108 protein-coding genes, 3 tRNA genes and 1 riboswitch (2 of these 112 running past the window's edge) are annotated in these 113,492 nt (G+C 70.2%); of the genes, 73 read left to right on the forward strand and 38 right to left on the reverse strand.

All coding sequences use genetic code 11. The annotated features are described in order from the left end of the window. The 6 genes from N1031_RS12645 to guaA form a co-directional block, all read left to right on the forward strand. Window positions 1–1,472 carry the 3' portion of a glycerol-3-phosphate dehydrogenase/oxidase gene (locus N1031_RS12645; protein WP_259480050.1) on the forward strand. Its footprint begins 259 nt before the window's first position, so only the last 1,472 of its 1,731 coding nucleotides appear in the window; the start codon falls outside the window, past its left edge; it ends in the stop codon at window positions 1,470–1,472. A gap of 104 nt (window positions 1,473–1,576) precedes the next feature. Next, complete coding sequence (locus N1031_RS12650) at window positions 1,577–2,110, forward strand: cation:proton antiporter regulatory subunit (RefSeq protein WP_259480051.1); 534 nt, start codon at window positions 1,577–1,579, stop codon at window positions 2,108–2,110. Between the two features lie 12 nt (window positions 2,111–2,122). Continuing rightward, a complete protein-coding gene (locus N1031_RS12655) occupies window positions 2,123–3,556 on the forward strand; it encodes a cation:proton antiporter (RefSeq protein WP_259480052.1) in 1,434 nt (477 codons plus the stop codon). Beyond that, complete coding sequence (locus tag N1031_RS12660) at window positions 3,553–4,434, forward strand: SURF1 family cytochrome oxidase biogenesis protein (protein ID WP_259480053.1); 882 nt, start codon at window positions 3,553–3,555, stop codon at window positions 4,432–4,434. Before N1031_RS12655 ends, N1031_RS12660 begins: the two co-directional genes overlap by 4 nt. Before the next feature lie 4 nt (window positions 4,435–4,438). Then, window positions 4,439–4,906 (forward strand): DUF3817 domain-containing protein, encoded by a 468-nt coding sequence (locus tag N1031_RS12665; RefSeq protein WP_259480054.1) that lies wholly within the window; start codon window positions 4,439–4,441, stop codon window positions 4,904–4,906. After that, the gene (gene guaA, locus N1031_RS12670) at window positions 4,902–6,521 is read left to right on the forward strand and encodes a glutamine-hydrolyzing GMP synthase (RefSeq protein WP_445727686.1); all 1,620 of its coding nucleotides are present in this window, start codon (window positions 4,902–4,904) and stop codon (window positions 6,519–6,521) included. The genes N1031_RS12665 and guaA overlap by 5 nt, the downstream gene beginning before the upstream one ends. A 16-nt stretch (window positions 6,522–6,537) precedes the next feature. Here the strand turns inward: guaA and N1031_RS12675 are convergent, their stop codons facing one another. Together N1031_RS12675 and N1031_RS12680 are read right to left on the reverse strand one after the other, a co-directional pair. Next, complete coding sequence (locus N1031_RS12675) at window positions 6,538–7,593, reverse strand: DUF418 domain-containing protein (RefSeq protein WP_259480056.1); 1,056 nt, start codon at window positions 7,591–7,593, stop codon at window positions 6,538–6,540. 67 nt (window positions 7,594–7,660) lie between these two features. Continuing rightward, the gene (locus N1031_RS12680; RefSeq protein WP_259480057.1) at window positions 7,661–8,473 is read right to left on the reverse strand and encodes a Bax inhibitor-1/YccA family protein; all 813 of its coding nucleotides are present in this window, start codon (window positions 8,471–8,473) and stop codon (window positions 7,661–7,663) included. A gap of 115 nt (window positions 8,474–8,588) precedes the next feature. Between N1031_RS12680 and N1031_RS12685 the strand changes: the two genes are divergently transcribed. Further along, the gene (locus N1031_RS12685) at window positions 8,589–9,587 is read left to right on the forward strand and encodes a glycerophosphodiester phosphodiesterase family protein (protein WP_259480058.1); all 999 of its coding nucleotides are present in this window, start codon (window positions 8,589–8,591) and stop codon (window positions 9,585–9,587) included. A gap of 6 nt (window positions 9,588–9,593) precedes the next feature. Then, window positions 9,594–12,134: an ATP-dependent helicase gene (locus N1031_RS12690; protein ID WP_259480059.1), complete on the forward strand. Its 2,541-nt coding sequence runs from the start codon at window positions 9,594–9,596 to the stop codon at window positions 12,132–12,134. 645 nt (window positions 12,135–12,779) lie between these two features. On the opposite strand, the gene N1031_RS12695 is transcribed toward N1031_RS12690, so the two are convergent. Next, window positions 12,780–14,831: a hypothetical protein gene (locus tag N1031_RS12695; protein ID WP_259480060.1), complete on the reverse strand. Its 2,052-nt coding sequence runs from the start codon at window positions 14,829–14,831 to the stop codon at window positions 12,780–12,782. Window positions 14,832–15,062: 231 nt separating this feature from the next. On the opposite strand from N1031_RS12695, the gene sucC reads away from it, so the two are divergent. From sucC to N1031_RS12740, 9 genes are all read left to right on the forward strand, one after another. Next, complete coding sequence (gene sucC, locus N1031_RS12700) at window positions 15,063–16,232, forward strand: ADP-forming succinate--CoA ligase subunit beta (protein WP_259480061.1); 1,170 nt, start codon at window positions 15,063–15,065, stop codon at window positions 16,230–16,232. An 18-nt stretch (window positions 16,233–16,250) separates the two neighbouring features. Beyond that, window positions 16,251–17,153 carry a succinate--CoA ligase subunit alpha gene (gene sucD / locus N1031_RS12705; protein ID WP_259480062.1) on the forward strand — a complete coding sequence of 301 codons (903 nt, stop codon included), beginning with the start codon at window positions 16,251–16,253 and terminating at the stop codon, window positions 17,151–17,153. Between the two features lie 123 nt (window positions 17,154–17,276). Next, the gene (locus N1031_RS12710) at window positions 17,277–17,798 is read left to right on the forward strand and encodes a hypothetical protein (protein WP_259480063.1); all 522 of its coding nucleotides are present in this window, start codon (window positions 17,277–17,279) and stop codon (window positions 17,796–17,798) included. A 59-nt stretch (window positions 17,799–17,857) separates the two neighbouring features. Further along, window positions 17,858–19,165 carry a cell division protein PerM gene (locus N1031_RS12715; protein ID WP_259480064.1) on the forward strand — a complete coding sequence of 436 codons (1,308 nt, stop codon included), beginning with the start codon at window positions 17,858–17,860 and terminating at the stop codon, window positions 19,163–19,165. A gap of 32 nt (window positions 19,166–19,197) precedes the next feature. Then, window positions 19,198–19,791 carry a phosphoribosylglycinamide formyltransferase gene (purN, locus tag N1031_RS12720; RefSeq protein WP_259480065.1) on the forward strand — a complete coding sequence of 198 codons (594 nt, stop codon included), beginning with the start codon at window positions 19,198–19,200 and terminating at the stop codon, window positions 19,789–19,791. After that, the gene (gene purH, locus N1031_RS12725; RefSeq protein WP_259480066.1) at window positions 19,788–21,458 is read left to right on the forward strand and encodes a bifunctional phosphoribosylaminoimidazolecarboxamide formyltransferase/IMP cyclohydrolase; all 1,671 of its coding nucleotides are present in this window, start codon (window positions 19,788–19,790) and stop codon (window positions 21,456–21,458) included. Before purN ends, purH begins: the two co-directional genes overlap by 4 nt. A 35-nt stretch (window positions 21,459–21,493) precedes the next feature. Continuing rightward, window positions 21,494–22,699: a dimethylargininase gene (gene ddaH, locus N1031_RS20450; protein WP_310795693.1), complete on the forward strand. Its 1,206-nt coding sequence runs from the start codon at window positions 21,494–21,496 to the stop codon at window positions 22,697–22,699. 120 nt (window positions 22,700–22,819) lie between these two features. Continuing rightward, on the forward strand, window positions 22,820–24,616 hold the full coding sequence (locus N1031_RS12735; RefSeq protein WP_259480067.1) for an ABC transporter ATP-binding protein: 1,797 nt from the start codon (window positions 22,820–22,822) through the stop codon (window positions 24,614–24,616). Further along, complete coding sequence (locus N1031_RS12740; protein WP_259480068.1) at window positions 24,613–26,427, forward strand: ABC transporter ATP-binding protein; 1,815 nt, start codon at window positions 24,613–24,615, stop codon at window positions 26,425–26,427. The genes N1031_RS12735 and N1031_RS12740 overlap by 4 nt, the downstream gene beginning before the upstream one ends. Before the next feature lie 33 nt (window positions 26,428–26,460). On the opposite strand, the gene N1031_RS12745 is transcribed toward N1031_RS12740, so the two are convergent. The 3 genes from N1031_RS12745 to N1031_RS12755 are packed head-to-tail and all read right to left on the reverse strand — an operon-like array spanning window position 26,461 to window position 27,735. After that, window positions 26,461–26,910 carry a hypothetical protein gene (locus N1031_RS12745; RefSeq protein WP_259480069.1) on the reverse strand — a complete coding sequence of 150 codons (450 nt, stop codon included), beginning with the start codon at window positions 26,908–26,910 and terminating at the stop codon, window positions 26,461–26,463. Window positions 26,911–26,912: 2 nt separating this feature from the next. Next, window positions 26,913–27,275 (reverse strand): MGMT family protein, encoded by a 363-nt coding sequence (locus N1031_RS12750; RefSeq protein WP_259480070.1) that lies wholly within the window; start codon window positions 27,273–27,275, stop codon window positions 26,913–26,915. A gap of 7 nt (window positions 27,276–27,282) precedes the next feature. Beyond that, a complete protein-coding gene (locus N1031_RS12755) occupies window positions 27,283–27,735 on the reverse strand; it encodes a GNAT family N-acetyltransferase (protein ID WP_259480071.1) in 453 nt (150 codons plus the stop codon). A gap of 138 nt (window positions 27,736–27,873) precedes the next feature. Between N1031_RS12755 and N1031_RS12760 the strand changes: the two genes are divergently transcribed. Continuing rightward, complete coding sequence (locus N1031_RS12760) at window positions 27,874–29,094, forward strand: NADP-dependent isocitrate dehydrogenase (RefSeq protein ID WP_259480072.1); 1,221 nt, start codon at window positions 27,874–27,876, stop codon at window positions 29,092–29,094. A gap of 96 nt (window positions 29,095–29,190) precedes the next feature. On the opposite strand, the gene N1031_RS12765 is transcribed toward N1031_RS12760, so the two are convergent. From N1031_RS12765 to N1031_RS12775, 3 genes are all read right to left on the reverse strand, one after another. Next, entirely contained in the window at window positions 29,191–29,892 is a 702-nt protein-coding gene (locus N1031_RS12765; RefSeq protein ID WP_259480073.1) for a hypothetical protein, read from the reverse strand. A 113-nt stretch (window positions 29,893–30,005) separates the two neighbouring features. Further along, a complete protein-coding gene (nagA, locus tag N1031_RS12770; RefSeq protein ID WP_259480074.1) occupies window positions 30,006–31,199 on the reverse strand; it encodes an N-acetylglucosamine-6-phosphate deacetylase in 1,194 nt (397 codons plus the stop codon). Next, window positions 31,196–31,597 carry a YrdB family protein gene (locus tag N1031_RS12775; protein ID WP_259480075.1) on the reverse strand — a complete coding sequence of 134 codons (402 nt, stop codon included), beginning with the start codon at window positions 31,595–31,597 and terminating at the stop codon, window positions 31,196–31,198. The genes nagA and N1031_RS12775 overlap by 4 nt, the downstream gene beginning before the upstream one ends. Window positions 31,598–31,718: 121 nt before the next feature. On the opposite strand from N1031_RS12775, the gene N1031_RS12780 reads away from it, so the two are divergent. From N1031_RS12780 to N1031_RS12810, 7 genes are all read left to right on the forward strand, one after another. Then, on the forward strand, window positions 31,719–32,849 hold the full coding sequence (locus N1031_RS12780; protein WP_259480076.1) for an ROK family transcriptional regulator: 1,131 nt from the start codon (window positions 31,719–31,721) through the stop codon (window positions 32,847–32,849). Between the two features lie 122 nt (window positions 32,850–32,971). Next, the gene (locus tag N1031_RS12785) at window positions 32,972–34,252 is read left to right on the forward strand and encodes an extracellular solute-binding protein (protein WP_259480077.1); all 1,281 of its coding nucleotides are present in this window, start codon (window positions 32,972–32,974) and stop codon (window positions 34,250–34,252) included. A 139-nt stretch (window positions 34,253–34,391) separates the two neighbouring features. Beyond that, on the forward strand, window positions 34,392–35,360 hold the full coding sequence (locus N1031_RS12790) for a carbohydrate ABC transporter permease (RefSeq protein WP_259480078.1): 969 nt from the start codon (window positions 34,392–34,394) through the stop codon (window positions 35,358–35,360). Further along, window positions 35,360–36,199 carry a carbohydrate ABC transporter permease gene (locus N1031_RS12795; protein WP_259480079.1) on the forward strand — a complete coding sequence of 280 codons (840 nt, stop codon included), beginning with the start codon at window positions 35,360–35,362 and terminating at the stop codon, window positions 36,197–36,199. The genes N1031_RS12790 and N1031_RS12795 overlap by 1 nt, the downstream gene beginning before the upstream one ends. A gap of 8 nt (window positions 36,200–36,207) precedes the next feature. Next, window positions 36,208–37,683: a glycoside hydrolase family 3 N-terminal domain-containing protein gene (locus N1031_RS12800; protein WP_259480080.1), complete on the forward strand. Its 1,476-nt coding sequence runs from the start codon at window positions 36,208–36,210 to the stop codon at window positions 37,681–37,683. After that, window positions 37,680–38,609: an ROK family protein gene (locus tag N1031_RS12805; RefSeq protein ID WP_259480081.1), complete on the forward strand. Its 930-nt coding sequence runs from the start codon at window positions 37,680–37,682 to the stop codon at window positions 38,607–38,609. The genes N1031_RS12800 and N1031_RS12805 overlap by 4 nt, the downstream gene beginning before the upstream one ends. Next, entirely contained in the window at window positions 38,597–39,385 is a 789-nt protein-coding gene (locus N1031_RS12810) for a glucosamine-6-phosphate deaminase (protein ID WP_259480082.1), read from the forward strand. The genes N1031_RS12805 and N1031_RS12810 overlap by 13 nt, the downstream gene beginning before the upstream one ends. 119 nt (window positions 39,386–39,504) lie before the next feature. Here the strand turns inward: N1031_RS12810 and purU are convergent, their stop codons facing one another. After that, a complete protein-coding gene (purU, locus tag N1031_RS12815) occupies window positions 39,505–40,362 on the reverse strand; it encodes a formyltetrahydrofolate deformylase (RefSeq protein WP_259480083.1) in 858 nt (285 codons plus the stop codon). A 199-nt stretch (window positions 40,363–40,561) separates the two neighbouring features. Between purU and N1031_RS12820 the strand changes: the two genes are divergently transcribed. The 6 genes from N1031_RS12820 (at window position 40,562) to N1031_RS12845 (ending at window position 46,536) form a co-directional block, all read left to right on the forward strand. Next, a complete protein-coding gene (locus tag N1031_RS12820) occupies window positions 40,562–41,812 on the forward strand; it encodes an MFS transporter (protein WP_259480084.1) in 1,251 nt (416 codons plus the stop codon). A 7-nt stretch (window positions 41,813–41,819) separates the two neighbouring features. After that, window positions 41,820–41,902: riboswitch (ZMP/ZTP riboswitch) on the forward strand. 45 nt (window positions 41,903–41,947) lie between these two features. Then, window positions 41,948–43,222 carry a serine hydroxymethyltransferase gene (glyA, locus tag N1031_RS12825; RefSeq protein WP_259480085.1) on the forward strand — a complete coding sequence of 425 codons (1,275 nt, stop codon included), beginning with the start codon at window positions 41,948–41,950 and terminating at the stop codon, window positions 43,220–43,222. Next, the gene (locus tag N1031_RS12830; protein ID WP_259480086.1) at window positions 43,216–44,094 is read left to right on the forward strand and encodes a bifunctional methylenetetrahydrofolate dehydrogenase/methenyltetrahydrofolate cyclohydrolase; all 879 of its coding nucleotides are present in this window, start codon (window positions 43,216–43,218) and stop codon (window positions 44,092–44,094) included. Before glyA ends, N1031_RS12830 begins: the two co-directional genes overlap by 7 nt. A gap of 38 nt (window positions 44,095–44,132) precedes the next feature. After that, window positions 44,133–45,059, forward strand: coding sequence for an aldose 1-epimerase family protein (locus N1031_RS12835; RefSeq protein WP_259480087.1), 927 nt, complete (start codon window positions 44,133–44,135; stop codon window positions 45,057–45,059). Between the two features lie 126 nt (window positions 45,060–45,185). Then, window positions 45,186–45,500, forward strand: coding sequence for a DUF7882 family protein (locus N1031_RS12840; RefSeq protein ID WP_445727685.1), 315 nt, complete (start codon window positions 45,186–45,188; stop codon window positions 45,498–45,500). A 37-nt stretch (window positions 45,501–45,537) separates the two neighbouring features. Beyond that, window positions 45,538–46,536 (forward strand): DUF8686 domain-containing protein, encoded by a 999-nt coding sequence (locus N1031_RS12845; RefSeq protein ID WP_259480089.1) that lies wholly within the window; start codon window positions 45,538–45,540, stop codon window positions 46,534–46,536. Here the strand turns inward: N1031_RS12845 and N1031_RS12850 are convergent. From N1031_RS12850 to N1031_RS12860, 3 genes are read right to left on the reverse strand one after another with little or no spacing between them, the layout of a single operon-like run. Beyond that, window positions 46,475–47,689, reverse strand: coding sequence for an RNA polymerase sigma factor (locus tag N1031_RS12850; RefSeq protein WP_259480090.1), 1,215 nt, complete (start codon window positions 47,687–47,689; stop codon window positions 46,475–46,477). The two genes, N1031_RS12845 and N1031_RS12850, sit on opposite strands and share 62 nt — an antisense overlap. An 11-nt stretch (window positions 47,690–47,700) precedes the next feature. Further along, window positions 47,701–48,063 carry a YciI family protein gene (locus N1031_RS12855; protein WP_259480091.1) on the reverse strand — a complete coding sequence of 121 codons (363 nt, stop codon included), beginning with the start codon at window positions 48,061–48,063 and terminating at the stop codon, window positions 47,701–47,703. Window positions 48,064–48,077: 14 nt separating this feature from the next. Further along, a complete protein-coding gene (locus N1031_RS12860) occupies window positions 48,078–48,485 on the reverse strand; it encodes a DUF1761 domain-containing protein (protein ID WP_259480092.1) in 408 nt (135 codons plus the stop codon). A 109-nt stretch (window positions 48,486–48,594) separates the two neighbouring features. On the opposite strand from N1031_RS12860, the gene N1031_RS12865 reads away from it, so the two are divergent. The 10 genes from N1031_RS12865 (at window position 48,595) to pstB (ending at window position 58,770) form a co-directional block, all read left to right on the forward strand. After that, window positions 48,595–48,670: transfer RNA gene (locus tag N1031_RS12865), tRNA-Lys, on the forward strand. A gap of 283 nt (window positions 48,671–48,953) precedes the next feature. After that, window positions 48,954–49,553: a hypothetical protein gene (locus N1031_RS12870; protein ID WP_259480093.1), complete on the forward strand. Its 600-nt coding sequence runs from the start codon at window positions 48,954–48,956 to the stop codon at window positions 49,551–49,553. A 368-nt stretch (window positions 49,554–49,921) separates the two neighbouring features. Next, entirely contained in the window at window positions 49,922–50,602 is a 681-nt protein-coding gene (locus tag N1031_RS12875) for a hypothetical protein (RefSeq protein ID WP_259480094.1), read from the forward strand. Beyond that, window positions 50,581–51,327, forward strand: a complete 747-nt coding sequence (locus N1031_RS12880; protein ID WP_259480095.1) for a hypothetical protein — start codon at window positions 50,581–50,583, stop codon at window positions 51,325–51,327. Before N1031_RS12875 ends, N1031_RS12880 begins: the two co-directional genes overlap by 22 nt. A gap of 63 nt (window positions 51,328–51,390) precedes the next feature. After that, on the forward strand, window positions 51,391–53,571 hold the full coding sequence (locus N1031_RS12885; protein WP_259480096.1) for an RNA degradosome polyphosphate kinase: 2,181 nt from the start codon (window positions 51,391–51,393) through the stop codon (window positions 53,569–53,571). Then, window positions 53,568–54,494, forward strand: a complete 927-nt coding sequence (locus tag N1031_RS12890; RefSeq protein WP_259480097.1) for an NUDIX hydrolase — start codon at window positions 53,568–53,570, stop codon at window positions 54,492–54,494. Before N1031_RS12885 ends, N1031_RS12890 begins: the two co-directional genes overlap by 4 nt. Window positions 54,495–54,657: 163 nt before the next feature. Continuing rightward, window positions 54,658–55,755, forward strand: coding sequence for a phosphate ABC transporter substrate-binding protein PstS (gene pstS, locus N1031_RS12895; protein ID WP_259480098.1), 1,098 nt, complete (start codon window positions 54,658–54,660; stop codon window positions 55,753–55,755). Window positions 55,756–55,903: 148 nt separating this feature from the next. After that, on the forward strand, window positions 55,904–56,857 hold the full coding sequence (gene pstC / locus N1031_RS12900) for a phosphate ABC transporter permease subunit PstC (protein WP_259480099.1): 954 nt from the start codon (window positions 55,904–55,906) through the stop codon (window positions 56,855–56,857). Window positions 56,858–56,860: 3 nt separating this feature from the next. Then, a complete protein-coding gene (pstA, locus tag N1031_RS12905; protein ID WP_259480100.1) occupies window positions 56,861–57,961 on the forward strand; it encodes a phosphate ABC transporter permease PstA in 1,101 nt (366 codons plus the stop codon). 29 nt (window positions 57,962–57,990) lie between these two features. Continuing rightward, entirely contained in the window at window positions 57,991–58,770 is a 780-nt protein-coding gene (pstB, locus tag N1031_RS12910) for a phosphate ABC transporter ATP-binding protein PstB (RefSeq protein WP_259480101.1), read from the forward strand. Window positions 58,771–58,871: 101 nt separating this feature from the next. Here the strand turns inward: pstB and N1031_RS12915 are convergent, their stop codons facing one another. Continuing rightward, on the reverse strand, window positions 58,872–59,501 hold the full coding sequence (locus N1031_RS12915; RefSeq protein WP_259480102.1) for a DNA-directed RNA polymerase subunit beta: 630 nt from the start codon (window positions 59,499–59,501) through the stop codon (window positions 58,872–58,874). Window positions 59,502–59,601: 100 nt separating this feature from the next. Between N1031_RS12915 and N1031_RS12920 the strand changes: the two genes are divergently transcribed. Beyond that, window positions 59,602–60,765 (forward strand): FAD-dependent monooxygenase, encoded by a 1,164-nt coding sequence (locus N1031_RS12920; RefSeq protein WP_259480103.1) that lies wholly within the window; start codon window positions 59,602–59,604, stop codon window positions 60,763–60,765. Between the two features lie 17 nt (window positions 60,766–60,782). Here the strand turns inward: N1031_RS12920 and N1031_RS12925 are convergent, their stop codons facing one another. The 5 genes from N1031_RS12925 to N1031_RS12945 form a co-directional block, all read right to left on the reverse strand. Next, window positions 60,783–62,354 (reverse strand): amidohydrolase, encoded by a 1,572-nt coding sequence (locus tag N1031_RS12925; RefSeq protein ID WP_259480104.1) that lies wholly within the window; start codon window positions 62,352–62,354, stop codon window positions 60,783–60,785. Continuing rightward, a complete protein-coding gene (locus tag N1031_RS12930; protein WP_259480105.1) occupies window positions 62,351–64,006 on the reverse strand; it encodes an amidohydrolase in 1,656 nt (551 codons plus the stop codon). The genes N1031_RS12925 and N1031_RS12930 overlap by 4 nt, the downstream gene beginning before the upstream one ends. After that, on the reverse strand, window positions 64,003–65,037 hold the full coding sequence (locus N1031_RS12935; RefSeq protein WP_259480106.1) for an ABC transporter permease: 1,035 nt from the start codon (window positions 65,035–65,037) through the stop codon (window positions 64,003–64,005). The genes N1031_RS12930 and N1031_RS12935 overlap by 4 nt, the downstream gene beginning before the upstream one ends. Beyond that, complete coding sequence (locus N1031_RS12940; protein ID WP_259480107.1) at window positions 65,034–66,509, reverse strand: ATP-binding cassette domain-containing protein; 1,476 nt, start codon at window positions 66,507–66,509, stop codon at window positions 65,034–65,036. The genes N1031_RS12935 and N1031_RS12940 overlap by 4 nt, the downstream gene beginning before the upstream one ends. A gap of 65 nt (window positions 66,510–66,574) precedes the next feature. Next, window positions 66,575–67,546, reverse strand: coding sequence for a substrate-binding domain-containing protein (locus N1031_RS12945; RefSeq protein WP_259480108.1), 972 nt, complete (start codon window positions 67,544–67,546; stop codon window positions 66,575–66,577). Window positions 67,547–67,663: 117 nt separating this feature from the next. Between N1031_RS12945 and N1031_RS12950 the strand changes: the two genes are divergently transcribed. Further along, window positions 67,664–68,275, forward strand: a complete 612-nt coding sequence (locus tag N1031_RS12950) for a TetR/AcrR family transcriptional regulator (RefSeq protein WP_259480109.1) — start codon at window positions 67,664–67,666, stop codon at window positions 68,273–68,275. A 35-nt stretch (window positions 68,276–68,310) separates the two neighbouring features. Here the strand turns inward: N1031_RS12950 and N1031_RS12955 are convergent, their stop codons facing one another. Genes N1031_RS12955 through N1031_RS12965 form a run of 3 tightly spaced genes read right to left on the reverse strand, consistent with a single transcriptional unit; the run spans window position 68,311 to window position 72,078 of the window. Further along, window positions 68,311–70,494, reverse strand: a complete 2,184-nt coding sequence (locus N1031_RS12955; protein ID WP_259480110.1) for a glycosyl hydrolase family 8 — start codon at window positions 70,492–70,494, stop codon at window positions 68,311–68,313. 20 nt (window positions 70,495–70,514) lie between these two features. After that, the gene (mshD, locus tag N1031_RS12960) at window positions 70,515–71,417 is read right to left on the reverse strand and encodes a mycothiol synthase (protein ID WP_259480111.1); all 903 of its coding nucleotides are present in this window, start codon (window positions 71,415–71,417) and stop codon (window positions 70,515–70,517) included. Next, the gene (locus N1031_RS12965) at window positions 71,386–72,078 is read right to left on the reverse strand and encodes a winged helix-turn-helix domain-containing protein (protein WP_259480112.1); all 693 of its coding nucleotides are present in this window, start codon (window positions 72,076–72,078) and stop codon (window positions 71,386–71,388) included. The genes mshD and N1031_RS12965 overlap by 32 nt, the downstream gene beginning before the upstream one ends. Window positions 72,079–72,144: 66 nt before the next feature. Between N1031_RS12965 and N1031_RS12970 the strand changes: the two genes are divergently transcribed. From N1031_RS12970 to N1031_RS12990, 5 genes are all read left to right on the forward strand, one after another. Further along, window positions 72,145–72,411, forward strand: a complete 267-nt coding sequence (locus N1031_RS12970; RefSeq protein WP_259480113.1) for a hypothetical protein — start codon at window positions 72,145–72,147, stop codon at window positions 72,409–72,411. 135 nt (window positions 72,412–72,546) lie between these two features. After that, complete coding sequence (locus N1031_RS12975; protein WP_259480114.1) at window positions 72,547–73,155, forward strand: nitrobindin family protein; 609 nt, start codon at window positions 72,547–72,549, stop codon at window positions 73,153–73,155. 1 nt (window position 73,156) lies between these two features. Continuing rightward, entirely contained in the window at window positions 73,157–74,365 is a 1,209-nt protein-coding gene (gene ygfZ, locus N1031_RS12980) for a CAF17-like 4Fe-4S cluster assembly/insertion protein YgfZ (RefSeq protein WP_259480115.1), read from the forward strand. Beyond that, window positions 74,362–75,471 carry an FUSC family protein gene (locus N1031_RS12985; protein ID WP_259480116.1) on the forward strand — a complete coding sequence of 370 codons (1,110 nt, stop codon included), beginning with the start codon at window positions 74,362–74,364 and terminating at the stop codon, window positions 75,469–75,471. Before ygfZ ends, N1031_RS12985 begins: the two co-directional genes overlap by 4 nt. Window positions 75,472–75,498: 27 nt before the next feature. Then, window positions 75,499–75,924, forward strand: coding sequence for a hypothetical protein (locus N1031_RS12990; protein WP_259480117.1), 426 nt, complete (start codon window positions 75,499–75,501; stop codon window positions 75,922–75,924). Window positions 75,925–75,927: 3 nt separating this feature from the next. Here the strand turns inward: N1031_RS12990 and N1031_RS12995 are convergent, their stop codons facing one another. Further along, entirely contained in the window at window positions 75,928–76,740 is an 813-nt protein-coding gene (locus N1031_RS12995) for a class I SAM-dependent methyltransferase (protein WP_259480118.1), read from the reverse strand. A gap of 55 nt (window positions 76,741–76,795) precedes the next feature. Between N1031_RS12995 and N1031_RS13000 the strand changes: the two genes are divergently transcribed. Beyond that, complete coding sequence (locus N1031_RS13000; RefSeq protein ID WP_259480119.1) at window positions 76,796–77,548, forward strand: phosphoglyceromutase; 753 nt, start codon at window positions 76,796–76,798, stop codon at window positions 77,546–77,548. 78 nt (window positions 77,549–77,626) lie between these two features. Here N1031_RS13000 and phoU read toward each other — a convergent pair whose 3' ends face one another. Further along, window positions 77,627–78,283 (reverse strand): phosphate signaling complex protein PhoU, encoded by a 657-nt coding sequence (phoU, locus tag N1031_RS13005; RefSeq protein ID WP_259480120.1) that lies wholly within the window; start codon window positions 78,281–78,283, stop codon window positions 77,627–77,629. A 204-nt stretch (window positions 78,284–78,487) separates the two neighbouring features. On the opposite strand from phoU, the gene N1031_RS13010 reads away from it, so the two are divergent. Together N1031_RS13010 and N1031_RS13015 are read left to right on the forward strand one after the other, a co-directional pair. Beyond that, window positions 78,488–79,639, forward strand: a complete 1,152-nt coding sequence (locus N1031_RS13010; RefSeq protein WP_259480121.1) for a sensor histidine kinase — start codon at window positions 78,488–78,490, stop codon at window positions 79,637–79,639. After that, the gene (locus N1031_RS13015) at window positions 79,636–80,316 is read left to right on the forward strand and encodes a winged helix-turn-helix domain-containing protein (protein WP_259480122.1); all 681 of its coding nucleotides are present in this window, start codon (window positions 79,636–79,638) and stop codon (window positions 80,314–80,316) included. Before N1031_RS13010 ends, N1031_RS13015 begins: the two co-directional genes overlap by 4 nt. 39 nt (window positions 80,317–80,355) lie before the next feature. On the opposite strand, the gene N1031_RS13020 is transcribed toward N1031_RS13015, so the two are convergent. Then, window positions 80,356–80,913: a putative periplasmic lipoprotein gene (locus N1031_RS13020; RefSeq protein WP_259480123.1), complete on the reverse strand. Its 558-nt coding sequence runs from the start codon at window positions 80,911–80,913 to the stop codon at window positions 80,356–80,358. A gap of 126 nt (window positions 80,914–81,039) precedes the next feature. Between N1031_RS13020 and N1031_RS13025 the strand changes: the two genes are divergently transcribed. From N1031_RS13025 to rlmB, 4 genes are read left to right on the forward strand one after another with little or no spacing between them, the layout of a single operon-like run. Beyond that, window positions 81,040–81,522 (forward strand): CarD family transcriptional regulator, encoded by a 483-nt coding sequence (locus N1031_RS13025; RefSeq protein ID WP_066040922.1) that lies wholly within the window; start codon window positions 81,040–81,042, stop codon window positions 81,520–81,522. 30 nt (window positions 81,523–81,552) lie between these two features. Then, window positions 81,553–82,713, forward strand: coding sequence for a 2-C-methyl-D-erythritol 4-phosphate cytidylyltransferase (gene ispD / locus N1031_RS13030; RefSeq protein ID WP_375163639.1), 1,161 nt, complete (start codon window positions 81,553–81,555; stop codon window positions 82,711–82,713). A 9-nt stretch (window positions 82,714–82,722) separates the two neighbouring features. Further along, window positions 82,723–84,147 (forward strand): cysteine--tRNA ligase, encoded by a 1,425-nt coding sequence (gene cysS, locus N1031_RS13035; protein WP_259480125.1) that lies wholly within the window; start codon window positions 82,723–82,725, stop codon window positions 84,145–84,147. Further along, the gene (rlmB, locus tag N1031_RS13040) at window positions 84,140–85,171 is read left to right on the forward strand and encodes a 23S rRNA (guanosine(2251)-2'-O)-methyltransferase RlmB (protein ID WP_259480126.1); all 1,032 of its coding nucleotides are present in this window, start codon (window positions 84,140–84,142) and stop codon (window positions 85,169–85,171) included. Before cysS ends, rlmB begins: the two co-directional genes overlap by 8 nt. A gap of 72 nt (window positions 85,172–85,243) precedes the next feature. Here rlmB and N1031_RS13045 read toward each other — a convergent pair whose 3' ends face one another. Both N1031_RS13045 and N1031_RS13050 read right to left on the reverse strand, forming a co-directional pair. Next, entirely contained in the window at window positions 85,244–86,530 is a 1,287-nt protein-coding gene (locus tag N1031_RS13045) for a DUF4032 domain-containing protein (RefSeq protein WP_259480127.1), read from the reverse strand. Between the two features lie 25 nt (window positions 86,531–86,555). Continuing rightward, window positions 86,556–87,656, reverse strand: a complete 1,101-nt coding sequence (locus N1031_RS13050; RefSeq protein ID WP_259480128.1) for an ABC transporter ATP-binding protein — start codon at window positions 87,654–87,656, stop codon at window positions 86,556–86,558. A gap of 236 nt (window positions 87,657–87,892) precedes the next feature. Here N1031_RS13050 and N1031_RS13055 point away from each other — a divergent pair, with 236 nt between their 5' ends. After that, window positions 87,893–88,825, forward strand: coding sequence for a DsbA family protein (locus tag N1031_RS13055; protein ID WP_259480129.1), 933 nt, complete (start codon window positions 87,893–87,895; stop codon window positions 88,823–88,825). 60 nt (window positions 88,826–88,885) lie between these two features. Continuing rightward, window positions 88,886–88,958, forward strand: a tRNA-Thr gene (locus N1031_RS13060). Here N1031_RS13060 and N1031_RS13065 read toward each other — a convergent pair. The 4 genes from N1031_RS13065 to msrB all read right to left on the reverse strand — a co-directional run bounded on the left by N1031_RS13065 (window position 88,959) and on the right by msrB (window position 91,797). Further along, window positions 88,959–89,441 carry a hypothetical protein gene (locus tag N1031_RS13065; RefSeq protein WP_259480130.1) on the reverse strand — a complete coding sequence of 161 codons (483 nt, stop codon included), beginning with the start codon at window positions 89,439–89,441 and terminating at the stop codon, window positions 88,959–88,961. It abuts the tRNA gene before it with no gap. A gap of 60 nt (window positions 89,442–89,501) precedes the next feature. Beyond that, the gene (locus N1031_RS13070) at window positions 89,502–90,779 is read right to left on the reverse strand and encodes an MFS transporter (protein WP_375163640.1); all 1,278 of its coding nucleotides are present in this window, start codon (window positions 90,777–90,779) and stop codon (window positions 89,502–89,504) included. A 65-nt stretch (window positions 90,780–90,844) separates the two neighbouring features. Further along, entirely contained in the window at window positions 90,845–91,396 is a 552-nt protein-coding gene (locus N1031_RS13075) for a nitroreductase family protein (protein ID WP_259480131.1), read from the reverse strand. Next, a complete protein-coding gene (msrB, locus tag N1031_RS13080) occupies window positions 91,396–91,797 on the reverse strand; it encodes a peptide-methionine (R)-S-oxide reductase MsrB (RefSeq protein ID WP_259480159.1) in 402 nt (133 codons plus the stop codon). The genes N1031_RS13075 and msrB overlap by 1 nt, the downstream gene beginning before the upstream one ends. Before the next feature lie 87 nt (window positions 91,798–91,884). Here msrB and N1031_RS13085 point away from each other — a divergent pair, with 87 nt between their 5' ends. The 6 genes from N1031_RS13085 to groL all read left to right on the forward strand — a co-directional run bounded on the left by N1031_RS13085 (window position 91,885) and on the right by groL (window position 96,517). After that, window positions 91,885–92,376, forward strand: a complete 492-nt coding sequence (locus tag N1031_RS13085) for a GNAT family N-acetyltransferase (protein WP_259480132.1) — start codon at window positions 91,885–91,887, stop codon at window positions 92,374–92,376. A 38-nt stretch (window positions 92,377–92,414) separates the two neighbouring features. Then, a complete protein-coding gene (locus tag N1031_RS13090; protein WP_259480133.1) occupies window positions 92,415–92,678 on the forward strand; it encodes a DUF3263 domain-containing protein in 264 nt (87 codons plus the stop codon). Between the two features lie 15 nt (window positions 92,679–92,693). Next, the gene (locus N1031_RS13095; RefSeq protein ID WP_259480134.1) at window positions 92,694–93,299 is read left to right on the forward strand and encodes a LytR C-terminal domain-containing protein; all 606 of its coding nucleotides are present in this window, start codon (window positions 92,694–92,696) and stop codon (window positions 93,297–93,299) included. Between the two features lie 162 nt (window positions 93,300–93,461). Further along, the gene (locus tag N1031_RS13100) at window positions 93,462–93,665 is read left to right on the forward strand and encodes a cold-shock protein (RefSeq protein WP_022898088.1); all 204 of its coding nucleotides are present in this window, start codon (window positions 93,462–93,464) and stop codon (window positions 93,663–93,665) included. A gap of 50 nt (window positions 93,666–93,715) precedes the next feature. Further along, complete coding sequence (locus N1031_RS13105; RefSeq protein WP_259480135.1) at window positions 93,716–94,753, forward strand: DUF3048 domain-containing protein; 1,038 nt, start codon at window positions 93,716–93,718, stop codon at window positions 94,751–94,753. A 144-nt stretch (window positions 94,754–94,897) separates the two neighbouring features. Continuing rightward, window positions 94,898–96,517: a chaperonin GroEL gene (groL, locus tag N1031_RS13110; protein ID WP_259480136.1), complete on the forward strand. Its 1,620-nt coding sequence runs from the start codon at window positions 94,898–94,900 to the stop codon at window positions 96,515–96,517. Window positions 96,518–97,189: 672 nt separating this feature from the next. On the opposite strand, the gene N1031_RS13115 is transcribed toward groL, so the two are convergent. Together N1031_RS13115 and N1031_RS13120 are read right to left on the reverse strand one after the other, a co-directional pair. Next, complete coding sequence (locus tag N1031_RS13115; protein WP_259480137.1) at window positions 97,190–98,908, reverse strand: sensor histidine kinase; 1,719 nt, start codon at window positions 98,906–98,908, stop codon at window positions 97,190–97,192. 21 nt (window positions 98,909–98,929) lie between these two features. Continuing rightward, a complete protein-coding gene (locus N1031_RS13120) occupies window positions 98,930–99,619 on the reverse strand; it encodes a response regulator transcription factor (protein ID WP_259480138.1) in 690 nt (229 codons plus the stop codon). A 95-nt stretch (window positions 99,620–99,714) separates the two neighbouring features. Here N1031_RS13120 and N1031_RS13125 point away from each other — a divergent pair, with 95 nt between their 5' ends. Further along, window positions 99,715–100,614 carry a universal stress protein gene (locus N1031_RS13125; RefSeq protein ID WP_259480139.1) on the forward strand — a complete coding sequence of 300 codons (900 nt, stop codon included), beginning with the start codon at window positions 99,715–99,717 and terminating at the stop codon, window positions 100,612–100,614. Continuing rightward, window positions 100,614–102,185, forward strand: coding sequence for an APC family permease (locus tag N1031_RS13130; protein ID WP_259480140.1), 1,572 nt, complete (start codon window positions 100,614–100,616; stop codon window positions 102,183–102,185). The genes N1031_RS13125 and N1031_RS13130 overlap by 1 nt, the downstream gene beginning before the upstream one ends. Window positions 102,186–102,266: 81 nt before the next feature. On the opposite strand, the gene N1031_RS13135 is transcribed toward N1031_RS13130, so the two are convergent. The 3 genes from N1031_RS13135 to N1031_RS13145 form a co-directional block, all read right to left on the reverse strand. Beyond that, window positions 102,267–103,958 carry a DNA repair helicase XPB gene (locus N1031_RS13135; RefSeq protein WP_259480141.1) on the reverse strand — a complete coding sequence of 564 codons (1,692 nt, stop codon included), beginning with the start codon at window positions 103,956–103,958 and terminating at the stop codon, window positions 102,267–102,269. Window positions 103,959–104,035: 77 nt separating this feature from the next. Further along, the gene (locus N1031_RS13140) at window positions 104,036–105,988 is read right to left on the reverse strand and encodes a helicase-associated domain-containing protein (protein WP_259480142.1); all 1,953 of its coding nucleotides are present in this window, start codon (window positions 105,986–105,988) and stop codon (window positions 104,036–104,038) included. Further along, window positions 105,985–106,248, reverse strand: a complete 264-nt coding sequence (locus N1031_RS13145; protein ID WP_259480143.1) for a hypothetical protein — start codon at window positions 106,246–106,248, stop codon at window positions 105,985–105,987. Before N1031_RS13145 ends, N1031_RS13140 begins: the two co-directional genes overlap by 4 nt. A gap of 77 nt (window positions 106,249–106,325) precedes the next feature. Between N1031_RS13145 and N1031_RS13150 the strand changes: the two genes are divergently transcribed. Next, a complete protein-coding gene (locus tag N1031_RS13150) occupies window positions 106,326–106,706 on the forward strand; it encodes a cold-shock protein (RefSeq protein WP_259480144.1) in 381 nt (126 codons plus the stop codon). Then, complete coding sequence (locus tag N1031_RS13155) at window positions 106,706–107,617, forward strand: DUF3027 domain-containing protein (protein WP_259480145.1); 912 nt, start codon at window positions 106,706–106,708, stop codon at window positions 107,615–107,617. The genes N1031_RS13150 and N1031_RS13155 overlap by 1 nt, the downstream gene beginning before the upstream one ends. A gap of 98 nt (window positions 107,618–107,715) precedes the next feature. On the opposite strand, the gene serC is transcribed toward N1031_RS13155, so the two are convergent. Further along, window positions 107,716–108,834 carry a phosphoserine transaminase gene (serC, locus tag N1031_RS13160; RefSeq protein ID WP_259480146.1) on the reverse strand — a complete coding sequence of 373 codons (1,119 nt, stop codon included), beginning with the start codon at window positions 108,832–108,834 and terminating at the stop codon, window positions 107,716–107,718. Between the two features lie 99 nt (window positions 108,835–108,933). Between serC and N1031_RS13165 the strand changes: the two genes are divergently transcribed. From N1031_RS13165 to N1031_RS13190, 6 genes are all read left to right on the forward strand, one after another. Further along, window positions 108,934–109,626, forward strand: coding sequence for an iron-dependent transcriptional repressor DtxR (locus N1031_RS13165; protein WP_259480147.1), 693 nt, complete (start codon window positions 108,934–108,936; stop codon window positions 109,624–109,626). Between the two features lie 226 nt (window positions 109,627–109,852). Continuing rightward, window positions 109,853–110,770, forward strand: coding sequence for a C40 family peptidase (locus N1031_RS13170; RefSeq protein ID WP_259480148.1), 918 nt, complete (start codon window positions 109,853–109,855; stop codon window positions 110,768–110,770). A gap of 321 nt (window positions 110,771–111,091) precedes the next feature. Beyond that, window positions 111,092–111,589, forward strand: a complete 498-nt coding sequence (locus N1031_RS13175) for an HNH endonuclease (RefSeq protein ID WP_259480149.1) — start codon at window positions 111,092–111,094, stop codon at window positions 111,587–111,589. A gap of 25 nt (window positions 111,590–111,614) precedes the next feature. Next, window positions 111,615–111,686 (forward strand) — tRNA-Arg (locus tag N1031_RS13180). 167 nt (window positions 111,687–111,853) lie between these two features. Beyond that, window positions 111,854–112,387, forward strand: a complete 534-nt coding sequence (locus N1031_RS13185; RefSeq protein WP_259480150.1) for a type IV toxin-antitoxin system AbiEi family antitoxin domain-containing protein — start codon at window positions 111,854–111,856, stop codon at window positions 112,385–112,387. Further along, window positions 112,366–113,316: a nucleotidyl transferase AbiEii/AbiGii toxin family protein gene (locus N1031_RS13190; RefSeq protein WP_259480151.1), complete on the forward strand. Its 951-nt coding sequence runs from the start codon at window positions 112,366–112,368 to the stop codon at window positions 113,314–113,316. The genes N1031_RS13185 and N1031_RS13190 overlap by 22 nt, the downstream gene beginning before the upstream one ends. A 29-nt stretch (window positions 113,317–113,345) precedes the next feature. On the opposite strand, the gene N1031_RS13195 is transcribed toward N1031_RS13190, so the two are convergent. Then, window positions 113,346–113,492, reverse strand: partial view of a site-specific integrase gene (locus N1031_RS13195; protein ID WP_259480152.1) — the 3' end only. The gene runs 972 nt beyond the window's last position; 147 of the gene's 1,119 nt are visible here — the last part of the coding sequence; its start codon lies beyond the right edge, outside the window; it ends in the stop codon at window positions 113,346–113,348.

Raw genomic sequence — 113,492 nt, forward strand, 5'->3', positions numbered from 1 at the left:
TCAGGCTCGTGCGCGAGGCGCTCATCGAGCGCGGGCTGCTGCTGCAGCGCATCGCGCCGCACCTGGTGAAGCCGGTGCGCTTTCTCTACCCGCTGCACAAGCGGGTGTTCGAGCGCGCCTACATCGGGGCCGGGATGCTGCTGTACGACATCTTCAGCTACTCCGGCGGGCGTCCTCCCGGGGTTCCGCACCACCGGCACCTCTCGCGCCGGCAGGTGCAGGAGCTCATCCCGAGCCTGTCGAAGAACGCCCTCATCGGCGGCATCACCTACTACGACGCGCAGGTCGACGACGCCCGCTACGTGGCGAGCCTCGCGCGCACCGCCGCCTCCTACGGGGCGCACGTGGCCAGCCGGGTGCGGGTGGAGGGGTTCCTCAAGGTGGGCGAGCGCGTCGTGGGCGTGAAGGCCCACGACCTGGAGACCGGCGAGAAGTTCGAGATCCGCGCCAAGCAGGTGGTGAACGCCACCGGTGTCTGGACCGACGAGACGCAGGCCATGGTCGGCGAGCGCGGCCAGTTCAAGGTGCGCGCCTCGAAGGGCATCCACCTCGTGGTGCCGCGCGACCGGTTCCAGGGCAAGTCGGGGCTGCTGCTGCGCACGGAGAAGAGCGTTCTCTTCGTCATCCCCTGGGGGCGGCACTGGCTCATCGGCACCACCGACACCGACTGGCACCTCGACAAGGCGCATCCCGCGGCCACCGCCGCCGACATCGACTACCTGCTCGAGCACGTCAACTCCGTGCTCGCGGTGCCGCTCACCCGCGAAGACGTCGAGGGCGTGTACGCGGGCCTGCGGCCGCTGCTCGCCGGCGAGAGCGACCAGACCTCGAAGCTCTCGCGCGAGCACCTGGTGGCGCACTCGGTGCCGGGCCTCGTGGTGATCGCGGGCGGCAAGTGGACCACCTACCGCGTGATGGCCAAAGACGCCATCGACGCCGCGGTCTCGGCGCTCGACGGCAAGATCTCGCCGAGCGTCACGCAAGACATCGCGCTGCTCGGGGCCGAGGGCTACCAGGCGGCCTGGAACAAGCGGCACAAGATCGCCCGCAAGTTCGGGGTGCACACCGTGCGCATCGAGCACCTGCTCAACCGCTACGGCACCCTCACCGACGAACTGCTCGACCTCATCCTGGCCGACCCCTCGCTCGCCGAGCCGCTGCCCGGCGCCGACGACTACATCGGTGCCGAGGTGGTGTACGCCGCCTCGCACGAGAGCGCCCTGCACCTCGACGACGTGCTCGCACGCCGCACCCGCATCTCGATCGAGGCGTGGGACCGCGGGGTGTCGGCGGCCCCGGTCGCGGCGCGGCTGATGGGCGGAGTGCTCGGCTGGGACGACGACACGATCGAGCGCGAGACCGCGTTCTACCTCGAGCGGGTCGCCGCCGAGCGCGCCAGCCAGGAGCAGCCCGACGACGAGTCGGCCGAGCGCATCCGTCTCGAGGCCCCCGACATCGTGCCGACCGACTGATCCGGCCGCTCTCGGCGAACAGCGGCCGACCCCTCCGCGCCCTCGACTAAACTGGAGTCATCGGCCGGGAGGACTCCTGGCGTCGATGCGAGGAGATGCGACAGATGGTCGATGTGCGGAGGGTCAAGCTTCCCGGGGTGGGGGTGCTGCACACCTTCTACACCTCCGACGGGGGCAAGGTGGGCGTCATCGCGCACCGCTCGGGTCACTCCGACCTCATCACCTTCGCCGACGGCGACGACACGCCCGCCTCGAGCAAGGTGTCGCTGCGCCTGTCGGAGGACGAGGCGCACACGCTCGCCGAGCTGCTCGGCGGCACGCAGATCACCGAGTCGCTGACGGCGCTCGACCAGATCCCCGGGCTCTCGATCGACTGGTTCACGGTGGACTACGAAGACCACATCGCCGGCCAGCCGCTCGGCTCGCCCGCCGAGCGCGGCATCGCGGGCCTCACCGTGGTCGCGGTCGTGCGTGGCGATTCCGCCAACCCGGCCCCCGCATCCGATTTCAAGGTCTTCCCCGGCGACACCCTCGTGGTGGCCGGCTCGCCCGAGAAGGTGGCGAAGGCGTTCAACTTCTTCCGCACCGGCGAGGTCAAGGCGAAAGCAGGAGCACTCGACGGTTCGCCCGGAAGCTAGGAGACCGACCGAATGCATCTCGGCCCCGACCTCCTGGTTCTCGGCGTCCTCTTCGTCATCGCCTATGTGCTGGGCCGTCTCGGCAAGTCCGTCGGGCTCCCGGCCATCCCCGTGTACATGGTGGTCGGGCTCATCGCGAGCCCGTACTTCGGCTGGTTCCCGCTCGACTTCGGCCACAGCGAGTACATCGAGCTGATCGCGGTCATCGGGCTCATCCTGCTGCTGTTCAATCTCGGGCTCGAGTTCGATCAAGACGAGTTCTTCTCCAACGCCGGCCGCCTCATCATCTCGGGCGGCTCGTACATCCTCATCAACATGGCCGTGGGCTTCGCCTTCGGCTTCCTGGTGGGCTGGGGCACGCGTGAGGCGCTCATCATCGCGGGCATCACGGCCACCAGCTCGAGCGCCATCGTCACGAAGCTGCTCATCGAGCTGAACCGCCTGGCCAACCGTGAGACGCCCATGATCCTCGGCGTCACCGTGGTCGAGGACATCTTCATCGCGATCTACCTCGCCATCGTGTCGGTCGTGCTCTCCGGCGAGACCGAGATCTGGCCGGTGATCGGGCGGCTGGGCATCTCGTTCCTCTTCCTCGTCGTCATGTTCTCGATCGCCCGGTGGGGCGGCCGTTTCGTGTCGCGGCTGTTCCGCACCAAAGACGACGAGCTGTTCACCATCCTGTTCTTCGGTCTCGCGGTGATGTTCGGCGGGCTGGGCGAGATCTTGGGCGTGACGGATGCGATCGGCGCGTTCCTCATCGGCCTGGTGCTGGGTGCGACCCGGTATCGCAACCGCATCGAGCACATCGCCATCCCGTTGCGCGACGTGTTCGGGGCCTTCTTCTTCCTGAACTTCGGACTCGGGCTCGACCCCTCGAAGTTCCCCGAGGTGATCGTGCCGGTGGTGCTCGCCGTCGTGATGACGTTCGTGCTCAACATCATCGCCGGGCAGTTCGTGGCCTGGCTCAACAAGCTCGGGCCGCAGGCGGGCATCAACACCACGGCCATCCTCGCCAACCGGGGCGAGTTCGCGCTCATCCTTGCCACGCTCGCACTGGCCGCGGGTCTCGACGAGCGCATCCAGCCGTTCGCCGGTCTCTACGTGCTCATCATGGCGATCGTCGGCCCGATCCTCGCCGTGAACTCCGAGCGCATCGGTGCCTTCGTGCTGCGCACCGGCTCCCCGAAGAAGGCGGGTGGGCGGAAGGCGGATGCGCCGAGCGCCCGCGATCTCGAGGCCGACGAGGCCATCGCGCTCATGGAGGCGGCGACCTCCGGCGGGTCGGTTCCGGCGGAGCCGTCGGGCGCCTCGGAGCTGGTGACGGCCGCGGAGCCGGTGTCCGGAGCCTCGGAAGGCGGCGGAACAGCCGAGCGCGACCGCCTCATCGAGCAGGCGATGCAGCAGTCCGACGACGACGGGCGCCGAGCGAGAGACGACGAGTATTGAGCACCACCGAGACCCCGTCGGAACAGCCTCCGGCCCCGTCCGTCCCGCCGGTCGTGAGCCTCGGCGCCGTCATGCGCCGGCCCCGCTGGATCGGCGTGCTCGTGCTCGCCCTGGCGATCGCCGCCGCCTTCGCCGCGCTCGGCCAGTGGCAGCTCGGCCGGGCGGTCTCCAACGGCGAGGTCATCAACACCGAGAGCGAGACGGTGCGGCCGCTCGACACGATCGCCGAGCCGCAGACGCCCGTGGTGGAGACCCAGGCCGGTTCGCGCGCCGTCACCCGGGGTGAGTTCGTTCCCTCGGGGTACGACGTGCTGGCCGGCCGGCTGAACGGCGGCGTCTCGGGCTACTGGGTCATCGGCCAGGTGCGGGTCGACGCCCCGGCCGACACCTACCTCGCCGTGGCCCTGGGCTGGACCGACGACCTGGAGACCGCCCGCGTGACCGCCCTGGAGCTCGCGGGGCGCGCATCCGGCGGCTCGGTCGAACTCACCGGCCGCTATCTGCCCACCGAGGGCCCCCAGCTCGACGACGCGCAGCGGTCGGCGGGCGCCGACCCCACGGGCGACACGAGCATCGGCGCGATCACCTCGACCATGTCGATCGCCTCGCTCATCAACCGGTGGCCCGACTTCGACGCCTCGGCCGACGTGTACGGCGGCTACCTCGTGCTCGACACGGCCCCGGCGGGGCTCACGCTCATCGACTCGCCCGAGCCCGACCGCTCGGTGCAGGTGAACTGGCTCAACATCTTCTACGCCGCCGAGTGGGCCGTGTTCGCGGGCTTCGCGGTGTACCTCTGGTACCGCCTCGTGCGCGACGCCTGGGAGCGCGAGAACGAGGAGGCCGCCGAAGCGGCTCAGGATGCGCGGGTAGGCTAGGGGCATGGCTCTCGCCCCGAAACCCAAGGACTTCCCCCGCATCCGCGCAGCGCTGAAGTTCTACCAGGTCGCCTCGGTCATCACGGGTGTGATGCTGCTGTTGCTGTGCATCGAGATGGTGCTGAAGTACACCCCGCTCGCGGTCGAGCTCGAGCTCGGCGGGCCGCGCGGGTTCCTGGCCTTCGTGCCCGAGGGCACCGTCGTCGCGGTGAACCTCAGCACGGGCATCCTCATCGCCCACGGCTGGTTCTACGTGGTCTACCTGTTCTCCGACTTCCGGCTCTGGAGCCTCATGCGCTGGCCGTTCTGGAAGTTCGTGCTGATCGCCCTCGGTGGCGTCATCCCGTTCCTGTCCTTCTTCCTCGAGGCGCGCATCGCGCGCGAGGTGAAGGGCTACCTCGCTTCTCGCGAAGCGGAGGCGCAGGCCGCCTCCGGAACCGCCGGCTCCGAACCCGTGGAGGCATCCCATTAGCACAGCAGAGACACCCGACCAGGGGGAGGCCGCGCGCCCCGAGCTCACCCGCCCGGTGCTCGTCGTCGACTTCGGCGCGCAGTACGCGCAGCTGATCGCGAGGCGCGTGCGCGAGGCGAGCGTCTACTCCGAGATCGTGCCGCACTCCATCACCGCCGCCGAGGTGGCCGCGAAGAACCCGGTGGGCATCGTGCTGAGCGGCGGGCCGTCGAGCGTCTACGAAGAGGGCGCGCCCTCGCTCGACCCGGGCATCCTCGAGCTCGGCGTGCCCGTGATGGGCATCTGCTACGGCTTCCAGGTGATGGCCAGCCAGCTCGGCGGCGAGGTGGCGAAGACCGGCGCCCGCGAGTACGGCTCCACCGACGTGGCGCTCGACACGGTCACGGCGGGCGATGACTCCATCCTGGGCGGGCAGCCCGCCGGGCAGACGGTGTGGATGAGCCACGGCGACTCCGTGGTGCGGGCCCCCGAGGGCTTCGAGGTGCTCGCGCGCACCTCGTCCACCCCCGTGGCCGCCTTCGCCGACCCGTCGCGGGGGCTCTACGGCGTGCAGTGGCACCCCGAGGTGAAGCACTCCACCTACGGCCAGCAGGTGCTGGAGAACTTCCTGCACCGCGCCGCCGGCATTCCCGCCGACTGGAACCCGGGCAACGTGATCGCCGACCAGGTGGCCGCGATCCAGGCCCAGGTGGGCGAGGGCAAGGTCATCTGCGGTCTGTCGGGCGGCGTCGACTCGGCGGTGGCCGCTGCGCTCGTGCACAAGGCCGTCGGTGATCAGCTCGTGTGCATCTTCGTCGACCACGGCCTGCTGCGGCAGGACGAGCGGCGCCAGGTGGAGGAGGACTACGTCAAGTCCACCGGGGTGCGGCTCGTGACCATCGACGCGCGGGAGCAGTTCCTCACGGCGCTCGAGGGCGTCTCCGACCCCGAGCAGAAGCGCAAGATCATCGGGCGCGAGTTCATCCGCACCTTCGAGCAGGCCCAGGCCGCGCTCATCGCCGAGGCGGAGGCCGACGGCGATCCCATCAAGTACCTGGTGCAGGGCACGCTCTACCCCGACGTGGTGGAGTCGGGCGGCGGAACCGGTACGGCCAACATCAAGAGCCACCACAACGTGGGGGGCCTGCCCGAAGACCTGCAGTTCGAGCTGGTCGAGCCGCTGCGCACCCTCTTCAAAGACGAGGTGCGCGCCATCGGCCGCGAGCTCGGGCTGCCCGAGGAGATCGTGTCGCGGCAGCCGTTCCCCGGCCCCGGTCTCGGCATCCGCATCGTGGGCGAGGTGACGTTCGAGCGGCTGGAGCTGCTGCGCTCCGCCGACGCCATCGTGCGCGCCGAGCTCAGCGAGGCCGGGCTCGACGGCGAGATCTGGCAGTGCCCCGTGGTGCTGCTCGCCGACGTGCGCTCCGTGGGCGTGCAGGGCGACGGCCGCACCTACGGTCACCCGATCGTGCTGCGCCCCGTCTCGAGCGAAGACGCCATGACCGCCGACTGGACGAGGGTGCCCTTCGAGGTGCTCGCCCGCATCTCGAATCGCATCACCAATGAGGTGGCGGGCGTGAACCGGGTCGTGCTCGACGTCACGTCGAAGCCGCCGGGCACCATCGAGTGGGAGTGACGCCCCTCACCGCCCCTCACCGGGTGATCGGTGCGGGGCGGCGCCAGGGGCGCTGGGTGCTGAGTCTGCTGACCAGCCACTCGAGGGGGCCCTGGCGGAAGCGCAGCCGGTAGAAGCTGCAGAGCACGAGGGTCGGCACGGCGAACCAGAAGAAGAGCGGCACGCTCTGCCAGCCGAGCCAGCCCTCATAGTCGGCGGTGTTCGTGTAGGCCCAGAGGGCGACGATCTGCGCCGTGTAGACGGTGAGGGGCATGGAGCCGGCCGCCCAGAGCGGCTGCAGGAGGCGCCTCGACCAGGTGCGGAGCGCATCCGGGGCCGGCCCGTGGATCGGGGCCGGACTCGTAGCAGGGGCCGGACTCGTAGCGGGGGCCGGTGAGCCCAGCAGGGCCACGCAGGCGCCGATGACTGCGACCGCCACACCACCCGAGGCGATCACCTCGAGGGTCGAGTTCTCGTGCGCCTCGACGGGGGTGCCGAGGGCTGCGGCGACGGTGTAGCCGGCCACGGCGACCGCGGCGCCGAGGCCGAGCAGGACGAGCGGGGTGCGCCGGGCGGTGAGGTCGCCGCGGGCGATCAGGATGCCGATGGCCACGTAGGCGAGCCAGACCGGGGCGGGGTACACCCCCTCGATCCAGCGCAGGGGGTAGTAGAGCCACGGGCTCTCGAGCAGAGCGGCCAGGGCGGGGTCGGCCGCCGCGCCCGTGCCGGTGGCGATCGCGACGGAGTCGGACACGGTCTCCACCAGCCACGGGCCCAGGAGGGCGGCCGCCGCGGCCACCGCCGCCACGACCGCGCGGGGAGCCATCACCAGCGGGATGGCGACCAGGAAGAGGAACCCGTAGGTGTCGAGGATGATGGCGATCGGGGTGTCGAGGAAGGTGAGCAGCACCCCGAGCGCCACGAGCACGGCGGCGCGGATGCCGATCACGCGCGTGGTGCGGCCGCCGTCTTGACCCCGCGGCGCCATGAGCCCGAGCGACACGCCCGCCACCGTGGCGAACAGGATGGACGATCGGCCGTCCCACAAGAATTCGCCCCCCTCGGCCTCGGGCACCGTGTGGGCCGCGAGCATGCCGAGGAGGGCGAGGCCCCGAGCGAGGTCGAGGCCGAGGATGCGCGAGTGCGTCAGCGTGTGAGCGTCAGTTGCGGAAGATGGCGATCATGCGGAGCAGCTCGATGTAGAGCCACACGATCGTGGTCATGAGCCCGAACGCACCCTGCCAGCCGTACTTGCGGGGAGCGCCGGCGCGCACGCCACGCTGGATCATGTCGAAGTCGAGCACGAGCGAGTAGGCCGCCATGATCACCACGACGACGCCGATGACCAGGCCGATCCAGCCGCTGCGGAGACCGAACGGGTCGGTGACGACACCGGTCATCATGAGGATGACGTTGAGCAGCGAGAACGCCAGGTAGCCGAACATCGCGATGAGGAAGACCTTGGTGGCCCGCTTGGAGGCGCGGATCTTACCGCTCGCGAACAGAGCCAGCGTGACGCCGAACACGGCGACCGTGGCGAGCACGGCCTGCAGCACGATGCCGCCCCACTGCGCTTCGAAGAAGCTCGAGATGGCACCGATGGCGAGACCTTCGAACGCGGCGTAGAGCAGGATGAGCGGCACGGACGGCTCGCGCTTGAAGGCGTTGATGAGGCCGAACACGAGACCGCCGATGAAGCCGGCGATCATGAGGCCGAGCCCGAGCACGGTCGGCACGGGCATGTTGGCCCAGTACCCGATGACCGCGGTGACGAGGAAGACCGCGAAGAGGCCGACCGTCTTCACGATCGTGTCTTCGTAGCTCATGCGGTCGGTCTGCGACGAGGTGGCCGAGGGGCGCTCGTACATCTCCTGCAGGCCGTCGGCGCTGATGGTGGGCACGGTGTCCACACCCTTGCCGTTGAACACCGGATTGCGTGAGAAGGCGGGGTTGCTGGACGAGGGCTCTGCCATGATCGGTCTCTCCGTTGGGCTCTCTGTGGGGAACGTGAGCGTTGTCCCATCAAATGTAGTGCACCGTTCTCTTGAATCTGCTGGTAACCGGAGCCCGTTCGCGTAGCGTGAACACGTGGAATCCGTCGCCCCGCACCTCCCGCTCGTCATCGGCCATCGCGGAGCCAGCGGCTACCGCCCCGAGCACACCGCCGAGGCGTATCGGCTCGCTTTCGAGCTGGGTGCCGACGCCGTGGAGCCCGACGTGGTGTTCAGCCTCGACGGGGTGCCCGTGGTGCGGCACGAGAACGAGATCTCGGGCACCACCGACGTGGCCGCGCATCCGGAGTTCGCCGCCAGGCACACCAGCCGCACGGTCGACGGGATCGAGGAGAGCGGGTGGTTCACCGAGGACTTCACCTGGGCCGAGCTGCAGACCCTCCGGGCGCGGGAGCGGCTGCCCAAGGTGCGGCCGGAGAGCGCCGCCTACGACGACCGGTTCGAAGTGCTCAGGCTGGCCGAGGTGCTCGCGATCGCCGACGAGGCGTCGGCCGCGCGGGGCGTGCCGCTCGCCGTGGTGGTGGAGGTGAAGCACGCGACTCACTTCGGCTCGCGGGGCTTCGACGTGGTGGCGCTGCTGCGCGCCGAGCTGGCGGCCGCGGGGTGGGATGCGCGGCCGGAGCAGCTGATTCTTGAGTCGTTCGAGCAGACGGTGCTCGACGAGCTGCGCGCCACGGGCCTGCCGGGGCGCTACATCTATCTCGTCGAGGACGCCGGGGCGGCCTTCGATCTCGTCACGCGCGACGGCGCGGAGGCGGTGAGCTACGCCGAACAGCTGACGGATGCGGGGCTGGCCCCGCTGGCAGGTGCGGTGGACGGCATCAGCGTCGACAAGTCGCTCATCCTGCCCCGGGATGCGCGGGGCGCGGCGCTGCCGGTCACCGATGTCGTCGCGCGGGCGCACCGGGCGGGCCTCGCGGTGTTCACCTGGACGCTGCGCTCGGAGAAGCGGTTCGTGCCGCGCGATCTGAGCTGGGAGGAGGAGTACGCGCTCATCCTCGGCAGCGGGGTCGACGGGGTGTTCGCCGACCAGCCCGATCTCGCGATCGCTGTCAGGGGTCGCGCCTACACTTGATGCAGCATGAGCGACACCGGCGGAACCACCACGAGACTCACACCGATCATCGTCGGTGAGGCCGAGGAGCCCGGCGACCCGCTGCTCGACGGGCTCAACCCCGAGCAGCGCGAGGCCGTGGAGTACCGTGGGCCGGCACTGCTCATCGTCGCCGGGGCCGGCAGTGGCAAGACCAGGGTGCTCACGCATCGCATCGCCTCGCTCATCCGGAGCCGGGAGGCGTGGCCCAGCCAGATCCTCGCCATCACCTTCACCAACAAGGCCGCCGCCGAGATGCGCGAGCGCGTGGCGCACCTGCTCGGTCAGGTGGCGGAGGGCATGTGGATCTCCACGTTCCACTCGGCCTGTGTGCGCATCCTGCGCCGCGAGGCCGAGCACTTCGGATTCACCCGCAGCTTCACCATCTACGACTCCGCCGACTCGCGCGCGCTCATCAAGCGTCTCATCAAGGAGGCCGAGGCCGACATGTACGGCTTCACGGTGTCGCAGGTGCAGGCGAAGATCTCCAAGCTCAAGAACGAGCTGACAGACGCGGAGTCGTACGCGCGCAGCGTGAACTTCCACGACCCGCAGGAGGTCAAGTTCGTCGAAGTGTTCGGCGCCTACACGAGGGCGCTGCGCGAGGCGAACGCGTTCGACTTCGACGACCTCATCAGCCAGACGGTGTTCCTGTTCCGTGCCTTCCCGCAGGTGGCCGAGCGCTATCAGCGGCGGTTCAGGCACATCCTGGTCGACGAGTACCAAGACACCAACCACGCGCAGTACGCCCTCATCAGGGAGCTCACCAAGCCCCCGGTCTCCAACGAGCTCGACGGGGTGGCGGCCTTCGCCGGCGGTGGTGCGTCGCTCACGGTGGTGGGCGACTCCGACCAGTCGATCTACGCCTTCCGCGGGGCCGACATCCGCAACATCGTGGAGTTCGAGCGCGACTTCCCCGGTGCCTCCGTGGTGCTGCTCGAGCAGAACTACCGGTCGACGCAGAACATCCTCTCGGCGGCCAACGCCGTCATCTCGAACAACTTCGACCGTAAAGACAAGAAGCTCTGGACGGCGGTGGGCGACGGCGAGAAGATTGTGGGCTTCACCGGCTACTCGGGGCACGACGAGGCGCAGTTCGTGGCCGACGAGATCGCCAAGCTGCACGACGCCGGCATGCCCTATAACGAGATCGCCGTGTTCTACCGCACCAACTCGCAGACGCGTGCACTGGAGGAGATCTTCATCCGGTCGGCGCTGCCGTACCGTGTGCTCGGGGGCACCAAGTTCTACGAACGGGCTGAGATCAAGGATGCGATGGCGTACCTCACCGCCGTGGCGAACCCGTTCGACACGCTGTCGCTGCGGCGCATCCTCAACACGCCACGTCGTGGCATCGGGCCCGCCACCGAGACCCAGCTGGCGAGCTACGCCGAGCGGGAGCAGGTGAGCTACCGGGAGGCGATGCGGCGGGCGGGGTCGCTGGGGCTGGGGCCGAAGGTGACGGGGGCGATCCTGCAGCTGGCGGGGGTGCTCGACGAGGCGGCGGCGCTGGTGGAGCCGGCGGCGGCCGTCGGTGGGGCCGGGGCGGCGGACGGTGCTGCGGATGCGGCAGACGGTGCGGATGCGGGCGCCACGGCCGAGCCCGCCGGTTCGGCCGGGGCGCCGGTCAGCGAGGTGCTGCAGCTGCTGATGGAGAAGAGCGGCTACGTGCAGGCGCTCCGGGCCAGCCGCGATCCGCAAGACGAGGCCCGGGCCGAGAACGTGGAGGAGCTCGTCGCGGTGACGAAGGAGTTCAACCGCAACAACCCCGACGGCACGCTGCTCGACTTCCTCACCGAGGTGTCGCTCGTGGCGGCGGTCGACGACCTCGACGACTCCAGCGGAACGGTGTCGCTCATGACACTGCACACCGCCAAGGGGCTGGAGTACGACGCGGTGTTCCTCACCGGGGTCGAAGAAGACCTACTGCCGCATCGCATGTCGGCGAGCGAGCCCGGCGGGCCGGCGGAGGAGCGACGGTTGTTCTACGTGGGCATCACGCGGGCGCGCAAACGGCTTTACATCTCGCTGGCCATGACGCGGGCGCAGTTCGGTGAGACCGCTGTGGCGATGCCGAGCCGGTACCTGCAGGAGATCCCGGCCGAGCTGGTCGACTGGATCCAGTCGCCGGGAATGGCGACGTCGCGGGGCGGCACGGAGCCTCGGGCGCTGAATGCTGCGCGCGGTGGTGGTTACGGCGGCGGCGCCGGAGGGCGCGGGTGGCGGTCCGGTTCGTCGGGCTCCGGTTCGGGTTCCGGGTCAGGCGGATCGCGCTGGGGCTCCACGCCCGACTATGGTGCGGCGGCGGCTCGACCGAAGACGGAGTGGGCGAACCGCGTCACCGGTCAGGTGCGCGACAACGGCGACCTCGAGCTGTCGCCCGGCGACCGCATCCGCCACGTCGACTTCGGAGACGGCCGCGTCAACCAGATCACCGGCGAGGGCGCCAAGCGCGTCGCCCACGTGGCCTTCGACACCGTCGGCCCCAAGAAGCTCCTCATCAAGATCGCTCCCATCGAGAAGCTCTGACGCCTTCGCCGCCTGGCCCCGTGCTCTCACGCGGCACCGATCTCACTCCCTCCGTCGACCCGGTCTCCCGGGCGCGGCCGCGCGGGCGAGGCGTCGGATCGCCGTGCCTCCGCACAGGCATGCGCCCGGGTGCGCGGATGCACGGACTTCTCAGGCTCGTAGGGCGACGGGGCCGATGGTTCGGCCGGCGCGGCGATTCGCCACGCCAGCCGTGGAGCGGTGCGCTCTGGAGCTCGGAGGGCGCCAGGAGAGGTGATCGCGCGGCTGGGTGGCGCGGTGCGAGGTTCGGGGTGGCAGTGGACCGGCGCTCCCGGGCCGCGGAGCGGATCCTGGGGCCCGGGGTGGATGAGGGTCGGGTTCGCGGGTGCCAGACCCCAGGTCGGGTCCTGGGGCCCGAGGTGGATGAGGGCCGGGTTCGCTGCTGCCGGGCCTCGGGTCGGAGCCGGGGGCCCGGGGTGGATGAGGGCCGGGTTCGCGGGTGCCGGACCCCGGGTCGGAGCCGGGGGCCCGGGGTGGAAGAGGGCCGGGTTCGCTGCTGCCGGGCCTCGGGTCGGAGCCTGGGGCCCGGCAGCACGCGTCGGTCATGGTGTTCGGTCTCGAGCTGTGGCTTGGGTGGAACCGAGGTTGGGCCCGCACGCGGCGCCGTCAGGGACGGGGGCGGCGGCGGATGGTGATGGCGAGAGCGGTGAGGGCGAGGCCGAGGACGACTGCCAGGGTCGTGGCGGCGGTGAGCAGCGGTGACGGGGCTCCGCCGGTGAGGGCCAGCGCGGAGGACGGTGGAGTGGCCGGGGCGGCAGGGGACGGCGGAGCCTCAGGCGCCGGTGGGGCAGCAGGGGTGCTTGGGGCGGGAGGGGTGCTCGGCGCAGGCGGTGCCGGGGGTGCCGTGGGGGTCGGCGGGGTGACGGGCGGCGCGACGGTCACCGATTCGGACTCGTGCACGCGATGGTCGGAGAAGGCGGCGACGAGCGGCGTCGAGACGAGAAGTGTGTCCGTGCCGGTCGACGCCGACGAGGAGCCGGCGCTCAGGGACCTCACCTCGGACGGGAGCGACTCGACGGTGAAGTAGTAGGCGCCCGGGCCGGGAAGGGGGATGCAGCGGGTCTCGACGGTTCCGTCGGCCCAGACGGGTGTGGTGACGCGGGCGACCACGGGCAGCGATTCCGAGTCGGTGTCGGCGGGCACGGAGCCGAAGGGCGGGAGGGACGCGAGCGGACCGACGAGGGTCGACACCACCGAGATCGGCGCTCGCAGACCTCGCGGCAGACCGGTGACCTCGAGCACGTCGCTCGCACAGCCGCCGGTGCTTTCGTCGACACCGTCGGTGCGGTGCATCGAGGCCACCGTGGCGATGGCGGGTGTGGTCGGCACGAGGGTGGTCTCGGTGGCGACCCCGAAGTCGGAGTTCCAGCCCAGCAGGCGGTCGCCGCCCTGGTCGGCCGGGGTGCGCGCCGGGTCGATCGAGTCTGTCCAGACGTAGTACCCCGATTCGCGCAGACGGCACGACGGCGTGCGATACGACCCCGGCCCCGCCGCCGCCGTCACCTCGACCGCGCACACCTCGGGCGCGCCGGCCGGGATCGCGGACGAGCGCACGGGCGGAACGGTGAACGGGCCGAGCAGCCGACTCGAGATGACCACGGGAATCGGAGCGAACCCGCCCGACGGAGAACGATAGACGCCCCACTCGGCCCCGGTGGCCGACTCCGGATGCACCGACAGCTCGAGCTCGTCGTGCAGCTCGGTGCCGGGCTCGGCGAGCACCGCGCTGGTGCGCGTCTGCACCAGGGGCCGCAGCGGCGACGAACTCGGAGCCCGGCCGGAGTCGTTCGCCCTGGCCTCCCGCGGAAACGGAGACTGCACGAGCAGACTCTGGCTCGCCCCGGAGTTGTCGGCGAGCCGGAAGCCGTCGCCGTAGGGCAGGTCGCGGTAGACGACCGACACCGACACCGAGGCGATGCCCCCACCCGCATCGGGCACGATCGCGGTCGAGCTCCCGTTGCCCACCGAGCGCACGCGCGCCCCGTCGTCGAAGGTGGCGCCCCGCAGCGTGAGCGTGCCCGGGTGCGACCCCGGGAGCGGGTTCAGTCTGCCCGCGAGGTGGTCGACCTCCAGGTCGGTGGACACCTGGTTCGCCCCCAGGTCGAGCCGGACGGTGGCGGACACACCCCTGGAGGCCCCGCGCGGACCGTCGGCGATGGCGAGCATCTGCAGAGCCGTCGCCTGCACGGCCGCGGCGTCGCCGTTGGCGCGCTGGGCGTAGTGGGCGAGGTCATGGCCGGCCAGACCGGTGATGCTCCAGGTGGCGAGCTGCGCCGCCGCGGCGGTGAGAGCGTCGCCGGGCGCACCCCACTGCCGCGAGATGAAGGCCAGCCGGGCGGCGTCGTCGGCCGGGAACAGGCCCGTGGTGGAGCCGTCGCGATACTCGAACGAGGCGCCCACGGGCGCCGGCTTCTCGAGCTCGATGCAGTAGCCCATGTTGCCGTCGTCGAGCCGGTAGTTGCCGATCCACGAGCTGTGGTCGGCGAGCCAGACCATACCGGTGCCGTGGTCGACGGTGGAGACCGCGTGCGCGGGCGCCGCGGCGAGCACACCCGTGACGATCGGCGCGGCCAGCCCCGCGCACGCCGACAGCGCGATGAGGAGGACGCCGACGAGCGCGGCGAGAGGGGGGATGGGGGAGCGGGGAGGTCGTGTCATGGCCCCAGGGTGACCGTGGGGGCGGCCCGTGCGCCCCGCGCATCCGGAATCTGTGGACAACGGCGAGACGCAGGAAGCCTGGGGAGGAGAGGTCGGAGGCCCACTCGCGGCGGGAGTAGAGTTCTAGATGGTGTCCGGAGCGATGGAGGGGGCACTCCTTTCGTCGCGCCTTCAGTCTTGCCCTGCGAAATCCAGCCGGGCGACGAGTCGAATGCGGATTGGAAGACCAGCGTGGATCTATTCGAGTACCAGGCCCGAGACCTCTTTGAAAGCTACGGAGTTCCCGTGCTGCCGGGCATCATCGCCGACACCCCCGAGGAGGTCAAGGCGGCCGCCGAGAAGCTCGGCGGCGTGACCGTGGTGAAGGCTCAGGTGAAGGTCGGAGGCCGCGGCAAGGCCGGCGGCGTGAAGGTCGCGAAAGACCCCGAAGCCGCCGAGGAGGCCGCGAAGGCGATCCTCGGCCTCGACATCAAGGGCCACGTGGTCAAGCGGGTCATGGTCGCCGGCGGCGCCCGCATCGCGCAGGAGTTCTACTTCTCGGTGCTCCTCGACCGGGCCAACCGCTCCTACCTCTCGCTCACCAGCTACGAGGGCGGCATGGAGATCGAGCAGCTCGCCGTGGAGCGCCCCGAGGCTCTCGCCCGCATCGAGGTGGACCCCATCGCCGGCATCGACCTCGACACCGCGAAGCAGATCGCCCTCGACGCGAAGTTCCCCGAGGAGCTGATCGAGAAGGTCGCCCCCGTGTTCGTGAAGCTCTGGGAGGTCTACAAGGGCGAGGACGCCACCCTCGTCGAGGTCAACCCGCTCGTGCTCACCGAGGAGGGCGAGATCATCGCCCTCGACGGCAAGGTGTCGCTCGACGAGAACGCCGGCTTCCGTCACCCCGGCCACGAGGCCCTCGAAGACGCCGAGGCGGCCGACCCCCTCGAGGCCAAGGCGAAGAAGAACGACCTCAACTACGTCAAGCTCGACGGCGAGGTCGGCATCATCGGCAACGGCGCGGGCCTGGTCATGTCGACCCTCGACGTGGTGGCCTACGCGGGCGAGAACCACGGCGGCGTGAAGCCGGCGAACTTCCTCGACATCGGCGGTGGCGCCTCGGCCGAGGTGATGGCCAACGGACTCGACGTCATCCTCGGCGACGAGCAGGTCAAGAGTGTGTTCGTCAACGTGTTCGGCGGCATCACGGCGTGCGACGCCGTGGCCAACGGCATCGTCGCCGCCCTCGGCATCCTGGGCGACGCCGCGTCGAAGCCCCTCGTGGTGCGGCTCGACGGCAACCGTGTCGAGGAGGGCCGTGCCATCCTGCGCGAGGCCGCGCATCCCCTGGTCACCCTGGCCGCCTCGATGGACGAGGGCGCCGACAAGGCTGCCGAGCTCGCCGCGGCCGCGAAGTAAGCGAAGGACGAGAGAGCTATGTCGATTTTTCTGAACAAGGATTCCAAGGTCATCGTCCAGGGCATCACGGGCGGTGAGGGCACCAAGCACACCGCCCTCATGCTGAAGGCCGGCACGCAGGTCGTCGGAGGCGTGAACGCCCGTAAGGCCGGCACCACCGTCGCGCACACCGACAAGGACGGCAACGCCGTGGAGCTGCCCGTGTTCGGCACGGTGAAGGAGGCCATCGAAGCCACCGGCGCCGACGTCTCCATCGCCTTCGTGCCGCCCGCCTTCTCGAAAGACGCGATCATCGAGGCGATCGACTCCGAGATCCCGCTGCTCGTGGTCATCACCGAGGGCATCCCGGTGCAGGACTCGGCCGAGGCCTGGGCCTACGCCAAGGCCAAAGGCAACAAGACCCGCATCATCGGCCCGAACTGCCCCGGCATCATCACGCCGGGCGAGGCGCTCGTGGGCATCACCCCGGCCAACATCACGGGCAAGGGGCCGATCGGTCTCGTGTCGAAGTCGGGCACGCTCACCTACCAGATGATGTACGAGCTGCGTGACCTGGGCTTCTCCACCGCCATCGGCATCGGCGGCGACCCCATCATCGGCACCACCCACATCGACGCGCTCGCGGCGTTCGAGGCCGACCCCGAGACCAAGGCGATCGTCATGATCGGCGAGATCGGCGGCGACGCCGAGGAGCGCGCAGCCGACTTCATCAAGGCCAACGTCACCAAGCCGGTCGTCGGCTACGTGGCCGGCTTCACGGCGCCCGAGGGCAAGACCATGGGCCACGCCGGCGCCATCGTGTCCGGCAGCGCCGGCACCGCCCAGGCGAAGAAGGAGGCCCTCGAGGCCGCCGGCGTGAAGGTGGGCAAGACGCCGAGCGAGACCGCCGCGCTGCTGCGCGAGGTGTACGCCGCCCTCTGATCGGGGTATCGCGCGAGAGTGCGCAACGGGGAGGTCGTGTCACACGGCCTCCCCGTTCGCGTGCCCGGCACCGGCACGCTTCGCGCCACGCGACGCTGCGGCCGACCCTGGCAGAATGAACCCGTGACCACCCCCGCGCCGACCGCCAAGCCCGTGAGCATCTCCCGGCTCCTCCGGCACGAGTTCGTCACCCCGGAGTCGATCTACGGCACCATCCTCGTCAGTGCCATCATCGTGCTCGTCGAGGACGGCGAGAGCGATTTCTCGCTGCTCGTCACGGTGGCCGCCTCGAGCTTCGTGTTCTGGGTCGCCCACGTGTTCGCCACCACCGTGGCCCATCACGGCCGCACGGGAGCGCAGCAGGTGCCGTTGGGCGAGGCGCTGGCCTACGCGGTGCGCCACTCCGCAGGCCTCCTCACCTCCGCGATCATCCCGATCCTCGTGCTCGCCCTCGGCGCCGTCGGCGTGCTCGACGAGGCCGCGGCCTACCAGCTCTCGCTACTCGTCGGTGTTCTCATCCTGGTGGTGCTCGGCTGGCTGGCCTTCGCCGATCGAGGCGCCCGCTGGTACACCTGCCTGCTCGCCGGTGCGGTGACCGGGCTGCTGGGTGTGGCGGTCATCATGCTGAAGGTCGTCTTCCACTGAGCCGCCCGCGAGCGCGCCGCCCGCGATCAGGGGTGGCCGGCGGGTAGGCTCGGCCACGCATGAACCGTCCAGCCACCGTCTTCCTCGCCGCGCTCGACGCGCTCGTCGCCGCCGCCATCGGGATCGGTGTGGCGCTCGTCCCCCTCACCGTGCTCTGGGCCACCCAGTTCGGGCTCGCCATCGACTGGCTGGTGTTCTGGAGGGCCGCGGGCGATCTCTGGCTCCTGGGCAACGGCGTCGATCTGCTCGTCACGATCGACCCCGACACCGCGCTGCGCCTCGGCGTCGCCGGCGCGGAGGCGCCGTTCGAGGTGGGCTTCGCCCCGCTGGGCCTGGCGGCGGTCACCCTCCTGCTCGGCGCCCGTTCCGGCAGGCGTCTGAGCGCCACGCCGTATCCCGTGACCGGAGCGATCGCGGGTGCGCTGACGATGGCGGGCCTCGGCCTGCTGGTGTGTCTCACCACCCGCGACCCCGCCGCGCTCGCCTCGCTGGGCCAGAGCATCCTGCTGCCCGCCGCGATCTTCACGGGGGGCGTCGTGGTGGGGTACCTGTGGCTGCCGCGGCGCACGCCCTCGCCCGAGCTCGCGCCGGGTTCGCCGCTCGCGCGTGGCTGGGGCAGCGTGCGTGACCTCGTGCCGTCCACCGCCCGCGGGCTCATCGCGATCGCTCTGCGCGGGGGCGCGATAGCGGCCGGACTGGTGCTGGGGTTCGCCGCGCTGGCGATGGCGATCATCCTGGTGACCGGATTCGCGGGGATCGTCGCGCTCTACGAGAGCCTCCAAGCGGGGCTCGTGGGCGGCATCACGCTCACGCTCGCGCAGCTGGCGATGCTGCCGAACCTCGTGGTGTGGACCGCCTCCTGGTTCGTGGGGCCCGGATTCGCGATCGGTGCGGGCTCTGCGGTGTCGCCCCTCGGCACGAACCTGGGGCTCGTGCCCGCGCTCCCCGTGCTGGGCGCGCTGCCGCAGGGTACTCCGGCGCTCGGATTCGCGGGGCTGGTGGTGCCCGTCGCCGCCGCGTTCGTGACGGCCGCGGCTCTCCGGCCGGCCGTGGTCGACGCCCTGGGGGCGCGACCGGGAAGGATGCTGCGCGGCGCGCTCGCGGGTCTCGGCCTCGGGGCGGTCGGCGCGAGCATCCTGGCACTCCTCGCTCTCTGGGCGGGAGGCGCCGCGGGACCGGGCCGGCTGGCCGAGGTGGGGCCGGATGCGGGGGCCGTGTGGCTCTGGGCGTTCGTCGAGATGGCTCCCGCGGCCCTGCTCGGGCTCGTCGCCGGAGTGGGCTCGCGCGAGCGCTCCCGCAACGGTTCGCGCGAGGGTGCACGAGCACCCGCACCTGAGGCGCACGAAGACGCCGAACAACCCCGCTGATCCCCGCCCCACGGCCCGGGTACACTGTGACGGTGCTCTCCCTCGTCGTGCTCATCTCCGGGGGCGGCTCCAACCTCCGGGCCCTCCTCGAGGCGGCCGCCGACGCCGAGTTCCCGGCCCGCGTCGTGGCGGTCGGGTCAGACACCGACGCGCCCGGTCTCGCCCACGCCGAGGAGTTCGGCGTGCCGTCGTTCTCGGTCGCACCCACCTCCTTCGGCAGCCGCGACGAGTGGGGCGCCGAGCTGCTGGCGCAGGTGCGCCGCTGGTCGCCCGACCTCGTGGTGTGCGCGGGATTCATGCGCATCCTGCCGCCCGTGGTGGTGTCGGCGCTCAGCCCGGCGCTCATCAACACCCACCCGGCGCTGCTCCCCGCCTTCCCCGGTGCCCACGCCGTGCGCGACGCGCTCGCCGCGGGCGTGCAGACCACCGGCGTGACCGTGCACGTGATCGACGAGGGCGTCGACACCGGGCCGGTCATCGTGCAACGCGAGGTGCGGGTCGAGCCCGGTGACACCGAGGCCGAGCTGCACGAGCGCATCAAGACGGTCGAACGCGAACTGCTGGTGCAGGCCGTGCTCGACATCGCGAACGGACACGTCGACCTGAAGGAGACAGCAGCACGATGAGCGGCCCCCAGCACGATCCGAGCCTCTACCGCCACCGCGACACGGTGCCGCTCACCCGGGCCCTCATCTCGGTGAGCGACAAGACCGGGCTCACCGGGCTCGTGCAGGCGCTCGCCGCCTCGGGCGTCGAGATCGTGTCGACCGGGTCGACGGCCAAGGCCATCGCGGATGCGGGGGTGCGGGTCACCGAGGTCTCGAGCGTTACCGGGTTCCCCGAGTCGCTCGACGGTCGCGTGAAGACGCTGCACCCGGGAGTGCACGCCGGCATCCTCGCCGACCTGCGCCTCGCCTCGCACGAGAAGCAGCTCGACGAGCTCGGCATCCGGCCGTTCGACCTCGTGGTGGTGAACCTCTACCCGTTCCGCGAGACCGTGGCCTCGGGGGCGGCGCCCGACGCGGTGATCGAGCAGATCGACATCGGGGGCCCGGCGCTCGTGCGGGCCTCGGCCAAGAACTTCGCCAACGTCGCGATCGTGGTGTCGCCCTCCCGCTACGACGACATCGTGGCGGCCGCGGCGGCCGGGGGCACCGGCCTCGAGGTGCGCCGCGGCCTCGCGGCGGAGGCGTTCGCCCACACCGCGGCCTACGACACGGCGGTCGCCGGCTGGTTCGCCGAGCAGATCGGCGGCACCGGCGCGGCGATCGCCGCCGACGAACGGGGCACCGAGGGTGTCTCCGAGACCGCGGTCCCGGATGCGGAGCCCGGCTTCCCCGCCACCCTCACGGTGTCGGCCGACAAGACGGCGACGCTCCGCTACGGCGAGAACTCGCACCAGCAGGCGGCGCTCTATCTCGCGGCCGAGGGTCACGGCATCGCCCAGGCGGTGCAGCTGCACGGCAAGGAGATGTCGTACAACAACTACGTCGACGCCGATGCCGCCGTGCGGGCGGCCTACGACTTCACCGAGCCGGCCGTCGCCATCATCAAGCACGCCAATCCCTGCGGAATCGCCGTGGCCGACGAGGGCCTCTCGCCCGAGCTGGCGATCGCCAACGCGCACGCCAAGGCGCACGCCTGCGACCCGCTCTCGGCCTTCGGCGGAGTGATCGCCGCCAACCGCACGGTCACCCTCGCCATGGCCGAGACGGTGAAGGACATCTTCACCGAGGTTCTGGTGGCCCCGGCGTTCGAGGCGGAGGCCTTCGAGCTGCTGAAGACGAAGAAGAACCTGCGCCTGCTCACGCTCCCCGAAGGCTACGGCCGCGAGGCGGTGGAGCTGCGCCAGATCAGCGGCGGCTTCCTCGCGCAGAGCACAGACGTGTTCGACGGTCTCGACGCGTCGACCTGGACCCTCGCCACGGGCGAGCCCGCCGACGCCGCCACGCTCGCCGACCTCGTGTTCGCCTGGAAGGCCTGCCGCTCGGTGAAGTCCAACGCCATCCTGCTCGCCTCGGGCGGCGCCTCGGTGGGGGTGGGCATGGGCCAGGTGAACCGCGTCGACTCGTGCAGGCTCGCCGTGAGCCGCGCCGGAGACCGCGCGGCCGGTTCGGTCGCGGCCTCCGACGCCTTCTTCCCCTTCGCCGACGGCCTCGAGATCCTGCTCGAGGCGGGAGTCACCGCGGTCGTGCAGCCCGGCGGCTCGGTGCGCGACGAGGAGGTGATCGCGACGGCGGCCAAGGCCGGCGTCACGATGTACCTCACCGGCGAGCGCCACTTCTTCCATTGATGGGGCGTTCAGCCGCACTCGCCTAAGGTCTCTCCATGTCCTCCTTCCGCCTCCGCTCGGTGACCGCCTCGGTGGCCGCCGCCGCTGCCGTCGCCGTGATCGCCCTCGCCGTGGCCGTGCTGGTCTACTTCGTCGTCAACCAGCAGAACCCCCAGGCGTTCCCGGTCTACGGCGAGTACTTCCTCAACTCGGCCCTGCTGTTGTTCCTGTTCGCCGCGGTGTTCGGCCTGGTGGGCGCCTATCGCCGCTGGTACACGGCGCTCATCGCGGGTGTCGTGTCGGGCATCCTGAGCGCCCTGGTGGGCACGGGGATCTCGGCGCTCGCCGCGGGGATCGCCTTCGGCGACCTGTTCGCGCCGCTGATCGCCACCCTCATCGGCAACAACCTGCTGTTCGTGCTGGCCGCGGTGATCGCCTCGGTCACGGTGGCCCGCCGCATCCACGCCGCCATCGCCATCAGCGAGCAGGACGAGGTGCTGGCCCGCCGGTACGTGCTCGTGCGTCGCCCCGCCGAGTCGCTGGCCGATGGCATCGTGACCCACATCGAGCGCAGCGAGGTCGACCTCGACCTCGCCGAGGAGCAGTGGGAGGCCTACCTCGCCGCGCTCACCGGCGCGGGCTGGGAGCCCGTCGAGATCCCGGTCGCCGACGAGCTGCCCGACTCGGTGTTCATCGAGGACTCCGTGGTGATGTTCGGGGCGCTCGCGGTGCTCGGCAGCCCGGCTGCGGAGACCCGGGTGCCCGAGATCGCGGCCGTCGAGGCCGGCGTGGTCGCCCTCGGGCTCGAGACCACGCGCATCGAACAGCCGGGAACGCTCGACGGCGGAGACGTGCTCAAGATCGGCCAGACCGTCTACGTGGGCCGGGGTGGGCGCACGAACTCCGACGGCATCCGTCAGCTGCGCAAGCTGCTGGCCCCCCGTGGCTACTCCGTGGTGGCGGTGCCGGTGACGAAAGCGCTCCATCTCAAGAGCACGGTGACAGCGCTGCCCGACGGCACCGTCATCGGGTACCGGCCGCTGGTCGACGACCCGTTCGTCTACGACCGCTTCCTCGAAGTGCCCGAGCCGAGCGGAGCCCACGTCGTGGTGCTCGCCGACGACACGGTGCTCATCGCGGCCTCGGCGCCCGAGTCGGCCCGCCTCATCGAGGGGCTCGGTTACCGGGTGATCTCCGTGGACATCTCCGAGTTCGAGAAGCTCGAGGGGTGCGTCACCTGCCTGTCGGTGCGGGTGCGCTGACCCCTCGTCTTCGCTTGCGAACGGATGCGCGTGCTGACTAGTCTGTAAGGCTGCCCACACACCGTTTCCCCCCGATCGGGGGTGTTCCGGTGCGCCGGGCCGACGAGGAGACGAGCACGCATGTCACGCACCACAGGCCGGTCGACCACGGGGACCGTGGCCGTGCTGTCGCGCCTGCGCCCCTACGCGGCGAAGGCGCTTCCGCGTATCTACGTGGCCATGGGTGTCTCGCTGCTGGCCAGTCTCGTCGCCCTCGCCATCCCTCAGGTGCTGCAGTGGATGGTGGATGGGCCGCTCTCCGACGGCGACGCGGGTGAGATCTGGCTCGCCGCCGGCATCGTGCTCGGGCTCGGTGTGCTCGAAGCCGTGCTCATCGGTCTGCGGCGCGCGCTCGTGCTCACCCCGGGTACCCACGTCGAGGCCCGCATGCGCAACGCGCTCTACGCCAAGCTGCAAGACCTGCCCGTCGCCTTCCACGACCGCTGGCCCAGCGGCCAGCTGCTCTCGCGGGCGGTGAGCGACCTCAACCTCATCCGGCGCTGGCTGTCGTTCGGCCTGGTCCTGCTCATCGTCAACGTGCTCACCATCATCGGCGGGGCGATCATCCTCATCTCGCTCAACGTGGTGCTCGGCCTCATCTTCGTGGCCGCCGCCGTGCCCGTCATCGCCTACAGCTTCTCGTTCGAGCGCAAGTACGCCGACGTGGCCCGGCGAAGCCAAGACCAGGCGGGCGACCTCGCCACGAGCGTGGAGGAGTCGGTGCACGGCATCCGGGTGCTGAAGGCATTCGGGCGCAGCCGCTACGCGCTGAAGCGGTTCGAACGCCAGGCCGAGAAGCTCCGCGGTACCGAGATCGAGAAGGCCAAGGCCGTGGCCGGCATCTGGCTCTACCTCACGCTCATCCCCGATCTCGCCTTCGGCACGTGCCTGGTGGTGGGGGTGTGGCTGGCCTCCACGGGCCAGTCGTCGGTCGGGGTTCTCGTGGCGTTCTTCGCCACGGGGACGGTGCTGCTGTTCCCCATCTGGTCGATGGGCTACTTCCTGGCCATGACCCTCGACGCGAAGACGGCCACGCAGCGCTTCTTCGACGTGATGGACGAGCCGAACCCCATCACCGACCCCGCGCATCCGCTCACCGTGGCCGATGGCCGAGGGGAGCTGGTGTTCGACGAGGTGCACTTCCGCTACCAAGACGCACCCGAGCGGTTCCCCGATCTGCTCGACGGCGTCACGCTCACCGTGCGGCCGGGCGAGGCCATGGCGCTGGTCGGCCTCACCGGCTCGGGCAAGTCGACCCTCACGGCCCTCACCACCCGCCTCTACGAGGTCACCGGCGGCTCGGTGCGCATCGACGGCATCGACGTGCGCGAGCTCTCGCGGGAGGAGCTGCGCTCGCGGGTGGCGATGGCCTTCGAGGAGGCGACGCTGTTCAGCCAGACCGTGCGCCAGAACGTGCTTCTCGGCCGCCCCGACGCCTCGGAGGCCGAGTTGCGGGAGGCGCTCGAGATCGCGCAGGCCGGTTTCGTCGACGATCTGCCCGAGGGGCTGGACACCAAGGTGGGTGAGGAGGGGATGAGCCTGTCGGGCGGGCAGCGTCAGCGCCTCGCCCTGGCGCGGGCCATCGCGGCGCGGCCGAGCATCCTGGTGCTCGACGACCCGCTCTCGGCCCTCGACGTCGACACCGAGGCGCTCGTGGAGGAGGCGCTGCGCCGTGTGCTCGCCACCACCACCGCCCTCATCGTGGCCCACCGGCCGTCGACTGTCGCCCTCGCCGACCGCGTCGCGGTGCTGCAGGACGGCCGCGTCACCGCGGTCGGCACGCACAGCGAGCTGCTCGCCACGAACGAGCACTACCGATTCGTCATCTCGTCGTTCGATGCCGACGAACGCAGCACCGCGAAGGAGACCGCGTCATGAGCGCCGAGACCGTGTCGGGCGTCTCCGGCGAGGAGCGCGACGACCTCAGCCGCGCCGAGAGCAAGCAGATCCGGGCTCGCTCGCTGAGATTGCTCGGGTCGCTCGTGCACCCCGTGCGGGCGCGGCTCGCGCTCTCCATCGTCGTGGTGGTCGTGAGCACCATCTCGCAGGTGGCCGGGCCGTCGATCATCGCCTACGGCATCGACAGCGGGCTGCCGGCGCTGCTGGAGTCGAACTGGCTGCCCGTGGGCCTCGCCGGGGCGGCCTACCTGCTCGCCGGGGTCACCGGTGCCGGGCTCATCGCCTGGTTCACCGTGCTCTCGGCGCGCATCAGCCAGCAGATCCTGTTCGACCTGCGGCGTCGCGTCTTCCTGCACACCCAGCGGCTCAGCCTGGAGTTCCACGAGAGCTACACCTCGGGACGCATCATCTCGCGCCAGACCAGCGATCTCGACGCGATCCGCGAGCTGCTCGACGCCGGCATCAACCAGCTCGTGCAGGGCGTGCTCTACATGATCTTCACGGCGGTCGCCCTGTTCCTGCTCGACGTGCAGAGCGGATTCATCCTGCTCGTGGCCCTCGTGCCGCTGGCGGTGCTCACGCGCTGGTTCCAGGTGCGCTCTCAGCGACTCTTCCGGCGTACGAGAGTGGCTTCCGCGCGCCTGATCGTGCACTTCGTCGAGACCATGACGGGCATCCGCGCGGTGAAGGCGTTCCGCACCGAGAAGCGGGGCGCGCGCGAGTTCGCCGGGCTGGTGGAGGACTACCGCGACGCCAACGGGCGGGCCATCAAGCTCTTCGGCATCTACGATCCCGGGCTGGTGCTCATCGGCAACGTGGCGGTGGCCGTGGTGCTGCTCGTCGGGGGCTTCCGGGTGCTCGACGGCGGTCTCGAGATCGGTGTGCTGCTCGCGGCCGTGCTCTACACGCGCCGCTTCTTCGACCCGATGGAGGACATGGCGATGTTCTACAACGGGTACCAGAGCGCCACGGCCGCGCTCGAGAAGATCTCCGGTGTACTCGAGGAGCAGCCGAGCGTGCCCGACCCCGAACGCCCCGTCGACCTCTGGGAGTCGACCGGGCACGTGCGATTCGACCATGTGGAGTTCGGCTACACCGCCGACCGGGCGATCCTGCCCGAGTTCGACCTCGACATCCCGGCCGGGCAGACGATCGCCCTGGTCGGCTCCACGGGAGCAGGCAAGTCGACTCTCGCCAAGCTCATCTCGCGGTTCTACGATCCGACCGCGGGGAGCGTGACCCTCGACGGGGTCGACCTCCGTGAACTCCACCCCAAAGACCTGCGCCGCGCGATCGTGATGGTGACGCAGGAGGCCTACCTGTTCTCAGGGACGGTCGCCGACAACATCGCCATCGGCCGGCCCGACGCCTCACCGGAGCAGATCGAGGCCGCCGCCGTGGCCGTGGGGGCCGACACGTTCATCCGGGGTCTGCCCAACGGCTACGACACCGACGTGAACAAGCGCGGTGGCCGCGTATCGGCGGGGCAGCGCCAGCTCATCTCGTTCGCGCGGGCCTTCCTGGCCGACCCGGCCGTGCTCATCCTCGACGAGGCCACGGCGTCGCTCGACATCCCGAGCGAGCGGCTGGTTCAGGATGCTCTGCAGACGCTGCTGGCCGACCGCACGGCCGTCATCATCGCGCACCGGCTCTCGACCGTCTCGATCGCCGACCGGGTGCTCGTGATGGAGCAGGGCCGCATCGTCGAGGACGGGTCGCCCGCCGAGCTCATCGCCGGCACGGGCCGGTTCGCGCAGCTGCACAGCTCCTGGCGGCAGTCGCTGGTGTGACCGGGGCAGCCACCCCCAGCGGAGCCGGATCGGCTACTCGGTGGGAGTGGACGTCCCGCCCTGACTCGGATCGGCGTTGCGCCAGGCGAAGTACTGCACGCCGTAGGTGAGGAAGATGTGCCAGTCGCCGTCGCACACGACCTGGTCGTAAGCGATGCTCTGCGGCCACCAGGTGTCTTGCATGGTGGGCCGCTGGTCTGCGACGGAGGCGTCGCAGGGCTGCCCGATCGGCGTGGTGACCGGAGTCGGCTGGCCGAACTGCAGGATGCTCTCGCCGGTCTCGGTGTTCTCCTTGATCTGGATGTTGAGCGCGTCGGAGGGCACCCAGCTGGGCACGGCGAGAGTGGCGTCGGGCCCGGTCGCGTCGGTCATCGTGGGGTAGAGGGCCGTCTCGACGGGAGGCGTGATCGCGTTCATGAGCGAGCAGCCCGACAGCGCCACGGCCAGCGCCGCGGCGGTCGCCGCGGCAAGCGGGGCGCGCATCTTCATCTGCTGTGATCGATCCTCTCGTGCAGGGTGCCGGCCGGGTGCAGCGGCCGCCACATCGCTTCAGCGTAGTCGACGGCGTACCCCGGTTCCCGCGAGATCGCCCGGAGCGGGGTTCCCTCGAGCTCGTAATGCTCACGCGCCGAGGCTTCATGACCCGCCGGAGGGAGACCGCCCGAGCGCACCACACGCCACCACGGATGCGCGTGGCCGTAGCGCCGCATCACCGAGCCCACGGCACGTGCGGCGCGGGTGCCGAGCAGGGCGGCGACGTCGCCGTAGCTCAGAACCCGGCCCGCCGGGATGGAGTCGACGACGTCGAGCACGTCGTCGACGAACGACGGCGTCTCGCCCGCGGTCACAGCACGGTCACAGGGGGAGCGCCGCGATGGTCTCGCCGTAGGGCGTCTCGCCGATCGTCTCGAAGCCGATGCGGTCGAAGAAGGCCGCCGGCCCGTCCTCTCCGGGCTCGAAGATGACGGTGATGCGGTCGAAGCCACGCGAGCGCGCCTCGTCAGCCAGCGCGAGCACGGCGAACCGGCCTACGCCGTGGCCCTGCGCATCCGCCGCCACGTTGATGCGCCAGATGCAGCCGCGGAACTCGACCTCGGCGGCCTCGGGGTCGAAGTTGCCCATGATGAAGCCGACGACCTCGTCGTCTTCGAGCACCACGCGCGGCCAGGCCGTCGACGGGTTGACGTAGGCCTCGGCGATGGAGTGGGAGACCGGCGCGACGTACTGCTCCTGGCCGGGCTTCAGCGTGAGGGTGTTCGCGGCGACGATGTTCGAGGCCGACAGCTCCACCAGCTTCAGTTCACTCATGCGTTCAGGCTAACGGCTGGCCCTCCGGGGCGCCAGGGAGTGCGGCACGGCTCGGTCAACTATCTCGACGTCGAGATAGTTGGCGAAGAGGGTAAACTGGTGGACGGCCCATTTCCGGCGGCTTGTTGAGGAGCTGAATTGTCCAAGATCAAGGTTGAAGGCACGGTCGTCGAGCTCGACGGCGACGAGATGACCCGCATCATCTGGCAGGCCATCAAAGACACGCTGATCCACCCCTATCTCGACGTGAACCTCGAGTACTACGACCTCGGCATCGAGCACCGCGACGCCACCGACGACCAGGTCACCATCGACGCGGCCCACGCCATCCAGAAGCACGGCGTCGGCGTGAAGTGCGCCACCATCACCCCCGACGAGGCCCGCGTCGAGGAGTTCGGCCTCAAGAAGATGTGGAAGTCGCCGAACGGCACCATCCGCAACATCCTCGGCGGCGTCATCTTCCGCGAGCCGATCATCATCTCGAACATCCCGCGTCTGGTGCCGGGCTGGAACAAGCCCATCATCATCGGCCGCCACGCCTTCGGCGACCAGTACCGCGCCACCGACTTCGTGTTCAAGGGCAAGGGCAAGCTCACGGTCGAGTTCGCGCCGGAGGACGGCTCCGAGCCGCTGAAGTTCGAGGTGTACGACGCTCCCGACGACGGCATCGCGCAGGTGCAGTACAACCAGGACGCGTCGATCCGCGACTTCGCGCGTGCCTCGCTCAACTACGGCCTGGCCCGCAACTACCCGGTGTACCTCTCCACGAAGAACACCATCCTCAAGGCCTACGACGGCCGCTTCAAAGACATCTTCCAGGAGATCTTCGAGACCGAGTTCAAGGAGCAGTTCGACGCCGCCGGCCTTACCTACGAGCACCGCCTCATCGACGACATGGTCGCCTCGGCCATGAAGTGGGAGGGCGGCTACGTCTGGGCCTGCAAGAACTACGACGGCGACGTGCAGAGCGACACCGTGGCACAGGGCTTCGGCTCGCTCGGCCTCATGACCTCGGTGCTCTCCACCCCCGACGGCTCGGTCGTCGAGGCCGAGGCCGCGCACGGCACGGTCACCCGCCACTACCGCCAGCACCAGGCCGGCAAGCCCACCTCCACCAACCCGATCGCCTCGATCTTCGCGTGGACCCGTGGCCTCGCCCACCGCGGCAAGCTCGACGGCAACCAGGAGCTCATCGACTTCTCGCTCACCCTCGAAGACGTGGTCATCAAGACCGTCGAGTCGGGCAAGATGACGAAAGACCTGGCGCTGCTGGTCGGCCCCGACCAGGCCTACCAGACCACCGAGGAGTTCCTCGCCACCCTCGACGCCAATCTGCAGGAGCGCATGGCCGCCGCCTGATCTCCGCGTCACCTCGAAGGGCCCCGTCGCATCGCGACCGGGGCCCTTCGTCGTCGGTGCCGGTGTGTGCGGCTCACTCGTTGCCGCGCCTTGCGGCTACTCGGAGGGCGTGGGGCCGAATGCCGTCCAGGTGCCGGAGACGCACTGGTAGAAGCTGACGGTGACGGTGTCGACCACGATGTCGTCGCCGGTGCAGGCTCCGGTGGGGGAGGAGGTGGCGAGGGCGACGCGCGTGCCGTCGGCCCCGTCGGCGCCCGCGGCTCCGTCGGCTCCCGCCGCACCGTCGGCGCCTGCGGCGCCCTGCTCACCGGTGGCGCCCTGTTCACCCTGCTCGCCCCGCTCCCCGGTGAGGTTCTCGGCCGCCGCGGTGCGGATGTCGCCCACCTGGCGCCACGACCCGTCCTGGCGGAGATAGAGGCCGGTGGTGTCGATGTCGATGTAGATGTCGCCGTCCTCGCCGTAGGCGTCGGACGGGGTGCCACGGCCCGCGCGCACGTCGGAGCCGGCGGGCAGCACCGCCGCCTCGGCCTCAGCCTCAGCCTCGGCCTCGGGGTCGACGTCGACAAGATCGGGGTCGGGCTCCTCGTCGGCTACGGGCTCCTCCGCCGCGGCCGAGGTCTCGGGTGCGGGTGCTGGAGCGGCGGCCGGTGCGCCGAGACGGGCGCCGAGGAAGGCGGCCACGAACGCGAGCACGACCACGGCGCCCGCGATCACCAGAAGGAAGCTGCGCGACTCCGTCCACGATCGGCCCCCGCCGGAACCGGGGGTGGTGGACTGCTGGTCGGCTTCGGTGCTCATCCCTGGCTCCAATGGGTGTCGAGGGTCGGTCGATCTCGTTCGGGTTCACCCTATCGATCCGCGGGAGGAAGGGGCACCGCCCTGTCCGGGGGTGGCCCTGCCGTGCGGGGAGCTCAGGCCGCCGTGAGAGGCCGCGAGCGGCCGAAGTCGGGTGCGAGCAGCACGAGGTCGGCGGGCTGCCCCACCCGGAGCAGCCCGCAGTCGGCCAGGCCCGGCGCCGAACTGGCCAAGCCCAGCGCCCGCAGCGGCGTGGTGGTGACCGCCGCGATGGCGGCGACCGGGTCGACCCCGGCGTCAACGGTCACGCGCAACGCCCGATCGAGGGTGAGCGTCGAGCCCGCGATCGTGTCGGTGCCCGCGAGCACGGCCCGGCCGTCGGTGACCGCGACCTCGAGTGAACCGAGGTGGTAGTCGCCGTCGGGGGCGCCCGCGGCCGACATGGCGTCGGTGACGAGGGCGATCCGCCCGGGGGCCGCCTGGAAGGCGAGGTCGATCAGCGAGGGATGCACGTGCACGCCGTCGGCGATGAGCTCGAGTGTCACCCGCTCGTTGTCGATCGCCGCGGCGACCGGCCCCGGTGCGCGGTGATGGAGCCCCGGCATCGCGTTGAAGGCGTGGGTGAGGATGCTCGCGCCTCGATCGAAGGCGGCTCGAGCGAGCGCGTGATCGGCCTCGGTGTGCCCGACCGCCACAGCGACCCCCGAGGCGGCGAAGACCTCGATCGCCTCGAGCGCCCCTGGCAGTTCGGGCGCGAGGGTGATCTGGGCGAGGCGGCCCTCGGATGCGGCGAGCAGCTCCCGCACGAGGTGCCGGGTGGGCAGACCCAGATAGAGCGGGTTGTGCGCACCCTTGCGAGCGGGAGCGAGGAAGGGACCCTCGAGGTGGGCACCGAGCACACGGGGATCGTCGCCGGCGAGCCGGGCGACCGCGTCGAGCAGCGCGTCGAGCACGTGCGGTGGGTTGGAGACGAGTGAGACGAGCGAGCGCGCCGTGCCGTGGGTGCGGTGGAAGGCGAGCCCCGCGCGCATCCCGTCGATGCCGTCGTCGAACGAGTGGCCGTTTCCGCCGTGGACGTGCAGGTCGGTGAAGCCGGGGCAGAGCCAGTCGCCCGCGGCGTCGATCGTCGTCGTGGCGGTGGAGAAGGCGGGAGGGGGAGACCCTGCCCCGGTCGCGACGATGTGGCCGGAGGCCGCTGCGAGCCAGAAGTCGTCGACGACACCGTCGGCGTCGAGTTTTCGTGCACCGCGCACGACGAGGGTGGGTGCCGCGAAGGCGGAAGAGGAGGATGCGCCGGCCGGGCCGGTCACGCCAACTCCTTGCGGCCCGCGATCACGCCGCTCACCACAGCGACCACACCGAACACCAGCGCGATGATCGGCTGCCCGAGCATGAGCCAGGCGAACGCCGCCGCGCCCATCACCACGATCTCCACGAGGGCCTTGCCGAACGCGTCGATGTGGAAGACGGCCTTCGGCGACCTGAACAGCGCCCACACCAGGATGGCGAACAGCGGGGTGACGATGCCGAGCACGATGTTCCACGGCAGGGGCCACGCCACGAAGCCCCAGAACCCGAAGGTGAAGAAGGCGAAGAGCTCGAGCACGAACCGCACCACGTCGTTCACGCCCACGCGCAGGTCGCGCGGAGCCCGCGAGGCGGGTGTCGGCGCGGAGGACGAGGCGGAGGTGGGGTGGGACTCGGGCACGGACTCCATCGTACGGGCCCCGCCGACCGGATGCGCGCCCACGTTACAGGTTTGTAAAGGATGCGGACTAAATCGCCTCCGACTCTTGCCGTCAGTATGTTCGTAAGCTTTACTAACAAACATGACGGCATGGGAGCGCAGGACGCTGAGGCCTTCGACGAAGGTCCTCCCCGAACACGCCAGGGAGCACAACCGCTCCCTCGTGCTGCAGTCGCTCTACCGCGACGGGGGCCGCAGCCGCGCCGACATCGCCCGCGAGACCGGACTCACCCGCGTGACCGTGAGCGCCCTGGTCTCCGAGCTCATCGCCGACGGGCTCCTCATCGAGCTCGGCCAGCGTGAGGAGTCGCGCCCGGGCAAGCCGGCCACGTTGCTCGACCTCGACCGCCGCGCCTTCGTGATCGTGGGCCTCGACCTCTCCGAGCACACCCGCTTCACCGGCGCCCTCCTCGACCTCGACGGCACCGTCGTCGCCCGCGACGAGGTGGCCCTGGAGGGCGCGACCGGTGACGCGGCCGAGGCCAAGGTCATCGCCCTCGCCTCCCGCCTGATCGCGCTCGCCGACCGGCCGGTGCTCGGCATCGGGGTGGGCTCGCCCGGCGTGGTCGACCTCGACGGGGTCGTGCTCTCGGCCCCGAACCTGGGCTGGGCGGGTCGCAGCTTGCGCGCCACGCTGCACGACCGCTTCGCCCTGCCGGTGGTGGTGGCCAACGACGCGAACGCCGCCGTGCTCGCCGAGCACAGCTTCGGCGGGGCCGACAGCGACACCATGCTCGTGAAGATCGGGCACGGCGTGGGCGCGGGTCTGCTCGTCGGCGGCACCCCGCTGTTCGGCAGCCGCTTCGCCGCGGGTGAGATCGGACACGTCGTGGTCGGCACCGACGGCGGCGCCGTGTGCGCCTGCGGCAAGCGGGGCTGCCTCGAGACGTGGCTGAGCATCCCGAACCTCATCGACCGACTGGAGGGGGCGGATGCACGCGACCGCGACCGCACCCTCCGGGCCGCGGGGGAGCGCCTGGGCATCGCCCTGGCCCCCGTGGTCGGGGCCCTCGACCTCGGCGAGGTCATCCTGAGCGGCCCCACCGAACTCCTCGACGGACCGCTCGCCGCGGCCACCGTCGAGACGCTCAGGCAGCGCACCATGGCCGAGTTCCACGGCGACCTGGTGCTGCGCATGACCACGCTCGGGCAGGACATCGTCTTGCGCGGGGCCGCGGCCATGGTGCTGTCGGGGCAGTTGGGGGTGTCGTAGCCGCGGCCGCGCATCCCGTGCACCACCAGAACGCACCACCGCACCACCCACCCAGCACCACGACTCACACCGAGAAGAACCGGTCCCAGCCGGTCACATCGCCCTAGGAAAGGCAGAACACCATGAGGAAGAGGACACTCACCGTCACCGCCCTCGGCGTCACGGCGGCACTGGCGCTCGCCGGCTGCGCGAGCGGCGGCAACAGCAGCGGAGACAGCGGGGGAGGAGACACCGCCGACATCCGCGTCTGGCTCAACGGCACCGACACCCCGGATGCGGCCCGCGAGTACCTGAAGACCACCTTCGAGGAGCAGAACCCGGGTTCCACCCTCACCATCGAGGAACAGGCCTGGACCGGCCTGGTCGACAAGCTCACCACCAACCTCTCGGGCTCCGACAGCCCCGACGTGGTGGAGGTGGGCAACACCCAGGCGGCCGCCTTCACCTCGGCGGGCGCCTTCCTCGACCTCACCGACGACTACGAGGCGCTCGGCGGAGACGACCTGCTGCCCGGCTTCGTCGAGGCCGGCAGCTACGACGGCCAGTTCTACGCGGCCCCGTACTACTCCGGCGCGCGCCTGGTGTTCTACAAGAAAGACCTGCTCGCGAACGCGGGTCTGACCGTGCCCACCACGCTCGACGAGTACGTCTCCAACGGCATCGCGCTCGCCCAGGCCAACCCCGGGGTCTCGGGCATCTACTTCCCCGGCCAGGACTGGTACAACGCTCTCCCCTACATCTGGGAGGCCGGCGGTGAGATCGCGGTGCAGGACGGCGACACCTGGACCAGCACGTTCTCGAGCCCCGATTCGATCGCCGGTCTCGAGCAGGTGCAGGAGGTGATGACCCAGGCCTCCGTGGCCCCGAAGGACGGCAACGAGACCGACCCGCAGGTGCCCTACTGCGAGGGTGCCATCGCGAACCTCTCGGCGCCCAGCTGGGTGAAGTGGTCGATCCTCGCCCCGGCCGACGCGGATGCGCCCGGCTGCCCCGACCAGGAGGCGAACTTCGGCGTGTACGCGCTCCCGGGTGCCGACGGCGGCGCGGCGCAGGTGTTCGCCGGCGGCTCGAACATCGCGGTGTCGGCGAACTCGGCGCACCCCGAGCTGGCGAAGGCCGCGCTCGAGATCATGCTGAGCGACGACTACCAGACGATCCTCGGCGAGAACGGCCTCGTGCCCGCGAAGCTCTCGCTCGCCGGCACGCTCGGCACCGACGAGGTGGCCACCGCCATCGCCGAGGCCGCCGCGAACGCCAAGCTCACCCCGGCCTCACCGAAGTGGGCCGACGTGGAGGCCAGCGGAGCGCTGCAGGACTTCTTCGTCTCGATCGCCCAGGGCGGTGACGTCACGGAGTTGGCGAAGGCGCTCGACGAGAAGATCGACGGGATCTTGAACTCCTGATCCCGCCCGCTCCCGGGCATATGCCTCGGGAGGAATGCGGCGGTGGCCGGTGCGCGACCACCGGCCACCGCCGCCCCAGATGCCCATCGCCCTAGGAAGGTGAGAGGCACATCCGACATCGTAACGGGAGACCACTCAGATGACGTCGACACTGCTCGTGCGTGAGCACGAGTCGGGCGGTGTGCAGGAACTGCCGCCCGACGAGCCGAGGCGCAGCCGCCCGCGCGGCCGCTTCACGCCGCTGCTGCTGCTGGTGCCCGCCTGCCTCATCCTCATCGCCATCATCGGCTGGCCGCTGGTGCAGCTGTTCGTCATGTCGTTCCAGGAGTTCGGCCGGGCCCAGGTGTTCGGCATGCCCGCACCCTTCGTGGGCTTCGAGAACTACCAGCGGGTGCTTGGCGACCCGCAGTTCTGGGCGGTGCTCGGCCGCAGCATCCTGTTCTGCCTCGCCAACGTGGTGACCGCGATGACGCTCGGCACCCTGATCGCGCTGCTCATGAACCGGGTGAACCGCTTCTTCAAGGTTCTCGTGAGCGTGGGGCTGCTGCTGGCCTGGGCGATGCCCGCACTCACCGCCACGATCGTGTGGGGGTGGATGTTCGACACCCAGTACGGCGTGGTGAACTACCTGCTCGAGGCCGTGAGCGGGCAGGACTTCACGAACCACTCCTGGCTCATCGACCCGTTCTCGTTCTTCGTGGTGGCCACCATCATCGTCACCTGGGGCGCCGTGCCCTTCGTCGCCTTCACCATCTACGCCGGGCTCACTCAGGTGCCGGGCGAGGTGCTCGAGGCCTCACAGCTCGACGGGGCGGGCGCCTGGCAGCGGTTCAGGCTCATCGTCTTCCCCTACCTGCGGTCCATCTTCGTGGTGGTGATCATCCTGCAGGTCATCTGGGACCTGCGGGTGTTCACCCAGATCTTCGCGCTGCAGGGCATCGGCGGCATCAAGGAGCAGACCTCCACCCTCGGCGTGTACATCTACCAGACCTCGATCGGCGGCGGCGACTACGGCACCGGCGGCGCGATCGCCGTCATCATGGTGCTGCTCATGGTGGCCATCTCGGTGTTCTACGTGCGCCGCAGCCTCAAGGAGGAGGAGCAGTGATGCGCAAGCGGGTCACGAGCGTGCTGCTCGGTGCCGCCTCGGTGGTGGTGTTCCTGTTCTCGGTGTTCCCCGTCTACTGGATGGTCAACACCTCCCTGCAGCCCAACAACGAGATCCGTGGCAGCGTGCCGAACTTCGTGCCGCAGACGCTCACCACGGCGAACTACGAGACCGTGCTGTTCGAGCCCGCCCGCGCCCAGTTCCTCCCCGCGCTCGGCAACTCGCTGCTGGTGACGGTGTCGACCGTCGTCATCGCCCTGGTGTTCGCCTTCCTGGCCTCGCTCGCGGTCACGCGCTACCGCTTCAAGAGTCGCAAGACGTTCATCTTCGCCATCCTCATCATTCAGATGATCCCGGCCGAGGCCATGATCGTGTCGACCTACCGGGTGCTCGACGGCTGGAACCTGCTCAACACCATCGCCGGCCTCACGCTGGTGTACGTGGCGACCGTGCTGCCGTTCACCATCTGGACCCTCCGCGGTTTCGTGAACGGGGTGCCTGTGGAGCTCGAGGAGTCGGCGATGATCGACGGATGCTCGCGCACGGGCGCGTTCTGGCGCATCACCTTCCCGCTGCTCGCGCCCGGCCTCGTGGCCACGGGTGTTTTCGGGTTCATCCAGGCGTGGAACGAGTTCCTGCTGGCGCTCGTGGTGAACTCGCGGCCCGAGATGATGACCCTGCCGGTATGGCTGCGCACCTTCCAGGTGGCGACGGGCACCACCAACTGGGCGGCGATCATGGCGGGCTCGACGCTGATGGCGATTCCGGTGATCGTGTTCTTCCTGCTCGTGCAGGGGCGCATGACCTCGGGTCTCGTGAGCGGGGCGGTGAAGGGATGAGCGGGGTGATGACGCACCACGGCGCGGGCACGCGGACGCGCATCCTGGGCACGCTGCTGCCCGGCTTCGACGGGCCGGTGCTGCCGGAGTGGGTGGCGCGGATGCTCGGGGAGGGGCTCGCGGGCGTGTGCCTGTTCGGTGAGAACATCGAGTCGGCGCCGCAACTGCGGAGGCTGACCGACGCCATCCGCGCGGCGAACCCGCGAGCACTCATCGCGATCGATGAGGAGGGCGGCGACGTGACCCGGCTGTTCTACGACCGGGGTGCCCCGTGGCCGGGCAACGCCGTGCTCGGTCGGCTCGACGACGAGGCCGCGACGGCCGCGGTGGCGACCTCGGTGGGCCGGGCGCTCCGCGAGGCGGGCGTGAACCTCGACTTCGCGCCGGATGCCGACGTCAACTCCGATCCGCTGAACCCCGTGATCGGGGTGCGCAGCTTCGGTGCCGCGCCGTCGCTGGTGGCGCGGCACGTCGCGGCCTGGACGACCGCACTGCAGCGGGAGGGGGTGGCCGCGAGCGTGAAGCACTTTCCGGGCCACGGCGACACCGCCCAGGACTCGCACGCCGAGCTGCCCGTCGTCGACGTGACGCCGGAGGTGTTGCGCGCCCGCGAGCTGGTGCCGTTCGCGGCCGCCGTCGAGGCGGGTGCGGCGACGGTGATGACGAGCCACATCGTGCTGCCGCAGGTCGACCCCACGGGGCCCGCCACCTTCTCGCGCCCTCTGCTCCAGGGGGTGCTGCGGGAGGAGCTCGGCTTCGACGGGGTCGTCGTGAGCGACGCGCTCGACATGGCCGGGGCGTCGGGAACCATCGGGATCCCCGCCGCCGCGGTGCGCGCGCTCGATGCCGGGTGCGACCTGCTCTGCATCGGTACCAAGAACACCGGTGCGCAGCTGGAGGAGATCGTCGGCCAGGTCGAGCGGGCACTCGCCGACGGCGCCCTCGCCGAAGAACGCCTCGACGACGCGTCGGGCCGCGTGGCGGCGCTCGCCGGTTCGCTGGCGGATGCCGACCCGCTTGCGGGCGTCGAACCGGCCGCCGCCGCCCCTACCCCTGTGGTGCCCTCGGCTGAGCGCGTGGCGGCGTCGTTCCGTGTCGACCGCGCCGCGCTCGCGGCGCTCGGCGAGCCGGGCCGCCGCTGGGTGGTGGTGCGGCTCGACGCGAACGCCAGCCCCGCGATCGGGGTGGTTCCGTGGGGGCCGTTCGCCGCGCTCGCGGCTCGGCACCCCGCTGCGCTGGCGGCATCGGCGACCGATATTCCCGCAGAGGCATGTGTACTGGCGATCGGACGCGACAACGAGCGCCACCCCTCGACCCGGTCGGCGATCGACGCGCTGCGCACCGCGCATCCGCTCGTCGTGACGGTCGACATGGGCTGGCCGGGCCCCGACCCCCGGTACGCCGAACTCGCCACCTTCGGGGCTTCGGCCCTCGTCGGTGACGCCCTGGTGCACCTCCTCGAGACCCAGGGGGCCCTGCGATGAGACTCGGACTCGACATCGGCGGCACCAAGACCGACGCGGTCGCCGTCGACGACACCGGCTCGGTGATCGACCGCGTGCGACTCGTGACCGGCTTCGGCGCCGACGCCGTGGTGCGCACCGCGCTCGAAGGGGTGGAGACCATCGCGGTGCGTGCGGGCGTCGGCGTGAGCGCGTTCGACTCCATCGGGGTGGGCATCCCCGGTCAGGTCGACACCGCCTCGGGCACCGTGATGCACGCGGTGAACCTCGGTTTCGACGAGCTCGACCTCGGCGCCCGGCTGGGCGGGATGCTCGGGCGCGGAGTCAAGGTCGAGAACGATGTCAAGGCGGCGGCCCTCGGGGCCTACCACCTGCTGCCCTCGACCCGTTCGATGGCGTACCTCAACCTCGGAACCGGCCTCGCGGCGGGCCTGGTGATCGACGGGGCACTCTGGCGTGGAGCCCGGGGAGCGGCCGGCGAGATCGGCCACATCCCCGTCGACCCGCACGGCGCGCTCTGCCCGTGCGGTCAGCGCGGCTGTCTCGAGACCGTGGCCTCGGGGTCGGCCATTGCCCGGCAGTGGCCCACCGACGACCCGGTGCCCGTGCTCTCGCTGCTGGCCGCGGCCGACGCGGGCGACGCGGTGGCCGGCGGCATCCGGAGCCGTCTGATCGACAACGTCGCCGCCGCCGTGCGCGTGCTCGTGCTCACGGTCGACGTGGAGGTGGTGGTGATCGGCGGCGGGCTCAGCGCGCTCGGCGATCCGCTCCTCGACGAGGTGCGCCGCGTTCTGGCAGGCTGGGCGCTGGAGTCGCCGTTCCTCGCCTCGCTCGAGCTCGACCGCAGGGTGAGCCTGCTGCCCGCGGGCTTCCCCGCAGCCGCGGTCGGTGCCGCACTGGTGGGGGCGCCGATCGAGAAGGAAGGCGCTGGTTCATGGCAGAGGTGATCGTCGTGGCGAACCGCGAGGTGGCGGGCGCCCTCGTCGCGGAGGCCGTCGAGCGGCTCGCGGGGGAGCGAGCCGACGCGGTGCTCGGTCTCGCCACCGGCAGCACACCGTTGCCGGTGTACCGAGCTCTGGCCGAACGGGTGGCCGCCGGGCTCGACCTGTCGAAGCTGCGCGGCTTCGCGCTCGACGAATACGTCGGCATCGCCGCGGGCCACCCGCAGAGCTACCACTCGGTCATCGACCGCGAGGTGGTGCGCCCCCTGCACCTCGATGCCCGCCGCATCCACGTGCCCGACGGGCGATCGCTCGGCATCGAGACCGCGGGCGCCCGCTACGAAGACGCGATCCTCGCGGCCGGGGGCGTCGACCTCCAGATCCTCGGCATCGGCACCGACGGGCACATCGGGTTCAACGAACCCGGCTCCTCGTTCGCCTCGCTCACCCGCGTGAAGACCCTCACCGAGCAGACCCGGCGCGACAACGCGCGCTTCTTCGACTCGATCGACGACGTGCCGCTGCACAGCATCACGCAGGGACTCGGCACGATCCTGCGGGCGAAGCGACTCGTGCTGCTCGCCTTCGGCCGGCAGAAGGCGTCCGCGGTCGCCGCCGCGGTGGAGGGGCCGCTGAGCGCCGGCACCCCGGCCTCCGCCATCCAGCTCCACCCCCGTGCCACCGTCGTGGTCGACGAAGAAGCCGCCTCCCAGCTCACCCAGCTCGACTACTACCGCCACGCCTTCGCCCACAAGCCCACCTGGGACCCGGTCATCCTCTGACCGCGCGCACGGGCGGTGTGCGTCAGCGTGGCTGTGACGTGCGACGCGGCAGCCGTGAATACCTAGACGTAGTCGAGCGTGTCGTGACTACGAATTGGTAGTCGCGACGGGGCATCGCCTCAGCGGAAGATGATGGTGCGGGCGCCGTCGAGCAGCACGCGGTCTTCGGCGAACCACTTCACCGCCGTGGTGAGGGTGCGGCTCTCCTCGTCCTGACCGATCGCCACGAGCTCCGCCGGCGTGCGCGTGTGGTCGACGCGCACCACGTTCTGCTCGATGATCGGTCCCTCGTCGAGGTCGCTGGTCACGAAGTGCGCGGTGGCCCCGATGAGCTTCACGCCGCGGGCGTGTGCCTGCTTGTAGGGGTTCGCCCCCTTGAAGCCGGGCAGGAAGGAGTGGTGGATGTTGATGAGCCGGCCCTCGAGCCGCGCGCACAGCTCGGGCGAGATGATCTGCATGTACCGGGCCAGCACCACGAGTTCGATGTCGTGGGTCTCGACCGCCTCGATGACGCGACGCTCGAAGGCCGCCTTCGACTCCGCATCCGTCACCGGCAGCGACTCGAACGGCACACCGTAGAACCCGGCCAGGTCGCGCAGCGAGCCGTGGTTCGAGAGCACGAGGGGGATCTCGACCGGCAGCTGGCCGGCGCGCTGCCGGAACAGCAGGTCGTTGAGGCAGTGCGCGGCGGTGGAGGCGAGCACCAGCGTGCGCAGCGGGCGACCGACCGTGTCGAGCCGCCAGTCCATGCCGTAGCGCTCCACCACGGGGGCGAGCGCGGCCTCGAACACCTCGCGGCCGGCCTGCGACTCCACCTGCAGGCGCATGAAGAAGCGCCCGGTGTCGGCCGAGGAGAACTGCTGACTCTCGGTGATGTTGCCGCCCGACTCCACCACCGCTCCGCTCACCGCGTGCACGATGCCCGGGAGGTCGGCGCACACGAAGGTGAGCACCCAGTGGTTGTGCGGCAAAGCCATGTCGTTCTCCTCTTGCCCGGGCGTGTCCCCACGCTAGAATAGTCAGTGGTCGCGCGGTCATCGTTCGGCCACGGGCATGTACGAAGTCGTCACCGTCACGGGCGCAACCCGTGGTCACCGGTGCTTCAGGTCGTCAGGACGGGCACTCGAGCCCCCTCTGTCCGCCGTTTTCGAGAAGTCTTCGAATGGTGCGCGCACTGTGACCACAACCTTTCCTCAGACCGGGGCGCTCCCGGTCACCCCAGCAGCCGCTCCCCGCTTTCCGTGGGGCGGTCTCATCGTGCTCTCCACGGCCGTGTTCCTCTCGGTCACGGCCGAGATGGTGCCCACCGGCCTCCTCCCCGAGGTGAGCACGAGCCTCGGCGTCTCCGAGGCCCAGACCGGCCTCCTCATGAGCTTCTTCGCCTTCGCGGTCGTGCTCACGAGCGTTCCGCTCACCCTCCTGTTCCGTCGCGTGCCGCGGCACCTGCTCGTCATCTGCGTGCTCGTCGTCATCGCGCTCTCCAGCATCGCGGCCGCCCTCGCGCCGAGCTTCGCCTTCCTGGCGGGCGCGCGCATCCTGAACGGCATGGCCCACGGTGTGTTCTGGGGCGTCGTGGGTGCCTACTCGGCGCACCTCGTGCCGCGTGAGCAGATCGGGCGCGCGGTCGCCATCACCACCGCCGGCGGCACGCTCGCCTTCGTGCTGGGCATCCCGCTCTCCACGGTCGTGGGCCAGGCCTTCGGCTGGCGTGCCCCCTTCTTCGGCATCGGCGTGCTGGCTCTGCTGGGCGCCGCGCTCCTCTACCTCCTGCTGCCGCGCGTGCAGCGCCCGGTCGCGGTGAAGAAGACTCCGGATGCGCAGGGCGGCACCACCCGCCGGCGCCGGTTCGCGCTCGATGAGACGGTGCCCGCGGTCGCCCTCATCTGCCTGCTCGCCGCCACCGTCATGATCGGCCACTACGCCTTCAACACCTACATCGCGCCGTTCATGGTGTCGGAGATGGGGGTGCCCGAAGACCAGATCGGCACGCTGCTCTTCCTCTACGGCGCCGCCGGCGGCGTGGGCCTGCTCATCGCGGGCATCGGCTTCGCCAAGCGACCCACCTTCGGGCTGTTCTTCTCGCTCATCGCGACCGCCGTCTCCGTGGTGGCGATCGCCGTGTTCGCCGGCAACACCGCCGTGTCGATCGGTGCGTTCGTGGTGTGGGGCATCATGTTCGGCATGCTGCCGACCCTCATGTCTACGCAGCTGATGCGCACGGCGGCCCCGCAGATCCGCGATTCCGCGAGCGCGTTCTACTCCACCGCGTTCAACACCGGCATCGGGTTCGGCGCGCTCGTGGGAGCGTTCTTTCTCGAGTCGCTCGGGCTGGCCTCCTTGCCGTGGGTCTACCTGGTGGCCATCGTCCTCGGCGCCGCGCTGCTGATCGCGACCCCGGTTCTCACTCGCCGCGCACGCCGCATTTGAGGTAGGCTGACGGCGTCGCAACTGGCGTTCAGATGGTCACCATCGGGAAGCGACGGACAAGGGATTCGGCCGCGCGCCTGGGTCGATACGGATCCCGATTCACCAGAAGTCCGTCACGCCGAAAAGGAGCCAGTCGTGTCCGACACATTCACCGCCCCCCTCAGTGAGGTCGACCCCGAGATCGCCGAGGTGCTGAAGCTCGAGCTCGGCCGCCAGCGCAGCACCCTCGAGATGATCGCGAGCGAGAACTTCGTACCGCGCGCGGTGCTCGAGTCGCAGGGCTCGGTGCTCACCAACAAGTACGCCGAGGGCTACCCGGGCCGGCGCTACTACGGCGGCTGCGAGTTCGTCGACATCGCCGAAGAACTCGCCATCGCCCGTGCCAAGGCTCTGTTCGGCGCCGAGTTCGCCAACGTGCAGCCGCACTCCGGCGCCAGCGCCAACGCCGCCGTGCTCTCCGCCATCGCCACCCCGGGCGACACCATCCTCGGCCTCGAGCTGGCGCACGGCGGCCACCTCACGCACGGCATGAAGCTCAACTTCTCGGGCAAGCTCTACAACGCCGTCTCCTACGGCGTCGACCCCGAGACCTTCCTCGTCGACATGAACGTGGTGCGCGACAAGGCGCTCGAGCACAAGCCGCAGGTCATCATCGCCGGCTGGTCGGCCTACCCGCGCCAGCTCGACTTCGCCGCGTTCCGTGCCATCGCCGACGAGGTGGGCGCCAAGCTCTGGGTCGACATGGCGCACTTCGCCGGTCTCGTGGCCGCGGGCCTGCATCCCTCGCCCGTGCCCTTCGCCGACGTGGTGTCCTCCACCGTGCACAAGACCATCGGCGGCCCCCGCTCGGGCTTCATCGTGAGCCGCGACACCGAGCTCGCCAAGAAGCTCAACTCCAACGTGTTCCCCGGCCAGCAGGGCGGCCCGCTCATGCACGTCATCGCCGCGAAGGCCACCGCGTTCAAGCTCGCCGCGACCGAGGAGTTCAAAGACCGCCAGGTGCGCACGCTCTCCGGCGCCCGCCTCCTCGCCGAGCGCCTCACGGCCGACGACTCGCGCGCCGCGGGCGTCGACGTGCTCACCGGCGGCACCGACGTGCACCTCGTGCTCGCCGACCTGCGCACCAGCGAGCTCGACGGCAAGCAGGCCGAAGACATCCTGCACGAGGTGGGCATCACCGTGAACCGCAACTCAGTGCCCTTCGACCCGCGCCCCCCGATGGTCACCTCGGGCCTGCGCATCGGCACCCCCGCCCTCGCCACGCGCGGCTTCGGCGACGTGGAGTTCACCGAGGTCGCCGACATCATCGCCACCGCGCTGCAGCCCTCGCCCGACGTGGCTGCGCTGCGCGGCCGCGTCGAGACGCTTGCCGGCGCCTTCCCGCTCTACCCGGGCCTCGAGCAGTGGTAGCCGTCACGCTCGACGGAGTCGCCACCGCGGCGGCGCTGAAGGGCGAGATCGCCGAACGGGTCGCGGCCCTGCGCGCCCGCGGTGTGGTGCCCGGGCTCGGCACCCTGCTGGTGGGCGACGACCCCGCATCCCGCTCCTACGTGGCGGGCAAGCACCGCGACTGCGCGGAGGTGGGCATCGAGTCGGTGCGCGTCGACCTTCCCGGCGACGCCACCGAGCAGGATGTGCGTGACGCCATCGCGCGCCTCAATGCCGACGAGGCGGTCACCGGGTACATCGTGCAGCTGCCGTTGCCCGCGGGCATCGACGAGAACGCCATGCTCGAGCTCATCGACCCCGCGAAAGACAGCGACGGCCTGCACCCCACGAACCTCGGCCGCCTCGTGCTGGGGGTGGAGGGCGAGCTCGACTCGCCGCTGCCGTGCACCCCGGCCGGCATCGTCGAGATGCTCACCCGCTACGGCGTCACCCTCCCCGGCAAGCACGTCGTGGTGGTGGGCCGCGGTCTCACCGTCGGGCGGCCGCTCGGTCTGCTGCTCACCCGTAAGGGCGTGGATGCGACCGTCACCCTCACCCACTCGCGCACCACCGACCTCGCCGCCGAGGTGCGGCGGGCCGACGTGGTGGTGGCCGCGGTGGGCGTGCCCGGGCTCATCAAGGCCGACTGGGTGAAGCCGGGGGCGGCGGTGCTCGACGTGGGCATCACGCGGGTCGTCGACGAGACGACGGGCAAGGCGCGTCTCGTGGGCGACGTCGACCCGGCCGTGGCCGAGGTCGCGGGGTTCCTCTCGCCGGTGCCCGGCGGAGTCGGGCCGATGACGCGGGCGATGCTGCTGAAGAACGTGATCGACGAGGCCGAGCGCCGGGCCTGAGCGCCGGGCCTGAGCGAGGCGGCGGGTAGGCTCGACAGGTGCACGCACCCACCGGAGACCAGTACCACCTGCAGCTCGACGAAGGAGGCCGGGGCGTCTCGGCGATCGTCACCGAGGTGGCGGCGGGAATCCGCTCGCTCGAGGTCGGCGGCACCGCGCTCGTGGAGAGCTTTCCCGAGTCGTCGACGCCGCCCGGAGCCGCGGGCATCGTGTTGGTGCCCTGGCCGAACCGGGTCGCCGGCGGGCTCTGGCACCACGAGGGCGAGGCGCTGCAGCTCGACATCACCGAGCCGAAGACGGGCAACGCCATCCACGGTCTGCTCCGATTCACCGGCTACCGTCTGCTCGAGCGGGAGGCGCACCGGGTGCTGCAGGGCGCATCCGTCTTCCCCCAGCACGGCTGGCCGTTCCTGCTGGCGACGACGGTCGAGCACGCGCTCGTCGCCGACGGGATGGTGGTGACGCACACCGTCGCCAACGAGTCGGCCGAACCCGCCCCGGTCGCGGTGGGCGCGCATCCGTACCTGCGGGTGGGGGAGGTGCCGGTGGAGGAGCTCACGCTCACCGTCGACGCGGCCACGCGCATCCTCACCGACGCCAAGCAGATCCCGATCGGCGAGGAGCCGGTCGAGGACACCGAGGCCGATCTACGCGGCGGGCGGCTCGTGGGCGGGCTCGCGATCGACCACGGCTACACCGACGTCGGCGTCGTCGACGGCCGGAGCGCGCACTCGCTCACCGCGCCCGACGGGCGGCGCGTGGAGCTCTGGGCGGACGCGTCGTTCCCCGTGGTCCAGGTGTTCACGCCCACGGCGTTCGCGGCTCCCGAGGGGCCGCGCCGGGCGGTGGCGCTCGAGCCGATGACCGCGCCGGCGGACGCGCTCAACTCGGGCACCGGGCTGCGGTACCTGCAGCCGGGGGAGAGCTGGACGCTGCAATGGGGCATCCGACTCGCCGTCGGCTGACCCGGCTGGAGGCTCTTGTCAAGCCCCTGTTCGGCGAATTTGGGCACGAAATTCGGCGCGGCTAGGCTCGCACTCGGCGGTCGCGAGGACAGTCGCGAACACACCTGGAGAGTCGGCTTGGGCCAATTGATCTACGGTCCGGGCTCTTCCGAGATCGAGATGGACGACCGCCTCCTCGCGCACCTGCGCATCGTCATGCTCACCAAGATGCGCAACCACGAGCCGTTCTCGCTGTCGTGGCGGGTCGACCCGAGCCAGGGCAGCGGGCGGGAGACGCTGTGGGTGCATCCGTCGATCGCGCTCCGCTTCCGTTTCTACGGCAGCCGGCCGCCGGTCATCAACCGGGCGTGGCTCGAACTCATGGTGGAGGCGGCGAACCGGGGCGACCTGCGCATCATGCCCGAGCCGGGCGCTGCGGGAGAGCTGCTGCCCGACCGCTGAGGCGGGCGGTGCGGATGCGCGTCGCTACACTCGGAGCGTGAGCGGGGGAGAGAGGGATGCGGGCACCGGGCTCGGTGCCGGTCGTAAGCGCCGTCGATGGCTGACGGTCGCCGGTATCGCGGTGGCCGTGGTCACCTACGTCATCGTCGTGCTCCTCTACGCCGCCAGCGGCCGCGTGGAGGAGGTGGAGGCGGGCGACCAACAAGCATCGGATGAGTCGGCGGTGCTCGTCGAGATCACACCGAACGCGATCAACGGTCCGAACGAGCGGCTGTCGCTCGATGTCGTGGTCGAGGCGCCCGAATCTCTGATCGCCGAGAACGGGGTCCAGCTCGAGAAAGCGTTGTCGGTGGTGGTCTACCCGGCCGACGACACAGCCATCACCCTCGACGCTGGAGGTATCCCTCGCGCCACGCGCACCATCGCCGTGAACGCCGAAGGCTCCGCCGAGAATTGGCCCCTCGACCGCTACACGACGCAAGTCGCGTTTCTTGCGTTCAGCGGTGCCGGTGGCGACTACGAGAATGTCCCGATCAGGATCGATTGGAAGGGATACCTCTCCGGCTGGAACTTCCACGCCGTGGCCGGTGAACTCCCTCTCGAGGACGGTGCCCTCGTCCAGTCCGACGGCTCGGTCTTGCCCGTCCCCTTCCTGGCGATCGAGGCGTCGCGGTCGGGGGCGACGCTGGCGTTCGGCACCGTGCTGCTGGCACTCCTCGTCACGATGCCGGTGCTCGTGTTCATCGTCGCCGTCAACGCCTACACCGGTCGTCGCAAGGTCGAGGCCACGCTCACCAGCTGGATGGGTGCGATGCTCTTCGCCACCATCCCGCTCCGCACCTTCCTCCCCGGTTCGCCCCCGATCGGCTCGTGGATCGACTTCCTCATCGTGCTCTGGGTGATCGTCGCCCTCGTCACCGGCCTCGGCATCTACGTCGCCGCCTGGTACCGCTGGGGCAGCCCCGCCGACGCGGTCACAGCAGCCGGTCGAGATGCCGTCGCTCCACCGGATTCGCCGCGAGCTCCCGAGCCCTGAGCAGGGCCGATCGCACCTCCTCGTCATTCCGCCCGGCGCGCCGCAGGAGCTCGCCCCGCGCTGCCCAGTAGAGGTGGTATTCCTCCAGCCCGGTCACCTCGTCGAGCAGCGCCAGTCCCGCATCCGGCCCCTCAGCCATCGCCACCGCGACCGCCCGGTTGAGCGCGACCACCGGCGATCGGTCCATCTGCGCGAGCTGCCGGTAGAGCGCGGCGATCGTGGGCCAGTCGGTGCCTGCCGGGGTGGCGGCGTGAGCGTGCCGCGAGGCGATGAGAGCGTGCAACTGGAACGGTCCCGGTTCCATCCGGCTCAGGGCCGAAGAGAGTGCCGCGTCGGCGCGAGTGATGTCCGACAGCGACCACCGCGACCGGTCCTGGTGCTCGAGAAGGACGATCTCGCCCTCGGCATCGAAGCGCGCAGCGGTGCGCGCGCGTGTGAACAGCTCGAGGGCGAGCAGCCCCTCCACCTCGGCGTGGCCCGGTGTGAGAGCGTCGGTGCTCTCCGTGAGCCGCACGGCGTCGTCCATGAGGGCGAGTCGGTGCCCCTCCGAAGCCCGGGCGAGATACCCCTCGTTGAAGATGAGATAGAGCACGGTGAGGAGGGTGTGGAGGCGGTCGCCGAGCTCGGCCGGGATGGACAGCGGGATGCCCGCAGCCCGGATCTTGCGCTTCGCCCGAACGATTCGCTGCGCCAGGGTGGGCTCGGCGACGAGGAAGGCGGCGGCGATCTCGGTGGTGGTGAGCCCGCCGACGAGCCGGAGGGTGAGAGCGATCTGGGTGTCGCGGTCGAGAGCCGGGTGGCAGCACAGCAGCATGAGGCGCAGCTGCTCGTCGCCCACGGGGGAGTGCTCGACGATCATCGGTTCCTCCTCGTTCGGGGGCGGTGGGGTGGTCAGCTCGGGTGCCGCCCGCAGCAGCCGCCGGCGGGCGGCGGCCTCGCGACGCAGCAGGTCGATCGCGCGGTTGTGCGCCACCGTGTAGAGCCACGCGGCCGGGTTGTCAGGAACCGACTCCCACGAGAGTGCGCTGACCAGCGCATCCTGAACCGCGTCGTCGGCCAGACCGAGGTCGCCGAAACGGTGCGTGAGGAGAGCGAGCACGCGCCCGCTCTCCTCACGCGCGAGGCGGCTGACCGCCTCGGGGAACCGCGTCACCGCCGGTGGGTTCAGGATGCGTCGGGCCGGTATGAGACGGGCCGCACCTCGATCGCACCCGCGGGCAGCGGGATGGCGGCCGCGAGCTGCAAGGCCTCGTCGAGGTCGGCTGCGCGGATGAGGTAGTAGCCGGCCAGCTGCTCCTTTGTTTCGGCGTACGGGCCGTCGAGAAGGGTGTCCCCGGTGCCGAACCCTCGGGCGATGGTGGTGGCGGTGGTGCTCGGGTGGAGGTTGGCGCCGCTCACCCAGTGGCCGCCGTCGATGAGACGCTGGGTGTAAGCGAGCCAGGTGGCCATGAACTCCTCGTAGCCGGGCTCGCCGTAGCTCGGGCGCGGAGCGGACTCGTCGCCGTTGATCAGGATCATGTATTCCATCGTTCTTCATCCTCTCAGCCGAACAGACCGATGATGATCGCCATGACGAGCGCTGTCGCGAGCTGGTGCAGCACGTTGATCGCGAACAGGGGCACTCCCCGTCCTTCGAAAAGGTAGTGCACCGCGCTCGGCGCCGCCGTGAACCCCGCCCACAGCACCACCGCGGTCGCCACTGCGACCAGCACGGAACTGCCGCCGACCGACTCGTGCACGAGGCCCGACGCGATCTCGAGCACGACCGCGGTGACGGCGGCCGCCACGAACGAGCCGGAGTAGGTGGCTGCCGGATTGCGCGGCTTGGAGGGGTTCTTGCCCGTGATGGCCTGCCACCGGTCTCCGAAGACCCGGGGGAGGTACCACACGGTGCCGACGACCATGCTGCTCACGGCGGCGAGCAGGACGGCGATCGCGTTGACGGTCATGACGGTCCGTTCCGAGGGGGCGTCTCCCCCTCTCTCGCCTGCATGACGCAGCGGGCGCCGACGATCGACAGGCTCGGGGAGATTTTTTTCCCGGTATCCTCGAGGGGTAGGGCCTGTAGCTCAGTTGGCAGAGCATCGGACTTTTAATCCGCGGGTCGTGGGTTCGAGCCCCACCGGGCCCACCACCATTTGCGTCGCCTCCCCGATGATCCACGTAAAGGCTGGCGAGTTGATGCCCTCCGAAACCACTCGTGTCTGGAGGGCCTTTGACACGGGTACGCTTCAGGCGTGGGTGGGGATCATGCAGCCGTCGAAGTGCGAACAGCTCCTAAAGGGTGGCGGTCTCTTGTCGCAGGCAATTTGGCCCTTCTGCTTGCGATCTTGCCATTCGCGCTTGCAGGCTTCCGATTAGTGGCCTACGCCGGGGGCGATCCCGTTGTTCTGAAGACACTTGTAAGCACGCTAGACGTGCCCACCATCCTGTTCGGGACATTCTTACCGATCATCCCAGTTTTCGTTCTTCTCGCGTTCCAGATTGCGCTATTCGATAACCATCTGCCGAATCTCATCCCACGAATCCGCCGCTCTCCTCTTCTTGTCGCGCTAGTCGTCGTCAGCGTTTTGTTTTATCTGTTTCTCGTACCGTTTCCGGCTGGCTGGGTGACGCCGGGGGCGCTGCTTGGCGGACTGATAGCCGGGGAGATTACGCGTCGCATCGTTCTCCGGCGGCGACGGAGGAGAAACGCTGGCGCTAAAACGACAGCGACGGTCGTCGTCCCAAAGACCGCTTGGATTGGCGGTCTATTCGGTCTAGTGACCGTTCTTGTCGTTCCTGCCGGAATGTGGCTCCCGTTGGAGCAAGTGCAGATCGAAGACGAACCCGCTCAAACGGTCTACGTTCTGGACACTTCAGACGGTTGGACGACGATGATTTCCGACCAGCGTGAGATATCGGTCGTCAAGGGCGATCAGGTGAACGCACGCGTCGTGTGCAATCAGGGACGTTTCGACTCGTTGCTCACCATGTTCGCCAGAGCGAATGCACCGGATGGCTTAGCCTGCGACTGAGTCGTGGCGGAGGAGTCGCACGCCCAGTCGAACCACGAATTCGTCAGGTGTCGAGCCGAAGGTCGATAGCATACGGTCAGGACCTCGCCGCGATCACGCGAACTGGCATGCTGTCCTCGTACCCAGCCAGCAGCTCGGCGCGGCTCGCGGGGATCAACCGTGTTTGAGACTGCACACGTTTTCGCCGCCGGACCTCGCGTATCCTGCCTCTCCGACCCCCGCGACCGTGGTCCGCGCCCCTCGGATCCCCTGAGAACGCGACGAATCATGGTTCGGAGGGCCGGACAGCTGTTTGAGATTCGTCGGGCAGGGCCCACCGTGCAATGCGGTTTGTGTCAGAATACTTCTAGATCTAGAAGGAGTATGACATGGCGGAGATGTCGGTCGCCGTGCTGGCCGAGCGACTCGGGGTGACTCAGCGTCGCGCGAACCAGATCGTCGCCGAAGGACGCGTGAGTGCCAAGCGCACCGACAGCGGTGAGTGGTTGGTGGATGCCACCAGCGCTCAGGCCTATGAGCGGCGCCATCAACGTGCGCGCGGCCTGACACCGGATGCGGCGTGGGCGCTCCTGTTCCTGCTCGCGGGGTGCAGGACCGACTGGGTCTCAGACAGCACGCGCGCGCGGATCAGACGACGCATTCGAACGAAAACCGCCGAGGAACTCGCGCGAGATGTCGCCGCTCGATCTCAGCCGTATCGCTTTCGCGCCGCCAACCTCACGCTGGCCGAGCAAGGTCTCTTGCTCACGGGCCGATCAGCGATCGAGTCGATTGAAACAGACCTCCTTCCCGATCGGCGGCGCGTCTATGGCTATGTACCGAAGGGCGCGTCGATCGGGGAGTGGGCGCGAGCTCATTTCTTGGTCGATGATCCGTCGGGCCGTGTGTGCCTATTTGACAACACCATTCCCGAGAGCGCGGATGCGGAGGTCTTGCCCGGTTCGGTGGTGGCTGCGGACTTGGCGGTCGCTGCGGATGCGCGTGAGCGTGCCGCGGGGATCGCTGTACTGGAGACGATGAGGACGAGTTGGCTGAGATCAGCCGAATAGTCGAGCTCACGGGTGACGAGACCGTACCGGCGTGGCAGAGCATCATCGACCTCGATCGTGCGGGCCTCTCGGAGTCACTGACACTGGTTGGCGGTCTGATGGTCTACGCGCACGCCCGCGCAGCAACTCTGAGTTCCACCCGGCCTACCGCTGACGCAGACGTTCTGGTCGATGTCGTGGCGGCACGCACGAGCCTGGCCGAAGTGCAGGCAGTGCTGCGAGATCTGGGATTCGCTCTGAACACGGATTACGACACGGCCTACCGCTTTCGTCATTCTGACGATCGAGTCATCGACGTAATGGTTGCCGATCACCTGCCCTCGCACATCCGAGCCCGCCTGAGTGGGCGCCCAGCCTTCCAGGCTCCCGCTGGTCAGCAGGCCATCAACCGGCGCGAAGTGTGGAGATTGGAGTTCTCACCGGATCTCGTCTGCTCGGTAGGGATTCCGAACACCCTGGGTGCTCTCGTGGCGAAGGGTGCCGCTTGGATGGTCGATACACGCAATCCCGAGCGACACCTTCAGGACTCGGCAACGCTCCTTGCAGCGGTCGGTGATGCCTCGGCGCTCGACTACCGGCTTTCCCACAACGATCGCCGGCGCCTGCGGGCCATCCACGCTCATCTGCGTGACGAGCGGCACCCGGCTTGGGGGCTTCTCGAAGAGCAGGAACGACGAGAAGGCCAGCAGAATCTCGAGTTGATCGCGGGTGGCGCTGGACTGTAGCGCGGCGAGCCGTCGGTGGGGGACGGGTCGCCGGGGTTCATGGGTGGGTGACATGATGTGGGGATGGACGACGACCTGATCTCGCTCGATGCCGGAGTCGTGACCGACTTCGACGACGACTACGACGAACTCGCCGTGACGGATGCGGGCCCCGCGCTCCCCGAGGGCCGCTACCTCGACCGGGAGCTCAGCTGGCTCGCCTTCAACACCCGCGTGCTCGAACTCGCCGAAGACCCGACGCTCCCGGTGCTCGAACGGGCGAACTTCCTCGCCATCTTCGCCTCGAACCTCGACGAGTTCTTCATGGTGCGGGTCGCGGGTCTGAAGCGCCGCATCCTCACCGACCTCGCGGTGCCCACGAACGTGGGCCGCCGGCCGACGGACGTGCTCGAGGACATCTCGGTCAAGGCCCACGAACTGCAGGCCAGGCACGCCGCCGCCTACCAGAACCTGGTGCGGCCGGCGCTCGCCGAGGCGGGCATCCGCATCGTCACCTGGGACGAGCTCGACGAGGCCGACCGCGAGAACCTGCACACCATCTTCTCGAACCAGATCTTCCCGGTGCTCATGCCGCTCGCGGTCGACCCCGCGCATCCGTTCCCCTACATCTCGGGGCTGTCGCTCAACCTCTCGGTGCGGGTGCGCAACTCGAAGACCGGCAAGGAGGAGTTCGCCCGCCTCAAGGTGCCTCAGGTGCTCGACCGTTTCGTGCGCATCGACGTGCGGGAGTCGGTGAACGAGGTGCGGTTCATCACCCTCGAAGACCTCATCGCGAACTTCTTGCAAGACCTCTTCCCGGGCATGGAGGTGGTGGAGCACCACGTGTTCCGCGTCACCCGCAACGAAGACGTCGAGATCGACGAGGACGAGACCGAGAACCTGCTGCAGGCCCTCGAGAAGGAGCTTCTGCGACGCCGCTTCGGCCCGCCCATCCGGCTCGAGATCACCGACGACATGGACCCGGTGACCCTCGACCTCATCGTGCGCGAGCTCGACGTGACCGAGCAGGAGGTGTACCGCCTGCCCTCCCCGCTCGACCTGGGCGGCCTGTTCGACCTCACGAAGATCGCCCGCCCCGACCTGAAGTACCCGAAGCACGTGCCCACCACGGCGGCCGCCCTGCTGCCGCCGGAGCCGAACGCGAAGCCCGACATCTTCAAGGCCATCAGCCGCGGCGACATCCTGCTGCACCACCCCTACGAGTCGTTCGCCACGAGCGTGCAGGCCTTCCTCGAGCAGGCCGCCGCCGACCCCAACGTGCTCGCCATCAAGCAGACCCTCTACCGCACGAGCGGCGACAGCCCCATCGTGGAGGCGCTCATCGACGCCGCGGAGTCGGGCAAGCAGGTGCTCGCCCTGGTGGAGATCAAGGCCCGCTTCGACGAGCAGGCGAACATCTCCTGGGCCCGCAAGCTCGAGAAGGCGGGCGTGCACGTGGTGTACGGCCTGGTGGGCCTGAAGACGCACTGCAAGCTCGCCCTCGTCATCCGCCAGGAGAAGGGTCGCCTGAAGAGCTACAGCCACATCGGCACCGGCAACTACAACCCCAAGACCTCGCGCATCTACGAAGACCTGGGCCTGCTCACCGCCGACGACCAGGTGGGCAAAGACCTCACCCGCCTGTTCAACGAGCTCTCCGGCTACGCCATCGAGAAGAAGTTCAAGCGCCTCCTGGTGGCGCCGCTGCACCTGCGCAAGGGCCTGCTCAAGCGCATCGCCACCGAGGCCGAGAACGCCCGCCAGGGCAAGCCCTCCGGCATCCGCATCAAGGTGAACTCGATGGTCGACGAGGCCATCATCGACGGCCTCTACCGGGCGAGCCAGGCCGGCGTGCCCATTGAGGTGTGGGTGCGCGGCATCTGCTCGCTGAAGCCGGGCCAGCCGGGGCTCAGCGAGACCATCACCGTGCGCTCCATCCTCGGCCGCTACCTGGAGCACTCGCGCATCTTCTCGTTCGTCAACGACGGCGACCCGCAGGTGTACATCGGTTCGGCCGACATGATGCACCGCAACCTCGACCGCCGCGTCGAAGCGCTCGTGCGCCTGGTCGACCCCGCCCACCTCAAGGAGGTCGACGGCCTGTTCGAGCTCGCCATGAGCGAGGGCACCGCCTCCTGGGCGCTCGACGACTCCGGCACCTGGACGAGGCACGAGAAGGCGGCCGACGGCACCCCCCTCATCGACCTGCAGGACGAGCTGATGACCCAGATCAGCCGCCGCAAGCGACCGGGCACCACGCGGTGACCGTCTTCGCCGCCGGAGCCGTCTGCTGGCGCATCGTCGACGGCAAGGTCAACGTGCTCGTCATCCACCGCACGGCGCATCGCGACGTGTCGCTGCCCAAGGGCAAGGTCGACCCGGGCGAGACACTCCCCGTCACCGCCGTGCGCGAGGTGGCCGAGGAGACCGGTCTCGCCGTCACCCTCGGCGTGCCGCTCGGCGTCACCAACTACACCATGCCCAACGGTCGCGAGAAGGTGGTGCACTACTGGGCCGCCGAGGTCACCGACGACGCCGTCAACCGCTCCACCTTCCTGCCCAACGGCGAGGTGGCGGCCCTGGAGTGGCTGAGCGTCAAGCGCGCCCTCGCCGCGCTCACCTACGAACGCGACGCCGAGATCGTCGAACGGTTCAGGATGCTCGTGGAGGCCGGCGTCACCCGCACCTTCGGCATCATCGCCCTCCGTCACGCGAAGGCCACGCCGCCGTATCAGTTCGACGGCCCCGACTCGCAGCGGCCACTCACCGAGCGCGGCCGCCTCGAGGCCCGCGCGATCGTGCCGGCGCTCCGCGCGTTCGGCCCGCAGAAGATCGTCACCTCGACGGCGCTGCGCTGCCGCCAGACGGTCGAGCCGGTGTCGAAGGCACTGCACCTCACGCCCAAGGCGACGGATGCGGTGAGCCAGGATGCGTGGGAGTCGGGCGAGGGCGCGGTGCGCGACCTCGTGGGCAAGCGTGTGCGCAAGCGCGTGACCGCGATCGTGTGCAGCCACGGCCCCGTGCTGCCCGACATCGTGCGCGAGGTGGCGTTGGCCACCGGCACGGCTCCGATCGCCACCGCCTCGCGCGCCGGCGACCTGCCGGTCGCCGGTTTCTCGGTGCTTCACCTCTCGGTCGATCTGCCGGGCTCCGGCATCGTGGCGGTCGAGACGCACGAGCCGCGCTGACGCGACGCCGCGTGCCCCGTCGAGTGGGGGTGCGCATCCGTCGAGTGCACCCGGCTGTTCACCTTCCGTTCACCCCCGGGCGGCAGTGTCTTAAGGCGTCGCGCCTAGCGTCTCATGAGGGCCCGCACCGGCCCGACCTGAAATCACTCGAAAGGGATTCCTCGTGAAGCTCAAGCGCTATGCCGCCCCCGCGGTCATCGCCCTCACTGCCGCGCTCGCCCTGAGCGCCTGCGCCTCGAACGAAGGCGGGGCCCCCGCCAGCACCGGCGACGCCGACACCCCCGCGCTCTCCGGCACCCTCACCGGCATCGGCGCCTCCTCGCAGGGCTCGGCCCAGGAGGCCTGGATCGCCGCCTTCCAGACCGCGAACCCCGACGTCACCATCAACTACGACCCGCAGGGTTCGGGCGCCGGCCGCGAGAGCTTCATCTCGGGTGCCGCCGCCTTCGCCGGCTCCGACTCGGCCCTCTCCGACGACGAGCTCGCCGGTGAATTCGGCAGCTGCGCCCCCGACACCAAGGCGATCGACCTCCCGGTCTACATCTCGCCGATCGCCGTCGTGTTCAACATCGAGGGCGTCGACGAGCTGAACCTCGACGCCGTCACCCTCGCGAACATCTTCAACGGCTCGATCACCACCTGGAACGACCCGGCCATCGTCGCGCTCAACCCCGACGCCACGCTCCCCTCGGGCGCGATCACCGCCGTGCACCGCTCCGACGACTCGGGCACCACCAAGAACTTCACCGACTACCTCGGCAAGGTCGCTCCCGAGGCGTGGACCGAGAAGGCCGCCGACACCTTCCCGTTCCAGTCGGGTGAGGGCGCCCAGGGCACTTCCGGCGTCATCCAGGCCGTCACCAACGGTGTGAACACCATCGGCTACGCCGACGCCTCGAAGGCCGGTGACCTCGGTGTCGCCAAGATCAAGGTGGGCGACGAGTTCGTCGAGTACACCGCCGAGGGCGCTGCCGCCGTCGTCGAGGGTTCGCCGCTGGTCGAGGGCCGCGAGGCCAACGACATCGCGATCGCCCTCGACCGCGAGACCACCGACCCGACGCACTACCCGCTGGTGCTCGTCTCCTACGCGATCGTCTGCCAGGAGTACGCCGACGCCGCTCAGGCCGAGCTCGTGAAGGCCTACATCGGCTACATCGCCAGCCCCGACGGCCAGGCCGTCGCCGCTGAGTCGGCCGGTGCCGCCCCGCTCTCGTCGGCTCTGTCCGACCAGGTCGCGGCCGCCATCGAGACCATCAAGTAACATCGCGCCACATCCTCTGTCCGGTTCCGGTCGCTTCTGCGGCCCGGAACCGGACAGAGGCAGGTAGGGGGTCCTCCTCCCGCCGCCGCTCCACCCCACAGGCCCCACCCGCAGTCCTCACCGCAGCACGACAGGAGACCTGCTCCCCATGACCACCGCCCCCGCCACGCAGGCCGGCCCGAACCGACTGAAGGCCAAGCAACGGCCAGGCGACCGGATCTTCTCGACCAGCACGGTCGTGGCAGGCTCGCTCATCCTCGCCATCCTGGCGGCGGTGACGATCTTCCTCATCGCCCAGAGCATCCCGGCGTTCACCGCAGAACCCGACGACCTCAAGGGCGCCGACAACTTCTGGGTCTACGTGGGCCCGCTGGTGTTCGGCACCATCTGGGCGGCCTTCCTCGCGCTGCTCATCGCCGTGCCGCTCTCCATCGGCATCGCCCTCTTCATCTCGCACTACGCCCCGCGCCGGCTGGCGCAGGGGCTCGGCTACGTGGTCGACCTGCTCGCCGCCGTGCCGAGCGTGGTGTTCGGCCTCTGGGGCATCACGGTGCTGGCGCCGTTCGTGCAGCCGTTCTGGTCGACCCTGGTCGACCTGTTCGGCTGGATCCCGCTGTTCCAGGGCCCGGTCTCCGGCACCGGCCGCACCATCCTCACCGTCGCGATCGTGCTCGCGGTCATGATCCTCCCGATCATCACCGCGCTCAGCCGCGAGATCTTCCTGCAGACCCCGAAGCTCCACGAGGAGGCCGCGCTGGCGCTGGGCGCCACCCGCTGGGAGATGATCCGCACCGCGGTGCTGCCGTTCGGCCGCCCCGGGATCGTGTCGGCCTCGATGCTCGGCCTCGGCCGCGCGCTCGGAGAGACGATGGCCGTGGCGATGGTGCTCTCGCCCCAGGTGCTCATCTCCTTCGCGCTGCTCACCTCGACGAACCCCACCACGATCGCCGCGAACATCGCGCTCAACTTCCCCGAGGCCCACGGCGTCGGCGTGAACGTGCTGATCGCGACCGGTCTCATCCTCTTCGTGATCACCTTCGCGGTGAACTTCATCGCCCGCGCCATCGTCAACCGCCGCAAGGCCTTTTCGGGAGCCAACTAGATCATGACCACGATCACCACGCCTCCGACCCGGCCGGCCGCGCCGATCGCGAACACGCTCACCACGGGCATCCTGCCGAAGCCCGTGCCGTGGATCATCCTCGGCGGCAGCTGGGTCCTCGTCGGCATCCTGTACGGCATCCTCGCCGGTGCGGGTGTGACCTCGGGGTTCGACATCGTCGGCACCGTCTTCTTCGGCACCATGCTCTTCGTCATCATCAACTACGTGGCGTCGCGCGTGTACGAAGGCCCTCGCCCCGCGACGAACCGCTTCGTCACGTCACTGGTGGCGCTGGCCTTCATCATCGCGCTGCTGCCGCTCATCTCGCTGCTCTACACCACCATCGCCAACGGCCTCCCGCGCTTCGACCTGTCGTTCTTCAGCGAGTCGATGCGCAACGTGGTGGGCGAAGGCGGCGGTGCCCTGCACGCCATCGTCGGCACCCTCGAGATCACCGGCATGGCGGCGCTCATCTCGGTGCCGATCGGCATCCTCACCGCCATCTACCTGGTGGAGTACGGCCGCGGCCACCTCGCGCGCGCCATCACCTTCCTGGTCGACGTGATGACCGGCATCCCCTCCATCGTCGCCGGCCTGTTCGCGTTCGCGTTCTTCGCGCTCATCCTGAACCAGCCGGGCATCCGCTTCGGTTTCGGCGGTTCGGTGGCGCTCTCGGTGCTCATGATCCCCGTGGTGGTGCGCTCCACCGAGGAGATGCTGAAGCTCGTGCCCAACGAGCTGCGCGAGGCCTCCTACGCGCTCGGCGTGCCGAAGTGGCTCACCATCGTGAAGGTGGTGCTGCCCACCTCGATCGCCGGCATCACGACCGGTGTGGTGCTCTCCATCTCCCGCGTCATCGGTGAGACCGCGCCGCTGCTCATCATCGCCGGGTTCACGCAGAGCATGAACTACAACCTGTTCTCGGAGCGCATGATGACGCTGCCCGTGTTCGTGTACACGCAGTACGCCAACCAGGGCATCCCCGCCGAGGCCTACCTCGAGCGCGCCTGGACCGGTGCGCTCACCCTCGTGCTCATCGTGATGGTGCTGAACCTGGTGGCCCGCATCATCGCCAAGATCTTCTCGCCCAAACTCGGCCGCTGACCGCGGCACCGATCCGAAGGAACCCTCGCTTGTCCAAGAGCATCGAAGTCAACGACCTCAACGTCTACTACGGCAGCTTCCTCGCCGTGGAGGGCGTCTCCCTCAAGATCGAGCCGCGCACCGTGACCGCCTTCATCGGGCCGTCGGGATGCGGCAAGTCCACGTTCCTGCGCACCCTCAACCGCATGCACGAGGTCATCCCCGGCGCGCACGTCGAGGGCGAGGTGCTCATCGACGGCAACAACCTCTACGGCCAGGGTGTCGACCCGGTGCTCGTGCGGCGCCAGGTGGGCATGGTGTTCCAGCGCCCCAATCCGTTCCCCACCATGTCGATCGGCGAGAACGTGCTGGCGGGCGTGAAGCTCAACAACAAGCGCATCTCGAAGTCGGATGCGGACGCGCTGATCGAGAAGTCGCTGCGCGGGGCGAACCTCTGGAACGAGGTCAAGGACCGCCTGAACGCTCCCGGATCCGGCCTCTCGGGCGGTCAGCAGCAGCGTCTGTGCATCGCCCGCGCGATCGCGGTGGCGCCCGACGTCATCCTCATGGACGAGCCGTGCTCGGCCCTCGACCCGATCTCGACCCTCGCGATCGAAGACCTGATCGAGGAGCTCAAGGAGCAGTACACGGTCGTGATCGTGACGCACAACATGCAGCAGGCCTCGCGCGTGTCTGACAAGACCGCGTTCTTCAACATCGCCGGCACCGGCAAGCCGGGCAAGCTCATCGAGTACGACGACACCACCACGATCTTCTCGAACCCGAGCGTGCAGGACACCGAGGACTACGTCTCCGGCCGTTTCGGCTGATCGAGGCCGGGCCGCAGAAACGCCTCTCGGCGGAAGGCCGCTCGTAGCGGCGAATTTTGGAGCCCGGGGTTACTGCGACCCGACCCCGACAGTCTACCGGCTCAGTCGAGGGCGTCGTGCCGCCAGAGGGCGGCCGACTGGTGCAGCTCGTCGCCGATGGTCTCGAAGCGCAGCGCGCGCGTGGTGAGCACGGTGGCCTGCTCGGGCGAGCCGAACTCGGCGTCGTCGGCCAGCGTCGCGCATCCGTGGGCCATGATGTGGCAGAAGGCCGCGGCACGCTCGAGGGCCACGGCGAAGTCGCCCTCGAACAGGCCGCGCAGGATGCGGTCGGCGAGTTCGGTGATCTCCTTCGGGCCGGTGGGGGTCTCGGCTCCGGCGATGACGGGGTCGATGGAGGGGATGGCCTCGGCGCCTCGCTCGAACACGTAGCCGGCGTTCTGCGGGTCTTGCCGGATGAGCACCCGCAGCAGGTAGATGCGCCACAGGCTGCCGGGCAGACTGTGGGCGCTCGCCCGTGCCCACAGCTCGGCGATGGCGTCGATGCCGTGGTCGTCGGTGAAGGTGAGCAGTCGCCCGATGACCTCGGGATGCGGGTCGCTCCGCACTCGGCTGAGCAGCGCGGTGGCCGTCTCGTGCGCCACCCGGTTGATGGTGGCGGGATCGTCTCCGCCCTGGAAGCCCTCGAACTGCGAACCCTCGAAGAGGGCCGGCTTGTGGAAGTCGCTCGCCATACCGTCCATTCTGTCGTCGAACAGGGAGTGGAACACCGCCGCCGGCCGTGGCATTCCGCCCGCTCGCACGCCTCGACACCCGTGCGATAGCGTGAAGGCCATGCGTGTGGTGATCGTCGGAGCGGGCGTCGCCGGACTCTCGCTGGCCCAGTGGTTGACCCGGTTCGGGCACGAGCCCGTGGTGGTGGAGAAGGCTCCGGAACTCGTGGTGGGCGGCTACAAGATCGACGTGCGGGGCGCGGCGATCGAGATCATGGAGCGGGCCGGCCTGCTGGAGGCGCTCGAGGCGGCGTCGACCCACATGCGCGGGGCCGTGCTCGTCGACCGCGAGGGCGCCGAGATCGCCCGCATGAGCGGCGACGACTTCGGGCACCGCATCGGCGACGACCTCGAGATCGTGCGCGGGCCGCTGTGCCGGCTGCTCGACCGGGCCGCCGGTGCCGAGGTGCGGTACTCCACCACGGTCACGGGCGTGACCGAGACCCCCGCGGGGATCGAGGTGGCGTTGTCGACGGGGGAGACTTTCGTCGCCGACGCCCTGGTGGGGGCGGATGGACTGCACTCGGCGACCAGGAGCCTGGTGTTCGGCCCCGAGGAGGACTTCCGCCGTGACCTCGGCATGTCGCTGTGCGTGTTCTCGGTGCCGAACCATCTCGGTCGCGACCGGGAGGAGCTGCAGTACTCCGAGCTCGGCCGGGTGGCCGCGATCTGGGCGACCGCAACCGAACCCGAGGCCAAGGCGACCTTCGGCTTCGCCGCGACAGACACCTACGACCGCCGCGACCGGCAGGCGCAGGAGCAGGCCGTGCGCGAGGCCTTCGCGGGGATCGGCTGGGAGGTGCCGCGTCTGCTGGAGGCGATGCCCGCCGCCACGGACTGGTACTTCGACGCGGCCGCCCAGATCGAGATGCCGAGCTGGAGCAGCGGGCGGGTGGTGCTCGTGGGTGATGCCGCCTACTGCGCGTCGCCCATGTCGGGGCAGGGGTCGAGCCTCGCGCTCGTGGGCGCGTACGTGCTCGCCGGCGAGCTGGCCTCGTGCGGGGGCGACGTCGTGGCCGCGTTCGCCGCCTACGACGCCGTGCTGCGCCCCTTCGTCGAGGCCAACCAGGCACTGGGCCGCATCTCGGCAGCGCGCATGACCGAGCTCGAGCCCGGTGCCGACACCGAGCTCAGCGCCGAGCAGATCGAGGCCGTGCTCGACTCCACCACCGATCGCATCGCCGACGCCGCCCGCGCGGTGGAGCTCAAGCCGTACCCCGTCTGAGCCGGCTTCCGTCTCGGTCAGCTCCGTCTGAACTCGCCGTCGACGACGGTGGCGACCGCGCGGCGAGTGAGCAGCTGTTCCGGGGTCGCCGCCGAGAGGTCTCCGTCGAACACGCTGAGGTCGGCGAGGCGCCCGGGCGCGATGGTGCCCTCGTCATGCTCGACGCCGGCAGCGAGAGCCGCCCCGACCGTGTAAGCCAGCACGGCCTCGTCCGCCCCCAGGGCCTCGAGGGGCGAGACGGCCTCGCCGCCGCGCGCGGTGCACCGCCGCGACACGGCATCGGCGAGGATGCCCAGGGGCTCGAAGGGGGCGATCGGGAAGTCGGAGCCGAGCGCCAGCACCGTCCCGCTCGCGGCGAGCGACCGGAGGCGCCAGCCGTGCGAGCGCCGGTCGCCGAGGCGCCTCGACCAGTTGTCGGAGCCGTCCGCGGCCACGAAGCGGGTGCAGTGGGTGGGCTGCACCGACGCCACGGCACCGCTGCGGCCGACCGCCGCGACGGCGGCGGGGGAGGTCACCTCGAGATGCTCGATGCGGTGGCGCACCGCGGGATGCGCGGCGTGGGCGCGGGCGATGGTGTCGGCCGCCCACAGGATCGCTGCATCGCCGATGGCGTGCGTGGCCGTGGGCACGCCGGCGGCGGCCAGGCGCTGCACCACGCGCGCGTACTCCACCGGGTCGCCCCAGGTGCTGCCGGTCGACTCGCCCCGCAGATCGGGCGACGACAGCCAGGCGGTGCCGTTGTCGACGGTGCCGTCGAGGAAGAGTTTCACACCGTGGTGGTGCCAGAGCCGTCCCCGCCCGGGCGGTGGGTCGACGGGATCGACCCCCGCGGCGGCCAGCGCGGGGGTGTACCAGCGGTGCAGCTTGAGCCTCAGGGGCAGCCGGCCGGTGCGTTCGAGCTCGTCGTACTGCTCGGCGGAGTCGCCCAGCGCGTCCATCACGTGGAGTCCCGTCAGGCCGCTCGCGGCCATCGCGGCGAGCACCCGGCCGAGCCTGTCGGTGCGCGAAGCCGGGTGCTCGGGCGGGATGGCGAGCCTGACGTGGTCCATCGCCTCCTCCTCGACGACCAGTCCGGTGAACGCGCCCCGCTCATCCCTCACCGCGTGGGCGCCCGAACCGAACGCCGGCATCCGCTCGACTCCGGCCACCCGGACGGCCTCCTCGTCGAGGAGGAGTGCGTGGCAGTCGAACAGCTGAAGCGCGACCGGCCGGCCGAGACCTCTGAGCACCGCCGAGGTGGGCTGGTCGTCGTCCCAGAGTCCGTACGAGAGGCCCCAGCCCAGCAGCCACTCACCGGGAGGGATCTCTCGAACCGCGTCGGAGAGCACGGAACGCAGGGCGGCGAGGTCGTCGACGTCGGAGAGGTCGACCCCGCGCTGCAGTCCGGCGCCCAGCGAGGGGTGGCTGTGGGCATCGGTGAAGCCCGGATACACGTGGCCGCCGAGCTCGATCACCTCGCCGACCGTCGTGCCCACGCGCCGCAGCTCGCGGTCGCCCACCACGGCGGTGATGCGGTTCTCTCTCACCACGACACCGCGCGCGCCGACGTGGCCGTGCACGGCGTCGGCGACGAAGAGCGTCGCCGTCATGCCCCGCCGCCCGCGACCCGACGCATCCGGCCCCCCACCCAGGTGGCGAGCACCGTCACCCGCTGCAGCTCGTCGACGGTCATCGTGAGCGGGTCTCCCTCGACGAGCGTGAGGTCGGCCGAGAGACCGGGCTCGATGCGCCCGGTGTGCTCGCCGTCGCCCCGCACGATCGCCGAGGTCGAGGTGTAGCCGCGCAGCGCGGTCCAGCGGTCGATCGACTGGTCGGGCACGGCCACGCGCCCGTCGTCCAGGGTTCTCGCGGCACGGGCCACCGCCGCGGCGAAGCCCTTGAACGGGTCGAAGTCGGCCACGGGCCAGTCCGAGCCCAGCACCACGGGCACTCCCGCCTCGACCAGTGAGCGGATCGGGATCGCCCGCGCGGCCCTCTCCGCACCGAGCCGCACCGACCAGGAGTCGCGGCCGTCGGGGTGCAGGTGCAGGGCGTGGATGGGCTGCACACTCGCGACGACGCCGAGCTCGGCCATCCGCGCGATCGTGGCCTCCGGCAGCGTCTCGATGTGCTCGATGCGGTGAGTGGCGCTGCGACGGAGCTCCTCCGGTAGCGTGGCGAGTGTCTCGAGGGCGAACTCGACGGCGCGGTCGCCGATGGCGTGCGTCGCGGTGGGGATGCCCTGCCGGGCGAAGTGCAGAACCACGCGCTGGTACTCCTCGGGCGGCAGCCACAGCGGCCGGGTGCTCTCCCCGAGGAGGTCGGGATGCTCGAGCCACGCCGTGCCCCCTTCCACCGTTCCGTCGAGCATGAGCTTCACGCCCTCCACCCGCCAGCGCCGTCCGCCGGTGCCCTGCAGGCGCACCCAGCGCGCGAGCTCGGAGTCGGTGACGCCCGGCTGGATCAGGGGCGAGAACCGCACCGTGAGCGGGAGCTCTCCCACACGCTCCAGCTCGGTACAGAGCTCGAACGGGTCGCCGTTGGCGTCGAGCACCTGCAGCGAAGTGAGCCCGCGGTCGGCCATGGAGTCGAACAGGCGGCCGAGCCGCCCGGCGCGCTCGGAGAGGGAACCCCGATGGATGTGGCTCTCGAGTCGGGCCATCGCCTCCATCTCGAGCAGGTGCCCGGTCGGTCGCCCGTCGGCGCCGACGACGATCTGCGACGCCCCGGCGAACTCCTCCGCGCCCGTGATGCCGGCCACGGCGAGGGCTGCGTCGTTGGCGAGCCCGGAGTGGCCGTCGCGAAAGCGGAGGTAGAGCGGCCGGCCCGCAGCCACGTCGTCGAACACCCGGCCGGCGATGTCGCTCTGGTCGGTGAACACGTCGGCCGTGAGGCCCCAGCCGAGCACCCAGGTACCGGAGGGCGCGCCGGAGGCGCCGTCGGCGGGCAAATCCGCCCGCAGCAGGGCCTTCGCCTGGTCGAGGTCTCCCGCCTGCAGCAGGATGGTGCCCGCGGTCATCTCGAGACCCCACACCGGGTGGCAGTGGCCGTCGCTCCACCCCGGCATGAGGGTGGCACCCGGGAAGGTCAGTCTCTCGGTGCGCGAGTCGACGAAGGCGCTGACGGCGTCGGCGTCGCCGACGGCCAGGATCCGGTCGCCGGCGATCGCCACGTGGGTGGGCTCCGATCCGTCTCCGCTGCCGTCGGGCCCGGTGAGGGTGTGCACGCGGGCGGCCTCGATCACGAGCTCGGCGGCGGTCACGAGGTTGCTCCCGAGGTGGTGCCCGACCCTGTCGACGCGGTCGGCGAGGGGGACTTCGGCGTGCGCATCCGGCTCCACGACGAGCGCACGACCTTCTGCACGGTGGAGTCGAGCGCCACGGCGATCACCAGGGTCGCGCCGATGAGCACGGTCTGCAGAAAGGGCGGCGCCTGGAGGAAGGCCAGCCCGTTGCGCAGCACCCGGAGGAACAGCACGCCCCCGATCACGCCGCTGATGCGCCCGATGCCCCCGGCGATGGCCACACCGCCGAGCAGCACCACCGTGAGCGCGTCGAGCTCGAGACCGGTGCCGACCGTGGGGCTGGCGCTCTGCACCTTCGCCGAGAGGAGGATGCCGGCGAGGGCGGCGCCGAAGCCGGTGGCAACGAACAGCAGGCACTGCACCCGCTGCACCGGCACGCCCATGAGGATCGCCGCCCGGCGGTTGCCTCCCGTGGCGAACACCTGCTTGCCGAACGCGGTGTGGTCGAGCACCCACCAGGCCAAGGCCACCGCGACCACCAGGATGAGGAGGGTGAGCGGGAACGGGCCGATCCGGGCGGAGGCCAGGGCTGCGAACTCCCCGGGCAGGTCGCGGCCGCTGATGCCGCGCCCGCCCGACAACAGGAGGGCGAGCCCGCCCCAGATGCTGAGGAAGCCGAGGGTCACGACGAAGGAGTTGAAGCCGAGGTAGGCCACGAGCACACCGTTGACGAGGCCGGCGGCCGCCCCGACGAGGAGGCCCGCGGTCAGACCCAGCCAGAACGATCCGGTCGCCTGCATGCACAGCGCGGCGGAGACCGCGGCCAGCGACGCGATCGAACCCACCGAGAAGTCGATCGAGCCCGAGATGACCAGGAGTGCCAGCGGGAGGGCGACCAGGGCCAGTTCGACCGACTGGCCGAGGATGTTGGAGACGTTGGACAGGCTCGCGAAGTTGGGGTTCGCCAGCGCGAACCCGGCGAACAGGATCGCGAGGGCGATGAAGATGCCGTTCTGCGCGAGCAGGAGTTTGGCGCGTTGGATGGTCACGGCCGGATGGCCTCCGATTCGGTGTGAGGTGCGGGGGTAGGGCGGCCCGAGCCGGGCGTGTGCCGGTCTGCGAGGGCGAGGAGGGTGGAGAGCAGCTCGGCGCCGAAGCGCGGACTCCTGGCCACGGGGATGCTCTGGCCGTCGTGCAGCACGAGGGCGCGGTCGCAGAGCTGAGCGATCTCGTCGCCCTCGGCCGAGGCCACGACCACCGCGCATCCGCATGCCGCCATCTGGCGCACCACTCGGGTGATGTCGCGCTTGGCCGAGATGTCGACCCCCTGGGTGGGCTGCTGCAGCAGCAGCACCGAGGGTGACTCCACGGAGAGCCAGCGGGCGAGCAGGTGCTTCTGGCGGTTGCCGCCGCTGAAGGCGGAGAGGGGGCTCGACCCCGGCGGTCCGTGCACGGCGAACTCCCGGCGGGCGGCCGCGTAGCTGTCGCCGCCGGTCGAGGCCGTCGTCCACCACCCGCGCGTTCCGAACCGCGGCAGCCAGGGGATGAGGACGTTGTCCTGGGCGGCCATCCCGGCGACGAGGCCGTCGCGCTCCCGGTCGGCGGGCACCGCGTAGACACCGTGGGCGATCGCGTCGGCGGGGCCGTCGAGGCGCAGGTCGGCGCCGTCCAGGCGGATGGTCGGGCCGAGGCGGCCACCGGCGGTGATCGAGTCGAGCAGGGTGAACTGTTCTCCCGCCGCCATGCCGTAGAGCCCGACGACCTCGCCGCCGCGCACCGAGAACGCGCCGGCGTCGAGCACCTCGGCTCCGGGCTCGGGCGTCTCGAACTCGAGCTCGTCGTCGTCGGGAGCCAGCGCGTGGGCGATCGCCTCCGCCGTGAGCCCCTCGAGCGGGCGGTCGAGCACGAGGCCGCCACCGCGCAGCACCATCACCCGGGTGCAAATCTCGACCACGTCGGGCAGGCGGTGCGACACGTAGACCACCGCGGCGCCCTCGGCGGCGAGCTCCTGCACCAGTTCGTGCAGGGCCTGGGTCTCGGCGTGGCCGAGTGCGGCGGTCGGCTCGTCGAGCAGCAGCAGCCGGGTGTGAGAGCTCATCAGCCCCCTGGCCAGCTCGAGCATCTGCCGCTCGCCGATGGCGAGGGCGGCGACGGCGAGATCGAGCGGCGCGTCGAGCCCGACGCGCGTGACCGCGGCCTCGGCGCGGGCCCGCAGCTCGCGCCGCGAGCCGGAGCGCGGCAGGCCGAGTACGAGGTTGTCGAGCACGGTGAGGCCCGGGATGAGCGCGGGGTCCTGGTGGATCACCGTGATGCCGGCGGCCAGCGCCGCGGCGGGGGTGAGCGCTCGGCCGATCTCCTCGCCCCCGAAGCGGAGGGAGCCGTCGGTCGCGTGCGCGATGCCGCTGACGAGGTTGAGGAGGGTGCTCTTGCCGGCGCCGTTGTGGCCGAGCAGACCCACGATCTCGCCGGGGTGCACGACGGCGTCGATGTCGGTCAGCGCCCGGGTGGGGCCGAAGGACATCCCCACTCCCCGGAGTTCGAGGAGTGGGGATGTCGAGTGGAGTGCGGTCATCGGTGGAGCTGCGCTCAGCCCGCGAACTCGGCCGCGTTGTCGGCGGTCACCCGGCGCTGCACGAGCTCGCCGTCCTGCGGCTCGCCCTCGGCTGCGGCGATCAGCAGCTCGGCGCTGAGCGCGGCGATGTCGGCCGCGGTCGCGCCGTAGGAGACTCGCCAGAAGGTGTCGGGGTCGGCGAGCACCTGCGCCACCTGGGTGTCGACGTCGAGGTTCGCCAGGAGGGTGTCCTCCGCGGTCTCCGAGACGCCGGAGTCGAGCAGCGCCTGGTAGGCGCCGAGGCCGCTGGCGGCGTCGAACGCGAGCCAGACCTTCGTGTCGGGCGCCGCGGCGAGTGCGTTCTGCACGCCCGAGTAGCCGTCGTCGAGCGTGGGCGCGACGACCTCGTTCACGACGGCGTTCGGCACCACCGAGAGCAGGCCCTCGGAGAGCCCTGTGGAGCGCTCGCGGCCGAAGTCGTTGTCCCAGTAGCCGAGCAGGGTCACCGGCACGGCGGCGTCGGTGCCGTAGGTCTCGGCGACCCACTCGCCGGCGTCGACGCCCACCTGGTAGCCGTCGGCGTATCCGTCGGAGAGCAGCACGCCGGCGGTGCCCTCCCAGGGCAGGGTGTAGCCGAGCACCGGGATGCCGGCGGCGTTCGCCTCGGCGGTGACGGGCACGAGGGCGTCGGCCGCGGCCGGGTAGCCCATGATGGCCTTCACGTCGCCGCGCTGTATCCAGGCCTGCCAGTCGCTCACCTGCACCTGCGAGTTGAGGTTCGGGTCGTCGGAGACGAACTCGTAGCCGGCCTCGGCGACGAGTGCGGGCATCAGCTCGAGCACCTCGCTCCAGATCGGCACCTGGGAGGGGGCGGGGAAGCTGAGGGCGACGGCCCCGCGGGACTCGGTGGACGTCGGCTCGGCCGAGCCTCCGCTCGCGCAGGCGGTGAGGGTGAGTGCGAGGGCGGCGGTGGCCGCCGCGGCCCAGACGGTTCGCTGTCGTGCCATGGGATGGTCTCTTCTCTGTGTTCGGGATCGGGGGAGTGGTGCAGGTCAGTTGTAGACTAAAACGAATACGATTCGCAATCGTTTAACATAGACTTAACACGACGAGAGGAGTGCCGGGTGAGGGCACGAGCAGGCCGGCCGAGCACGCCCAGGCTGTCGCTGGAGCAGATCGAGCGTGCGGCTCTCGAACTGATCGACGAGACCGGCGACCTGCAGATGACGGCGCTGGCCGAGCGGCTCCACGTCGCGCCCTCGTCGCTCTACAACCACGTCTCAGGGTTGAACGGCGTGCTCGAGCTCATCCGTCGCGGCATGACCAAGAAGGTGCAGATGCCGGTCGCGAGAGAGGACTGGCGGGAGTCGGTGCGGTCGCTGCTGGTGACCCTCACCGAGCTCTATTCCGCGCATCCGAACGCCTTGCCCATGCTGTTCCGCAACCGCATCGAGAGCGTCGAGGTGCTGAGCATCTACGACGAGTTCATGAACGGTCTGCTCGACGCGGGCTTCTCGGACGAGTCGCTCATGTCGATCGTCATGCTCGTCGACGGGCTCGCGATGGGGCTGGCCACCGGCCTGCAGGAGCCGGTGCTCACGACCGAGCAGTCCGTCGAGCTCCCCGCCCTGTCGAGGTCGATCGCCGGTGGCGGCTACGACCGCGAGCGGGCGCTCGCACTGAGCATCGACGTGGTGGTCGGTGGACTTGAGGCGATGCTGCGCGCTCGCGACTGACGTGCGGCCGACCGAGCCGTCAGGTGCTCAGCCCGTCAGCCTCGCAGGTGCGTGGCCAGTGCGGTGAACGTCGCCGGCGCGACTGTGTTGGGGCCGCCCACCACCACGATGCGCGCGGGGGAGAGCCGATCGAGCTCGGCGGCGGTGGATGAGGGCACCGAGTCGCGGGTGACGAGCAGCACGGGCGCGTGGTCGGCGACCGCGACGGCGGAGGCGGAGAGTGCGTCGGGGAACACCTCTCCTGACGCCACGTAGACGGTGTTCACCCGCCCGGGGGAGAAGGTGCTCGCCGAGACGGCGGCCGCGGCCGCGTAGCGGTCGGTGCCGCCGATGCGGGTGGCGGGGGCGATGCGGCCGAGGGCCTTGAGCGTGGGGTCGGTGACGGTGCGGGGGCCGCCGAGCACCCGGATGCCGTCGGGGGAGAGTGCGCGCAGTGCCTCGGTCACCGGCGCCGGCACCGAGCCGCCCGCGGTGAGCAGCACGGGTGCGCCCTCGGCTCCCGCGGCGGCCGAGCCGGCCAGGGCGTCGGGGAAGACCTCGCCGGAGGCGACCCACGCCGAGTCGACGGGCGACTCGAAGAAGGTCGTGGCCACCGAGGCCGAGACGGCGAAGCGGTCGGCTCCGCTGATGCGCTCGGCCGTGCCGCTCGCGGATCGACGGCCGAGGGCGCTGACGACGCTCTCCGAGATCGTGTTCGTGCCGCCGAGCACCACGATGCGGGCCGGGGCGAGCCGCCGCAGCTCGGCGTCGACCGCGGCCGGGACGGTGTCGCGGGTGACGAGCAGCACGGGTGCGCCCGCCGCCCCGGCCGCGGCCGAGGCCGAGAGGGCATCGGGGAAGACCTCGCCTGAGGCGACGAACACCACAGGAGTCTTCGCCGCGAACGTGGCGGCCGACAGGGCAGCCGAGGCGGCGAACCGGTCGACGCCTCCGATGCGCTCGACCGCTGAAGGGGCGCTGGTGGTGGGTGGCCACACGTTCCCCGACAGCAGCATCATCACCTGCAGCCGCAGGGAGTCGGAATAGTAGCCGCCCGCGGGTGAGGAGCCGAGCACCTTCCAGACCGCGTTCACCCAGCTCTGCTGAGCCGAATCGGCCGCCGCTCCCGCTCCCAGCGGCGCGGTGAACGCGATGTCGCCGTAGTCGACGAGCGGCGTGCCGCCGAGCGTGTAACCGGCCCGGATGCGCGAGGGGTGCGCATCCGTCGCCCCGATGGTCCATGAGGCGATCCGCCCGGCCGCAGCGGCGGAGCGTTCGTCGCCGCTCAGCAGCGCGGCCGAGGCGAGTCTCCAGGGCACCCGGGTGGCGTTCCAGCCGTAGGCGCCGTCGTCGGGCGACTCGAGGAAGCCGGCCGGGGCGGGCGCGGGAGTGCCGTCGGTGTCGACGATGAAGTCGGGCAGCAGCCCCGTCTCGGGTGCGTACTCCGCCTGCATGGTCTCGATGAGGTCGAGCGACGCCCGCGCCACCTGGCCCCAGTAGGCGTCGCCCGTGGCGTTCTGGAAGGCGAAGAAGTGGTCGACCATGAGGTCGGAGCTGCGCACCGCGTACCAGTACTCGTCGCCGGGCGTCGTCCAGTCGCCGAGCTGGGGCAGGAGCGTCTCGGGGTTGATGGCGCTCGCCCGCAACGCGGTGAGGATGCGGAGCGCCTCGCCGGCGTAGTCGATCGCGCCGACCGAACCCCACTGGGTGTCGGCGAGTAGCAGCCCGTAGGCGATGTCGAGGTCGCCGTCGGTGGCGGCGGAGGCGTTGCCCGGCTCGCTGGCACAGGTCTCGTCTTGCCGCCACGCCATGAGCCCGGGGTCGCTCTCGCTCGGGTGGTCGAGCACGTAGCGGTAGAGCCCGTCGAAGAGGGTGCGCGCGGCGGGATCATGCCCCGCCATCGAAGCCACCACCACCATTCCGTAGCCCTGCCCCTCCGACACCACGAGCGAGTCGGTGGAGGTGGAGGCGTCGACGTAGTACCGGCCGACGCCGCAGAGCGTCGCCGTGCCCGCCTCGAGGTAGGCCGCCTTCCAGTCGTCGTAGGCGTCGGCCGTCGCCGAGTCGGCGGCCGAGACGCCACCGGGAGGGGTGGTGGAACCCGAGGGGTAGGCCACCGGATGCGAGCCGAACGGTCGCGCGGGCTCCTCGGCCGCCCGGGCGGGCGCGGCACCGGCGACCGTACCCGCGCCGACGGCTGCGAGGGTCATCAGCACGGTGACGATCTGACGGAGTCGCATCGGTCGAGAATACCTCGGATCTACCGGCGCCGCACGGCCGGTTCACGCCGGTACTGGATGTCGATGGTGTGGTCGGTGAAGCCGAGCGAGCGGTAGAGCGCCACGGCCCGGGTGTTCTCGCCGTCGACGTAGAGCGCGGCCTGCCGGCGCCCGCGTGCGGCGAGCCTGGCCAGTCCGAGGTTCATGAGCGCCCGGCCGAGTCCTTGACCCGCGTGCGACTCGTCGATGCCGATCACGTAGATCTCCCCGGCCTCGTCGCCCGGCTCGACCTTGAGCCAGTTGTAGCCCACCAGCGCGCCCCGCGCATCCCGCAGCAGCAGGAAGTCGTCGGGGTCGAACCAGGTTTCGGCCATCCTGAACCGCAGGTCGTCGGCGGTGAGCGACCCTTGCTCGGGATGCTCGGCGAACACCGCCGCGTTGAGCGACACCCACTCCTCGATGTCGCGGCCGCCGCGGAACCCGCCGACCACGAAGCCCTCCGGCAGCCCGGCGTCGGCGGGGGGTGCGGCCTCGCTCAGCTCGCGCCGGAGCTGCAGCAGCGTGCGCACGGCCACGAACCCGTGCCCGGCCGCGAGCTTGCGTGAGGCCGGGTGATCGCCGTGCGCCCACGCCAGCAGCGGCTCCGATGCCCCCGCCCCGCGGTTGGCGAGCAGGATCTCGAGCAGCTGGCGCCCGAGCCCCTCCTCGCGCCACTCGGGGTCGATCACGAACTCGAGCTCGCCCTGCCCCACCACGGCGGCGCCGACCACCGCTCCGCCGCGTTCGGCGAGCAGCAGCGACTTGGTGCCGGTGCCGGCGTCGACGAGCGCCTGGTCGTTGAACGGATGCTGACCGTCGACGAGCGCGGCCCTTGCCACGAGACGGAGGAAGGGCTCGCGCGCCTCGTCGGGGCTACTGACCGAGAGAGTGAGCGAGTCGCTCATTGTCGTCCTCGAAGAAGTTGAACCGGTACCCGACGTTGCGCACGGTGCCGATCAACGACTCGAGGTCGCCGAGCTTGGCGCGGAGACGCCGCACGTGCACGTCGACGGTACGGGTGCCTCCGAAGTAGTCGTAGCCCCAGACCTCCGAGAGCAGTTGCTCGCGGGTGAACACCCGCGAGGGGTGCATGGCGAAGAAGCGCAGCAGCTCGAACTCCTTGAAGGTGAGGTCGAGCGGGCGGCCGTGCACGCGGGCCGAGTAGCTCGCCTCGTCGATGACCACGCCCGAGGCCTGGATCTTCGAGGTCGACTGGTCTTGCACCTGACGGCCGATGGCCAGGCGGATGCGCGTGTCGACCTCGGCGGGGCCCGCCGACTCGAGCACGACGTCGGCCGCCCCCCACTCCGCGCTCACGGCGGTGAGCCCGCCCTCGGTGAGCACGAGCACGACGGGCACGCCCACACCCGTGGTGCTGAGGATCTTGCACAGCGAGCGGGCGCTGGAGAGGTCGTGCCGGGCGTCGACGAAGATGAGGTCGCTGTTGGGGGTGTTGACCAGCTGCGACGGCTCAGCGGGAATCTGGCGGGTACGGTGACTGAGCAGCGACAGGGCGGGCAGCACCTCCCTGTCGACCGCAGAGGTCAGGATCAACAACTGCGCCACGTAAGATCCTCCAGAGAACGCCTGCGGTACATACTATCGGGCAGAATGACGGGTATGAGACTGCTCATGAGAAGCGTAGTCCCGGTGTGGGCGCTCACCATCTTGGCAGTCATCGCCGTGGGTGTGCTCGTCCAGCCCTCCGGATACCTCGTCTTCCTGCCCGTCGTGCTCGGCCTCGCCCTGGTGCTGGCCTTCGCGCTGCAGCTCATCGAGCCCGTGCGCACAGGACTCGTGAACCGTCTGGCGGCCACCTTCGGCGGTGTGCTGCTCATCCTGCTGGTCTCCACGGCGGTCATGGCGCCCCTGGCCTTCGCCTCCGGTGCGGCGCTGTAGGCGCTAGGCTGTATTCATGTCCTACGTCGCCCTCGAACTGCTGTTCATCGGCCTCCTCGGGCTCGCGAGTCTCGCGATCGCCTGGACGGCCGGAGTGGTCATCTACAAGCTCTACCGCGGCCAGCGCTGAGCTCGATGATCGAGATCCCCACCGACCTCCCCGCCGAACTCGTTCCCCTCTCCTGGCTGATCGGGGTCTGGGAGGGCACCGGGGTGATCGACTACGCGCTCGGCGACGGCGAAGACGCCGAGCGGGTGTCGCAGGAGTTCGGTCAGCGCGTGAGCTTCAGCCACGACGGACTGCCCTACCTCAACTACAGCTCCTACAGCTGGCTGCTCGACGACGAGAAGACCCCGCTCACGGCCGAGACCGGCTACTGGAGGCTGAGCCGCCTGCACATCGAAGGCGACGTCGGCCCGGGCATGCTGCCCGGCGTGGGCGCCCGTCCGTTCACCACCGCGCAGTCGGTGGAGGCCCTGCGCAACTCCGCCGAGGGCTTCGACCTCGAGGTGTCGATCGTGCATCCCACCGGCGTCAACGAGCTCTACCTCGGCCAGGTCAAGGGCCCGCGCATCGACCTCGCCACCGATGCGGTGGTGCGCACCCGCAGCGCCAAGGAGTACACGGCCGCGACCAGGCTCTACGGGCTCGTCGAGAACCACCTGCTCTGGGCCTGGGACATCGCGGCGCTCGGCCTCGAGCTCCGCACCCACGCCTCGGCGCGCCTCGCGAAGGTCGACTGAGGTGCCCGCCGGGCCCTCACCCCTGCTCGCGCTCCCCGGCGCCGTCGCGGCGCCCGGCCCCGACTCGTCGGTGGCCTCGCACTACGGCAACCCGGTCGCCGAGCAGCGGATGCTCGACGCGCCCCGCAGCGGGCGCCCGGCTCCCGGCACGGGGGCTCCCGCCGTCGTCGACCTCTCGTCGCACGGTGTGGTGGCGGTCACCGGCCCCGATCGCCTGAGCTGGCTCGACTCGGTCACCAGCCAGAGCATCCGGGGTCTGGCGCCCGCCGACTCGGCCGAGACGCTCCTGCTCTCGGCCAACGGCCGCATCGAGCAGGCGATCCGGGTGCTCGACGACGGCGAGACCGCGTGGCTGCTGGTCGACGCCGACGAGGCCCTGGCGCTCGAGGCGTGGCTGCAGAGCATGCGGTTCATGCTGCGGGTCGAGGTGGCCGACCGCTCCGGTGAGTTCGCCACGGTGGGTTGGCTGGCCGCCTCGGCCGAGGCGCCGCCGCCCCAGGCGCTCGCCGAGGTGATCGCCGTCGCGGGGCCCGCCGCCACCGTGCTCACGTGGAGCGACCCGTGGCCCGAGGTGGTGGCGGGTGGCGTGCAGTACGCGGCCGTCGACGAGCACCCTGGCTCCGACTGGTGGTGGCGCGAGTCCCTCCTCCGGCGTGACGATCTGCCGGCGCTCGCCGCGGCCGTGACCGCGGGGTCGCTCTCCGTGGCAGGGCTCACGGCGGCGGAGGCGCTGCGCATCGCCGCCTGGCGGCCTCGGCGCGCCACCGAGGTCGACGAGCGCAGCATCCCGCACGAGCTCGACTGGATGCGTTCGGCGGTGCACCTGGCCAAGGGCTGCTACCGCGGGCAGGAGACCGTGGCGAAGGTGCACAACCTCGGTCACCCTCCGCGCCGCCTCGTGCTGCTGCACCTCGACGGCTCCGATGCCGTGCTCCCCTCCGCGGGCGACGAGGTGCTCGCACTGCGGGCGGGGGCCGACGAGCCGGATGCGGTGGGCCGGGTGACCTCGGTGGCCGTGCACCACGAATGGGGGCCGATCGCCCTCGCGGTGGTGCGGCGCCAGGTGCCGGCCGAGGCCGAGGTCGTGGTGCGCACCGGCGAGGGCGACGTCGCCGCCGAGGTGGAGACCATCGTGGCTCCCGATGCGGGATCGGCGGTCGGCCGGGTCGCGCTGCCGAAGCTGGGCGCGCGCACCCGCCGTTCCTCGTGAGCTCGGGCGCGGAGCCCGATGCCGCGGAGCCGCGGTCGCGGGCAGCCGCCGCCGTGCGCGCGGCGGTCGACCGCACCACCGGGAGCGCGGCCGCCATCCTGCAGCTCGTCGTGGCCGTCACCATCGCCTACGCGGTGACCCACTACCTGCTCGGGCACCAATACCCCATCGCGGCGGTGACGGTCACCCTCTCGAGCCTCGGACTGGTGCTCGACGCCCGTCCCCGCCGAGTGCTCGAGATGGCGATCGCCATGACCATCGGCATCGCACTGAGCGAGGTCATCCTGCTCTCCTTCGGGCAGGGCATCTGGCAGTTCGCGCTCACCGTGCTCGCGGCCCTGCTGGTGACGAGGGCGCTCTCCCCGGTGCCCGGCCTCCCCATCTTCGCGGCGGTGCAGGCGGCACTGGTGTCGCTCCTCCCGGTTCCCGACGGCGGTCCGTTCACGCGCACGGTCGACGCCCTCGTCGGTGGAGCGGTCGCGCTCGCCTGCACGGCCTTCCTGCCCCGCGACCCGAGGCGCGCCGCCCGCCGGGAGGCGCTCAAGTTCTTCGCGGCGTTCCAGGGCATCCTCTCCTCGATCGTGGCGGTGCTGCGGCTCGGCGACACGGCCACGGCCGAGCAGGCGCTCGGCCGCGCCCGCACCACTCAGCCGCTCACCGAGGGGTGGCGCGCCTCGCTCGACTCCGCCGCCGCGGTCGCGCGCATCTCCCCGTTCCTGCGCCGCCACCGCGGCGAGCTCGAGGCGCAGCAGCTCATGCACACCCACATGGACCACGCGGTGCGCAACCTCCGGGTGGTCAGCCGCCGGCTCAGCACGCTGCCGCTCGAGGGACCGCGGCCCGAGCTCGCAGAGCTCTTCGCCAACCTGCAGAGCGCCGTGGTGCTGCTGGCGCAGAGCATCGACCGCCCGGAGCTGCGGCCCGCCGTGCGGCAGGGCCTCGTGCTGGTCGCGATCACGCTCGACCCGCGCATCCTGAGCCCCGGCCGGCCGCTCGCGGAGTCGGCCTTCGTGCTCTCGGTCAGGCCGCTCGTGCTCGACCTGCTGGCGGCCAGCGGCATGCCGCTCGACGAGGCCAGGCGCACCCTCCCCGACATCACCACGTGAGGCCCGCGGATTCGATACCGTAGTGCCATGAAGATGCGAAAGCTGCTCCCTGTCACCGCCGTCGCCGCCTTCGCACTCGCGCTGGCCGGATGCACCGTCACCGGTCCCACCGAGAACTTCTCGGGCTTCCCCGACGAGGAGCGCCTGGTGCACGAGATCGAGGGCGGAGACGAGGCCGTGCAGGCCTTCTGGATGCAGGAGGGCTCGCAGCTCGGCATCGCCATCTCGGGCAGCTCGACCTGCCCCGTCATCGGCTCCGACATCAAGGTGATCGAGGAGGCCGGGGAGGGCAACACCGTCGAGATCACGACGGTGCCGATCCCCGAGAACCAGATCTGCACCATGGACTACGTGCCGCACACCTCGGTGTTCTGGACGCCGGCCAAGGTGTCGACCGCCGAGCCGCTCACCATCCGCGTGCAGGGCGAAGAGATCACCCTCGCCACCAAGTAGCGTTCAGCCGGCGGGGGCCACGTCGGCCCAGTCGACGGTGAGCTCGCCGAGCCGGCGCCGCTTGGCGGGCGTGCGCACCGACCAGCCGGCGGCCGCCATCGACTCGACGACGGCCACCCAGCGCTGCACCGGACCGTAGGCGCCGAGCCCGGCGTGGTGCCGCCAGAAGCGGTCGAGCTCGACGAGGAACCGGTGCACGCGCTCGCCGTCGACGTTGCGGTGGATGAGTGCCTTCGGCAGCCTCTCCGCCACGATCGACGGCAGCTCGAGGTCGGTGAGCCGGAGTGAGACCGTGAACGACACCGGGCCCTCGGGCGAGATCGCGACCCAGCTGCTCACGCGGCCGATCTCGTCGCAGGTGCCCTCCACGAGCATCCCACCCGGTTGCAGGCGTGACGCCATGAGCTCCCAGGCGCCCGCCACCTCGGGCTCGGCGTACTGCCGCAGCACGTTGAAGGCCCGGATGACCGTGGCCCGGCGCCCGCCCGCGAGCGGCACCTCGAAGCCGCCGAGCGCGAACCCCACCCGGGCGGCCGCATCGAAGAAGGTGCGACCGGCCCGCACCTCGGCGAGCTGGCCCTGCGCGGTCGCGACCCGCTCCGGCGAGATCTCGAAGCCCACCACCTCGACCTCGGGTCGCACGCGGGCCAGGCGCGCCTGCAGCTCGAACGCGGTGACGCCGCTCGCGCCGTAGCCCAGGTCGACGACGACCGGGTCGTCGGTGCGGCCGAGCACTGGAAGGGCGGCGATCCAGCGGTCCACCCGGCGCAGCCGATTGGTGTTCGTGGTTCCCCGCGTGACGGCGCCGATCGGCATGCCCCCATCCAATCACGGCCCGGGATGCGGCAGGCCCGCCCCGTAGGATGGAGGCATGCCTACTGAGCCCTACACCCTCATCCTGCTGCGCCACGGCAACAGCGAGTGGAACCAGAAGAACCTGTTCACCGGCTGGGTCGACGTGCAGCTGAGCGACCAGGGCGTCGCCGAGGCCACCCACGCGGGCGAGCTGCTGGCCGAGTCGGGCCTGCTGCCCGACGTGCTCTACACCTCGCGCCTCACCCGGGCCATCCAGACCGCCAACCTCGCGCTCGCGAAGGCCGACCGGCTGTGGATCGACGTGAAGCGCTCGTGGCGCCTCAACGAGCGCCACTACGGTGCACTGCAGGGCAAGGACAAGGCGCAGACGCTCGCCGAGTACGGGCCCGAGCAGTTCCAGACCTGGCGCCGTTCGTTCGACGTGCCGCCGCCCCCCATCGCCGACGACGACCCCTACTCGCAGGTGGGCGACCCCCGTTACGCCGACCTCGGCGACGAGGTGCCCCGCACGGAGTGCCTGAAAGACGTCATCGACCGCATGCTGCCCTACTGGGAGAGCGACATCCAGCCCGACCTGGCGCTCGGCAAGACCGTGCTGGTCACCGCCCACGGCAACTCGCTGCGCGCCCTGGTGAAGCACCTCGACGGCATCAGCGACGACGACATCGCCGAGCTCAACATCCCCACCGGCATCCCGCTGGTCTACCGCCTCGACGCCTCGTTCGTGCCGATCGCTCCGGCCGAGTACCTCGACCCCGAGGCCGCCGCGGCGGGTGCCGCCGCGGTCGCCGCCCAGGGCAAGAAGTAGTCCGGCCGCAGGCCACGACGAAGGCCCCGGCCCTCCGCGAGGAGGAGCCGGGGCCTTCGTCGTGCGGGGCGCAGCCGGTCAGGCGTTCGAGCTGCCGACCCACTCGCCGGTGGCGAGGTACTGCACCTTCTTGGCGATCGACACCGCGTGGTCGGCGAAGCGCTCGTGGTAGCGGCTGGCGAGCGTGACGTCGACCGTGTCGACCGCCTCGCCCTTCCAGTGCGAGCCGAGCACCGCGTCGAACACGCTCACGTGCAGCTCGTCGATCTGGTCGTCGTCGTTGCGCATCTCCTCGGCGATGGCGAGGTCTTCGGTCTTGAGCAGCACCGTGAGCTTCTTCGCGATCTCCACGTCGAGCCGGCCCATCTCGGCGAAGGTGGCGCGCAGGCTCTTCTTCACCACCTTGTCGGGGTAGCGGTAGCGGGCCAGCTGCGCGATGTGCTCGGCGATGTCGCCCATGCGCTCGAGCGAGGCGCTCACCCGGAGCGCCGTCACCACGATGCGCAGGTCGCGGGCGACCGGCTGCTGCAGGGCCAGGATGCTGATCGCCAGCTCGTCGAGGCTCGCCGCGAGCGCGTCGATCTTGGGGTCTTCGGCGATGACCGTCTCGGCGAGGGTGACGTTCGACTCGTTGAACGCCGTGGTGGCGTTCGTGATGGCGACGGTGACGAGTTCGGAGATCTCGACGAGACGCTCCTGCACCTCGCGGAGCTCCTGCTGGAATACCTCACGCATGCGTGGGTCCTTTCTTCGGTACGGCGGCCACGTCGATGAATCGACGCGCGCGCGTCGGAACCGCCGCGTTCGGCAAGCGACGCCTCCATCCTTGCAGGGGCCAGGTTAACGCGAGGTGCCCGTCAGTTGAACAGTCACCGAAGCGATGTCCCACCGGCGGAAACTCGCTGAATCGGCCCCAGGGGAATCATTAGTGTAGTCCTCATGGAAACAGGCTCCTTGGTGCTGTTGTGTCTGGCACTGGGCCTCATCGTCGGTGCGGGATTCGTCGTCCTGCTCCAGCTGGCTGAACGGCGGGGAAACAACGCGGTGGCCCTGCTGTCATCCTCCGTGCCCGACGGCGTCGACCAGGTCATCGACGCACTGGGCTCGGCCGGCCTCGTGATCGACCCCTCCCTCAACGTGGTGAAGGCCTCGTCGGCCGCCTACACCTTCGGGCTCGTCGCCAACGACCTGCTCGTGCACGACGAGATCGTGGAGATGGTCACCCGGGTGCAGCGCTCGGGTGAGGCGGAGGAAGCCGAGGTGGTGCTGGCCAGAGGCCCGTTCAGCGAGGCGAGCCTGCACCTCGAGGTGCGCGCCGCGCGCCTCGGCAGCCGGTACGTTCTCGTGCTGGCCGACGACCGTACGGAGTCGTACCGGCTGGAGGAGACCCGTCGCGACTTCATCGCCAACATCAGCCACGAACTGAAGACCCCGATCGGGGCGATCACCCTTCTCGCCGAGGCGCTCGAGTCGGCCAGCGACGACGAGGCGCAGGTGCGCCGGTTCGCGCAGCAGATGGGCACCGAAGCCGCCCGGCTCTCCCAGATCACCCGCGAGATCATCGAGCTCTCCCGGCTGCAGGCCACCGACGTGCTCGCGAGCGCCGACCGCATCGAGCTCGACTCGATCGTGTCGACCGCGGTCGACCACAACCACGTCATCGCGAAGGCTCACGACATCGAGCTCGCGGTCGGCGGCAGCAAGCGCGTGACGGTCGTCGGCGACGAGGCGCTCCTCACGCTGGCGCTCAACAACCTCATCGCCAACGCCATCCAGTACTCGCCCGACGGCTCGCGCATCGGCATCGGGGTGCACCACGATGCGGGGATCGCCGAGATCGCCGTCACCGATCAGGGCATCGGCATCCCCGAGGCCGACCTCACGCGGGTGTTCGAGAGGTTCTTCCGGGTCGATCAGGCGCGCTCGCGCAACACCGGAGGCACGGGGCTCGGCCTCAGCATCGTCAAGCACGTCGTGCAGAACCACGGCGGTGACATCCGTGCCTGGTCGCAGGTCGGCCACGGCTCCACGTTCACCATCCGGCTGCCGGAGGCTCCCTCCGCCGTGGCCACACAGGGAGAGAGAAGATGACCCACATCCTGCTGGTCGAAGACGAGGCGGCGCTCAGCGAGCCGCTCAGCTACCTGCTGCGCCGCGAGGGCTACGGTGTGACCGTGGCTCCCGACGGCCCGAGCGCCATCAGCGAGTTCGACCGCGGCGGGGTCGACATCATCCTGCTCGACCTCATGATCCCCGGCATCCCCGGCACCGAGGTGTGCCGCGAGATCCGCACCCGTTCTTCGGTGCCCATCATCATGCTCACGGCGAAGGACTCCGAGATCGACATCGTGGTGGGGCTCGAGCTCGGGGCCGACGACTACGTCACGAAGCCCTATTCCACCCGTGAGCTGCTGGCGCGCATCCGGGCCGTGCTGCGCCGCCAGCTCGACGTGCTCGACGCGGCCGAGCCCATGCTCAAGGCCGGCCCGGTGTCGATGGACGTGGAGCGCCACACCGTCGCCGTGAACGGCGCCGAGGTGTCGATGCCGCTCAAGGAGTTCGAGCTGCTCGAGCTGCTGCTGCGCAATGCCGGGCGCGTGCTCACGCGAGGGCAGCTGATCGACCGGGTGTGGGGGTCGGACTACTTCGGAGACACCAAGACGCTCGACGTGCACATCAAGCGCATCCGCTCGAAGATCGAGAAGACGCCGTCGGAGCCGACGCTGCTCGTGACCGTGCGCGGGCTGGGCTACCGCTTCGAGGGCTGAGGCGCCGGGCTGTTGATCGCCTGAGCCGGGCCTCGCGGGCTACTCGCCCGGCTCGACGACCTCGGGGGTCGGAGCCGGGGTGACGACCACGGGCTCGGGGGTGACGACCACCGTGGGGGTGGGCGTCGGAGCCAGGTCGGCGTACTCGGGCAGCGAGGTGGTGAGCACCGGCACCGAGACCAGCTTGCCCTCCTCGTCGCCGTACTGGAAGTAGACCGGGAAGAGGCTGCCGGGGGCGGAGACGTTCTCGAGCAGGATCTGCTCGGCGCCGGTGGCCCCGAAGCTCGTGATGTCGCCGTTGCCCTCGACCGGCACCGACTGGCTGACGCGCTCGCCCGTGCTGCCGTCTTCGTACTGCACGGTGACGTCTTGCGTGGTGTCGGAGGTGTTGACGAAGGAGACCAGCAGGCTCGCCAGCGCGCCGTCTTCGGTGATGAGGGTGGCGTTGCGCACGGCCACGGCACCGAGGTCGGCGTTCACGCCGTCGGAGGCCTCGACCTCCTTCGTGGTCGCCTGGGGGGTGATGAACGCGCAGCCCGCGGTGCCTGCACCGACGAGTGCGAGCACCAGGACGGATGCCGCGAACCGAGCTCTCACAAGACCCTCCTGAGTCGTAGACGCTTTGACTTCACCCTACAGCCAGCGGACGGTCGTAGACGGGTAAGGACAGCCTTACCAGATGCCCCCTGTGGTATCCTGGTAGCCACGGAAGGACGCGCATTCATGCTTTTTGAGGTTGGCGAGACGGTCGTGTATCCCCACCACGGGGCTGCCACGATCTCCGAGGTGAAGACCCGGGTGATCAAGGGCGAAGAGAAGATCTACCTCAAACTGCGCGTCACGCAGGGCGATCTCACGATCGAGGTGCCCGCTGACAACGTCGACCTCGTGGGTGTGCGCGATGTCATCGGCCGCGAGGGTCTCGACAAGGTGTTCGAGGTGCTCCGCGCGCCGTTCACCGAGGAGCCCACCAACTGGTCGCGCCGGTACAAGGCCAACCTCGAGAAGCTCGCCTCGGGCGACGTCATCAAGGTGAGCGAGGTCGTGCGCGACCTCTGGCGCCGCGATCAGGATCGCGGGCTCTCGGCCGGCGAGAAGCGCATGCTCGCCAAGGCGCGCCAGATCCTCATCTCCGAGCTCGCCCTCGCCGAGAAGACCGACGAGGAGAAGGCCTCGCTGGTGCTCGACGAGGTGCTGGCCTCCTGACCCGCTGAACCCGGCCGGGTCGTCGTGCCCGTGAACGAGGCAGCTCCGCGCGTCGGCGTGGTGGTCGTGGCCGCCGGATCGGGCACGCGGCTGGGCCTCGGGGTTCCGAAGGCGTTCGTCGAGATCGCGGGACGCAGCATCCTCGACCGCTCGCTCGACGCCGTGCGGGGGCTGGGCGAGCCGGTCGCGCTCGTGATCGTGGTGCCCTCCGAGGCGGTCGCGCCGACGACCGAGATGCTCGTGGCCGCCGGCACCCGCGCAGAGGTCGTGGCGGGCGGCACCACACGACAGCGATCGGTGGCACTCGGCCTGGCCGTGCTGCCCGACACGGTCGAGACCGTCCTCGTGCACGACGCCGCCCGGGCGTTCACGCCAACCGCCGTGTTCGAGCGGGTCGTCGCCGAGGTGCGCGCCTCGGGGCACGGTGCGATCCCCGTGCTGCCCGTCACCGACACGGTGCGCCGGGTGAGCGAGCGGATGTGCGGGGAGACCGTCGACCGCTCCACCCTCGCGGCCGTGCAGACGCCGCAGGGCTTTCCCCGGGCGCAGCTGCAGCAGGCGTACGACGAGGCGGCCGACGACCTCACCGACGACGCCGCGCTCGTGATGGCGGCCGGGCATCCGGTATCGACCGTCGACGGCGACGCGTCGTCGTTCAAGATCACCGCGCCCGACGACCTGCGTCGAGCCGACGACCTGCTGCGGAGGAATGCCGTGCCCGTGCCACGCACCGGCGTCGGGATCGACGCCCACTCGTTCGACCCCGAGGCGCCGTTGTGGGTGGCCGGCCTGCACTGGCCGGGCGAGCCCGGTCTCGCGGGGCACAGCGACGGCGACGTGGTGGCGCACGCCATCTGCGACGCCCTGCTCGGGGCGGCCGGGCTCGGCGACCTCGGGTCACTGTTCGGCACCGCCGATCCGGCGCTCGAGGGGGCGCACGCCGAGGTGTTCCTGGTGCGCACCCGCGCGGTGCTCGAGGCCGCGGGGTTCCGCATCGGCAACGTGTCGGTGCAGTTGGTCGCCAACCGTCCGCGCTTCTCGGCGCGCAAGGCGGAGGCCGACGCGCTGCTCGGCGGCCTCCTCGGTGCGCCCGTCTCGGTCACCGCCACCACCACCGACGGGCTCGGGTTCCCCGGCCGTGGCGACGGCGCCACCGCCATCGCCACAGCACTGGTGTTCGCTGCCGCCTAAACTGGTGCGGTGACACTGCGACTCCACGACTCGAAGGCCAGGGCCCTTCTCGACTTCACACCCCTCGTGCCGGGTGAGGTCGGCATCTACGTGTGCGGCCCCACCGTGCAGTCGTCGCCGCACATCGGGCACCTGCGTTCAGCGCTGGCCTACGACCTGCTGCGGCGCTGGCTGAGCTTCTCGGGCTACAAGGTCACCTTCGTGCGCAACGTCACCGACATCGACGACAAGATCCTGCTCAACGCCGACGGCACCGACGAGGAGTGGTGGGCGCTCGCCTATCGCGTCGAGCTCGAGTTCACCGCGGCATACAACGCCATCGGGGTGCTCCCGCCCACGTACGAGCCCCGCGCCACCGCCTCCATCCCCGAGATGCAGGCCATCATCACCCGGCTCATCGAGGCCGGCCACGCCTACGCCGCCGACGATGGCACGGGCGATGTCTACTTCGACACCGCGAGCTGGGCCGACTACGGTGAGCTCACCCACCAGCGACTCGACGACATGGAGCCCGCCACCGACTCCGACTCGCGCGGCAAGCGCGACGTGCGCGACTTCGCGCTGTGGAAGGGGCACAAGCCCGGCGAGCCGCTGACCGCCGCGTGGGAGAGCCCGTGGGGGCCCGGGCGGCCGGGCTGGCACATCGAGTGCTCCGCCATGTCGACGAAGTACCTCGGCACCCGCTTCGACATCCACGGCGGAGGCCTCGACCTGCGCTTCCCGCATCACGAGAACGAGCTCGCCCAGTCGCGTGCGGCGGGCGACGAGTTCGCCCGGTACTGGCTGCACAACGGCCTCGTGGCCGTGACCGGCGGGCAGAAGATGTCGAAGTCGCTCGGCAACTCGGTGTTCGCCTCCGAGCTCATCGCGGCCGCCCGGCCCGTGGTGCTGCGCTACTACCTCGGCACCGCCCACTACCGCTCCACCCTCGAGTACCACGAGGGCGCGCTCGCCGAGGCCGAGGCCGCGGTGTCGCGCATCGAAGGCTTCCTCGAGCGGGCCCAGCGCCGTCTCACCGGCACGCGCTTCGCGAACGCCGTCTCGCAGGTGGTGCCCGAGGAGTTCCGGGCCGCCATGGACGACGATCTCGCCGTGCCGCAGGCGGTCGCCGTCATCCACGAGACCGTTCGCCGCGGCAACGCCGCGCTCGACGACGAGGACTTCGCCGAGGCGGCTGCGCTGCTCGGACAGGTCACGGCGATGACCGAGGTGCTCGGCATGAACCCGCTCGCACCGGAGTGGGCGGCCGGCTCGGGAGACGATGCCGAATCGCGTGCTCTCGCCGCCCTGGTCGAAGGCCTCGTCGCCGACCGTCAGACCGCCCGGGCCGCCCGGGATTTCACCACCGCCGACCGCATCCGCGACGAGCTCGCGCAGGCCGGCATCTCGATCGAAGACACGCCCTCGGGCGCGCATTGGAGTCTCGATGGCTAAGCCAGGATCGGGCCGGCCCTCGCGCGCCGGCGCCGTGCGCAAGACCAGCAAGGGCCGCACCGTCGGCTCGGGCGGGCAGGGCCGTCAGGCCCTCGAGGGCAAGAAACCCACGCCCAAGGCCGAAGACCGGCCCTACCACCCCGCGGGCAAGGCGAAGGCCGCGCGCGAACGCTTCGTCGCTGCGGGCGGCAAGGGGCGCCCGGGCGCGCGCTCCACGAGCGAGCGCGGGCAGCAGGACACGGGCCGCACTGCTCCCGCCCGCCGGGTGAAGAAGTCCGACGACGCCGAGATGGTCACCGGGCGCAACTCGGTGGTCGAGGCGCTCCGGGCGCGCATCCCGGCCACCGCGCTCTACGTGGCGTTCCGGGTCGAGGTCGACGAGCGCGTCAAGGAGGCGCTGTCGCTGGCCAACAAGCGCGGCATCCCCGTGCTGGAGGTGATGCGGCCCGAGCTCGACCGGCTCTCCGGCCCCGACTCGGTGCACCAGGGGCTGGCCCTCAAGGTGCCGCCGTATGAGTACGCGCATCCGGAGTCCCTGCTCGACCAGGTCGTGTCGCGAGGCCAGACGCCACTGTTCGTGGCGCTCGACGGCATCACCGATCCTCGCAACCTCGGTGCCATCATCCGGTCGACCGCGGCCTTCGGCGGCCACGGGGTCATCGTGCCCCAGCGTCGGTCGGTGGGCGTCACCGCCTCGGCGTGGAAGACGTCGGCGGGAGCCGCGGCGCACACGCCCGTGGCGATGGCGTCGAACCTCACGCAGACACTCAAGGCCTTCAAGGCTGCCGGCGTCTTCGTGGTGGGGCTGGCCGGCGACGGCGACGTGAGCCTGCCGGGTCTCGACCTGGCCACCGGTCCGGTCGTCGTGGTCGTGGGCAGCGAGGGCAAGGGCCTCTCGCGCCTGGTCACCGAGACCTGCGACGCGATCGTGTCGATCCCGATCGCGTCGTCGACCGAGTCGCTGAACGCGGGCATCGCCGCCTCCGTCACGCTCTACGAGATTGCGAGGGCGCGTGCGCTCTAGGCGACGATCCGGTGGATCGTCGCGCGCAGCCAGCCCCGACGAAGCTATGCTTCGGCGGTTCCGGGATCAGCGCTAGACCTTCAGTCGCCAGTCCTCATCCGGGGCGTCGACGATCGGGATGGCCATCGTGATGGCGCCCGTCGGCGGGTCGATGACGGTGGCCTCGTCGCGGCGGTGGCGCAGCACGGTGTCGATGTACGAGGAGAGCGCTTCGGCCAGCGGCACGTCGCGGTTCTGGTCTTGACTCATGTACCAGCGATGGTCGAGCAGCTGGTGGAAGACCTCGGCCGGCTCGAGCTTGCCGCGCAGCTCACGGGGGATCGACCGGATGACCGGTTCGAACACCCGGGCGAGCCACTCGTGCGCCACCATCTCCTCGTCGAACTCCTTGCGGCCGTACTTGGCGCTGTAGGAGTCGAGGTCGTTGAGCAGGCGCCTGGCCTGGTTCTCCTGAGCGTCGAGCCCGGTGAGCCGCAGCAGCCGGCGCTGGTGGTGACCCGCATCCACCACCTTGGGCTGGATGCGCACGGTCGTGCCGTCTTCGGTGGTCTTGATGGCGAGCTCTTCGATGTCGAAGCCGAGGTCGTTGAGGCGGTCGACGCGCTCGTTGATGCGCCAGCGCTCGGAGGAGTTGAACGACTCCGCGCCGGTGAGCTCCTTCCACAGCGAGCGGTAGGCCGCCACGATGCCGTTGGAGACGGTGACGGGGTCGAGGTCTTCATCGGCGCGGCCGCCGGCCTCGAGATCCATGAGCTCGCCGGCGATGTTGACGCGGGCGATCTCGAGGTCGTTCTCGCGCTGGCCGTTCGAGAGGCCGCCCTCGAAGAGCTGGCCGGTCTCGGCATCGACGAGGTAGGCGGCGAAGGCGCCGGCGTCGCGGCGGAAGAGGGTGTTCGACAGCGACACGTCGCCCCAGAAGAAGCCGGAGATGTGCAGGCGCACCAGCAGCAGGGCGAGGGCGTCGACCAGGCGGGTGGCGGTGTCGGGGCGCAGCTGCTGCGAGAACAGCGCGCGGTAGGGGAGCGAGAACTTGAGGTGCCGGGTGACGAGCACCGAGCGCAGCTCCTCGCCCTCGGCGTCGGTGCGATTCGTGATGACGGCGAGCGGGTCGACGCAGGGCACGTCGAGGCGCTGCAGGGTGCGCAGCATCTCGTACTCGCGCTTGGCCATCTCGTCGGTGGTCTCCTTCACGGCGACGACGTGGCCGGAGAGGTGCGCGAAACGCACCAGGTGGCGTGAGATGCCCTTCGGGAGGGCGGCGATGTACTGGTCGGGCCAGAGGTCCAACGGCAACTGCCACGGCAGATCCAGCAGGGCCGGATCTGCCGTGGCAGAGGTGATCGAGAGCGAGCTCGTCACAGGATGCGGTGCCTTCTGATCGGGGTCAGCTGACGACGGCCTTGTTGCCGAGGCGGTCGCCCGACTCCAGGTCGAACAGGTGCACGTGGTTCGGGGCGGCGGTGAGGAACACCTTGTCGCCGACGAAGGGGTGCGAGCGGCCGTCGACGCGGGCGACGATGTCGGTGCGCTTGCCGTCGATGTCGGAGTGACCGTAGAGGTAACCGTCGGCACCGAGCTCCTCGATGAGGTCGACCGTCACCTCGAGGCCCTCGCCCGCGGTGGTGGAGACCACGATGTCCTCGGGGCGCACACCGATGGTGGCGCTGGTGGCGCTCGTGGTGGCCAGGGTCTCGCGGTCGACCGGAACGATCGAGGTGCCGAACTTCACGCCGGTGTCGGCGAGGTCGGCGTGGAACAGGTTCATCGCGGGCGAGCCGATGAAGCCGGCCACGAACACGTTGTTCGGCTTCTCGTAGAGGTCGCGCGGCGAGCCGACCTGCTGCAGCAGGCCGTCCTTGAGCACGGCGATGCGGTCGCCCATGGTGAGCGCCTCGGTCTGGTCGTGGGTGACGTAGACGGTGGTGACGCCCAGGCGGCGCTGCAGGCTCGCGATCTGGGTGCGGGTCTGCACACGGAGCTTGGCGTCGAGGTTCGACAGCGGCTCGTCCATGAGGAACACCTGGGGCTGACGCACGATGGCGCGGCCCATGGCGACGCGCTGACGCTGACCACCCGAGAGGGCCTTGGGCTTGCGGCTGAGGTAGGGCTCGAGGTCGAGCAGCTTCGCGGCCTCGAGCACGCGGCTGGCGCGCTCGTCTTTGCCGACGCCCGCGATCTTGAGCGCGAAGCCCATGTTCTCGGCCACGGTCATGTGGGGGTAGAGGGCGTAGTTCTGGAAGACCATGGCGATGTCGCGGTCTTTCGGGGGGATGTCGGTGACGTCGCGGTCGCCGATGAGGATGCGGCCCTCGTTGACCTCTTCGAGGCCGGCGAGCATGCGCAGCGAGGTCGACTTTCCGCAGCCCGAGGGGCCGACCAGAACCAGGAACTCGCCGTCGGCGACCTCGAGGTCGAGCTTGTCGACCGAGGCGCGGGTGGCGCCCGGGTAGATGCGGGACGCCTTGTCGAAAGTGACAGATGCCATGATTCAGTTACTCCTTCACCGGCAGGTACGTGCCGGACGATCCGTAGTGAATGGATGTGAAACCAGGTCTTCGCCGTTGGAGACCCATCGGACATTATCGCACGCTCCGCACATCCAGGTGACGCGAGGGAGACTCCCAGACGGCGTTCCTACTATCCTTGAGGAGTCGCCACACCGGCGCCCCTCCGCACGCCACCATCCCGAGCGTGCCCGACCCACACACGGAGCTTCACGCAATGACCCCTGGCGGAACCGACGACTCGCGTCTCAGCAAGAACCAGCGACGAGAAGCGGCCCGCGAGAAGGCCAAGCAACTCCGCGAAGAGCAGCGCAAGCGTGAGGTGCGCAACCGCGTCATCCTGTTCTCGTCGCTGGGTCTGGTTCTCGTGGCCATCGTGGTGGGTGTGACCCTCGTCATCACCTCCACCATCCGCCCGGCGGGCCCCGGCCCGGCGAACATGGCCAGCGACGGCATCGTCATCGGCCAGGGCTTCGTGGCGCAGCCGACCGCGGCGCTCGCCGCCGGCGAAGACCCCATCCCCACCGAGACCGACCCGGCCTCGGGCGTCGTCGACATCCGGCTCTACGTCGACTACCTGTGCCCCTACTGCGGCCAGTTCGAGACCACGAACAACGAGCAGATGGGCGAGTGGATCGACTCCGGCGCCGCGACCGTCGAGATCCACCCGCTGTCCATCCTCGACCGTGCCTCGCTCGGCAGCCGGTACTCGACCCGTGCCGCCAACGCGGCCGCGTGCGTGGCGAACTACTCGCCCGACCAGTTCTGGGCGTTCAACGGCCTGCTCTACACGAACCAGCCCGAAGAGAACACCGAGGGCCTCGACAACGCGGCCCTGAAAGACCTCGTGTCGCAGGCCGGCGTCACCGAGCAGAGCTCGATCGACAGCTGCATCGACGACACCACCTTCCGCGGCTGGGTCGAAGACGCCACCACGCGCGCCCTCAACGACCCGCTGCCCGGCACCGACTTCTCGGTCGAGGGTACCCCCACGGTACTTGTGAACGGCCAGAAGTACAGCGGCTCGCTCACCGACCCCGACGCGTTCTCGGCCTTCGTGGTGCAGGTCGCCGGCGAGGCCTACGACGACTCCACCGCCACTCCCACGCCGACGCCCAGCGCCGAGCCGACCGAGACGCCCGCGGGCTGACGGTGAGGCGGCGCCGAGCCGCCTCCCTCCGGGTGGCTACACTGTTCATGTTCCACCCCAGCCGGCCTGGCGCAATTGGTAGCGCACCGCTCTTGTAAAGCGGGGGTTACGGGTTCGAGTCCCGTGGCCGGCTCTAGTAGACGATCTGCATCGGCACGGCCGTCGACCCGAAACCGGGGGCTGTGAAGGTGACGGTCGCGACCGGGGTCGGAGACTGGGAGCGGTCGGTGCTCGAGATGAGCACGTAGAGCACGCCGGTCTCGGAGCCGGGGTCGAGCGCGGCGTTGTAGCTGAACGTGCGGGTGCCGCCCGACCCGCTGCTAGACCACGCTGCATTCCCGGCGTAGGCGTACCAGGTCCACCCCGCACCGCTCGGCAGCGCCCCGGTGATGGCACCAGACGCGAGCGCCTGGTCGCCCGTGTTGGTGAGGTAGATCGCGTATGTCGTGCTGCCTGACGGCGTGTATTCCGTGGGGCCGACTGCCCGGAGGCCCAGCAGCGCAGGCTCCGGGCTCGCCGTCGCGGCGGGTGCGGTGGCGGCCACCACCACGACGGGTGCGGCCCAAGCCGCCCCGATCACGGCGCGCCGACTGACGGTGTTCCCCTGTTCCCCCATGCGATGAGGATACAGCCCGAGCCGCCGCGCTTCCCGCCCCCGTCAGAGGGGCTTGCGGCGTCAGAGGGGCTTGCGGCGCTCGAGGGCGAAGGAGACGAGCAGGAAGGTGAGACCGATCAGCGAGAGGCCCACGCCGACCCAGGCGGGGGAGAGGTAGCCGAGGCCCGCGGCGATCACCACGCCGCCGAGGAACGCGCCGAGGCTGTTGCCCACGTTGAGCGCCGAGTGGTTGAGCGCGGCGGCGAACGACTGGGCGTCGCGCGCGGCGTCCATGAGGCGGGTCTGGATGGCAGGGCCGCACGAGCCCGTGGCCAGGCCTACCAGGAACACGAACACGATGAGCCCGCCGACCGTCGAGGCGAACAGGGCGAAGCCGAGCACCGCGATGCCGATGGAGCAGATGCTCACGAGAAGCGAGCGCTTCACCGAGCGGTCGGTGAGCCAGCCCGAGACGAAGTTGCCGATGGTCATGCCGACGCCGAAGAGCACGAGGATCCACGGTACGAACTCCGCCGAGAGCCCGGCCACTTCGGTGACGATGGGCGCGATGAAGGTGTACACCGCGAAGATGCCGCCGAAGCCGATCGACGCCACACCGAGCGTCAACCACACCTGGGAGCGCTTGAGGGCGCTGAGCTCGCCCCGCAGCGTCGCCGTCGGGTCGCCGGGCCTGAACGGCACGGTGAGGATGATCGCCACCAGTGCCACCGCGAAGATGAGCGCCACGAAGAGATAGGCCGCCCGCCAGCCGAAGGCCTGCCCCAAGAAGGTGCCGGTGGGCACCCCCACCACGTTCGCGATGGCGAGGCCGCCCATGACGAACGAGACGCCGCGCGCCCGATTGCCCGGCCCCATGAGCGAGGCGGCCACGAGTGAGGCGATGCCGAAGTAGGCGCCGTGCGGCACCGCGCTGGCGAACCGCGCCGCCAGCACGAAGCCGAAGCTCGGCAGCAGGGCCGAGAGCGCGTTGCCGATGACGAACACCGTCACGAGGGCGATGAGCAGCCGCTTCCGCGACCACCGGGCCGCGAGCGCCGCGATGGTGGGCGCGCCCACCACGACACCGAGGGCGTAGGCCGACACGAGCAGGCCCGCGGTGGCGTTCGCACCCTCCGGGTCGAGCGCGTAGTCGTCCGGCAGCAGGTCTTGCGCGATGTCGGGCAGCAGCCCCATCGTCACGAACTCGGTCACGCCGATGCCGAAGCCGCCGATGGCCAGCGCGATGAGCGCGAACCATCGACGCGCGGCACTCAGGCCCGCGATGGGCGCAGGGCCGTGCGGGGTGTCTTGCGTGGAGGGGGAGTCATCGTCGACTGGAGCGGAGCGCAACTCAGTCACAGTGCTCCCAGTCTACGGCCTCGCCGAACCCCGGTGAACCGATTCAGAGGGCAGTCGGGCCGCCGTCAGAGCGTGCCGAGGTGCTCCGCCGCCTTGATGCGCCCCTTGGCCCGGGGCCGCTTGCCGCGCGCCGGCAGACCGCCCACGTAGAGCCAGCCCAGCAGTCGCTCGTTCTTGCCCAGCTTGTGCGCCTTGTGCACGGCCTTCGCCCTGGTGTGCTCGCCGGTGCGCCAGAACACGCCCCAGCCCTCGTCGTCGAGCACCAGCGACAGCGCGTGGGCGACACCGGAGGCGACGGCCTCCTGCTCCCACTCCGGCACCTTGTGCTTCGGGCGCACCGACGCCACCACCGCCAGCACGAGCGGAGCCCGCCTGGCTTTGGCACGGTACTTCTCCGCGTGCTTGGGCTTCACGCCCTCGGCCTTCGCCAGGCCGTCGCCCAGGCGATCGCGGTCGTCGCCGCGGAGCTCCAGGATGCGCCACGGCCGCAGCCCGCTGTGGTCGGCCAGCTGACCCGCCGCCTCGACCAGGGCGAGCAGCTCGTCGTGCGTGGGCGCCGCATCCGTCACTCGCGACGACGACCGCCGCGCGAGCATCGCCTGACGGACACCCGCCATCACTCGGCCGCTTCGAAGCGCAGCGCGATGGAGTTCATGCAGTAGCGGTCGCCCGTGGGAGTCTGCGGCGCGTCGTCGAAGAGGTGCCCGAGGTGCGAGCCGCACGAGGCGCAGCGCACCTCCGTGCGCACCATGCCGAGCGAGCGGTCTTCGATGAGCTCCACGGCGTCGGAGCCGGTGGGGTCGTAGAAGCTCGGCCAGCCGCAGTGGGAGTCGAACTTGGTGGTGCTGCGGAACAGCTCGGCCCCGCAGGCGCGGCAGGCGTAGACGCCCTCACGGTTCTCGTCGAGCAGCTCGCCCGTCCACGGCCGCTCGGTCGCGGCCTGTCGCAGCACCGCGAACTCGTCGGCGCTCAGCTCGCCACGCCACTCGTCGTCGGACTTCGACACCTCGTACGCCATCATCGCTCCCGCTCGTCACGACGGCCGGATGAATGCACCCGGCCGAACCACCATCATCGCAGCATTCCCCGGCAGTACACTCAGCCGGTGACCGATCCCCAGCTTCACCGCGCCCCCTGGGCCGAGCTCACCACCACCGAGCTCTACGGCATCCTGAAACTGCGCACCGACGTCTTCTTCGTCGAGCAGAAGGTCGACGAGTCGGAGCTCGACTGGCGCGATGCCGAGCCGGGCACCACGCACTACTGGTTCGAGGCCGACGGCGAGGTCGTCGCCTGCCTGAGGGTGCTGACGGATGCGCAGCCCGCCCACCGCGACGCCCGGCTGCTCATCGGGCGCGTGGTCACGCATCCCGACCACCGCGGTCGCGGGCTCGCCGTGCGACTGCTCGAGGCGGCGATCGGCGAGTTCGGCCGCGAGGCGATGGTGCTGCACGCCCAGAGCTACGTGGTGCCGCTCTATGCGCGGGTGGGTTTCGAGGCGTTCGGCGAGGAGTACGAAGAGGCCGGGATCGTGCACCGCTCGATGTACCGACCGGGTGGCGCGTCTCTCGGCGGGTACCGAGGTGCGCTCGAATAAGATGTGCCGACGGATCGCTGCAGACGGAGGGAGGAACCATGGCGCCACGCGAGGAGCTCAGTGAACGCGACGTGCGCATCCTCGCTTTCGAGCGCAGCTGGTGGCGCCACGCCGGCGCCAAGGAGCAGGCGATCCGCAAGGACTTCGGGCTCTCCTCCGCCCGGTACTACCAACTGCTCGGCGCGCTGATCGACTCCCCGGCCGCGCTCGCGCACGACCCGATGCTCATCACACGACTCCAGCGCATCCGCAGGGCCAGGCTCGACGCCCGCTCCGCCAGGATACTGGGTCGCGCCGAATAGGACCCGTCTACCCCCATGGCTCAGTACACGCACGACAGCTTCGACCGCCTGCCCGAACGCCCGGCCAGGGTGGGTGCCCACCGGGGGCCGCGGCCGCGCGGGCGGGGCTGGATGGTGTTCGCCTGGGCGGCGCTGGCCACCGTGGTGCTCGTGGGGCTCGGAATCGGCTACCTCGCCGTCATCAACAACAACATCCAGTTCACCGACGCGTTCGCGGGCGGTGGCGCGGCCGCCACGGCCACCCCCACGCCCACCGAGGAGCCGATCACCCCGATCGTCGACGGCACCCTCGCCGTCACCGTGCTGAACGGCACCGAGGTCGCCGGTCTCGCGGGCGCCGTCGGCCAGGTCGCGGTGGGTGCGGGCTGGAACGTGGCGACCACGGCCAACGCCAGCACCACCGACTTCGCCACGACCACCGTCTTCTACAGCGACCCGGTGAACGAGGCGGCGGCTCTCGGGCTGGCCCAGACGCTGGGCGGCGTGCCGACCGAGCTCTCCACGAGCTTCGACGCCGCGCTCACCGTCGTGCTCGGCACCGACTACACCGGGCCGGGCTCGGAGGGTCTCGTCGAGACCCCCGTCGACGAGGCCCCAGCCGAAGACGCCCCGGCCGAGTGAGCGGCCCCTCGCGGCCCAATATTTCGCGTTTGTTTCCGTCGTGTTGAGTTGCGGTCACGATGTGACGAATTCACCGTCCCGCCGCCTTGGGGCTGATTAGTATCTGGAAATGGTCGTGGCAACAGTGTCACAGCTCCAGAAACACAGCACTTGGGAGTAACGATGGCGAACGGAACCGTGAAGTGGTTCAACGCTGAAAAGGGCTACGGCTTCATCACGGTCGACGGGGGCGGGCAGGACGTGTTCGTGCACTACTCCGCGATCGACATGGCCGGTTACAAGGTGCTCGAAGAGGGCCAGCAGGTCGTCTTCGAGGTCGGGACCGGAGCCAAGGGCCCTCAGGCCGAGTCGGTCCGGCTGGCCTGATCCGCACCGCCCGCACGGGGGCGCTCGCCGCGGTCGCGGCTGTGCTCGCCGTGACACTGTCCGCCTGCGTTCCGGGCGCGGCACCCGTGGCCGATCCCGAGCCGGTCGCATCCTCGACCCCCACCCCGACGCCGGAGCCTCCACCCCTGGTGGTGTCGCCCCTCCGGGGAACCCTGGTCGATCCCGCGAGCGTGGCGCATCCCGCCCTCTCGGCGAAGATCGACGACCATGAGGATGCGCGGCCGCAGATCGGTCTCGAGCGCGCCGACATCGTGTTCGAGGAGCTCGTCGAGGGCGGGCTCACGCGCTACGTGGCGGTGTGGCACTCCGACATCCCCGAGCTCATCGGGCCGGTGCGGTCGGTCCGGCCGATGGATCCCGACATCCTCACGCCGATCGGCGGCATCGTCGCGTACTCGGGTGGTCAGCAGCAGTTCGTCGACATGATGGAGGCGACTCCTCTCTACAACGCCGTGCACGGCAATGCCGACACCGAGGAGACCTTCTACCGCATCGACGGCTACGACAGCCCGCACGACGTGGTGGTGAACGCGCAGCAGCTCGTGGCCGAGCATTCCGACCTGGCCGCGCCGGCGCAGCAGTTCGCCTACGCTCCGGATGCGGCGGCCGCGACCGCGGCGGCCGTCGCGGTGGGTGGGCAGCAGACCGCCTCGCTCGAGCTCGTGTTCTCGTCGTCGTCGGCGCGGTCGTGGAGCTGGGACGCCGCATCCGGCACCTTCCTCCGTTCGCAGGACGGTCTGCCTGACGTCGCGGAGTCGGGGGCCGCGATCTCGGCGGCGAACGTGGTGAGTCTGCGAGTCGACGAGGTGTACGACTACGACGCCGAGGTGCCGCGCGCGGTCATGGTGGCCTCGGGCGAGGCCTGGGTGTCGATCGGTGGGGTGACGCAGCACGCGACGTGGTCGAAGGCCTCGATGGCGGCGTCCATCCTGCTCGTCGACGACACCGGTGCGCAGGTGCAGCTCGCACCGGGCACCACGTGGGTGGAGCTCGTGCCGCTGGAGACGGGGTCGGTCGCGGTGGTGCCGCCCGCTCCGGCCGAGGCGCCCGTCGACGACGCGGGCTGAGAACGCGGCCTGGGAAGGCGCGCTGAGGAGTTCGGGCTCACTTGCACTCGGGGGTCGCGAGTGCCAATATTGGTTTGGCACTCGGTCATGCGGAGTGCTAACAACCTGAATCTTTGAAGACGTCCAGGAGGGCGAGAAACACACATGGCAAAGATCATTGCTTTCGACGAGGAGGCCCGTCGCGGTCTCGAGCGCGGCCTCAACATCCTGGCCGACGCGGTGAAGGTCACGCTCGGCCCGCGCGGTCGCAACGTCGTTCTCGAGAAGAAGTGGGGTGCTCCCACCATCACGAACGACGGCGTCTCCATCGCCAAGGAGATCGAGCTCGACGACCCGTACGAGAAGATCGGCGCCGAGCTGGTCAAGGAGGTCGCCAAGAAGACCGACGACGTCGCGGGCGACGGCACCACCACCGCCACCGTTCTCGCTCAGGCGCTCGTCAAGGAGGGCCTCCGCAACGTGGCCGCCGGCGCCGACCCCATCAGCCTGAAGAAGGGCATCGAGAAGGCCGTCGCCGCCGTCTCGGCCGAGCTGATCAAGAACGCCAAGGAGATCGAGACCAAGGACGAGATCGCGGCCACCGCGTCCATCTCGGCGGCCGACCCCGAGATCGGCGCCATCATCGCCGAGGCCATCGACAAGGTGGGCAAGGAGGGTGTCGTCACCGTCGAGGAGTCGAACACCTTCGGCACCGAGCTCGAGCTCACCGAGGGCATGCGCTTCGACAAGGGCTACCTGTCGGCCTACTTCGTCACCGACCCCGAGCGTCAGGAAGCGGTCTTCGAAGACCCCTACATCCTGATCGTGAACAGCAAGGTCTCCAACATCAAAGACCTGCTGCCCATCGTCGACAAGGTGATCCAGACCGGCAAGCAGCTGCTCATCATCGCGGAGGACGTCGACGGCGAGGCCCTGGCCACGCTGGTCGTCAACAAGATCCGTGGCATCTTCAAGTCGGTCGCCGTCAAGGCCCCCGGCTTCGGCGACCGCCGCAAGGCCCAGCTGCAGGACATCGCGATCCTCACCGGCGGCCAGGTCATCTCCGAGGAGGTCGGCCTCAAGCTCGAGAACGTCACCCTCGACCTGCTCGGTCAGGCCCGCAAGGTCGTCATCACCAAGGACGAGACCACCATCGTCGAGGGTGCCGGCGACGCCGAGGCCATCGCCGGTCGCGTCGCGCAGATCCGCGCCGAGATCGAGAACACCGACAGTGACTACGACCGCGAGAAGCTGCAGGAGCGCCTCGCCAAGCTCGCCGGCGGTGTCGCGGTCATCAAGGCCGGTGCCGCCACCGAGGTCGAGCTCAAGGAGCGCAAGCACCGCATCGAAGACGCTGTGCGCAACGCCAAGGCCGCCGTCGAGGAGGGCATCGTCGCCGGTGGTGGCGTGGCTCTCATCCAGGCCGGCAAGACCGCGTTCGAGGGTCTGTCGCTCGAGGGCGACGAGGCGACCGGTGCGAACATCGTCAAGGTGGCCATCGAGGCGCCCCTGAAGCAGATCGCCTTCAACGCCGGCCAGGAGCCCGGTGTCGTCGCCGCCCGTGTGCGCGACCTCGAGTCGGGCTGGGGCCTCAACGCCGCCACCGGCGAGTACGTCGACCTGCTGGCCGCCGGCATCATCGACCCCGCCAAGGTCACCCGCTCGGCGCTGCAGAACGCCGCGTCGATCGCCGGCCTCTTCCTCACCACCGAGGCCGTCGTGGCCGACAAGCCCGAGAAGAACCCGGCCCCCGTGGGCGACCCCACCGGTGGCATGGACTTCTGAGTCTCTGCTAGCTGCACCAAAGCGCCTCTCGCCTTCGGGCGAGGGGCGCTTTGCTGTTCGCGCCGGTCCTTGCCCGGTGCGAAGCGGCATGTGGGCGTGCGGTCGCTGGCGCGGCCGCGCGCCCACCTCGGGTCGGCCGGGTGGGGCCTGGCCGCACTTACCCACCCACCCGTGCTCGTGCCCGCCCGCCATCCACCGACCATCACCCGTCCGCAAAGACGAGCCTGAGCGGTCACGCGCCGTATAGGCAGCCGAGGGGCGCGAGGTTCGTGTGAACGGCGGTGGGGTGAGCGCGAAGAGAGGATGGAGCGGCAACTTTGCCGCTTACCGCGTTACCGCACCCTCCTGGCACGCCGGAGTGCGGGTTCGCCACGCGTGGAGGGGAGTGACGCCGTAGGCGGCGCGGATGGGCGCAGGAGTGGCGAAGTGGTGCGCGGGTGCGGGCGGTGAGAGCGCGGGTGCGGGTGGACGGGCGGGCGCGGGGCGGCGGGCGCGGGGCGGCGGGCGCGGCAGTGCTTTGCGGCGGCTGGGTGCGGCCACCGCGGGTGCGGGTGGGGCGGGCGCAGGCTGGCGGGCGCGGAACGGCTTGGGGTGGGCGGAGTGCGGCGGGCGGGGTGCGGTGGGCACGAGCGCTGGTGGGCGCGGGTGATGGTGGGCGCGGGCGCGGCGGGGTCAGGGGGTGGCGAGGGGGAGGGTGACGCGGAAGGTGGCGCCGCCGCCGCGGGTTTCGAGGGCTTCGACGGTGCCGTGGTGGGCGTGGAGGATGGAGGAGACGATGGCGAGGCCGAGGCCTGAGCCGCCGGTCTCGCGGGTGCGCGAGGAGTCGGCGCGCCAGAAGCGCTGGAAGATCTTCTCGCGGATCTGGGGCGGGATGCCTTCGCCGTGGTCGATGATGTCGACGACGGCCACACCGCGGGTCTCGTCGGCCCGCACCGACAGCTCGATCGGGCTGTCGTCGTCGGTGAACCGCAGCGCGTTGCCGATGAGGTTCGTGAGCACCTGACGGATCTTGTTCTCTTCCGCCAGCACGATCGGCCGCACCTCCTCGGGCACCACCACGACCTCGACCGGCTCGCCGTCGCCAGCGCCGCCGTCGACACCGGCGGCCGACGCCGACGGATCGACGATCGGCAGCGGAGACGTGGCCGTGCCGCGCCCGCGCCGCCGCAGGCGCGCGAGCGCACCGGCGAACGGGATGGGCCGGGTCGCCGTGCTGGGGGTACCCGCGTCGTCACCCGAAGAGCCGTCCCCCGCAGTCTCGCCCACGGCGTCGAGCGCAGGCCCGAACGTCACCGACGACGGCCCGTGCGGAGTGATCACCGACACCACGCGGCCGGGCGACGCCGCCCGCGCATCCATCGCCGCATCCATCGTGAGGGGCACGAGGTCGACCAGCGCGAGCTGCAGCGGCCGGGTCTCGTCGAGCCGCGCGAGCTCGAGCAGGTCTTCGACCAGCGTGCCCATGCGGATCGCCTCCTTCTCGATGCGGTCCATCGCCTGGGCCACGTCTTCAGGGGTCTGCAGCGCACCCATCCGGTAGAGCTCGGCGTACCCACGCACCGACACCAGCGGGGTGCGCAGCTCGTGCGAGGCGTCCCCGACGAAGCGGCGCATCTGGTCGATGGTGCGGGCGCGGTCGGCGAAGGCCGTGTCGATGCGCGAGAGCATCGTGTTGAGCGAGCGGTTGAGCCGCCCCACCTCGGTGTTGGGTTCGACATCGGTGAGGCGCCGGCTGAAGTCACCGCCGTCGGCGATCGCCGCGGCCGTGGCCTCCACCTCGCGCAACGGCCCGAACGTCGAGGTGACGAGCAGGCGCGTGAGCATGGCGCCCAGGATGACGACGCCCACCCCGAACGCGAGGAAGATCGACAGATAAGTGGCCGTGGTGCGCTCCGTCTCGGCCAGCGACTTCGCGATGATGACGCTGCCCGAGGAGTCGTCGCCCCCGAACAGGATCACCGTCGACGTGACCGCGTGCCACTCCGTGCGCTGGTCGACCGAGCGCACACTGAACACGTTGCCCCCGAGCTCGGCCGAGGTCTCGAGCGACACCTTGGCGTCGGGCACCGTGCCCTCGTCGCGGTCGCTCCAGTTGCTCACGATGAGGTTGCCCTGCGCATCGAGCAGACCCACGAAGTACTCCGTGGGTGCGGAGGTGATGTCTTGGATGCTGAACTGCTCGGTGGTGGCGTCAGGCCCCAGGAAGGGCGAGGGATCGCGGCTGGCGGCCTCGAGCTGCGAGTCGACCTGCTGGAGCAGGTAGGTGCGCAGCACCACCATCGTGCCGACGCCCGACACCACGAGCCCGAAGGTGAGCATGAGCACCGTCACGCCCGTGATCTTCGTGCGGAGGGAGATCGCGTTCCACTGCGTCAGGATGGCGTTGAGCATGCTCCCGACAGGCTACGCCTTCTACGCCTTTGAGACTTTGAGCATGTACCCGAAGCCGCGCTTGGTCTGGATGAGCGACTCCTCGGTGTGGGCGTCGAGCTTGCGGCGCAGGTAGGAGATATAGCTCTCCACGATGCCGGCGTCGCCGTTGAAGTCGTACTCCCACACGTGGTCGAGGATCTGCGCCTTCGACAGCACCCGATTGGGGTTGAGCATGAGGTAGCGCAGCAGCTTGAACTCGGTGGGGGAGAGCTCGATGGCGGTGTCGGCCACGAACACCTCGTGCGTGTCCTGGTCCATGGTGAGGTCGCCGGCGCGGATGATGGCGTCTTCGTCGGCCTGCATGGTGCGGCGGAGGATCGCCTTGATGCGCGCCACGATCTCGTCGAGCGAGAACGGCTTGGTGACGTAGTCGTCGCCGCCGACGGTGAGACCGGTGATCTTGTCTTCGGTGTCGTCTTTCGCGGTGAGGAAGAGGATGGGGGCGGTGTAGCCCGCCGCGCGCAGCCGCTTGGTGACGCCGAAGCCGTTCATGTCGGGCAGCATGACGTCGAGGATGATGAGGTCGGGCTCCTCCTCGAGCACAGCCGAGATGGTCTGTGCTCCGTTGGAGACGGCCCGCACCGCGAAGCCGGCGAAGCGCAGGCTCGTGGTGAGCAGGTCGCGGATGTTCGGTTCGTCGTCGACGATGAGGATGCGAGGTCCGGTCATGACTCCATTCTCTGACGGTTCGCTGTATGAAATCTGTGAGCATGTCGGATGCGCCGCAACACCACGAGAGCCGCCCACTCTGCAAAGGTGATGGCATGAGATACGTCGTCGGTTACACGGACACGGATGAGGGGCGCGACGCGCTCGCGCTGGCCGTGCGGCTCGCCCGCACCACGGGGGCCCGGCTCGACCTGGTGCTCGTGCTCGAGAGTGCGGAGCGGGCGACACTGGTGCCCGCGGATCCGGGCTACGAGCGGTACCTGCGCGAGACCACGGAGGGCTGGCTCGCCACCGGGCTCGCGCACGTGCCCGCGGGCATCGAGGCCACCACGCACGTGGTCTACGCCGAGTCGCCCGCCGACGGTCTGCTCGAGGCGGTCGAGACGCTGCGGGCCGAGCTCATCGTGATCGGCACCTCGCCCACCGGGCTACTCGGCCGCTTCACGCTGGGCTCCGACGCGAACGCGCTGCTCCACTCCGCTCCGGTTCCGGTGGCCCTGGCGCCCGGCGGGTGCGCCGCGGCCGGCGGCGCCCCGATCAGCCGCGTCACCTGCGCCATCGGCACCCGCCCCGGTGCCGACGAGCTGCTCGCCGCCGCCATCGGAGCCACCCGGCGCGGTGACGTTCCGCTGCGGCTGGTCTCGCTCGTCGCCCTCGACCAGCCGGGCGGCGCACCCGCTTCAGCCACCGGCACCGCGCATCCGGATGCCGCCACCCGCGCCGAGGCCCACGCCGCCGCCGTGCTCGAGGAGGCCGTCGCCCACCTCCCGGCCACGATCACCGTCACCAGCCAGGTGGCGACCGGCCGTCGCATCGAAGACGCCGTGGCCGCCCTCGACTGGTGGCCCGACGAGATCGCACTCGTCGGCTCGAGCCGCCTGGCCCAGCCCAAACGCCTCTTTCTCGGCTCGACCGCCGCGAAAATGCTGCGCGAGCTCCCCGTGCCCCTCATGGTCGTGCCCCGAGACGCCGAGTTCACCCTAGGAGACCTGTGATGCCCGAGACCACTCCGCCCGGCGACGTTGCGAACCCGCCCACCGCCGCTACCGCCGCCCTCTCGAAGAAGGGCCTCGGCGCAGGCACGGTGGGCCTGCTCGGCGCCATCGTCATCGGCATCTCGTGCATCGCCCCCGCCTACACGCTCACCGGGGCGCTCGGCCCGACGGTAGCCGTGGTCGGCACCCACGTGCCCGCCATCTTCCTGGTGGGCTTCATCCCGATGCTGCTCGTCGCCTTCGGCTACCGCGAGCTCAATAGCCGCATGCCCGACTCGGGCACCTCGTTCACCTGGGCCACCCGGGCGTTCGGGCCGTGGATCGGCTGGCTCGCCGGCTGGGGCCTCATCGCCGCCACCATCGTGGTGCTGTCGAACCTCGCGGGCATCGCGGTGGACTTCTTCTACCTCATGCTCTCGCAGATCTTCCAGAACCCGTCGATCGCCGATCTCACGAGCAATCCGTTCGTCAACGTGGTGACCTGTCTGGCGTTCATGCTCGGCGCCACCCTCATCTCCTATCGCGACATGCAGACCACGCAGAAGCTGCAGTACGTGCTCGTGGGGTTCCAGCTGCTCGTGATGGTGTTCTTCGGCGTCGTCGCGTTCATCCATGTGGGTGCCGGCGACGCGTTCGACGCGACGGCCATCTCGCTCGACTGGTTCAACCCGTTCGCGGTGGGGTCGTTCAGCGCCTTCGCCGCGGGGCTGTCGCTGTCGATCTTCATCTTCTGGGGGTGGGATGTGACCCTCACGATGAGCGAGGAGACCAAGGGCTCCACGAAGACGCCGGGGCGCGCCGCCACGCTCACCGTGGTGATCATCGTGGTGCTCTACCTGTTCCTCTCGGTGGCGCTCATCAGCTACTCGGGCGTGGGCGAGGGGGAGTACGGGCTCGGCAACTCCGACATCCAGGGCAACGTGTTCTTCTCGCTGGCCGGGCCCATCCTCGGGCCGCTCGCCATCCTGGTGTCGATCGCGGTGCTGTCGTCGTCAGCGGCGTCGCTGCAGTCGACCTTCGTGTCGCCGGCTCGGACCCTGCTCGCGATGGGGCACTACGGAGCGCTGTCGCCGAAGTTCGCCACCGTGCATCCGAAGTTCTTCACGCCCGGCTACGCCACCATCGTGTCGAGCGTCGTGGCCTCGGTGTTCTACACCGTGATGCGGTTCGTGTCGGAGGACGTGCTGTGGGACACCATCACGACGCTCGGCATGCTCATCTGCTTCTACTACGGGCTGACCGCGTTCGCGTGCGTGTGGTACTTCCGCAAGCAGTGGTTCGCGAGTGCGCGCAACGCGTTCTTCCAGTTCGCGGCGCCGCTGGTGGGCGGGCTCATCCTCGCGGTGCTGTTCGTGACCACGCTGATCGAGAGCGCGAACCCCGACTACGGCAGCGGGTCGAACATCGGCGGGGTGGGGCTGGTGTTCATTCTCGGGGTGGTGATCATCCTGCTCGGGATCGTGATCATGGTGGTGCAGTCGCGGGTGCGGCCGGAGTTCTTCCGCGGGCGAATCCTGGCCGCGGGGGTCGCGGGCGACGCGAACGAGACGGCGGCGGCGCTGCCGGAGTAGGGGGCAGGGCGCGGTGGCCGGATGCGGGTCAGGTGCGAGCGGGGCGGGTCAGGCCGGCGGGGCGGGGCGGGGCGGGGCCGCTCAGGCCGCCACTTGGTCGGCGTCGAGGATGGAGTAGGCGTAGCCCTGTTCGGCGAGGAAGCGCTGACGGTTCTGCGCGAAGTCCTGGTCGACGGTGTCGCGGGCCACCAGCGTGTAGAAGCTGGCCGTGAGACCCGACTCCTTGGGTCGCAGCAGGCGGCCGAGGCGCTGCGCCTCCTCCTGTCGTGAGCCGAACGACCCCGACACCTGGATGGCGACGCTCGCCTCGGGCAGGTCGACCGAGAAGTTGGCGACCTTCGACACGACGAGGATCTTCTCCTCGCCCTCCCGGAACGCCTGGAACAGCCGCTCCCGCTCGGCCACCGGAGTCGCCCCCGTCACCTGAGGGGCCCCGAGCTCGGCGGAGAGCGTCTCGAGCTGGTCGAGGTATTGGCCGATCACCAGGATGCGCTCGCCGCGGTGCCGCTCGATGAGCTGCCGGGTGGCGTCGAGCTTGGCCGGTGCGGTGGCGGCCAGACGGTAACGTTCGTCGTCGGCGGCGGCCGCGTACTGCATCCGGTCGTCGAAGGGCAGGTCGACCCGCACTTCGAAGCACTCGGCGGGGGAGATGTAGCCCTGGGCCTCGATCTCCTTCCACGGGGCGTCGAAGCGCTTGGGGCCGATGAGGCTGAACACGTCGGACTCGCGGCCGTCCTCCCGCACGAGCGTGGCCGTGAGGCCGAGCCGGCGGCGGGCCTGCAGCTCGGCGGTGAGCTTGAACACCGGGGCGGGCAGCAGATGCACCTCGTCGTACACCACGAGGCCCCAGTCGAGGGCGTCGAGCAGCTCGAGGTGGGCGTAGGCGCCGCGGCGCTTGGCGGTGAGGATCTGGTAGGTGGCGATGGTGACGGGCTTCACGTCTTTGACGAGGCCGGAGTACTCGCCCACCTCGTCTTCGGTGAGGCTGGTGCGCTTGAGCAGCTCGGCACGCCACTGGCGGGCCGAGACCGTGTTGGTGACGAGGATGAGCGTGTTGGCCTTTACGGCGGCCATCGCCGCCGCGCCGACGAGGGTCTTGCCGGCACCGCAGGGCAGCACCACCACGCCGGAGCCGTGGTCGGCGAAGTGCTCCACGGCGTCGCGCTGGTACTCGCGCAGGTGCCAGCCGGTCTCGTCGAGGTCGATGTCGTGCGGGGTGCCCGGGGTGAAGCCGGCGAGGTCGTCGGCGGGCCAGCCGAGCTTGATGAGCTCCTGCTTGAGCTGGCCGCGGGCCCAGGGCTCGATCGTGTAGGAGCCGTCGTCGCGCCGGCCGGTGAGGAGTGGGGCGACCTTCTTGGAGCGGACCACCTGGGTGAGCACCGCGGGGTCGGTGCTGCGAAGCACGAGGGTGGTGGGGTTGGGGGCTTCGGGTGCGTCACCGGCCGGGCCGGCGGGCGTGGCGTCGTCGCGCATCCGCTCGATCACCAGGGCGCCGTAGCGGCCCATCGTCTCGGCGATCTCGAGCGACACCGACTGCGGCACCGCGAACTTCGACCAGCGGTCGAGCACCGCGAGGATCTCGTCGGCTGTGTGCCCGGCCGCTCGCGCGTTCCACAGCCCCAGCCGGGTGATGCGGTAGGTGTGCACGTGCTCGGGCGCGCGTTCGAGCTCGGCGAACACGGCGAGCTCGTGGCGCGCGGTGCCGGCGTCGGGATGCGCGACCTCGAGCAGCACGGTGCGGTCGCTTTGGACGATGAGAGGGCCGTCGGGCATAACCGTCGATTCTACGCCGGTCTGCTGAGGGGCGGGCGGATGCGCGGGCCGCGTGCGCGGCCCACTCACCTCGCGGCTCAGTCGGTCGTGGTGAGCGCCGTGATGCTGGAGAGCGGGATGGTGCGCTCGACGCCGGCGCGCAGGTCGAGGCAGCGCAGGCGGCCGTTGGCCACGCTGAGGGGGGTGACGTCGAGGTGGCGGCTGGTTCCGTCGGGCAGCTGCACGTCGATCGAGGCCGAGGCGCGGGCCCGAACCGCCTGGTCGAGACGGCGGGCCATCCACGCGGAGTCGTCATCGGTGGCTGCCGTCGAGGCGATGAGTCGATGCGCGAGGTCGAGCGCAGTCCGGGAGAAGGTGGGGCCGGTCGCCGCGGCTACGGTCGCGGCCGGGCGAGAGGGAGCGACGCGCTCGCGCGTGAAGGAGAGCGGCTCGCCGGTCGCGCTCTGGGCCAGGGCCGGATAGCGGGCGTCGAGCAGCGACCAGTAGACGGTGGATGGCTCGATGCGGCTGACGAGCACGGTCGGCGCCACCCGCTCAAAGCCCAAGGGGAGGAGGTCGTTGTCGATCGCGAGCGCGTCTGCGAGCGCGGGTTCGGCCGTGATGACGCGAGCGCGAGCGTGAGACCGGGGCGAGCCGGGATCGGTGCCGTTTTCGGCGCGCACCCTGATCATCCCGTGCCGTCGACCGCCCTCGGCAATGAGGTAATCGAGCGCCTGCGGCACCCCGGTGAGCGAGAGGCCGGCGAGAAAGGTGCGCAGCGACTCGGGTGTCTCGCCCTCGGCGAGGGCGCGGTCGATGGACTGCTGGGTGACGCGGTATCCGGATGCGAGACCGCGGTTCTCGAGGTCGGCCGCCCGGCGCAGGCGGGCGTCGAGTTCGGGGGCGAGCGGTCCGGGCGAGATGACGGTGAGGTCGTGCTGCACGTAGACCTGCGTGACCTCGGCGGGCAGGAGCGCGGCGAGGGACTCGAGGGATGCGCGGGGTGCGGCGGGCTGGGGCGCGGGTGGTGGGTCGGTGAGCTGTGTCGCGGATGGTGGGTCAGTGGGCTGGGGCGCGGATGGTGTCGCGGCGGTGCTCGCGTGGGCGGCGGTGTGCGGGTTGAATCGTGGGCTGGTCGGCTGGCTGGGTGTGCTCGCGAGTGCCTGGAGCGCGGCCGCGCCGAAGGCGGTCGGGGCGGAGTCGGTGTCGGTGTCGGCGAGCAGGCCGAGCAGCTCGGCAGACGAGGTGACGGCGTCCAGTCGGGCGATCATGGCGTCGTCGGCGGCCGGATGCCGTGACCGGAAAGCGGCGCCGAGCGCGTCGGCCGTGGGCCAGGTTCCGTCGGATGCGAAGCCCGCCAGGGTGCGAGTGGTGGGGGCGTCGAGCGTGCCGAGCCAGGCGGTGGCGAGTGCGAGCCAGCGCTCTGCGGCGGGAAGGAGGTTCCAGGCGTCGGCCTCGCGGGTCGACCACAGACGGTCGTCGATGCGGGAGACGAGCCCGGCCGCCTCGGCGATGTCGACGAGCGGGGCGAGCTCGTGGGGCTCGAGCGCGAGGGCGGGGGAGAGGCGGCGTTCGTCGGCCGCGGAGAGTCCGCCGCGGGCGAGGAGCCGCAGCGGGGCAGAACGCAGGCGGTGGCCCAGCTCGGAGACCGCGGAGATGGCGGCGAACGCGCGCTCGCCACCCCGCGCATCCGCGGCGCTCGTGGTGGTGGTGGCGACCGCTGGGGTGGTGTGCGGGGCGGGTGCGGCGGCGAGCACGGAGGCGGCGACGTCGCGCACGGCGTCGAACACGTGGGGTTCGGGCTCGGAGACACCCAGCGCCACCGCGGCGCCCTCGCCTTCGGGGAGCCGTCCGGCGGCGAGCTGCTCGATGTCCTCACGGGGGAGGGGGCGCAGCGCGGCGCGGATCGAGTCGGGTTCGAGGAGGGCGTCGGCGAGGTCGAACAGGTCGTGCAGGCCGCTCCGGGTCACCTCGCGCTCGGTGAGGACGGCCGCGAGGCCTTCGGGGCCAAGCGCGCGCAGGCGCCGGGCGAGGACGAGCGGATCGCTCATCGACCCCCGCGAGCGTCGCGCAGACGGCGACGGGTGCTCAGCACGAGCAGGATGATCATGAACACCAGACCGATGGGCAGACCGAACAGCGGCAGCAGGATGATGGTGCGCCAGATGCTGCTGTCGAAGTCGCGCACCCCCACGAGGGTGGCGATGATGATCGCCAGAAACGCGAGCACCGACAGACCGATCGCCGACGCTACCATGAACGCCAGAGTGCGTTCGGCGCGGCTCGAGGGCGTCTTCTCTGCGTCAGTCACGACACCAAGGATACGGGCACCGGTACGATGGATGCGCCGCGAGCGGTATTCGCGGCGATTACCTGAGGAGATTCACGATGCCCACCGGCAAGGTCAAGTTCTACGACGAGGAGAAGGGCTTCGGGTTCATCCAGACGGATGATGGCCAAGAGGTCTTCCTGCACGCGTCCGCTCTGCCCGCCGGCGCGTCGGTGAAGAGCGGCACCCGGCTCGAGTTCGGCATCGCCGACGGCAAGCGCGGAGCGCAGGCGCTGTCAGTGCGGGTGCTCGAGGCTCCGCCCAGCATGGTCAAGCTCTCGCGCAAGCCCGCCGACGACATGGCCGTCATCGTCGAAGACCTGGTGAAGGTGCTCGACTCCATCGGCGCGGGCCTCAAGCGCGGCCGCTACCCCGACAACGCGCACAGCCGCAAGATCGCCGCGCTGCTGCGCCGCGTCGCCGACGAGCTGGACGCGTAGTGGGCTCGGAGGCCGAGCCCGCTGCGGGTGCCGACGCGCCCGAGGGCGCGGCCGAACTGGTCGCGGGCGAGGCTGGCGAGGCCGGGACCGCCGAGGAAGTGGTCGAGGTGGTCGAGGCTGAGGCGGTCGTTGAGGTCGTTGAGGCTGAGGCGGTTGTCGAGGTCGTTGAAGTCGTCGCGGCTGTCGAGGTGGTCGATGAGGCCGAGGCGGATGCTGAGGTCGAGGCCGTCGAGGTGGCGCCGGTCGTCGACGAGGTGCTGCTCGCATCCGTCGACCTGGCCAGGGCAGCTCTGCTCGAGATCACGCCTGCCGCCACGGTCGGCGAGGTCGTGGGTTCGATCGCCGAGGCCGACCACGTGCTGAGTCTGCACTTCGCTTCGAAGCTCGCCGGCTACCCGGGCTGGCACTGGACGGTGACGCTCGCCCGCGTCGATGAGCAGACCGAGCCCACCGTGCTCGAAGTGGAGATGCTCCCGGGCGAGGCCTCGCTCGTGGCGCCCGACTGGGTGCCGTGGTCGGAGCGTCTCGCCGAGTACCAGCTCGCCCAGGAGCTCGCCGCCGCGATCGCCGCTGCCGAGGCCGAGGCCGGCGACGACGAGGACTCGGACGAGGACGACGATTCGGATGAGGATGACGACGAGTCGGATGAGGGAGACGAGTCCGATGACGACGAGGACTCGGATGATGACGAGGACTCGGATGACGACTCCGACGAGGACGACGACGACGACTCCGATGAGGATGACGACGACTCAGACGACGACGACGGCTTCGACGAGGACGACCTCGACGACGAGTCGACCGACCTCGACGATCACGTCACCGACGACGACGAGCTGACCGGCGACTCCGACTCGGACTCGGAAGACGACGACGACCCGCACGCCGAGGGCCCGCAAGACCTCCGCTAGCGACCACTCGGTTCCGTAACGCAAGAATCGCGCCCACCGACGCCCATACGGGCTTGGTGGGCGCGATTCTTGCGTGAGCGAACGCGAGCGCCGGCCGTTCAGGCGGAGAGGTGCTCCACCACGTACTCGATCGAGCCGATGAGCTGCCGCACGTCGGACGGCTCGATGGCCACGAAGGTCGCCACGCGCAGCTGGTTGCGGCCGAGCTTGCGGTAGGGCTCGGTGTCGACGATGCCGTTCTGGCGCAGCACCTTCGCGACGGCGGCCGCGTCGACCGCGTCGTCGAAGTCGATGGTGACGACCACCTGCGACCGGTGCGCCGCATCCGCCACGAACGGATGCGCGTACGACACGCCCTCGGCCCAGTCGTAGAGCGCCGACGACGACTCCGTGGTGCGGGCGGAGGCCCAGGCGAGGCCGCCGTTGTCGTTGATCCAGGAGATCTGGTCGTCGAGCAGCAGCAGTGTGGAGACGGCCGGAGTGTTGAGGGTCTGGTTGAGGCGCGAGTTGTCGACCGCGTTCTTCAGGCTGAGGAACTCGGGGATGTAGCGCCCCGACGCCGCGATGCGCTCGACGCGCTCGAGCGCGGCCGGCGAGAACAGCGCGAGCCAGAGCCCTCCGTCGGAGGCGAAGTTCTTCTGCGGGGCGAAGTAGTACACATCCGCCTCGGCCGCGTCGAAGTCGATGCCGCCCGCCGCGCTGGTGGCGTCGACGACCGTGAGCGCGCCCTCGTCGCCGTGCACGCGGCTGACCGGGGCCATGACGCCCGTGGAGGTCTCGTTGTGCGGCCAGGCGTACACGTCGACGCCCTCGAGCACCTCGATGGAGCCGCGCGTGCCCGCATCCGACTTCACCACGTGCGGGGCCTCGAGCCACGGAGCGCCCGCAGCCGCGGCGAACTTGGAGCCGAACTCGCCGAACGAGAGGTTCTCGGCGCGCTTCTCGATGAGGCCGAACGCCGCAGCATCCCAGAACGCCGTCGAGCCGCCGTTGCCGAGCACGACCTCGTAGCCCTCGGGGAGGGAGAACAGGGTGGAGAGACCGGAGCGCACCGAGCCGACGAGGTTCTTGACGGGCGCCTGGCGGTGGCTGGTGCCGAGCAGGGAGGCACCGCGGGTGACGAGGTCTTCGAGCTGCCCGGGCCGAACCTTGGAGGGGCCGCAGCCGAAACGGCCGTCGACGGGCAGGAGTGAAGCGGGGATCTGGATCTCGGGCATGGCTCCCATAGTAGTGACGGGACCGGCGGGGAGGGCCCGGGTGTCGGCCGGAAACACTAGGGTTGGTGAGGTACGCCTCACCAGGCCTAGGAGTATGCAGTGACTGATCTGATCGACACCACGGAGATGTACCTCCGCACGATCCTCGAGCTCGAGGAGGAGAACATCACGCCGCTGCGCGCCCGCATCTCGGAGCGCCTCGGTCATTCGGGCCCCACCGTCTCGCAGACGGTCGGGCGCATGGAGCGCGACGGCCTCGTGGTGGTCTCGGTCGACCGGCACCTCGAGCTCACCGAGGTGGGCCGCCGCAAGGCGATCTCGGTCATGCGCAAGCACCGGCTCGCCGAGCGTCTGCTCTCCGACGTGATCGGTCTCGACTGGGAGCTCGTGCACGACGAGGCCTGCCGTTGGGAGCACGTGATGAGCGAGCAGGTCGAACTGCGCATCCTCGACATGCTCGACCACCCCACCGAGTCGCCCTACGGCAACCCCATCCCGGGCCTCGACGTGCTGGGTGACGCGGCTACCGGGCCGTTCACGAAGGGCGTGGTGAACATCGTCACGCTCGTGCACGGTGCCGTCGGGCCGCAGACGAAGGTCATCCGCCGGCTGGGCGAGCCCGCGCAGGTCGACCCCGAGCTGCTGCTGCAGCTCAAGCAGGCGGGTGTGGTGCCGGGCAACTCGGCGGCGTTCACCGCGGCGGGTTCCTACGTTCTAGTCGAGGTCGAAGGTTTCGACGAGGGGCTCGAACTGCCCAACGAGGTCGCAAGCCATATATTCGTTGGCATCTAGCCTGATCGCGCTCTCTCAGGCGTTACGGAATTGTTAAAAAGACCGCCGGGGAAAGTGACAAAGCGGTAGCGCTCCCGTATCCTCGAACGAGTTCACCCGCCAACCCACGGCGATGAACCCGGGCTGAGACACCTCGATTCCCGTCTCTCGGCCGCAGAACCAGCACGCTGAATCACGTGTGGACGGGAAGCAGTCCCTAGCTGCGAGAGGTGCCGGAGGACGAATCTTGGCCCTAGACGGCGAATCGCTCGACACCGAGCAGAGCACCACCCGACCCGACCCTGCCGCCCCCGCAACGCGCCGCGAACTGCGCATGCGCGAGGCGGCCGCCACCCCGGCCGTGCGCCGTACCGACCTGGCCGTGGCCTCGGGCGCAGCTGCCCGCACCGCCGGCCCGTCGAAGGCTCTCGCGGTCGCCGCGAGGCCGGCCGCCAAGCCCCGCTTCAAGCGCCCCACGAAGAAGGGTGCGCTGAGCGCGGTCGTCATGACCTTCGCCGCAGCCCTCATCGCCACCATGGCCCTCCCCGCCTACGCGTTCGGCGGCGGCGGCAACTTCGACGCCGGAGTCGCCTCCGAGGCCACCATCACCGGTGAGCAGACCCTCGTGGTGCCCGATGCCTCGGCCGCCCTGGCCGTGAGCCGCGACAACTACAAGGCCCCCACCGCCGAAGAGCTCGCCGCCGCCCGCGAGGCCGCTGCAGCCGCCGTGCGGGCCACCGAGGCCGCCGCTGCGGCCGCTGCCTCGGCCTCGGCGAAGAGCGCCGTCACCGGTGGAGCCTTCACCGTGAACCCGCCGTCGGGTGCCTACAGCGGCGCCGCGATCGTGGAGTTCGCCGAGCAGTTCGTGGGCAAGGTGCCCTACGGTTCCGGCGCGAGCCCCGACACGAGCTTCGGATGCGACGGCCTCACGCAGTACGTGTTCGGCCAGTTCGGCATCTACCTGCCGCGCACCGTGAGCAACCAGGCCGCCATGGGCATCCCGATCTCCCCGGCCGACGCGCAGGCGGGTGACCTCATCATCTGGCCCATCGGTCACGTGGGGATTTATGACGGAGCCGGCGGCTCGATCGACTCGCCCGACTGGGGTCGTTACGTGGAGCACCGGCCGCTCTGGGGCAGCTACTACTTCGTCCGGATCGTGTAAACACTTCGTTACCGGCACATGAAACGGCGCGCCCCGCTTAGGTGGCGCGCCGTTTCTGTCGTACTCTGAGGCTCTGATCGATCCGAGAAACCGGAGAGCCTGATGACCGAGCGAGAGAGCGTCCGCACCACGGACAGCCTTCTTTTGCTCGTGCGCAGGCACACGAGCGGTCTCAGTCAGAGCCAGATAACTGGTCTCCTGAGCAAGGCGCTGTCATTGTGACGGCGCCTTTTTTGTTGCCCGCGCGAGCTCCGCATCCTGGATCGACCGGTGTGTCATCGAACACCTGCAAGCCGTGCAGGTGTCTTCGAAAGGGAGAACATGCGAACACTGGTACTCAACGCAGGATATGAACCGCTCGGCGTCGTGTCGTTCAAGCGGGCCCTCGTGCTGGTCTTGAACGACAAGGCACGTGTGCTGGCGAGCGACGACGCTCATCCGGTCTTCGGAATCTCGAGCGCCTTCGATCGGCCGGCGGTCATCCTGCTCACCCGCTACGTGAAGGTGCCGACGAACCGGATGCTGCCGGTCTCGCGCCGGGGCGTGCTGCGCCGCGACGGGCAGCGCTGCGGGTATTGCGGGGCGTCGGCCACCACCATCGACCACGTGCAGCCCCGCTCGCGCGGCGGCAAGGACACCTGGGAGAACCTGGTGGCGTGCTGCCTGCGCTGCAACAACATCAAGGGCGACCGCACGCCGGAGGAGATGGGGTGGGCGCTGCGCATGACGCCGCGCATGCCGCACCAGTCCGGATGGACGGTGAAGGGCGCGGAGAAGACCGAGCCGCAGTGGGAGAGCTTCCTGCCGATGGCGGCGTAGCACGGCCGCTAGACTTGGGCGGTCAGCCTCTGTAGCTCAATGGAAGAGCAGTTCCGTCCTAAGGAAAGGGTTGGGGGTTCGAGTCCCTCCAGGGGCACCGTTTTGCGAGGTCTCAGATCCCAGTAATCACGCGGGTCTGGGGCCCTTCTCCTTCTCTCGGTTACGGCGTTTGCCCACACTTTGCCCACACTTTTCCGGCGTCGCAAATAGCGGGTCGCCAAAACCGTACCATTATTGGTACGGTAATGGCGGAAAGGTGAGCGAATGGGTTATCGCCAGGATCTGTGGGAGATCGCCGCGTCGCGCAACGGTGTGGTGACCCTTGCCGAGGCCGAGGATGCAGGTGTGCCCGCAGTCGAGGTGCGGAAGCTTGCTGCTCGTGGCGCGCTGCACGCTTACGGGCAGGGCGTCTATGGGCACCGCGACGTGCCGAAGACGCCGTTCGCTCAGCCGACGATCGCCGTGGCTCTAGCGGGCGAGGGGGCATTCTTGCACCGCGAGTCCGTTCTCGATCTTTTCGGCTTCGGCCAGTTCAACCCACCGAAAGTGCGTGTGGGGACTCGGCGTCGGGTGAGGCGCGCTCTGCCGGACTGGATGGAGCTGGAGAGCCGACCTGACTTGCTCGACGAGGATCTCACTACCTACGAGGGCGTCGTGGCGACAACCGTTCGGCGGGCGCTTGAGGACATGCGGGATCGGATGCCGCCCGACAGGTGGGAAGCTCTGGTCGACGCTGCGCTCAGGAGGGAGCTGATCGGCGAGCGTGAGGCCACTCCGTGGAAGGCCGCCTCGGCATGAATGAGGTCACGCCACCGCTGAACGTCACACAGCTCAACGATCGGCTCGCGCAGGTCGCGGCGGCGTTGGACATCCCCGTCGCGCGAGCACGGGTGATGCTGTGCACGCTGATCGTGTCGCAGATGCTTCCTGATGCTGTCGCGGTCAAGGGCGGAATGGGTGTGAAGTTACGACTGGGGGAGCGGGGGACCCGGGCCACCTCCGATCTCGATGTCTCCACGCGAGTCCGCGGCGAAGAGTTCGAGCAAACATTCCGCGCCCGTCTGGCTGAGGGGTGGGGAAGCGTCCCAGCCTCGAAAGGCGAGCTGCGGCGGAGTCTGCATGCACCGGATCGTGTCGCGTTCACCGCGACCGTGCGGGCAGTGAAGCTCCATGATCCTGGGCTCGCCCGCCCGGAGTATGTGATGCATCCATATCGAGTGTCGATCGCGTTCCTCGGCAACGCGTGGGGCGCGCTCGACGTGGAGGTCTCTGACCCAGAAGTCGATCCGTATCCGCACGCGGCGATGGAGATCGACGGGGGACTGGTGCAATTCGGCGCCTACTTTGGATTCGGTGAGCTCCAGCCAGTCGAGATGGTCGAGTTGGAGTACCAGATCGCGCAAAAGATCCATGCCGTCACCGACCCCGCCTACGTGCGGGCACACGACCTGGTCGACCTCCAGCTGCTCTGGAACGTGGGCCCCGATTTGCCGAGCCTGAATAGCCTCTGCGTACGCACGTTCGATTGGCGACGACAGCAAGCTTGGCCGCCGCTTCCCGTGCGGCCCATGGGCGGATGGGAGCTCGCCTACTCCGACGCGCGCGCGGAAACCGAGGTCGACGGCCGGACGCCGGTGCTGTCGGATGTCAACGCTGCGCGCGAGTGGCTGCGTCAGATTATCCACGTCATTGAGTCATCGACTGACGGCGTCACTAAGGACGCTTGATCTGGCACCCCGCGCAGCCGTGGGCGTCGCTACGCCAGGTTGATCGCCCAGCTCTTGCCGACGCTCGCTTCGCGTGCTGCGTCCTGCATCTTGGCGGCCACCATCTCGAGGTCGTCGTCGAACAGATCGCCGTAGGTGTCGAGAGTCATGGCGGCCGAGGCATGGCCGAGCATCCG

It is taken from the genome of Herbiconiux moechotypicola (assembly GCF_024979255.1).
In the GTDB taxonomy this organism is placed as follows: domain Bacteria; phylum Actinomycetota; class Actinomycetes; order Actinomycetales; family Microbacteriaceae; genus Herbiconiux; species Herbiconiux moechotypicola.

Bases quoted from the DNA above. Each gene is read 5' to 3' on its own strand.
- N1031_RS12650 (WP_259480051.1), top strand. From the start codon at position 1,577: ATGGTCGATGTGCGGAGGGTCAAGCTTCCCGGGGTGGGGGTGCTGCAC.
- N1031_RS12655 (WP_259480052.1), top strand. From the start codon at position 2,123: ATGCATCTCGGCCCCGACCTCCTGGTTCTCGGCGTCCTCTTCGTCATC.
- N1031_RS12665 (WP_259480054.1), top strand. From the start codon at position 4,439: ATGGCTCTCGCCCCGAAACCCAAGGACTTCCCCCGCATCCGCGCAGCG.
- N1031_RS12675 (WP_259480056.1), bottom strand. From the start codon at position 7,593: ATGCTCGCGGCCCACACGGTGCCCGAGGCCGAGGGGGGCGAATTCTTG.
- N1031_RS12680 (WP_259480057.1), bottom strand. From the start codon at position 8,473: ATGGCAGAGCCCTCGTCCAGCAACCCCGCCTTCTCACGCAATCCGGTG.
- N1031_RS12690 (WP_259480059.1), top strand. From the start codon at position 9,594: ATGAGCGACACCGGCGGAACCACCACGAGACTCACACCGATCATCGTC.
- N1031_RS12695 (WP_259480060.1), bottom strand. From the start codon at position 14,831: ATGACACGACCTCCCCGCTCCCCCATCCCCCCTCTCGCCGCGCTCGTC.
- sucD (WP_259480062.1), top strand. From the start codon at position 16,251: ATGTCGATTTTTCTGAACAAGGATTCCAAGGTCATCGTCCAGGGCATC.
- N1031_RS12715 (WP_259480064.1), top strand. From the start codon at position 17,858: ATGAACCGTCCAGCCACCGTCTTCCTCGCCGCGCTCGACGCGCTCGTC.
- purH (WP_259480066.1), top strand. From the start codon at position 19,788: ATGAGCGGCCCCCAGCACGATCCGAGCCTCTACCGCCACCGCGACACG.
- ddaH (WP_310795693.1), top strand. From the start codon at position 21,494: ATGTCCTCCTTCCGCCTCCGCTCGGTGACCGCCTCGGTGGCCGCCGCC.
- N1031_RS12735 (WP_259480067.1), top strand. From the start codon at position 22,820: ATGTCACGCACCACAGGCCGGTCGACCACGGGGACCGTGGCCGTGCTG.
- N1031_RS12740 (WP_259480068.1), top strand. From the start codon at position 24,613: ATGAGCGCCGAGACCGTGTCGGGCGTCTCCGGCGAGGAGCGCGACGAC.
- N1031_RS12745 (WP_259480069.1), bottom strand. From the start codon at position 26,910: ATGCGCGCCCCGCTTGCCGCGGCGACCGCCGCGGCGCTGGCCGTGGCG.
- N1031_RS12755 (WP_259480071.1), bottom strand. From the start codon at position 27,735: ATGAGTGAACTGAAGCTGGTGGAGCTGTCGGCCTCGAACATCGTCGCC.
- N1031_RS12765 (WP_259480073.1), bottom strand. From the start codon at position 29,892: ATGAGCACCGAAGCCGACCAGCAGTCCACCACCCCCGGTTCCGGCGGG.
- N1031_RS12780 (WP_259480076.1), top strand. From the start codon at position 31,719: ATGACGGCATGGGAGCGCAGGACGCTGAGGCCTTCGACGAAGGTCCTC.
- N1031_RS12785 (WP_259480077.1), top strand. From the start codon at position 32,972: ATGAGGAAGAGGACACTCACCGTCACCGCCCTCGGCGTCACGGCGGCA.
- N1031_RS12790 (WP_259480078.1), top strand. From the start codon at position 34,392: ATGACGTCGACACTGCTCGTGCGTGAGCACGAGTCGGGCGGTGTGCAG.
- N1031_RS12795 (WP_259480079.1), top strand. From the start codon at position 35,360: ATGCGCAAGCGGGTCACGAGCGTGCTGCTCGGTGCCGCCTCGGTGGTG.
- N1031_RS12800 (WP_259480080.1), top strand. From the start codon at position 36,208: ATGACGCACCACGGCGCGGGCACGCGGACGCGCATCCTGGGCACGCTG.
- N1031_RS12805 (WP_259480081.1), top strand. From the start codon at position 37,680: ATGAGACTCGGACTCGACATCGGCGGCACCAAGACCGACGCGGTCGCC.
- N1031_RS12810 (WP_259480082.1), top strand. From the start codon at position 38,597: ATGGCAGAGGTGATCGTCGTGGCGAACCGCGAGGTGGCGGGCGCCCTC.
- purU (WP_259480083.1), bottom strand. From the start codon at position 40,362: ATGGCTTTGCCGCACAACCACTGGGTGCTCACCTTCGTGTGCGCCGAC.
- N1031_RS12855 (WP_259480091.1), bottom strand. From the start codon at position 48,063: ATGGAATACATGATCCTGATCAACGGCGACGAGTCCGCTCCGCGCCCG.
- N1031_RS12860 (WP_259480092.1), bottom strand. From the start codon at position 48,485: ATGACCGTCAACGCGATCGCCGTCCTGCTCGCCGCCGTGAGCAGCATG.
- N1031_RS12875 (WP_259480094.1), top strand. From the start codon at position 49,922: ATGGCGGAGATGTCGGTCGCCGTGCTGGCCGAGCGACTCGGGGTGACT.
- N1031_RS12885 (WP_259480096.1), top strand. From the start codon at position 51,391: ATGGACGACGACCTGATCTCGCTCGATGCCGGAGTCGTGACCGACTTC.
- pstC (WP_259480099.1), top strand. From the start codon at position 55,904: ATGACCACCGCCCCCGCCACGCAGGCCGGCCCGAACCGACTGAAGGCC.
- pstA (WP_259480100.1), top strand. From the start codon at position 56,861: ATGACCACGATCACCACGCCTCCGACCCGGCCGGCCGCGCCGATCGCG.
- N1031_RS12915 (WP_259480102.1), bottom strand. From the start codon at position 59,501: ATGGCGAGCGACTTCCACAAGCCGGCCCTCTTCGAGGGTTCGCAGTTC.
- N1031_RS12920 (WP_259480103.1), top strand. From the start codon at position 59,602: ATGCGTGTGGTGATCGTCGGAGCGGGCGTCGCCGGACTCTCGCTGGCC.
- N1031_RS12925 (WP_259480104.1), bottom strand. From the start codon at position 62,354: ATGACGGCGACGCTCTTCGTCGCCGACGCCGTGCACGGCCACGTCGGC.
- N1031_RS12940 (WP_259480107.1), bottom strand. From the start codon at position 66,509: ATGTCCTTCGGCCCCACCCGGGCGCTGACCGACATCGACGCCGTCGTG.
- N1031_RS12945 (WP_259480108.1), bottom strand. From the start codon at position 67,546: ATGGCACGACAGCGAACCGTCTGGGCCGCGGCGGCCACCGCCGCCCTC.
- N1031_RS12955 (WP_259480110.1), bottom strand. From the start codon at position 70,494: ATGCGACTCCGTCAGATCGTCACCGTGCTGATGACCCTCGCAGCCGTC.
- mshD (WP_259480111.1), bottom strand. From the start codon at position 71,417: ATGAGCGACTCGCTCACTCTCTCGGTCAGTAGCCCCGACGAGGCGCGC.
- N1031_RS12970 (WP_259480113.1), top strand. From the start codon at position 72,145: ATGAGAAGCGTAGTCCCGGTGTGGGCGCTCACCATCTTGGCAGTCATC.
- N1031_RS12975 (WP_259480114.1), top strand. From the start codon at position 72,547: ATGATCGAGATCCCCACCGACCTCCCCGCCGAACTCGTTCCCCTCTCC.
- N1031_RS12990 (WP_259480117.1), top strand. From the start codon at position 75,499: ATGAAGATGCGAAAGCTGCTCCCTGTCACCGCCGTCGCCGCCTTCGCA.
- N1031_RS12995 (WP_259480118.1), bottom strand. From the start codon at position 76,740: ATGCCGATCGGCGCCGTCACGCGGGGAACCACGAACACCAATCGGCTG.
- N1031_RS13000 (WP_259480119.1), top strand. From the start codon at position 76,796: ATGCCTACTGAGCCCTACACCCTCATCCTGCTGCGCCACGGCAACAGC.
- phoU (WP_259480120.1), bottom strand. From the start codon at position 78,283: ATGCGTGAGGTATTCCAGCAGGAGCTCCGCGAGGTGCAGGAGCGTCTC.
- N1031_RS13010 (WP_259480121.1), top strand. From the start codon at position 78,488: ATGGAAACAGGCTCCTTGGTGCTGTTGTGTCTGGCACTGGGCCTCATC.
- N1031_RS13015 (WP_259480122.1), top strand. From the start codon at position 79,636: ATGACCCACATCCTGCTGGTCGAAGACGAGGCGGCGCTCAGCGAGCCG.
- N1031_RS13025 (WP_066040922.1), top strand. From the start codon at position 81,040: ATGCTTTTTGAGGTTGGCGAGACGGTCGTGTATCCCCACCACGGGGCT.
- rlmB (WP_259480126.1), top strand. From the start codon at position 84,140: ATGGCTAAGCCAGGATCGGGCCGGCCCTCGCGCGCCGGCGCCGTGCGC.
- N1031_RS13050 (WP_259480128.1), bottom strand. From the start codon at position 87,656: ATGGCATCTGTCACTTTCGACAAGGCGTCCCGCATCTACCCGGGCGCC.
- N1031_RS13055 (WP_259480129.1), top strand. From the start codon at position 87,893: ATGACCCCTGGCGGAACCGACGACTCGCGTCTCAGCAAGAACCAGCGA.
- N1031_RS13065 (WP_259480130.1), bottom strand. From the start codon at position 89,441: ATGGGGGAACAGGGGAACACCGTCAGTCGGCGCGCCGTGATCGGGGCG.
- N1031_RS13075 (WP_259480131.1), bottom strand. From the start codon at position 91,396: ATGGCGGGTGTCCGTCAGGCGATGCTCGCGCGGCGGTCGTCGTCGCGA.
- msrB (WP_259480159.1), bottom strand. From the start codon at position 91,797: ATGGCGTACGAGGTGTCGAAGTCCGACGACGAGTGGCGTGGCGAGCTG.
- N1031_RS13090 (WP_259480133.1), top strand. From the start codon at position 92,415: ATGGCGCCACGCGAGGAGCTCAGTGAACGCGACGTGCGCATCCTCGCT.
- N1031_RS13095 (WP_259480134.1), top strand. From the start codon at position 92,694: ATGGCTCAGTACACGCACGACAGCTTCGACCGCCTGCCCGAACGCCCG.
- N1031_RS13100 (WP_022898088.1), top strand. From the start codon at position 93,462: ATGGCGAACGGAACCGTGAAGTGGTTCAACGCTGAAAAGGGCTACGGC.
- groL (WP_259480136.1), top strand. From the start codon at position 94,898: ATGGCAAAGATCATTGCTTTCGACGAGGAGGCCCGTCGCGGTCTCGAG.
- N1031_RS13115 (WP_259480137.1), bottom strand. From the start codon at position 98,908: ATGCTCAACGCCATCCTGACGCAGTGGAACGCGATCTCCCTCCGCACG.
- N1031_RS13120 (WP_259480138.1), bottom strand. From the start codon at position 99,619: ATGACCGGACCTCGCATCCTCATCGTCGACGACGAACCGAACATCCGC.
- N1031_RS13125 (WP_259480139.1), top strand. From the start codon at position 99,715: ATGAGATACGTCGTCGGTTACACGGACACGGATGAGGGGCGCGACGCG.
- N1031_RS13130 (WP_259480140.1), top strand. From the start codon at position 100,614: ATGCCCGAGACCACTCCGCCCGGCGACGTTGCGAACCCGCCCACCGCC.
- N1031_RS13135 (WP_259480141.1), bottom strand. From the start codon at position 103,958: ATGCCCGACGGCCCTCTCATCGTCCAAAGCGACCGCACCGTGCTGCTC.
- N1031_RS13140 (WP_259480142.1), bottom strand. From the start codon at position 105,988: ATGAGCGATCCGCTCGTCCTCGCCCGGCGCCTGCGCGCGCTTGGCCCC.
- N1031_RS13150 (WP_259480144.1), top strand. From the start codon at position 106,326: ATGCCCACCGGCAAGGTCAAGTTCTACGACGAGGAGAAGGGCTTCGGG.
- serC (WP_259480146.1), bottom strand. From the start codon at position 108,834: ATGCCCGAGATCCAGATCCCCGCTTCACTCCTGCCCGTCGACGGCCGT.
- N1031_RS13175 (WP_259480149.1), top strand. From the start codon at position 111,092: ATGCGAACACTGGTACTCAACGCAGGATATGAACCGCTCGGCGTCGTG.
- N1031_RS13185 (WP_259480150.1), top strand. From the start codon at position 111,854: ATGGGTTATCGCCAGGATCTGTGGGAGATCGCCGCGTCGCGCAACGGT.